This window comes from Streptomyces sp. L500, from assembly GCF_054551825.1.
The window spans coordinates 1-113,932 of the sequence record NZ_JBTOLC010000006.1; the positions used below are offsets into that span (position 1 = coordinate 1).

Sequence of the window (113,932 nt, forward strand, 5' to 3'; positions counted from 1 at the left end):
ACCCGGCCTGAGCCCCTTCGCGGATCCGCTGGGATTGCCCCCACGCCATCAGAGGGCTTCTCAGACACCCTCTGGCCGGCTCGGAGCCTTGATTGGTGCGGCCGACCTGGCGGCCTGCTCGATCTTCGCGCAGTAGGCTGCACGGGCTTCCTCGTCGATCCGCTTCTCGTGTTCGGCGCGCAGCCCGGTCCGGCCGTCGAGGCCCTCGCGCAGGATGTCGGCGTGCCCGGCATGCCGAGTGGTCTCGCCGAGGACATGGACCATGACGGCGAACAGGTTCGTGTTGGGACAAGGTTCCGGCCACCACGGCACGTGGCCGGGGGCAGCGAGGGGAAGCTCGTTGATCGTCGCGTCCGAGTGTTCCCACGTGCGCCGGTAGAACCCGATGATCTGATCGCGGGTCTCGTCCTCGGTCGCCCACAGATCGCTGCCGTCGGAGTCCTGCCACCGGGGCAGCGGTTCCGGAGAAGGGCGGTCGAAGACCTCGCCGAAGTACCTGGCCTCCACAGTGGCCACGTGTTTGACCAAGCCGAGGAGGTTGGTCCCGGTCGCTGTCAAAGGTCGGCGGGCGTCATATTCGGACAAGTCATCGAGTTTCCAGAGCAGCGCCTTGCGGTCCCGCCGCAGTCTCCCGTGCAGGTTGTCTTTCGCGAATGCATCGATCATGCGACATGAGCCTGCCACGGGCTGATCGTGGTCTCAAGATCCCGTACGTGAGCCACAACGACCGGCAGAGCCGAGGCATTTTGAGTTGTTGCACGCCCATCGGTGTTGTACGGGGCGTGCCTCCCGGAGGGGGCCCTCCTCAGCGGGGCAGCCCCAGGAATCGGGTGGCCGAGGTCCACGCCTTACGGCTGTGCCCGGCGGAATAGTGAGGACTGCCGGGGTCGCAGAAGCCGTGCCGGCAGGGGTGCACCTCCGTCACGACACCCTTTCGGCCCGCCAGGCGTTCGGTGACAGCCGGCACCGAGAAGCTGGGCTCCTGCTCGGCGAAGATGACGAGGCACGGGGCAGTCGGTTGGACGTCCAGGTGGTCGCGGATCCGGGATCCGTAGAAGCACACTGCGCCGTCCACAGCACCGGTCCCCGACGCGAGCCAGGTGCTGGTGGCTCCGACGCTGAAACCGATGCAGAGCACCCTGCGATAGCGCTCACGAAGGCCCTCGGTGTACTGCGCGAGTGCGTTGCCCATGCCCACCACGCCTGGGGCCCGCGTGAATTCTCGGTACGCCCTGGGCTCGTCCTCGCGGGCGTACACGACGCCCGACGGAAGGAAGCTGGGTGTGAAGACATCGCAGCGGTACGGGCGAAGCATCTCGGCGACGCCGTCGATGTGCTCGTTGACTCCGTAGATCTCGTGGGCGACGACCACGGCCGTGTCATGACCGTTGCCGTCCAAGGGGTGACTTGTCATGAAGGGACTGTAACCAGGGCCGCGAGACCGGTGATCAGCTGGTGGCCGATGAGTCGACGCTGGACCTGTGAGCCGGAAGCCCGCCTCCCGGAACGTCCGTTCACGGGCGGGGCGATCGTGATGCGGCCCACGTGATCACGACGTCGGGGCACCCGGGGGTGAGCGGACTCGCCTGGCAAACGGTGGACTTGGGCGCGGTGCGCGCCGATATCACTATTGCGTGCCCTGTGACGCAACCGCACGACGGAACGATTCCGCGCACAGGTACATGGCCATGGACATGCCTTCCTCCGGATGGTCGGCCGCCGGTCGACGTCCGGAGAGCCGACCTCGGCATGGACAGCGGCGGCTCCGGTCCACGAGGCGGTTCATTCGGACGGCGCCGCAGCCGTGTCCACCCCGAAGGAGCGGTCGCCCGCGAGTGCGCCCAGCAGGAATCCGGCGTACCCGGCCAGGAGAAGCAGCAGAACACGCCCGTTGCCGCCCTCGTCGGTCCGTGGATAGAGCCCGTCGAATGCCAGGACGAGGACGACGTCGAGGAGTTGGCCGACGATCACGACGGCGACACCGAGACGAACTCCGTATCCAGCCGGGAGGAGTCGGCCGACCAGGGCACCCATGCCCGTGAAGGCGGCCACGACCGCCGCCGCGGCCGGTGCGGTCGGGGCGCCCGCGAGCGTGGGCGCCAGGGCCGTGACTCCCGCCGAGGCGGCTACCCAGATCACAAAGGCCCCCACTGTCTCGGGCCACACGTGCGCCAGCCGTCGCTTCTCCATCGAGCCGCACCTCGCAGTTCCCGTAGTATGTAGCGATCGCTACATACGCTACATGCCTCAGAAGGAGAAATCGCGTGTCCCGTCGTGAGGAGCTGCTGAGCGCGGCCATGCACTACGTCGGGGAACACGGTCTTGCGACGCTCACCCTGCGGCCCCTCGCTGCCGCGTTGGGCACCAGCGACCGGATGCTCGTGTACCACTTCGGCAGTCGCGAGGGGCTGGTGGTGGCCCTGCTGGACCGGGCATTCGCCGACCTTGCCACCGTGTGGCAGGGACGGCAGGCCACCAGGCCGTCCGATCTGGTACGTGTGCTGTGGCAGACGTTCGCGGAACCCGGGGTTCGCGTGGCTCTGCGGTTGTACCTGGAAGCGGCCTCGCTGGCAGGCACGGACGAGCTGTGGCGCGAGCAGCTGGCGCCGGCCGCGTCGTCCTACCTTCACACTGCGGAGCAGTGGCTCGTCGAAGCAGGCATGTCTCCCGCCATCGCGCCGAGCGCCGCCCGCCTCGCTTCCGCCACCTTGGACGGTGCGCTGCTGCAGCTCGGCATCGACGGGGATCGGGACGCGGCGACGGAAGCCGTGGAGTTGCTGGCCCGCCAACTGGACAGCCTGATCGACTGAGTCAACCTGCCCCCTCGCGGACCAGCTTCAACGCAAGTCGTCGCGCCGCTCCGTCCGCGACAGTGATGATCCCTCCGGTTGCGACGAACCACCCCTGAGCCGGGACGGCTCCGACTTTCCTCAGCCGCACGGACACACCCGGCGCCAGGTGGCTTCAGCCGTCGCGCCCGACACCGCGATCGGGTGCGCTCATGTCCCCCGTCGCGGGAGTGCCGTCGGCGAGCCCGTAGCGCAGATACACAGTGCCCTTCGGGCTGGCTGCCGGGGGCGCGAGGAGCGTGACGTTGGCGGGCACCGCGCCACCGTCTGTCCGGGCATCCCCGGGCCGGGCGGCGCCCCCGCCCGGCCCGGCCGTCGCCACCACGAGGTCGGGTCCCCATCCCCATCGGGGCCCCTGCCGGAGCCTTCCGGCGGGGGGGCGTGGCACGCCCGCGACCGTTCCCCGAACGGGAACCGCTGCGGCTGGTGTGGCCCAGGTGAAAGAAGCGGCTGCAGTACTCTGCCCGCGTGGACGGTACGGATGAGGTGCGGAATCTTCCCGACTGGCGGGTGCTCATCGTCGGGGGCGCGTCGGGGATGGGGAAGACCGGTGTCGGGCGGGCATTGGCACGACGGTACGACGTCCCCGTCGTGGAGGTCGACGACATCGTGGAGGCCCTCCTTGCGGTGACACTGCCCGAGCACCTTCCGGAGGTCCACTTCTGGCGCACTCACCCGGAGGCCGCCCGCCGGACGCCCGAGTCGGTGGTCGAGCGGCAGATCGCGATCGCCAAGGCGCTGGCGCCGGCGATCGAGGCGGTGGTGGCCAACCATGTGGGCACCGACACCCCGGTGATCCTGGAAGGGGACTACGTCCTGCCCGGACCTGCGACGCCCAATGGTCCGGTCCGTGCCGTCTTCCTCCACGAGGACGACGAGGGGCAGGTGACGGCCAATTACCTGCGCCGGGAGCCGGAGGCCGGACCACAGCGCCATCGCGCACGCGTCAGCGTGCTGTACGGCCGGTGGCTCGCCGCACAGGCCCGAGCGGCCGACGTGCCGGTCGTCGCTCCGCGTCCGTGGGAGGACCTGGCCAGCCGCATCGCCGAGACGGTGGAGGATGCCTCTACTTGGTCCACCTGCTGTCAGGCTACCGCCCACGCTCCAGGGGGCTTAGAAACAGGCCGGCCTCGGGAATGCAGCGAAGCCGCATCCTGATCCGTGTATCGCACCCGGCTGGAAACCCCGAGATTTCACATGGACGATGAGATCACCATGCTCCGCTCCTGGTCGATTGGGGTTCGCATGTTCGGGCACCTCGCTGCGCCGGCGCCCCCGTTTGGGCGATCCTCGGATGCGTGGCCGCGGCGGGCGCGCTAGGAGGCGTTGTCAATGCCCTGCTGAGTGACAGTGAACTGGTCCTCCCGAGGGAGAAAGCGGGGATTCTGCAGCCGGGTTTCCTGGGCAACGCGCTGCTGGGTTCCTTCGCGGCAGTGGTCACCTGGGGTCTGTACGGTCCTCTCAAGGAGGCCGTACTCCTGGGATCGCGTCCGCTCGGCGAGCCTCCGGTGAGCCTGACGGTCACCGCCCTGGTGGGCGCGGCTTTGACCGGGGTCGGCGGTGCGAGGGTCGTCACCGCCGAGGTGGACAAGCGGTACCTGAGAAGCGCGGGCGCCAACGCGGCGATCACTCCGGCGGACCCGCAGCTTGCCACGGCGCTGCGGACAGCCTCACCTTCCGATGCCGCCCAAACGGCTGCGGCAAAGCTACGGATGACGGAGGACAGCTCCGGCCCCCGGACCGGCCCCGACGACCCGCCCAGCGGCCTGACGCCCTCAGTCGGCGATCCGTCGTAGGCGGTCCTGCCGTCGGCGGTCCCGAGGACCGCGGCCGTACCGGGCGGCCGTACCGGCCTCCAGCTCCGTGGGGACGTGATCGCCTCACCCGTGATGGTCATCGTGGCCGCCCGCCCCATGGTGACCGTCGTGGTCGTCATGGCCGCCATTGCCATCGTGCCCATCGTGGTCATCATCGCCGTCGTGGCCGTCATCGTGCCCGTCGTGCCCGTCATGGCCGTCGTGCCCGCCATCGCCATCGTGCCCGTCATGGGGGCCTCCCCCAGGGCCGTCCTGCAGTGGCGGTAGGTCGACGGCGTCGCAGTAGACCACCGGCCCCGGGGCCGTAGCCGCGGTGGGGCTACCGTCCGGGAGGTCCTCGGTCTCGACGACCAGCAAACGCAGGGGCACCCCGCGCAGCCCGGGCGGTACCGGGACCTGGCCCGTGTAGAAGGGTCTGCGGGAGGACTCGGCGTCGACCGACTTGAGAGCGACCGCCGTGTCCCCGAGCGTGACCCAGCCGAGGTCCTTGTCGGTGACGACGTCGTGCCGGCGCTGGAGCGTGGCGGTGATGTGCGGCGGAGACGATCCGGTGGGGTCCCAGGAAGGGCCGGTGACGCTGACCGACAGCACCTCGCCGGGCCGGACTGTCAGCTCCCGGTCGGGCAGGGTGCGCACCAGGTCGGCGAGAACGACCTGTGAGATCTCGGCTCCGGGGATCGAGTCCGGCTGGAAGCGGACCAGGGCGAGCCGGACGAACGGGAGGCAGGCGTCCCCCGTGTTCAGGTCCAGGTCGCAGAACCAGCAGCCGCCCTTCTCGTTCTCGTCGTCCCTTTCGAACTGCGGGGTGTAGCCCACGACGGTGACGGAGAGCGGACCGGAAGGCGTGGACAGGGTGAGCTTCCCGGATCGCCGCACCGCGTTGGTGAACACCTCCGGGGTCGGGGCGACGACGGACGCGGAACGGTGGATGGGGTCTCGGCCCATCAAAGTGACCCACGCGTCCCGGGTGGAGTTCGGATCGCCGCCCGGTGGCTCTCCGAGGACCACGCCCAGCAGTTCGCCGTCTCCGGAGGAGTACCAGGGACGGTCCAGGTACACCCGGATACCGCTGCCGCGTCGGCGTTGGACGATGGCACCGGGCGGTCCGTCGAGGGTCTCCAGGGCAAGGGTGGGGACGCAGTACAACAGCCGTGGCGCCGTGGGCGGCGCGCTGCTCGGCACCGAGTGCTCCTTGGCGTCACCTTCAACGGTGAGCGCGTTCTGGCCGGGCTCCGCGAACCGCGGGGGGAAATAGTCGCTGAACTTGCTGCCGGCCACCGGCCGGTAGCTCACCATGCGGTGTTTGGTGTCTCCGAACTCGTGCTTCTCGGGTACGGGCGGGATCTTGCCCTGGTTCGCTTTCGACTTGTCCTCGGCCGCCTTGGTGCTGAAGGTCAGGGTGCCGTTCTGGAGGACGGCGGGGTCGGTGCCGGGCACGCCTTGCCGGTCCACTCTCGGCGTCAGCAGGCCGAACACCGGGACCGTCATCTCCTGGGCGTCGCGGCCCGTGGGGCCGGCGTCCGTCACCTCGGTCCACTCGGCGACCAGCTCGATCCGGTCCGTACTCGCCTCGTCCAGCGCGATCTCACCGGCGAGGTGCTCGGCCGTCTCGTCGCGGCCGCGTGGGGTTCCCAGGGCCGACAGGTCCAGCACCGGTGTCCTCAGCGGCCTTTGCACCGCGTGGACGAGCGTCAGTTCCTGCCAGGGGGTGAACATCCAGTGCCGGCCGGCGGCGGCCAGTTCCAGCGCCCGCTCGGTTCTCTGCAGCTCTTCCGCCGTCCTCGCCGTCGCGTCCGCCCCCGTCGCGAGCTGGGGTGTCGACTCCAGCGCGTCCCGGCACCACGAGGCCATACCCAAGTTCTTCTCGTGGAAGTCGATGCCGGAGCACAGCCGTACGGTCGCCACGGCCCCCTTCGGCAGCGATACCGTCAGTACCCGGGATGCCTCGTCGAAGTCGGGCGGCGCGGTTCCTTCGGCCAGCCTCAGCCTGAAGGATCTGGGACGGTGCCAGACCTCGCCGCCCCAGGGGACGGTGAAGGGCTGCCCGGCGGGCATTCCCGGAAGGTCCAGGAAAACTGCTGCCGTGGCGAGGGGATCGGGAAGGTACGGCAGTTCGATCGACTCGCCCGTGTGCAGGGCGGTCACCGCCGGGTTCCTGGGATCCGTCGCCGGCGAGTCGATCGGCATCAGTCGCACATCCGGCTGGGACGGGTCGTTCAGCGAGCCGCTCTCCCGTTTGGCCAGCTCGTAGACCTCGTCCTGGGCGCCCTGGTCGGTGGAGCCGATGGCTCCGTCCAACCGTCCGTGCCACTCCACGCACCGCAGCGATGCCTTCGGCGCCACCACATGACGCTCGTCCACCCCTTGGTACGGGACGTGTCCTTCCTCGGTCACCAGCGGGGAGCTGTTGAAGTTCGCCGCGTACTGCTCGGCTGTCACGCCCGGCGGGGGACCGCCCCCGTCACCGCAGTCGACGGTGAAGCCGCTCTCGCTGCCCAGCTTGGTCAGGGAAGTACAGCCGGGGTTGCCGTCCGCGTCATCTCCCGAAAAGCCCTGGGCGCGTTGTTCTTCGGCGTAGGCGGCCTTGGTCTGCGGGCCGAAGACGCCGTCCGCGCCACCCACGAGCTGGTGGCCTCGGTTGATGAGAGCTTGCTGGACGACGCGGACGTCCTCGTTGGCCTTGCCGAACTGGACGTTCGCCAGGGCGACCCTCACCACGTTGCCCGCAGGGCCGGCCGCAGGCGGCCGGTCCCCCGGGCTGCTCCGGATCACCAGCCGGAAGGCCGAGGCGCCTTCCCCGAACGGCAGTCTGGGCGCCACGGCGGGTGCCAACACAGGCTCGAACCTCTGAAAGACCTGCCCCCCATCGCCGCCGGGAAGCGCCAGGCCCTTGTCACCCATCAGGGCATCGGCCTCGGCCGGCCCGAGGCCGTTACCCGCGAGATCAACAGTGCGCAGCCGCACCCTGTACTCATGGCCGAACCGCAGCCTGGGCAACGAACCGGGCCGCACCTTGGCCGTGATCTCCAGCGGAAGTGCCGTCTTCGCCCTGTTGCTCACCTCCACCGGCCTGTTGGGGGGCCTGTCGTCCTCGACCGATCCCTCGTCGATGTCCAGCACCAAGCCAAGGTGCGGCGCGGACAGCGACCATCCCTCCCATGTGACCAGTTGCTCGGGTACATAAAGGGTGGTGTCCTGGGCCTCGGGCGGCGGTGAGGCCAGGTTGGCCTGAAAGAAACCCTCGTCGGATACCGACAGCAGGACGGGACCGTCATTGGGCTGCCGATACTCCACATCACGCTCGTGCAGTGAGAGCCACCGCCCTTGATCCTTGTCCCAGACGTCCAACCGGTGGCCGCGTACCAGGTCCTCGGCCACCAGCTCGGGGGGGCTCGGGGCGCCCTGGGTATCCGGCGCGGCAGCTGCAGGGGACGGCGGGTCCGGCACCTGAACCGCGGCTCCGTCCCGGGCGAGGGCTCGGGTGAAGTCACCTTCGTGCTGGGCCGCCCGGTCGAACTCCTCCCTGAGGCTGCCCAGACGCCCCTCCCTGACAAGCGAAATCCCATAGGTCCGTACCGGGGACAGTCCCTTGGCGTCCGACGGCACCGGCGACAGCTTGAGCGCGGCGCCGTCGATGTCGGCCTGCTCGATGTGGAAGTTGCCCTGGAGCGCGACCAGACCACGGGATGGCGGTGCCAGCGGTTCGTCGGCCGTGAGGGACTGGGCGCCGGGCACGAAGGCCCGCCGGTCGGGGAGGAAGACGTACCGCGTGCGTGGGGACACGTCATGCGAGTCGTCCCCCAGTGCGGGCTTCCAGTGGGAGGTGACCGTCAGGAACCGCTCACCCGAGGAGACGGGGAGCCGGTCGGCCGGCAGGAGGATGTCCAGGACCAGCCCGAGGCGCCGGAGCAGCTGAGGGTGGTCGCCCAGCGAGGTGAGCATCTGGTGGAAGTCGGGACGCGGCAACTCCGGCGGTGGCGGCGGGGGAGGCTGGACGTCGGCGAGCTCGGGAGCGCTCTTCCTCGCGTGGAATTCGTTCAGCGGGACCAGCTCCGGGGGCATCTCGCCGTCGTCCGGGGTGGTGCCGTCGGTCGCCGTGGCCACGTGCTCGGTGCCCGCTCCGGTGTCGGTCACCGCGCGCAGCACGTCCCTTGTGACAGGCGGGCTCTCGGGCGACGTCCTGGCCGCCTTGGCATAGGTATTCCTGGTGAAGTCGCGGACTTCCGTGGCCGAATAGGTGCGGAAAGTCCGCTGCCCGTGGTCCAGGAAGACGTAGGGCTCCAGGGGGGTGTTCTTGTTGAAGAGATTCGTCCACAAGTCCGTGTCCGGTGCCGGGCCCTGTGGTACGAGAGGACCGACGAAGGAAACGGACGACGCGGAGGAGCCGTCCGTCGTACCGAACTCGAAGGTGGCCGTTTTGATCTTTTCCGGCCAGGTGAGGAAGTCGGGGAACTGTTCGAGCGTGGGGGGCTGCGCGAGCGGGCCGGTGCCGCTTTCGGCGGGTGGCCCCTTCCCGGCGGGTGCGCCGTTCCCGGGGAGTGCTTGCAGCCGCGGGGCGATGAAGACCGATACCCGGGCCTGGGTACCGTCGTCCGAGAGCCCGGCGGGAAGAACGGTCCAGTTGATGTGCTGTTCGAACTTCATCTCGCCTCCAACGGGCTCATGCGGCGAAGGCCAGGCAGTACTCGTGCCAGTGGCGTGGCTGAACGCATTCGGCGAAGGACGGGTCACCGGGAGCACCGGAGAAGCTCCGCTCCAGGGTGAGCGAGACGGACTTGCTGAAGAAGGCGATCCGCACGCCGACGGTGAGGGTGCCCCTGCCACGCACCACCGACTCATGACCGTGCTTCTCGTAGGTGAGCTCCAGATAGAACTCGACGGTCACCGTGATGATGCCCAGCACCGTCAGATTGCCATTGCACCGGAGGTATCCGCCCAGCGTGACATCCTTGGGGCCGAGCAAGAAGCGGACACCCGCCATGACCGACACCCCGCCGCTGGCCACGCCGAGATTCAGTGCCGTGGCGCCGCCGAACTCTATGGCGCCCTCGACCTGCCGCACACCTTTTTCTGTATCGATCAGCATGGAGAAGTAGCCGCCGCCTCCGAACAGGGAGACGGTGACATTGAAGGGGTGTTCCCGCTCGGAGACCGAGAAACGAAACGAGACCGGCTCGCCCTCGAAGGGCACATCCAGCTCCGCGCCCAGCGAAAGGTTCGACAGGGTGAAGGCGCCGAGCCCTATGGCGGGAAGCGCGAGTTTGAAGCCCGCACGGATTTCGGACGGCTGGACGTCCAGGTACGAGCCGGGGCCGAACGCGTCGGCGGGCAGGGCACTGCGGAGGGAGTTGATGAATTCCAGATCCTTGTGGAAGGTCAGTTCCAGGCCGCTGGCCGTCACGTCGGGCTTCTTCCCCGGGCTCGCCCTGAACTTCAGTTCGGCGAAGTCGAGTCGGGCGGTGCCTTCGAAGTCCAGCGCGAAGTGGGTCAGGCTGCCCGCCACGGTGGACTGGTCGGCGGCGTCCTTCGAGCGGACGGTTCGGGCGTCCAGGATCAGTGCGGCTTTGGACACATCGAGGAGGTGCGCCGGGCCGGACTCCGGCCGCTCCAAGGAGGGCTTCCAGACATAGCGCAGTTCCTTTCCCTGCCCGTCCACCAGGTCGCGGATCCGCAGCACGGGCGCCGGCAACAGGCCGTTGGCATCCCGCAGGATCGCCTCGATCTCGGCGTCGCCCAGTTGCCGCAGAGCGCCGAGGCTGTCCTTGGTGACACTCTTCAGGATGTCGCCGAGAGGGATGAATCCGAGCATCTTCGCCCCGGCGAAGAGGGACCCGATGTCGTCAACCGCGCCGACCACCTGCCCCGTGGCACTGTCCGTCTTGAACATGTCCGGGACGACGCCCGCCTGGCTGGTGATGACCTTGACCGCGGAGTTGGGGCTGGCGACTCCCCCGGCCTTCTCCGCCCCGAAGGTGAGGTTGACCGCTGTCTCCAGATCCAGGTACGCGCCAGCGGGATGCGCCGCCATGGTCTGCTGAAGGTAGGTCTCGTTGAACGTAACAGGGAGATCGCCCCCATTTGGGGTGAACTGTTCGACGGCGGGAACCCGCACCGTCGCGCCGGCGACATAGGGCAGACCGATCACGGGCAAATCCTTGCCCTGCCCGTTCCCGTCACGGATCCCGAGCCCGAACGTCAAGGAGCCGACCGCGTGGCTGGTGCTGCCGGGGGCGTCGGCGGGCGGTTGCGCCATGGCCATCACCTGGCCGCCGATGGCCCGCTTCAAGCGGCCCTCCAGACCTGGCTGCTGTGCCGGGTCGTACAGGTTGTTCAACTTCCCTTGAGACGCTCCGTCGGCCACGAACGCCAGCGGCATGGTGAAGCTGACCTTCCGGCCTTCGCAATCCGTGCCGATCAAGGTGAACTCATGGTCTTTCTCGGAATCCTGGAGAATCACCCAGAATGCCTCGGGGTCGGGGGGCTGCTGGATCGGCGGCGTGACGCGGTCCGTGATGCGCAGTGAAGTGAAGGGCATTTCACGCCCTTCGTGCTTGTAACCGGCTGATCCGTACGAGAGCTCCGGCCGTTTGATGACGATGCGGTCCTGCCGCTGCAGGTAGGCGACGATCCCGTCGTTCGGGCGCGCGACGAACACCCGCCTGAATTCCTCGAAATGCACAGCCTCGTGGCCGGTGCTCATGCGTCCGTGGGTGGCGGTGCGTACGAACTGGTCACGGCCCAGGCCCGTGATGTGGTCGTACAGCACCAGGTTCAGTGGGTGATTCATTGCCTGCGTGAACCGATCCTGGGCAGGTTTCGACAACGGCTCCCAGGCTCCGTGCAGGTGGGCCGAGGATCCCAGGGGCGTCACGATGAACTGCTCGGCGTGCAGCGGCGCGCTGGGGACTTCGAGAGGCACGCCGCCACCCGGGCCGGGTAGCTCGACCCGGCTCGTGAGCGTGACGATGTCCTCCAGATTCTCGGTGGAGAGCGGGGTGGGCGCGGGCAGGCCGCCCCGGTCCCTCACTGTCGCGAAGGCCCGTAGCAACACCTCGCCGTCCTGCGAGCCGCGCAGCCGGGCGTGCCACAGCGCGGTCGGCCCGTCCGCCTCGGGGGGCTCCGACGTGACCGCCCAGCCCACCGGCTCGTCGTAGGTGATCAGCAGTCGGGTGGGGAACTCGAGGACGCTCCTGGGGATGCCCTGGAAGACCGGGATGCCTTGGAAGACCGCCGATCCCGGCGGGTCCGGGCTCTGCGGACCCACGGGCACCGTGATCGGCACCAGGCGTGCCCAGTCGAGCAACGACGCCAGCGACAGGTCCAGGCCGTCCATGGTGGCCGGCACCGAGAAGGCCAGGTGAGTCGGACCGGCGGTGAAAGCCTTCATGGGGCCGAGCGTGGTGGTGACGGTGCTCAGCGGCGGCGGCACCTCCTCCACCACATGCTGTGGCGGCAGCCCGACGACCACGAACGCCGGCTCACCCGGATCCCTCCGCACGAGGCGGTGACCGTCGAACCGCAGATTGACCAGGTTGATGTCGACGACGAGCATGTCCACCGGCCGCACCACCCGGAACGGCCCCTCCGCGACGTCCGCGTCATGGGGCCCGGGTGCCGGGGGGCCGTCGGGGTGGGGGTGAGGGTGCGGGCCGGAGGGCTGGCCCGGACCGTGCCCTCCGCCGAAGCCGTCATGGTGGTCACCGTCGTGATCGTCATCGGGATGGTTCCGCGCCTCCAGCCAAAGTCTCAGGGCGACGGGACGGGCAGCGTTGAACGGCATGACGAATCCCCATCCGAATCAAGAAGGTGTGGGGTGCGAACCAAGAAGGCGTGGGGTACGCGGCGGCTTCGCTCACCGTTTTCCATGCTCACTCCGATGGCGGATCCCCGCCACTGGGCAGGTCGGCACGACGGCTGCCGACGCCGAGCCGGGGGGAGGCCCGTGCCACGACGTGCGCCCTTGCCCCACCCGAAGGATGATGGATTCGCGGGGAGGAGCCCCCTATGTCCCGATCCGGAGGCCCATCGGCGACGGTCCCCGTCTTCGGCATCCTGCCCCGGACGCCATTACGCACAAGGGTTCATCACCATGGTTCTGAGATGTCCACGATTCGCCGGTGATCCTGTGCTGGAGGCTTGCCTGGCCGGTACGCACCGGATGTTCCAGCCCGAACAGGGACTGGCGGTCAAGCGCGTCCAAGCCGCGCTGATCGCGCTCGGCAGGCCGGTGGGCCCAGCAGGGGACGACGGATTCTTCGGCACCGACACGGGCGCGGCCGTCTCGGCGTACAAGGACGCCAAGGGGCTTTCACCGGACGATCCGGTCGTCGGCAAGGGGACGATGGGCGCCCTGGATGACGACCTGTTCGTCGACCCGCCGACGCTGGATCCGGCGTTCAAGGAATTCAGCCCCTTCGTGGTCGGCCGGCAGCTCGAGCCGTTCGCCGGGCTGGAACTGGCCGCGCTCATCGATACACCTTTGAACTCGTGGCGCCATATGCTCGGCCGCTTCACGCTCGATGCGCTCGACTCGGGCACTTTGCTCGGCATCGTGGCCATGAGCAGAAGTCTGGATCTCCGTGACCGCTTCCTCGCCGCCGCGGCGCCGACGCAGCCCAATGGGACTTCTGCCGCGGACTTCTTCGACGACGCTCTGATCACCGACGACGCCGTGGGCCGCACCGTCACCTTCCAGGCCCGGGACGGCACGCGGCAGGCCTTCGTGCTGATCAAGGACGACGTCATCCTGGGCCGCCAGTTCATCGTGCGCACCACCACCGGTGGCCGGGCACGGGTGAGCCTGCAGGGCGTCCTCGTCCACGAACTCACCCATGTCCGGAACCGTTCGGCCGAGGTACAGCTGCTTCAGACCCCGGACACCGATGGCGGTACCTACATCGACACCGCGCTCGCCCAGGCACGATCAGCGACGGGCCGGCCGACCGCGCAGGTGCTCGACTCCTTCGTGGGGGAGATCTGTGCCCGCCATGTGCACTGGATCGTGGTGCAGGAAGCGGCAGGCAACCCCTTTGCCCCGCGGTTCCTGCCGCCCGAGAAGCTCGCGGAAGCGGTGAGGTTTTACGCTCAGGAAGTCACCAGCCTCTTCGACTCCAACGGCTATCTGACCGGCATCGTCAACCAGGGGCAGGCAACGCTTCTCCAGCAGCTGAGCCTCTGGCTGCAGCGATGCCGGGAGTTCTCCTTGACCGACGACCCGGACGAGAGTGCGCGCACCGACACGCTTTTCGCCGACACGGCCGACGCATGCGCCCGTGGCGCCGTCGACCCCCAGGCTGACGGGCTCTTCCCTCTCCCGGCGGACTTCACTGAATGACTTCCTCGGCCCGGCCGTCGGACCTCCACCCCTCTCACGCAACACCTGGAGCAATGCGGACTGTTCGGACTCTGATCGGCTGTGACGATTCTGTGGCGTGGAGCGAACCGGTCCGCCTCGCAAGTCCACATAGATTCACTCATGCACCACCAAGTCCCCCCGGATCATGCCGGATGAGGGAGGTCGGTGCCCAAACCCTCTTTCTTTGCTCGTTTCTCTGCTCGCACTTTCACACGCAGGAGTTGCCATGCGTCGTCGCGCCCTCCGTACCGGCTTAGCCGTCGCCGCCCTCGCCGGTTCCGCCCTCGCTCCGACCGCCGCGTTCGCGGCCGATTCGCACGGCACCCGCACCGCGTCGCCGGCCGATCCCTCGACCGCCCGGTGCACGGTGGTCAAGGAGGACAGCATCGGCGCGGGCACCGGCGTCCGGATGACGATGAGCCCCCAGGGCCCATCGGTCATCTTCCTCGACCCGGTCGACGGCCCGATCACCAGACTCGGCACGCTCGACCGCAGCCGTCCCGCGCTGCCGCAGGACGCGGGCATCGACGTGGAGATCCTCAACCCGTACGGCTCGACTCCCCAGCTGCTCGCCAAGACCAACGGCGGCAACGACGGCCTGTACGGCCTCGTCGACTTCCCCCGGATGCCCAAGGGCTGCTCGGTGGACAAGGCATTGGTCATCAAGCAGTGCACCGTGGTCAAGCACCAGGACATCGGCGCGGGCACCGAGGCCCGGATGACGACGAGCCCGCAGGGCCCGTCCGTGGACTTCTACGACTGGGCCGACGGCACCCGGATCGCACGTCTGGGCACCCTCGACCGCGCCCACCCCAAGCTTCCCGACTCCGCGGGGATCTACGAGGAGATCGTGGAGCCGAACAGCTGGAACCCGCGACTGAAGTCGAAGACAGAGGGCGGCCGGACCGAGTACGCGTTCTTCGACTTCGCCAAGATGCCCAAGGGATGCCCGCTGCGCTGACCCACTCCGCACCACGTCAGCCATCCCCGTTTCCGGCCGGGAGCCATCATCACACGGTTGCTCCCGGCCGGAAGCCGTACAGCGAGCCGGCCCAGGTCATCCTCGCCGCGACCAGAGGGCCACGTCGTTCATAGGCGCGGGATGGCCTCAGCGGTCACGCCCGACACCGCGATCGGGTGCGCTCATGTCCCCCGTCGCGGGAGTGCCGTCGGCGAGCCCGTAGCGCAGGTACACGATGCCCTTCGGGCTGGCTGCCGGGGGCGCGAGGAGCGTGACGTTGGTGGGCACCGCGCCACCGTCGAACACCTTCTTGCCGACGCCGAGGACGATCGGGTGCAGCCACAGATCGAGACGGTCGAAGAGCTTCTCGCGCAAGAGGGATTGCACGAGATTCAGGCTCCCGACGACCTTCACATGCTCGTGCCGGTCACGGATCTCGCGCACCGCGTCGGCGAGGTCCGGGCCGAGTCGCGTGGACCCGGCCCACGAGAGGTCGGGCCTGCCGCGAGAGGCCACGTACTTCGGGACGCGGTTGAAGAGCGTGGCGATCTCGTTGTCCTCGCCGCCCTCCTGGTGAGGCCAGTAGGCGGCGAACAAGTCGTACGTCCGCCGACCGAGCAGCAGGGCGTCCGTGCCCTCGTACGCGGCACCGACCTGCGCCCCGGCGACCTCGTCCAGCAGGGGCGCCTGCCAGCCGCCGAACGGGAACCCCACCGGGTCCTCGTCAGGGCCGCCGGGCGCCTGCCCGACGAGGTCGAGGGTCGCGAACAACTCGATGTGGATGAGGCCCATGGCTTGCTCCTGATGAGTCGGTTTCCTCCGTCAAGAGGTAGACCCACGGGCACTCGCAGACCCATCGCCACGCCGGAACCCGGCTGCGTCGACGGCGATGGCGCGACCCGCCTGGTGAACTCGGGGGCCGAAGTCCCCACGGACCTGGCGGCCGGCCTGGTCAGCGCGGCGGCCGGGATGCTCGGCGACGACGGTGCGGCGGCGTCCGTGGATCTCGTCAATGCGCTCGGTGAGCTGGCGACCCTGTTTACCGAATGCCGGGGAGGTGGAGACCGCCAAGGCGGTGACCGACGGGGCGCAATGGCCGCCGACGGTGGATCCGGGGCCGGCGCTGGCGGCGCTGATCGCGAGCGATCGACTTCGTCGGCGTCGTGGGTTCCCGGCTCGGGACGCCGTTCCATCTCACGGTCTTCAACGACTGGAAGAACCACAGCGTGCCGGATCTGGACGACCCGGCCAAGCCCCGCCGACCGGCCTGGCCCCCGGTGACACGCCGGCTGGAGTTCCGCCTGCTCAGCCTCCCAGGCGTGGACCCGCTCGCTCGCGACTTCTTCTGATCACCGACGCCACCGGTATCCCGCTCGCCGCCACCTTGACTGGCGGCAACCGCAACGACGTCACCCAGCTGATCCCGCTGCTTCAGGCGGTGCCTCCGGTGAGGGCAAGCGAGGCCGGCCCCGGCGCCGCCCGGACGTGGTGCTGGGCGACCGCGGCTACGACCACGACAAGTACCGCCGCCTCGTTCGGGATCTCGGCGTGAAGCCGCTGATCGCCCGCCGGGGTACCGAGCACGGCTCGGGCCTGGGCACGCAACGCCGGCTCGTGGAGCGCGCATTCGCCCTGGCCGACCTCAGGTTGGCTTGCGCCACACGGAGATGTGCTTCGCGGAGTCCTGGGTGAACGGCGACCCGTCCCAGTCCGCGACGCGACGTTCCAGCTCGAGCCCAGCGATCCGGGCCATCAGGTCGAGTTCTGCCGGCCAGGCGTACCGGTGCCGGGAGTTTTCGCGGCGGTAGTGGCCGTCGTCGCCGTCGCGGGTGAAGTGGTGCGAGACGAGAATCTGCTCGACCAGGTCGAAGGTGTCGAAGCCGAGATGCTGCTGGGAGACGTCGAACGGCACCGCGACCTGGCCGGGTGGCAGGAGCCGCAGCGGCGGCACGCCCAGCTCGATGACGAATCGGCCGCCGGGCTCCAGATGCCGTGCGGCGTTGCGGAAGCACTCGACCTGCTCGTCCTGCGTGAGCAGGTTCGTGATGGTGTTGTAGACGAGGTAGACCAGGGTGAACTCGCCGGGAGCGACGGTGGTGGCCATGTCCCCGATGACTACCGGGAGGGTGCCCTCGTCGATCTTGCGTCGCAGCACCGCTGCCATGTGCTCGGACAGTTCGATGCCCACCACCGGCACGCCGCGTTCCCGGAGCGGGACGCCCACCCGTCCGGTTCCGATGGCAAACTCCAGCGCCCGGCCGTCTCCGGCGAGCTCGGTGAGGAAGGCGAGGGTCGGTCCGAGGACGGCGGCCGAGGACGCTTCGGCTTCCTCGGCGTCGTAGCGGTCGGCGGTCGCGCGGGTCCACAGTTCACTGCTCGTCACGGGTGGCCACTGTGCCGGGTGCCGAGGGGCGCTGTCGACGCATTTAAGTTCTCCGCGGCTCAGCGTGCACCGCCCACGACTCGTCGTCGCCTTGCCAGGGCTTCGACTTGGAGATCATTTCGTTGGAAGTTCTCAGGGGGAACGGCCGTATTCGGGACAGGGTTTGGCCGCATACGTGCCGTGGAAGTGGCGGAACCAGGGCTTTACAGGTAAGCGGGGTGGCCGCTGAATCGTCCTTGAAGGGCGGTCCAAGCCCACTGCGATGCCACGTGCCACGCGGCAGACGGCCGTCCTCATGACTCCCCTGGAGGCCGCAAATGGACTGGCAGCGTCACCGTCGCCCCAACCGTCCCAACCGCCGCAGACGGCCTGCCGCCGTGGCCCTTGCCGCGGCGGCCGCCCTCGCCGCTTCCCTCGTGGGCGTCTGCTCGGTCCCGGCCACCGCGGCAGTCGTTCCCGCTTCGCCTCTGTGCCCCACCGGAAACCTCTGCCTCACGGGGGCCGGAATCGGCATTCCCGAGCCGCTGCCTATACGCGAGTGCAAGGTGGAGGACTTCACCCCGTACTTCGAGGTGAGCGTGGTCGAGAACAACACCGACCGCCCCGCACGGATCGTCTACAGGGGCGGATCGCTCATCCTGATGCCCCGTACGGGCATCGAATCCCGACCGCCCCTGGAGATCACCTCCGCCGGAACGCTCTGCTAGGGCATGACGAACCCACCGGGCATCGCCCCTCGGTCCGCGTCGGCACGCATGGCTCCGGCCCTTCAAGTGGTGGACTGAAGGAGGAACAGGCGATGTCGTCGGTGCGTTGACCGGTGGGGCACCCCGGATCGGGGGGGTTGCCACCGCCATCCTGTGGGGAAGAGTCGCCGCGCTGGGTGGGGACAGGCGGGCCATGTCGTCTTGAGAGCCCACCCACACCAAGCGGTCCTCGCGCACCGCTGTCGACGGCGGACCGCGACGGGCAACGGGCACCCGCCACCATGGTTCGGTGACCTCTTTGGGTGCACCGGACATCACCGCCAGGCTCAGCACCTGCTCCTGCTCACATGGCCAGTATGAACTGATCCCAAAACCCCAATGGTTGTTATCCGTCACACGCGCGAGCATCATGTCCGGGCCGATTCTCACGGCGGCAAAGAAACGACCATGGCCAGCAAAAGGCCCTCATTTGTCCATCCCCCCTTCCCGGCACCCGTCAAAGGGAGTTGCCCCATGCCGTTCATCACGGTTCAGAACCAGCTCTACAACGCGCTGGTCGAAGGTCTGGGCCAGTCGAATCAAACCTTCCAGCTCCTCCAGCCGGCGGCACCGATCACCTCGGATGGTGGGGACAGATTCCTCTGGTCCTTCCTCAACAACATCCCGCCGCTCTCACTGGACCAGAACTACACGCAGAGCGGCGGAAATCAGCTCTTCTCCGACTACAAGGGCGTCCTGTCCGCACTGCGGCCGGCGACCAAGGTCGACATCAAGCAGGAGATCGGCCAGGAGAACTTCGAGAACTTCGTGAAATACCTGCAGTCACTGAAGCCGATACCTCCGGCGAACCAGTTCCCCGACGTATTCTTCAACTGGGCGATGGTGAACGCGCCCGACGTCGCGCAACAGGGAGCGTCGGCGTACGCGGCGATCATCCTCGACCCGATCGGCGGCGCGCAGCAGGCTCTGATGCCCTACATGCAAAGACCGCCCGCGCCACCGGACTGGGTCCGGGGGTACGACGCCCTGCTGCAGGACCTCTCGCAAGCGCCTCGGCGGGCTTTCGAGATGCGCAGCGCCACCACGAGCTCGGACGTGAGCAGGACGTGGAGCTCGGGGCGGCGCTCCGTGCTGTTCGGCCTGTGGAGAAGCAGCGAGAGCACCGAGCGTCTGAGTGAGTACTTCTCGCAGAGCGAGCTCACCGTCAGCGCCTCCTTCGGGCACGTGCTGAACTTCCAGACCAACGCGGGAGCCTGGTACGGCTCGTCCGCCCTCGGCACCGCCTACACCAAGAAGGGCGACCCGCCGTGGCGTAGTGGCAGCGCGATCACCTGGGACAACACGTTCGGCACCTCGGGAAACATCCAGCGGGTCGCGATCAATCTGATGGTGGCCGACACCATGGAAATCACCGTGACGGCCAAAACTTCGTTCAGTCAGCAGGACCAGCAGATCATTCGCGGAAACGCGGGCTTCGGGCTCTGGCCGTTCTACAACGGCCGCGGAGAGTACGGAATGACAACGAACACACAGTTCAGCGGTTCGGGCGGGACCACGATCACCACCGCGTCCGCTCCGGGCGTTCCGGTGGTGATCGGGGTCAACGTCCTGCCGATCAGCCGTTTCCTCGGCTACACACCGGCAGCGCGCGAGCAGTAGCGCCCGGGTCGGCGGCGACGCCGATGACCGGGCAGGCCGGTGAGCCGGCGGCCGCACGCCGGCTCACCGGCGGTTCAGAAACGCCCAGGGACGAACGACGGAAGGCCGGCGCCATGCCAACCGTGCAGCCTCCGCCCAACGCGATGGCCGAGCTCCAGAACCGCTGGTACAACGCCGTACTGAAGAACTTGCCCGCTCCCCCCTCGACCACCCAGCTCATCCAGCCCGCTCCCCCGGTGGAACTGTCCGACACCGCGCTGTGGGCCCGGGAGAATGTCGTTCCGCCCGCGTCTCTCACGTTCAACCGTCAACTGGTCAAGAGCGCGTCCTTCTTCGACGAGTACACCACCGTGATTCAGGAACTGTCCGTCCCGGAGAGCACCCTCGTGGCGGCGATCGGCTCGAGCGTCCATCAGGAATGGCTCGCGTATGTCAGAGGGCTGATGCCCCAGCCGGGCGAGGACAGGCTGCCCGATGTCTTTTATGCCTGGGCCATGACACACCACCCGGATATCGCCACCGAGGGCGCGTCCGTGCTGCGGGACATCGTACGTCTGAGAGCGCTGCAGTGGTTTCTCCGCTCGTATCAGGGGCCGCCCCCGAAACCCGCCGAGTATCTGGGCGGCATCAGGGAGTTGCTGAGCCTGCTCAGGAACTCCTCATCCGCGATGATTTCTTTTGACAGCACGACAACGAGCGGGGAAGTTTCCGGCACCTGGACCCGAGGGGTCAACAAGGACTTCTCGGGCCTGTGGTCCGGCGCCGATCAGTTCGACACAACGACCGCCGGATTCGCCCGGAGTGTGGTGACGGTCAAGGCCGAACTAGGTGCGTATGCGCTCTGGGCGGTCAATCCTGACCCCTGTTGGTACGATTCTAGTCAACTTCACGTGGCATACACGAAGCAGACGATTCCCCCCTGGGCCTCGAATCCCCGCCGTTACTGGGACATGGCGTTCGGCGAGGAGTCCGGGAGGCTCCAGCGGGCGATCGCCTCACTGATCGTGGTGGAAAGGCTCAGGAGTGTGGTCACCTCGGATGCCGTCTTCTCCCCCGAGGACCAGCAGGTCATCAAGGCGAAAGCGGCTGCAGGTCTGTGGCCGTTCTTCGTTCCGACCGGCGACGGCGTCACCAACAATGCCGAGTTCGACGGTGGAAAGCTGAGGCTCGAAACCACCACCCCAACGGACAGACCGCTGGTCATCGGAGCCCATGTACTCCCCATCGCCAGATATCTCGGCGCTTCGCGTACCGCTCCTCGAGCAGGAACCGACCGCTACTGAAAATCCGTCGTCAGACGACCGTCCGTCGGTGCCGCCCGGCGAGCCGGCCTGTGCGGTCGTGCCGCAGACGCTGCACGGGCGGCAGGACGTCGACCCCGCACGGCAGGCCGGCCACCCTGGACAATGCCGCTTCTGTGGTGACCTCGATGGTGTGAACAATCATGAGGCGCGAACGCTCAGGCGCCACAGCGCGCACACGCAAGCAAGGGGGCGGCAAAGCCCCACCGAAGTGAGCACATACCCGGCCCCCATCCTGCCTCAGGTCAGGCCAACTCAGAAATCGGTCGGGTCGTCAGAGCGGGGGGTGTGCCATGCTCAAGGGCGTGACGACCGAGTCTGTTCGCGACGAGGACCCCGCCACACTGCCTGCCGTGGTCGCACTGGGCAAAGTGGTGGCCAAGCTCCGGGCCGACAACGAGCGGCTGGAGCGCCAGGCGTCCACCACGGCCGTGCTGGAACGCGCCAAGGGCGTACTGATGGCCCGATCCGGCTGCTCGGCCCCGGCGGCGTACGAGGAGCTGACCCGGCGTGCGGCGGCCGGCGGCCGCACGTTGACGGAGGAGTGCTGGATAGTCCTCGGCGAGATCCACCAGCGCCCGACCATGCCCGCCGCCCGGGAAGGCGAGCGGCCGCCCGGTACGACCGACGCGCCCGGCGGCGGTTCGGTGTTCGACTCCGCCCGCCACACCCGGCGCACAGGCACCGACGTCCCGAACCCGCCGTCCCAGCCGAACCCGCCTTCCCAGCCGAGCCCGTTGACCCCGTCGAATCCATCGACCCCTTTGAACCCATCGAATCCGTCGTACCCGTCGAATCCCCCCGAGACGGTCACACTCGGCGCTCTGGGCGAGGCCCTGGCCGACGTCACCGACCCTCATGACCTGGCCTGGCGACTCCTGGACCACCTGGCCGCGGCTCCGGTACAAGCCGACGCCGTGATGCTTTACACCCGTACCGGTGACAGCGCCCTGGAACTGACCGGGCACGCCGGTGTCGGGGCCACCGTGGCCACCCAATGGCGGCATGTGCCGCCCGTCGCCGGGGTTGCCGCCCTGGACGTGATCCGGCGCGGCGAGCCTGTGGTGCTGGAGGACGTCCAACACGACATAGAGCATTACCACTTGATCGGGGAGCCCGCTTCCCGGTGGCCCACCCGCGCCTGGCTCCCGGTGGTCACCGGTGGCACGGTCACCGCGGCCCTGGGCGTACTGCGCACCACGGACGCACCGTTCGCGCCGGCGACACGCGAACTGCTCCAGCAGGTCGCTCCGCTGTGCGCGGGAAGCCTGAGCATGATCGGCGCGTCCCGCGCACGGGCCGCCGATCGCACCGACCGCACCGCGCAGCGGGTCCAGGCGGTCTTCGACGCGCTCCCCGGGGCGGCCGTACTGCTCACCCCCCTGCGGTCGGCGGCCGGCCAGGTCGAGGACTTCCGCGTCGACGCCGCCGCCCCGGGCTCGGTCGACGTCGCCGGGCGGCAAGGCCGTCAGCTGGTGGGGGCGCGAGTGCTGGAGTGCTACCCGACCATGGCCGGTTCCCCGGTCTGGAACGGCTATCTGGAGACCCTGCGCACCGGCGTGGTCTTCGAGACCGGCTCCTTCCCCTACCAAGAGGTGGCGGCCGGAGTCCGGCAGCACTCCACCTACAAGCTGCGGGCCGCCAAGCTGGACGACCGGCTGGTGATCACCTGGGCCTGCGAGGACGAGGCCGACCGCCAGCGGCAACTGCTGGCCGACCTCCAGCGGGTCGGCAACCTCGGCTGGGCGGACTGGAACCTGGCCGCCGACACCATCGCCTGGTCGCCGCAGGTCTACGACATCCTCGACCGGGACCGGTCACTGGGCCCGATGTCGCTCGAGGAACTGCCCAGCCGTCTGCTGCCCGAGGACCTGCCCGCCTTCGTCCGGGAGCTCCAGGAACTCCTCGGCCGGGGAACTCCCCTCGACCATCCGTTCCGGATCAGGACGGCTGCCGGGGTGCGGCATCTGAGGATGGTCGCCGAAGCGGTGCCGGACGCCGACGGCACCACGGTGGAGATCCACGGCTTCGTACAGGACCTCACCGCCCGGCGCCGCGCCGAGCTGGCCCTGACCGAGTCCCAGCAGGCCGTCCAGGCCCAGCGCAACGTGCTGGAGGCGGAACGGACCGTCGCCGCCCGCCTGCAGCACGCGCTGCTGCCGCTGCCCGGGCAGTCGCTGAACCTGGCGGACCTGCGGGTGGACGTGGCCTATCTGCCCTCGCACGACGACCTCAATGTGGGCGGCGACTGGTACAGCGCCCTGGAAATGCCGGACGGCAGCGTGCTGTTCGCCGTCGGCGACGTCGCCGGGCACGGCATCGACGCGGTGGCCACCATGGCGCAGCTGCGCTTCACCGCCAAGGGCATGGTCTTCACCGGCTCCTCGCTGACCGGCGCACTCCACCGGCTCAACACCCTGCTGCTGCATGCCCACGACGGGCACCACTCCACCGCCACCATGGTCCTCGGCCGCTACGACCCCGCCCGCCGCTGCCTGACCTGGGCGCAGGCCGGCCATCCGCCGCCGTTGCTGGTGCGGCAGGGCAAGACGGACTTCCTCGCCCCGCCCGAGGGCATGCTGCTGGGCGCCACGCCACAGCCGCACTACGGCGAGGCCGAGTGCCGCATCGAGCCCGGCGACCACCTGCTGCTGTACACGGACGGACTGATCGAGCGCCCCCGTGAGCACCTGGACGAGGGCTTCGACCGCTTCGCCGAGGCGGCCCGGCGTGAGCTCGGGGAAGCGGACGGCGGATCGCTTCAGCCGCTGCTGGACCGGCTGCTCGCGGGCCGGCAACGCGATGACGTCTGCCTGCTGGACGTACACCTGCCCCTGGAAGGCGAGGGACGTTCCTGACGCCCCTCGCCGCAGTCCGGGACACGAGACGCCTGTCCGGCCCCACCCGAACGCACGCGGGGCGGGACCGGACAGGCGTCTCGACACAACGGCCGACGCCTGCCGGCGTCCTTACTTCTCTCTTCGGCGACGCAGGTGGTGTGGTTGAGGACGCCGATGGTGTCCGTCCCGCAGTTGTTGCTGAACCCGGAGGCGTTGCGGGAGTCGATGTTGGAGAGCAGACCACCACTCGGGCCGGTCACCTGACGGTCGTTGCCGTGGCCCTTGTGGGAGTCGCGCCGGGTGACACAGGTACGGTCGTAGAGGAGGCCCACCCTGCTGGCGCCGCACAGGTTGGAGTGCGCCGAGGCGTTCCTGCTTCCGATGCTGGACAGCAGACCGCCCGCCCCCGCGTCGATCGTGTCGGCACTCGCGGCCCCGATGCTCGCGGGGGAGGCCAGAACCGCCAGGGCCATGCCGGAAAAACCGCGAATCGCTTCAGTGAACGCACTGGTCCGCCTTTTCCTTGGTTTTTTTGATGCTGAGATGCGGGAAAGCGAGAAAAATGACCGACGCGCCCTGCGGCATTCCCGTCGGCCCTCACCCGGTTGGTCCAACGGAAATGCTCACCCGAGGTTACGATCGGACGAGCTCATATCCGGCGGAAGAAAATCGTCACCCGGACCGGGGTCAGTTCCCGCCCGCCGCCTCCGCCAGGTCGATCAGCGCCCAGAGATTCCGCCACCACTGCTCGAGAAACCCGTAATGGCGAACCGTGTGCGCCACGAAGTAGAGCCCGAAGCGGTTGACCGCCAGGTCCTTGAGGGCGAGGCGGTACCCGGATTCCCACCGGTCCTTGTCGATGACTGCCCCGGTGTGGGTCTCGAGCGACCTGCGGTGGACTTCCGAGAGCTCCTGGACCACCGCCGCGTCGATGTCGGCGGGCTCCAGGGCGGTGCAGAGCAGTTCCGCCAGGTCGTGCTGCGGAATGTGGAGAGTGGCGAGCTCCCAGTCGTACGCGCAGAGCCTGCCGTCCGCCCGGATGGCGAGGTTACGGGGATTGAAGTCGTTGTGCACGAGCGTTCGGGGCATGGCCTCGATCCGCGGCCACCAGCGGTCGATGGTCCCGATGCAGTCGAGAAGCCGGTCGTGGTGGCGTCCGCTGACGATCTCGGGGAACTCCTGCGCCGAATGGTCGGCCAGGGCCAGCCACAAGTCCCTCATCTCCACCATGTCCGGGGCATTGGGAACATGGCCGATCCACGACATCCGGCGGAGCGCCGATTCCTTGCCGTACCAGACGGAGTGGAGTTGCCCGAGGTCGCGCAGGGCGATGGTCAAATGCCGGCGCGACCAGCCGCGCCCCCGGTCCGACGTGTCCATCAGCTCCATGTCGCGAAGGCATTCCATCACGATGACGTACGTCTCCCGCCGGTCGTCACGATGGGTTCGGTACTGCTTCGGCACGAGGCTGGTGAAGCGGGTGTCGGTCTGCTCGTAGAGGGCCAGTTCGCGCACATCGCATCCCACGAATCCGAGGCGCCGGTCGAACGCGCGGTAGTGGGTCGCCACCGGACCGCCGCACAGAGCGGCGGCCAGCCCGGCCATCTTGATGACCTCCCGGTCGGTGGGCTTGACCTTGACCATGACGTCGAGCTTGTCCGCCACCTCGTCACGCTCGACCTTCAGCTGCATCGGGAAGAGACCGACGTCCTTCTTCACCGTCCGCGACGTCAGCTCGGAAAGGACGCTGGGACCCATGGGAATGCTCACTGCTTCGACACCTGTGACCTTGACGCCTGGCATCCCGGAGTCGCCCAGCGCCGATTCGAAGAACGCGGCGTCCAGCTCGTCGAGTTGAAACCGGCGGACCGGCCGGTTGCGGCCGAGACGTTCGTGGGCGCCGGCGAACTGGCCGGAAGCGGCGGCCGAGACCGTCGAGAGATCCAGGGCCAGGGCGAAACCGGCGATGATTTCCGCCAGCCGGGCCGTGCTCCCCCGGCCCGTGCACCCCATCGACTCCAGAAGTTCGTGCTGCGCGGGGAGGTGAGTGCCGCCCCGACCGTGCCGATGGCCAGACCGGGGAGGGTGATGCTCGCGTAGACGCCTTCCGGCCTCCGTTCGAGGACGAACTGGCTCAGGCTCGACTCGTGAACGCAGGCGATGTCCTGCCCCGTGGCGGTGAACAACGCCGCCACCATATTGGCGGTGTTCGCGTTGGAGCCCAGCACTCCGCTGTGCACGGCCCCGGCCGCGATGTGCTGGTAGCCCCTGACCAATTCGTCGGGCGTGGTCTTCAGGACCCGCTCGACGATTCCTCCGGGCAGGAGGCAGTCGGCGGACACTCTGATTCCGCGGCCCTCCGCCATGGCCTGGGACGACGCCTTCTTGTCGCCCGAGGTGTTTCCCTCGACGATGAAGGATTCGAGCTCTTCGGGCCCGATCAGATGGGGCTGGTCCAGGATCCACTGGCAAGCGTGCCAAGTACAGGACGTGGTCATGTTCTGCCCGGCCGCGTCCCCGGTGGTGTACCGGAATTTCAGATGAACGGTCCTGCCCACCACCAAGGGCTGGACCGAGAGGAGCCGGGCATGGTCGGAGACCTGCCGAACGGCCGTACGGAGCGCGTCAAGGTGCTGGGGAATCGCCGAGGCGAAACGGCTCGCGGCCGACAGCCGGGAAAAGGCGAAGACGGGTGCCCGGGTCATCGTCTGCGAGAGGACGCGAGTGCTGACGCCACCTGCCATGGTGACGGCCAGGGCGCCCCGCGTCGCCGAGGAGACCAGGGCGCCTTCCGTGGTCGCCATGGGGGCATGGACCTCACCTTGGACGTTCTCCCCGTGGATCAGCAAGGGACCGGCGACGCCCACCGGGATTTCGACGCTGCCGACGAAACCCTCGATGTTTCCCGTCAGTTTCCCGGCGTCGAGCTGGGTGTGCTGCAAGGAGTCGAGCTCCAGCCGGGTTGTGGAACGGAACCAGGCGAGCCGCTGAAGGCGCGCCGACTCCGTATAGATCCCTCTGGCGGGAACGTACCGTCCGGCGGGACGGGAAGGACGGGGCCGGCCCGGATTTTCTCCAGGGCTCATGAGGCATCGCTTTCGTCATGCGGGCACGTGCGTGACCGAAGGGATTCGTCGAGGACAGCGGTGGCCCGAGGCACGCCGGAAGGCGCACGGGAAGGCGAGCCGGGGAGCGAGTCGGGAAGCGGGTCAGGGAGCGAGTCGGGGAGCAAGTCAGGGGGCAAGGAGAAGCGCAGGACCAGGAACGGGACGGCCAGGGCGTCGGCGCCGAGCGCCAGGCCGTCCCACAGGCCGTACCAGGTCCCGATCGCGCCGGCGAGAAGGGCTGCCACCGGCTGGGAGCCGTAGACGACCCACCAGCTCGTGGCGAGCATGCGGCCCTGCAACGCGGGATCGCAGGCGGCCTGCCGTACGGTGCGCTGGGTGGAGCCCTGGGCGACGGCACACCCCACCTGAACGAACATCCCCAGGGCTACGGCCATCTGCGAGAAACGGCCCGGCGTGGCGAGCAGGAGCGGCGCCATCGTGAACGGGGCCAGGGCCAGCGCGACGAGCATGACGCGCACCGGGCCGTACCGCGCGACCAACGGGCGGACGACGAGCGCGCCGCAGAACCCACCCAGCGCGGCCACGCTCAGCGTCGTGCCCAACGCCGCACTCGAGTAGTGCAGCCGACGCAGCATGTAGACGGGCCACAGCGTGGTGAGGAAGGCCATGACGGCGACGTACGCGGTGGCGGCGAGCACCAGCGGCCGGATCGTGGGATGGGACCACACATAGCGCAACCCCTCGGCGATCTCTCCCCGGAAAGTCGTCCTCCGGCCCGGACGTGCCACATCCGGTTCGTGGGTGCGGATACGCCCGAGGAGCAAAGCGCAGACCAGGTAGGAGATGACGTCCAGACACACGGCATGGGCGGCGCCGAGGGCGGTGACCACGACAGCACCGAGCTGGGAGCCCGCGCTGTCGGCCAGGGAATTGATCCCTCCGAGCTTGGAGTTCGCCTCCATCAGCCGGGAGCGGGGCAACAGCGACGGGAGAAGGCTGATGCGCGCTGTGGAGCCGAACACCTCGGCGACTGAGCCCACCAATGCCACCCCGTACAGCAGCCCCAGGGACAGCCGGCCCATGGCGTCGGCGAGTGGGATGACGAGGAAGGCGGCACCGCCCGCCAGCGCCGCGCCCACCGTCACCGGACGCTTGCGGTGCCGGTCCGCGAGCGCCCCGGCGGGGAGCGACACCAGCAGGGGCGGGCACTTCTGCGCGAACGAGAGCAGCGCGGCCTGCCAGACGGAGGCGTGGAGCTCGACCACCGCGACCAGCGGCAACGCCACCTGCGTGACCCCGCTGCCCACGAGGTCGACGGCGTTCGCGAGCCAGTACCGGAAGAAGCATCCGTGCCGCCAGAGACTGCCTCCCGCCCCGGCGTCCTTCACCACGGAGCGCCGATCCGACCGTCGTAACGTCATACCCATCACAACGATCAACTCGGGAAAGGGTGCGGAGGCCACCGCCACCAGGACGCCGAGTCCGTGATCAGCTCGCCTGCCGGACCCGTCCCCGGTCCCGTCCCCACACCCGGATGTCCGGATGTGACAGAACCACGTCATTGCGGTCACGTCCGTGCCGGCCGGACGACAGGGGCATGCACCAGACGCACCACCGCGTTGCGATCACGGTCTTTCCCGACGTCGACCTCCTCGACGTCACCGGCCCGTCGTGGACCGGATCAGGGCCACCGCGACCCGGTCACTGGCGACCCCGGACGGCGCCACGATGCCCGGGGCGGTCCGCCAGAACTCGGCGCTGACGACCATCGGCGGCCTCTTCGGGCCCGTCGCCCTCCACCTGGACGACCTCGCGCCCTGAAATCCCGGGCCGGGGTCGTTCAGCGCGCGACGCGCTCGTCTCCTCCAGCAAGGAGGCGACGGTGAGACCGGTCGCCGGGCCGTACCGCACCATGCCAACGGCCTGAACCAGCGTGAGCGCCAGCAGCGCGCCCATGACCGTCGATCGCGCGAGGGCGTCCCATCCGGCCTGGTCCGTCGCCAGGTGTGCCAGTTGGAGGATCAGCATCCCCCGGCCGATGGCCGCCGCGCCGGTGATGAGCGCCTCCTCCCGCCGGTGCCCGACCTCGCCCGCCAGGAGGCGAAGGATCACCAGCGCGAGAACGAGGCAGAGGAGGTAGGAGCACACGAGCGCCGGTGTGCGCCGAGATGTCGCGGCCAGGATGACGAGGCTGCCGATGGTCCAGCCGCAGGCGCTGAAGAGGCAGGTCGCGCGTCGTCCGTGCCGGACCAGGAACGTCCGCTTGCCGAAGAGGGTGTCGCCCCGCACATCACGGAAGTCCTTGAGCAGGATCCGGCCGACGAAGCCGATGTAGAGCCCGAGGAGCATCAGCAGGTCGCGCGGGTGGACGGCGGAACGGGCCGCGGTGAGGGCGAGCAGGTACGGCAGCGCGACGTAGCAGGCCGGCAGTGCCAGGGCCGCTACGGCTCCCCGTTCGGCGAGGCGGATCGGGCGCAGCGAGTACCCGGCGCTCACCGCGAGAGCGGCGAGCATCAACAGTCCGGGGCGGGGTCCGAGCACGAACGCCGAGCCGAGTGCGACGGCGGCGGACGCCCCGGCCGTGACCACGAGTTCCCGGCTGCCGGCGGCGGCGGTGACCAGCGGCCGGTTCCGGTCACCGGGAAGGTTGACTTGGTCGATGGCCCGGTCGGACAGGTCGTTGACGCAGACCGAGCAGAGCAGGAAGGCCATGACCGGGACGAGGCACCCCGCCAGTAGCAGGCGGTCCTCCGCGTGTCCGGCCTGGGCGAGGCCGAGCGCGACGTAGAGGGCCAGGAGCACGGCGACGGCGGGACGGCTGAGCGCGACCAGCACACGGATTCGGTCGGCTATCTGTCCATCGAGCATTGGCGACCGCCTCACTTGTTGGGAAACAACTGGATCGAACCGGTCGCGAGCAGCACCATCACTCCGAGGACCCCCAGGCCGCTGAGTATCAGGACGGCCGCGAGCACGCACCCGAAAGCGATGCCGATCTTCGCCAGGAGCGACCGTTCCCCGGTCGCGGGGACATGTGACGTGGGCGGATGCGACGGGTAAGGCGGCGGCGAAAAAGGATCCTGCACGAGCTTTCCCCATTCTTTCGGGATTTGGCGGGCCGTCGGCCAGTGTCCACTCGGCGTCGGCATGGCACCTGAGTACTCGTACTCAGGTGCCATGCCGCACGTATTCCTTCGGGCTTCCACCGGGCGTCCGCCGGGCATCCGCGCGCCGGGGGCGCATTCGGCCCGCCGGGAACGCGCTCCGGCGGGCCGGGCCCGTAGGCACTACCGTCGGCGGCATGACACGCTCCTTGCGTGGCCGGGCAGTCGTCGCCGCGCTCGCCACGGTCCTCGCCCTGATCGCCGCGCCGAGAACGGCCGTTGCCGCCCCGGCTGCCCCACAGCTGAGGTGGGGTAGCTGTGTGCGCGGCTCCGACGACAGCGCGGGCAGGGAACTGGAGGCGGCGGGCGCCCGGTGCGCGCGGTTGGCCGTCCCGCTGGACCACACGCGCCCCGGTGGCCGGACGGTGACCGTCGCCCTCGCCCGGATCCCGGCGGCGGACACGGCCCACCGCATCGGCACCCTGGTGGTCAACGAAGGCGGCCCCGGGGATCCGGTCGTCGACTTCCTCCCCGCCCGTCGCACGGCGTTGGGTGCCACCGGCGCCCGTTTCGATCTGGTGGGTGTCGATCCGCGGTTCACCGGCCGGAGCACCCCGCTGGACTGCGGCTGGGAAACCGGCGGCTACTTCCGGTCGGCCGGCCACGACCGCGCCGGCTTCCGCCGCACGGCCGCCTTCGAGCGGGACCTCGCGCGACGCTGCCGCACCCGCGCCGACGCCCGGGACCTGCTGCCCCACGCGTCGACCCGAAACGTCGCCCGCGATCTGGAGCTGGTCCGCGCGGCCCTGGGCGAGCAGCGCCTTTCGTACCTGGGGATCTCCTACGGGACGTACCTGGGCGAGGTGTACACGGCGATGTTCCCCGGCCGCACCGACCGGATGGTCCTGGACGGCGTGCACGAACCGGGCCACCTCGCCCCCTGGCCCGAGTACGGCACCGAAAGCGCCAACGAGGCGGCGCTGCGGCACTGGGCCGCTTGGGCCGCCGCCCGGAACGGCACGTACGGGCTGGGGGCGAGCGCCGACGACGTGCTCGCCACCGTCGCGGGGATCGCCGGGGCGGCCGCCCACCGGCCGCTGCGCGTCGGCGACTACCTGCTGGACGAACACGTGGTGCCCGTGCTCTTCTACGGGGTGCTCGGTGCCGACACCGAGGCGACCGACGCACAGATCGCGGTGATGACCGGCACCCTCAAGACAGCCGTCACGAAGGGGCGGACCGAACCCGATCCCGCGCTCGCCGAGTTGCTGCCCTCCCTACTGTCCGCCCAGGGCTCGGCGTACGCGAGCGCGCAGACGGCGTTCCTGTGCGCCGACACACCGGGACCGCACGATGCGGAAGTGTTCTGGCACGCGGTGCAACGCTCACGGCATGAGCACCCTCTGTTCGGCCCGCTGCTCAACAACACCACCCCGTGCGCCTTCTGGGCCCCACCACGCGAGGAACCCACCGCCGTCGACGGCGACACCCCCGCACTGATGCTCAACGCCACCGGCGACCCCCGAGTGCCGTACGACGAGGCTCAGGCCATGCACACGCGGTGGCCCTCGTCCCGGATGATCACGGTGACGGGCTCGTTCCGCCACGCGGTCTACGGCACCGATTACGGCAACGCCTGCGTGAACGACGCCGTCAACGCCTACCTGGCGAGCGGCAACCTCCCACCGGCCGACCTGAAGTGCGCTGCCGGCCGTCCGGGCCGCACGGACCCCATGCTCACCGCCTCGCCGGACGTCGTCCACCCGGGCGTCACCAGCAGGACCGGGATCACGCGCTAGCCGTCCCGCGCGCCCGGAAGTGCACGGCATCAACGACAGCATGAGGCACTGCCCGGAGCGCCGTAGCAGCCGAGGAAGCCGCCGTAGGACACCGCGGCCGCCAGCACTGCCGGCGCTTCCAGGCACACGCGCCGGCTCGGGACGAAGAGCGCCGCTGCCACGGCGTACGGCACCGAAATGCGCGGCCCCGGGGCCGCCCGGTCGGGCCGTCAGTACCGTACCGCCCTGGCCACTTCGGCCCGCACGTCGCCGGACAACTTCCGGGTGCTGCGCGCCGTGGCCGTGGCGTTCTTGCCGGCGGGGACATCCGACACGGTCACGACCGCGGTGTCCAGGAGGTTGCCTCCCGAATCCGTGAAGTTGACCTGAACGGCGAACGATTTGGTCGAGTCGGTCGTGTTGTCGGGGGTGAGCCGGACCTCGGCACGTCCTTCGCCGTCAGTGGTCACGTTGCCGAGCTTCACATCACCTTTGACGTCGACCCCGCCCTTGATCTCGTCCAGCTTCCGCCTCGCCTCCGCGCTGGCCGACGCCAGGGCACCGGAAGCCTCCGAGGCGAGGGACGACACCGCCGCGGAAGCCTGGGAGGCGACGGAGGCCGCCTTGCTGCCCGTGCCGGACGGGCCGCTCGAACCGTGGGAGCAGCCGACACCCGTGAAGGTGACGAGTCCGGCCAACGTCACGCCCGTCGCGCGGTGAGTCCAGCGTCGAGTCACTTCTCCTCCAGGGGCATCGTGAGCGGTTCGCTCTCCAGTCAAGGGCTCACCGCCCGCCGACGCACGCCGGGAGGGCGGAATGGGCGGTGCCGGGCAATAGGGGTGGGCGTGGGCACCGAGCGGTAAAATGTCAGTGCCACCAATATCCGCGCGAAGCTGTTGTGGCGAATCATGACCCCGGATGACGAGCGGAGAGAAGAAGAGACCCCCGGGCGGGAGCGGGCGTGGCAGTGGGTGCCACGGTCGTCGCGTCGGCCGGACGGGTTGCTGACCTGCGCCGGGGACGGCGGATCGGCCCGGTGGCGGGACGGTGAACGGCTGGAGCGTCTGTTCGAGGAACGGTGCGACCGGCTACGGGCGCAGGGCCGGGAAAACCGGCTCGCGGTGGACGCCGGTGGTGTCACACTCACCTACGCGCAGCTGGACGACAAGGCGAATCAGCTCGCCCGCTTCCTGCTGGACCGGGGTACCCACCCCGGCGACCGGATCGGGCTGCTGCTGGACGACCCGGTGGACGCCTACGTCGGGATGCTGGGCGTGCTGAAGGCACACGCGGCCTACGTCCCGTTGGACCCCGGATTCCCGGCGGACCGGCTGTCGTACATCGTCTCCGACGCCGCCGTACGCACGGTCCTGACGCTCTCCAGGCTCGACGACCGGGCGGCCCACCTCGCCGACGGGGGCGGTACAGAGCTGTTGTACCTGGACCGGGTGCGGGCCGACATAGCGCGGCGATCCACCCGACGCCTCGGCACCCCGACCACCACCGCCGCCTCCACCCCCGGCCGGCAGGCCGACGACCTCTGCTACGTCATCTACACCTCCGGCTCCACCGGCCGCCCCAAGGGAGTGGCCATCGGCCACCCGGCCATCTGCAACTTCGTCCGCGTGGCGGCGGAGGTCTACGGCCTCACCGCCGAGGACCGGGTGTACCAGGGGATGACCCTCGCCTTCGACTTCTCCGTCGAGGAGACATGGGTGCCCTGGATGGCCGGTGCCACGCTGGTGCCCCGGCCGGCCGGGCCCGGTCTGGTCGGGGCCGAGCTGGACGCCTTCCTGCGGGACCGGCACGTCACCGCGCTGTGCTGCGTCCCCACCCTGCTGGCCACGCTGGACGCGGACCGGTCCGAGCTGCGGTTCCTGCTGGTCTCCGGCGAGTCGTGCCCCCAGCACCTCATCCGCCGCTGGCACCGGCCCGGCCGACGGTTCCTCAATGTGTACGGCCCGACCGAGGCGACCGTCACCGCGACCTGGACCCTGCTGGACCCGGACCGCCCGGTGACGATCGGCGTCCCGCTGCCGACCTACGCGGTGGCCCTGCTCGACCCCGAGGGGAACACCGCCCTGCCACCCGGATCGATGGGCGAGATCGCCATCGCCGGCATGGGGCTCGCCGACGGCTACCTCAACAGGCCGGACCTGACAGAACGCGCCTTCGTCCCGGACTTCCTCGGCATTCCTGGCAACCCGTCCGGCAGGATCTACCGCACCGGGGACCTGGGCAGGATCAACGAGCTGGGCGAGATCGAGCATCACGGCCGCATCGACACCCAGGTCAAGATCCGCGGCTACCGCGTGGAACTGGCCGAGATCGAATCGGTGTTGCTCCGCGTCCCCGGAATCGCCCAGGCCGTGGTGACCCGGCACGAGGCCGCCCCGGACACCGTGGAGCTGTGCGCGTTCTACACCACCCGCGAAGACGCCGTCGTGGACCCCGATCACGTCGTCGTACAGCTGCGGGAGCAGTTGCCGAGTTACATGGTTCCCGCCTATCTGGAACCCCTCTCGTCGATACCGGTGCTGCCCAGCGGCAAGGCCGACCGCAACCGTCTGCCCGCGCCGGCCGGACCGCGCCGGCTCGCGACGCGACGCGGGTTCACGGAACCGAGGACCGGCACCGAACGGGCGCTGGCCGAGCTGCTGGCCCGTACCCTGCGGGTCGAACGGGTCTCCGTGGACAGCCACTTCTTCGACGAACTCGGCGCCAACTCCCTGCTGATGGCGCACTTCAACGCCGCCGTCCGCGACCTCCCGGGCCTGCCCGGCGTGTCGATGAAGGACGTCTATCTGCACCCCACCGTACGCGCGCTCGCCACGGCCCTGGACGGGGCGGCGCCGGCCGCACCGGACGACCGCACACCGGCGCCGCCACCGGTACCGGAACCACAACCCGGGCCCATGGTGAGCGCCCCCAGGTACGCCCTGTGCACGGCGGCGCAACTCCTCGTATTCCTCGCCTACGTATCCCTCGCCTCGGTGGCGCTGGACGCCGGGACCGCCTGGGTGAGGCAGGCCGACGGGTGGCCCGGCGTCTGCGGGCGCGCGATCGTCCTCGGTGCCGCGGCGCTGGGTGGTACGGGCCTGCTGCCGATCGCCGCGAAGTGGGCCCTCGTCGGCCGGTGGTCGGCGCGGCGCATTCCCCTGTGGAGCATGGCCTACGTCCGCTTCTGGTGCGTGAAGACCCTCGTCACCGCCAATCCGCTCGCCCTGCTGTCCGTCGGTACGCCGTTGTACACGCTGTACCTGAGGGCGCTGGGCGCCAGGGTCGGGCCCCGCGCCCTGGTCCTCACCATCCGGGTACCGGTGTGCACCGATCTGCTCACCATCGGAGCCGACGCCGTCATCCGCAAGGACACCTATCTCAACGGCTACCGGGCCCGCGACGGCGTCATCGAGACCGGCCGCGTCACCATCGGCGACCGCGCCTTCGTCGGCGAGCACAGCACCCTCGACATCGACGTGCGCCTCGGGCACGCCGCCCAGCTCGGGCACGCCTCCTCGCTGCACTCCGGCCAGTCCGTGCCGGACGGGCAGTGCTGGCACGGCTCACCGGCCGTGCAGGCGCCGGCCGGCTGCCAGTACCTGACGGTCCCGCCGGCCCGTTGCGGCAATGTGCGCCGCGTCTGCCACAGCGTCGTCCGGCTGCTGGCCGTGGTGGCCACCGCCGGGGTGGGCGGCACCGCCGTCGCCGCGCTGCTGGAGTCCCGGCCCTCCCCGCTGGCCGACACGGTCACCGGGGCGGCCGGCCCGGACAGCTGGACGTACTACGCCGACGGGCTGTGGATCTCCGCCGCCGCGGTGCTCGGCCTGGCCGTCCTCGGACCGGTCCTGGTCTCCGCCCTGTCCCGGCTGCTGTGCCACCTGGTCAGGCCGAACGTGGTGCACCCGCTCTACGGTGCGCGGTTCGCGCTGCAACGCGCCACCGCCCGCGTCTCCAACATCCGCTTCTACAACGCCCTGTTCGGCGACAGCTCGGCCGTCGTGCACTACCTGTGCGCCATCGGCTACCGACTGAGACCGTTCGAGCAGACCGGGTCCAACTTCGGCATGGTCGTCAAGCACGAAGTCCCCACCCTCAGCCACGTGGGCACCGGGACGATGGTCTCGGACGGGCTGTCCCTGATGAACGCCGAATTCTCGAGCACGTCCTTCCGCGCCGTCCCGGCCGTCATCGGCCGGAACAACTTCCTGGGCAACAACATCGCCTATCCCGCCGACGGCAGGACCGGCGACGGCTGTCTGCTGGCGACCAAGACCATGATCCCGGTCAGTGGCCCGGTCAAGGAGAACACCGGGCTGCTCGGCTCGCCGCCCTTCGAGATCCCGCGCTCGGTCGAACGCGACCGCCTCTTCGACCAGGCGGGCACGGGACCTGGGCGCCGCGGCGGGCTCGCGGCCAAGAACCGCCACAACGCCGTCACCATCGTCCTGTTCCTGACCGTCCGGATCCTGTACGTCTTCGGCCTGGTGCTGATCGCCATGCTCCCCTCGGGAGGCGACGGCGTGCCGCACTGGCTGGGCACGGTCTGCTCCGCCGTGCTCGGACTCGCGTTCACCGTGGGCTGGTTCGTGGTCGTCGAACGCGCCGTGGTCGGCCCGCACGGACTGCGGCCACGCTTCTGCTCCATCTACGACAAGGACTTCTGGAGACACGAGCGGTACTGGAAGGTACCGTCCACGGCCTATCTCGCCGTCCTCAACGGGACCCCCCTCAAGCCGGCCGTCTGGAGGCTCCTCGGCGTCCGCATGGGCCACCGGGTCTTCGACGACGGTTGCGGCATCATCGAGCGGACCCTCACCCGGGTCGGCGACAACTGCGCCCTCAACGCGGGCAGCACTCTCCAGGCCCATTCCCTGGAGGACGGTGTCTTCAAGTCCGGCCCCATCGCGATCGGTGACGACTGCGCCATCGGCACCAACGCGTTCGTCCACTACGGCGTCGTCATCGACGACAGTGCCCACATCGACGCCGACTCCTTCCTGATGAAAGGTGAACACGTCCCGGCTCGTACGCGCTGGCGGGGAAACCCCGCCGCCGAGACACCGGAGGCGCTCACCTCGGCCCGGCCCACGTGCCCGCCCAGCCCCTCGCGCCCGACGTGAGAGTGGTCGGGATCGGTGTGAGACTGGGAACGGAAGGTGGTGATCCCCGTGCCGGACCCACCGCACGTTTCCGCTGGTCCCCACGTCGCCATCGACGAGAGCCGACTGGAAGAGCTGATCACCGAAGCGCAGACGGCACTGCCGTTCGAGCTGCCCGACCTGGCGAACCGGTGCGCCACGGCCCTCGGCCTGGGCACCGCCCTGATCTACCTCGTCGACCTGCAGCAACAACTGCTCGTCCCGCTCGACGAGGCCCTGGAACCGCTGCCGGTGGACCGTTCGTCGGCCGGCTGGGCTTACCGCACGGTCACCCCGCGCGTGGTCGACGCCGACAACGACATGATCGCCTGGATGCCCCTGATCGACGGCGCCGAGCGGCTGGGCGTGCTGGCGGTACGGACCGCCACGCTCGACGGGGTGCGGATGCGCCGCAGCCGGATGCTGGCCCATCTGTTCGCCATGCTGATCACCTCCAAGCGCGCCTACAGCGACTGGCTCGCCGCCCGCACCCGCATCACACCCATGCGGTTGCCCGCAGAGATGCTGCGGGCCTTCCTGCCCTCCCACACCATCGGCAGCAGCAAATGCGTCTCGACCGCGGTTCTCGAACCGGCGTACGAGATCGCCGGCGACGCCTTCGACCACGCGGTGGTCAAGGACATACTGCACACGATGATCATCGACTCCATGGGCCACGACGTGTCCGCCGGCCTGACCACGTCGGTCGCCATGGCGGCGGCGCGCAACGCCCGCCGCGGCGGTGGCGAGCTGGCCGACATCGTCGGCTCCATCGACCAGGCGCTCGCCCAGTGGCTGCCCGACCATTTCTGCACCGGTGTGCTGTGCCGCCTCGACGCGGCCACCGGGGTGCTGCGCTGGGTCAACTGCGGCCACCCGCCGCCGCTGCTGATCCGTGCCGAGCGGGTGCTCGAGGGGGCGCTGGACAGCCCCCCGCAGCCGCCGATCGGCCTGATCGGCCAACTCGCCCCGGCCACCCGGCACGTCCACGAGACGACACTGGAGCCCGGCGACTGCGTCCTGCTCTACACCGACGGCGTCGTGGAAGCCCGCGACGACGACGGCGCGGAGTTCGGCCTCGCCCGGTTCACCGACTTCATCATCCGCTCCTCCGCGGCCGGCCAGCGCCCGGCCGAGGTGCTGCGGCTGCTCATCCACGCCATCCTCGACTACCAGCGCAACCACCTACGGGACGACGCGACCATCCTCCTCTTCGAGTGGCGCCCGCAGTACCAGTGACGCGGCAACGCGCCGCGAGGTCTCTCAGGTCGTGTGCGTGGGCGGGAAGGCCGCCGCCTCGCCCGAGGCGGCGGCCTTCCGGCGGCCGGTTCGTTACTGCTGCTTGACCACCGCGAGGTATTCCTGGGCCGCGTCGAGGGTCGCGATCTTCTTGCCGTCGACGGCGTGGGGTTCCACGGGCTGGTTCTTGAGCTTCTTGACGGCCCACGTGGAGAAGCGATCCCAGTCGTTCTCCAGGCCGACCAGCAAGTCGCGCTGAGCGACGGCTCCGTTGACCCAGCCGGCTGCCACCAACGTGTCGATCTTGGTGAACCGAGCGGCTTCGTTGATCTCCTGGACCAGGACGAGGAGTGCCTTGGCGGCTTCCCCGCCCTTCGCCGGAGTGGTCGCCAGGTTGATGACGCCCTGCTTGGTGCTCTCCTTGCCGAGAGCGACAGTGAGGCGTGTGGCCTTGCCGGGCGCGCGGCCTTCGAGAGTGCCGTAGTTCCCGTCGTAGTCGAGCCGGTCCTGCGTCGTGTTCGGCTTCGGCGCGTAGACGGGGTTGGTTTTGCCGTCCTTGAGGGAGTGGAAGGTGTTGTCGCTCTCGGTGTACCAGCCCACGGTGTACAGGTCACCGGAGCGGACGACGAGGTCCACGGAAGCCCTGGCCGTGGTCAGGCGTACCGGGCGGCGATGACGGCGGCGGTCGAAGGACGACGCGACACACGCATGCGCATGCTGAACTCCTGGGGGGACGAACTCTGGTGGCGATTCGGCAGAAGCAGGAGAAGGCGTCAGCTGGTGCACTCGTACATGGCCGCCTGCGTACCGGGCGAGGTGCTCCAGCCCGGCATGTCGAGGCACATCCACGTCGGGGCGCCACTGGGCGTGTTACCGCTGATCCACCAGCCCTGGTCGGCGTTGATGTTGTCCGTGTCCCACCACTTCTGGTTGCCGCCGCCGAGACAGTCCCACTGGACGATCTTGGCGCCCCTGGTCGCCCTGCCGCCGTCGATGCTCAGGCATTTGTTGGAGTTGGCGTTCCGGAGCATGATGAACGTCCCGTTGTCCGTCACCTGGGACTTCCACAGATTCTCGGAGGCCGTGCCGCATTCGCCCTGGACGACCGGGGCCCCGTTGTCGGTCGAGCCGCCCTTCACCTTCAGACACAGATCACTGTGGGCGTTGGCGATCTCGTACTTGTCGCCCTTCTTGCGCAGCTTCCACATCTGGTTCGCCTGCAGCCCGGCCAGCTGCTGGGCCTGGGCGGCCTTCGGCTGCGCCTGCTGCGTGACGCCCGGGGCCGGCGTGGCGGGGCTCGCCCCGGCGGCGCCGGCGGGCAGGGCGAGTCCCGCGGTGATGCCCGCGGCGGCGAACAGCGTGGCCAGGGAGTTCCGGACGGTCCTGCGCGTGGTCGGCCTCATGATGGTTACCCCTCTTCCGCGAGCGCTCGGCGGCTCGCACGTCTCCGGTGGGAAACGCCGGGTCCCGCACCCGAACCACGGCCGGTGCGGGTGGGTCCTGCCGGTACTGCCCGGCGCGGCTCCCACGATGCCCGGCGGCAGGATGACCGGGCCATCGTGGAAGACCACGAACACAGCGGACGCACAGCGACGGCGTGGAGATATGGATCGGGCTCGGGATCGGGATCAGGCCGGCGCGGTCATGTCCCGTGCGGCGGAGGGGTTCGCGGAGGGGTTTCCTGTGCCCGCAGCGCCCAGACAGGACGCGAGCTGGGTGCGGCGCGTCACGCCGAGCTTCCGGTACGCGTTGGTGAGGTGGGTCTCCACCGTGCGGCGGGCCAGGTGGAGCGCCGCACCGATCTCGGCGTTCGTCTGCCCCGTGGCCGCGAGCTCGACGATGCGCCGTTCCGCGACGGTGAGCGCGGCGCTGCCCATCGCGACGCGGTGGGTCCTACGGGCGCCCCCGGTGCGCAGGGCGTCCTCGGCGGCGCGGACCAGGCGTCCTGTGACCGGAGCGGAGGCGGGATCGGAGTCGGGGACGGAGTCGGAACCGGGGGTGGCGTCGGGGGCCAGGAGCCGTAGCGCCAGAGTGTGGGCCTCGTGCAGATCATCGCGGCCCTTGCGGCCGTTCCCGGCGCCGATCCGCGCCTGCCCCAGGTCGAGCAGCGTTTCGATGAGTTCCACGGGTGCCGGTGCCTGCCTCAGCACGGCCACCGCCTCCTGCAACGAGTCCAGCCCGCGCCGGCCGCCCACCGCCACGCCGTGGGCCCGCAGCGCCCGGCCCACCGTACGGGGAGTCCCCCAGGTCCGCGCGTGGCGCAGTTCCTCCTCCGCCAGGTCCAGGGCCCGCACCGGCTGTCCGAGTCCGACGAGGGCGAGGGCCGCGCCGGACCGCCAGGGCGTGGCCACAGGGCTGACGAAGTCGCGGGCGCTCTGGCCACGGCCGCAGGACAGGTAGTCGTCGAGGGCGGCCTGCCAGTTCCCCTCGGCCATGTGCATACGGGCCCTGGCGTGGCGCAGTTCGTTCCACTCCCAGGAACTGTCGGCGCTCGCGCTCGCCTCGTCGAGGGTGGCCACCAGTCGCCGGGCGGGGGCACGGTGGCCGAGCTCGTGGTGGGCGAGTGCCACCATGGACACCAGGTGGGGCATGTGGAGTCCCTGCCCGGTGCGGACGTCCAGGAGCGGGGCGTTCTCGGCGATGACCCGCCGGAAGTCGCCGACCCACAGGGCCGCCTCGGCCCGCACGCTGATCAGGCACTGCTGGCCGATGTCCGTCAGGTCCGGGAGCGCGGGCGGCGCGGGAAGGCACTCGTCGGCGAGCGCGCGTGCCTCGTCCAGCCGGTCGGCCCACTGCAGCAAGGTGGCCGCGCTGCCCAGCCAGCCGGTGCGGAGCCGGGGGTCCACCGGTGCCTTCAGCCGGGGCAGCACACGGGTCATGGCCTCGGCCGCCGACAGCCCGCCGGCCCCGGCCTCGTACTCGGTGACCAGGCCGCAGGCGAGCGGCTCGACGGTGGCGGGGGCCGTCGCCGCCAGCTCCCGCATGCGGGCGACGGCGTTGCGCCAGGCGATCGCGTCATGGGAGGCCATGAGGGCTGCGGTGGTCTGCAGCACGCGGATGAGCTCGTCGTCCTCCACGGCGCTGCCCACTTGGCGCATGACGTGCATGGCGGTGTCCGTACGGCCCCGGGCGACGAGCGCCGCGCCGAGGGCGGGCGCGACGGCCGCGCGTTCGTGGCCGTCCGCGTGGAGCTCCAGGGCCGCGCGCAGCCTGCGGATGCCGGCGTCGGCGCTGTGGGGCAGTTCCAGGGCGGCGAGGCGCAGGGTGAGCCCGGCGCGCCGGGCGGGGGCGAGCGGGGCGGTGAGGGCATGGCGGAGGAGGGCGGTGGCCTCGTCGGTGCGGCCGTCGCGTACGGCGTCCTCGGCCGCGTCCTCCAGGGACTGCGTCATCCACTCCTCCCCGGGCCGGTCGGTGTGGAGCTCTATGCGGAGGAGGTGCGCGGCGACATGGGCCGCGGGCGCGCCCTGTTCGTCGAGCAGCCGGGCGATACGGCGGCGCAGCGCGTCCAGTTCGGTGGGTTCGGCGGCCGCGAGGGCGGCTTCGCGTGCCAGGGGGTGGGAGAAGAGACGACCGAGGCCGAGCGCGTCCGCAGGGGCGCGCGCAGGGGTGTCGTGCCCGTCGGGGGCGAGTTCGGCGGGGCGGCGGTCGGCGGGGCCGAGGTCGGCGGCCTCGTGGAGCGGTCTTCCATCGAGCGGTGCGGGACCGTCCCCGGCGACGGCCGCCGCCAGGGACAGGCGGCGCGAGCGCGGGGTGGCGCGGGCCCGTAACCAGTGACCGATCACGTCCCGGTAGCGGCGTCCGGCCAGGTCGGACAACCGGCCGGGCGGCGGCCCCTCCCCGAGGTCGGCGAGGAGGGCGTGCACCAGTGCGGGATTGCCCGCGCACGCCCGGACGCACAGCTCGCCGCGCTCGGCGTCCTGCTTCGGGGTACGCGCCGGACCGGCGAGCGCGAGGCGGGCGACGGCCCCGGGGCCGAGCGGGTGGAGCGGCACGGACGTACCCGTCGCGCCGGGCAGCGCGGTGTCGTCCTTGTCGAGGTATTCGGTGAGGCACTCGGTGAGGAGCAGCAGCACGGGCAGGCCCGCGAGCCGCCGGGCCAGGTAGCCGATCCAGCGACGTGACACCGCGTCGGCGTCGTGCAGATCGTCGACGGCCACGAGCACGGGGCGCCGGGCGGCGGTGCGGGCCAGGGAGGCCACGAGACGGTGGAAGATCTGCTGTTCCTCGCCGGCCGGCGGGTCCGCGAACGGGATGTCTTCCGATTCGGCCGCGGCATCGGTCCTGGCACCGGTGCCGGTGCCGGCATCGGCGAAGATCAGGCGCACGAGGCCGAAGGGGAACGCCGACTCCTCCGGCGAGCAACGCGCGTGCAGGACGCGCATGCCGCCGGCCGTCGCCTCCCGCCGCACCACTTCCTCCAGCAGGGCGGTGCGCCCCAGGCCCGGCGTCGCACGGAACAGCAGCCAGCGCCCGTTGCCGGACCGTGCGGCCTCGGCGGCCCTCGCCGCCTCCGCCAACGCCTCGTCGCGTTCGAGAAGCACGTTCCTCACGCTCAACCCTTCACCTCGGTCCGTCCGTACGACGTCGTTCGACGTGCCCCCTGATGAATGATGGACGGGGCGGATGACCGGGAAGGGTGCGTTCTGGTCACCCTTGCACGGAAAATGTGCGATTCCAGCCATGCTGACATGGTCTTTTGCACGACGGGCCGGTGGGCAGGGCCCAGGAGGGAAGCCATAGGGTGCTCGCTCGTGACGGAACCTTGCCCTTCCCCCTCCCCTTCCCCTTGCCCTTCCTCTTCCCCGTACCTCCGGACGACAGCGGACGCGTACGACGCCGTCGCCGTCCGCTACGCCGAATTCGTCCGTGATTCGCTCGACGCTCTTCCGCTGGACCGTGCGGTGCTCGCCGCGTTCGCCGAGCTCGCGCTGGCAGCCCGGGGCGGGGCCGGTGCCGTCGGCCGTCCCGTCGAAGGTCCCGTCGCCGAGCTGGGGTGCGGCCCAGGGCACATGACGGCACATCTGCGGGACCTGGGACTGGACGCCTTCGGCGTCGACCTCTCGCCCGTGATGATCGACCTCGCCCGTGAGGCGCACCCGGACCTGCGGTTCGAGGTGGGTTCCATGGACGCCCTGGACCTGGCCGACGGCGAGCTGAGCGGCATCCTCTCCTGGTATTCGGTCATCCACACCCCGCCCAGCGAAATCCCCTCGTACTTCGCGGAGTTCCAGCGGGTGCTCGCACCCGGTGGCCACCTCCTGCTCGCCTTCTTCGAATCGGAGGGCGGGCCGGTCACGGCGTTCGACCACAAGGTGACGACGGCCTATCGGTGGCCGACCGACGACCTGGCGGGGCCGGCCCACGAAGCCGGGTTCGTCGAGATCGGCCGGATGCTTCGCGAGCCTCGACAGGACGAGCGGTTCCGGCGGGGTCATCTGCTGATGCGCAGGGGCGAGTAACCACCGCGCGAAAGCCGTCCCGGGGCGTCGACGCGGGCGACGTCGCCGGAGGCCGCCACCAGTTGGTGCGGTCGATCACCTCGGGCGGCATGGGACGCGTCTGGAAGGCGTACGACGCCCGACTCCGGACCGAAGTGGCGGTCAAGGAGCTCTGGACCGGACGGAAAGGATCTGGTTCGCCATGGGTGCCTATGTGTGCGCCGAACCGAAGCGACAAGCACGGCGGGAGAAGACCGTGATGGCGAGGGAGACCGCGGCCAGAACGGAGATCGTGGCGGCAGGGGTGAGGTACTGGGCGACACCGCCGGCGATCGCGGCTCCGATGCCCTGCCACGTCATCCGGCCGGCGGACTCGACGCCTTGCACCTGACCGCGCACCGGATCGGGCGTCGACGCGAGGAGCTGCTCCTGGAGCGGCAGAGTCGCGGCGAACCCGGCACTGGCGACGAACACCGCCGCCGTCGCCACCAGCATGGGTGGGTGGACGGCGAACAGCAGGTAAGGGGCGGCGAGCAGCAGCCGCAGGGCGAACGCCCAGCGGCGTCGCTGGTCGGCGGTGAGCAGCCGACCGACGGTCAGGTCCCCGAGGAGCATGCCGGCCGAACCGGCGGCCAGGAGGGCACTGGCGAGTCCTGGGTCATAGGAGATGAACAGCGCCTCGCAGCCGACGATCAGGCCGTTGGGAACCCACAGGTTCAGCAGCAGTACCCGTCGCCCGGGGCGGGAGAAAAGCGCGATGTTCGCTGTCCAGGTCTCTCGCAGTCCGGGGCGACGGGTCAGACGGATCGAGCGTTCTCGGATGGTCGCCCGCACGAGGACCAACGCGGTTCCGGTCAGAGCGGTGGCGACGAGGAAGACTTCTCGCGGACTCAGGTGCCGCAGCAGTACGGCCCCGACGGCGTAGCCGAGGACTGCCATGCCACCCGAGGTGATGTTCATCAGCGAACGTGCCAGGGCGTACGCGGAGTTCGGTATCACCTCGGCGAGCAGCCCCATCCGCGTGCCGGTCGCCAGGGACTGGAAGAAACCCACCACCAGGAGCAGCCCGAACCGGGCGACCAACGGCAACCCCGGAACCGCCTGCGTGGCGACCGCCACAAGCGAGAGGCACTGGAGCGCGAGGAGGGTCCGTCGGGGACGGCTCCCGTCCGCGACCGACATCAGTGTCAGCGCCCCGAGCACCGTGGCGAAGGTGGCGCCGTACATGCTCACGGCCGTCAGAAACGGGGAGTTGGTCTTGCGGTTGACCAATGTGCCGAGCGCGAAGCCCGACAAGGTGCCGGCGGCGACCGTGAGTGTGAAGCCGACGTACAAGCCGGCGAACTCGCGGTTGCGCAGGAGGGCGCGGTAGCCGGCGACAGTAGGTGTGGTGGATGGCGGTATGGATGTGTCAGTAGGCATGAAAAAAGCCTCCGGACGCACCTATTGGGGCGCCGAAGGCCAACGCGTTCATTCTAGCAGCCGTCCCCATGGACAGGACGGCTGCTTAAGATTCCGCCGTGAACGACAGCACACATGACATACGGATCAGACCAGGCGGCCTGGCCGACGCACCGGCCGTTCTGGACATGCTCGACGCCGCGGTGGCCTGGATGAACGGTCGCGGCAACACCGAGCAGTGGGGCACGACACCGTATTCACGGAAGCCCGGTGGTGTGGCGCGGGTCGAGCGGTACATGACCGAGAACGCCCCCTACATCGCGGAACGGGACGGCACACCCGTCGGAGCCATGGTGCTGGACTCCGGGCCCAGCCCGCAGATGCCGATCGCCCCGGCCGGGGAACCCGAGCGGTACGTCCGGCTGCTGGTCTCCGACCGGCGGTACGCCGGTCTGGGCATCGGGTCGGCGCTGCTGGCCCACGCCGTCGAGGAGACCCGGCGCGCCGGTGTGGAGCTGCTGCGGGTCGACTGCTGGGCGGGCGGCGGGGGCGAGCTGGTCGCGTTCTACGAGCGCAACGGGTTCGCCCCCACCGACCGGTTCCTGTCCGACTCCTGGCCGGGGCAGGTACTGGCCCGACGGGTCGGCTGACGACGCGGCACGGTTCGGCACGGCACGCCTCGGCGCCGAAGGCAGCGCCCTAGAGCGCGGCCAGGTCCGGCTCGTCCCCGAGGTGGACGGTGTCCCCGCCCAGCACCCGCAGCGTCGCCTCGTGTGTGTCGAACACGCCCTTGTCGCCGCCGTAGTACAGAAGCGTGCCCGGTTCCCCGACGGCTGTGGGCACGTTTTTGACCGCACCGTCCAGGAACCACGCTCCTCGCGCCTCCGCCCAGCCGGCCATCCGGCGCGCGCCTTCCGGTGTTCCCGTGTTGAGGGTCACCAACGCGCGCACTGCGGCCGGCCGACGCCGGGCTGGTTCCCGGTGGCCGCCGCCCGGCCCAGATCGTCACCGCCGCCGCCTCAGTGCAAGTGTTCGTACCGGCATGTAGGTTGGGGCGTCCGGCGGGGTTTTGCCCGGTGAGGGTGACACGGGGTGAGGGGGTAGCGTTGGGCGTCGTACTGTTGGCACTCGGCGGCACCATTTCGGTGCCGGGCCGGGGGCGGGGAGCGCGGCTGAGCGGGGCCGAGATCACCGCGGCCGTACCGGGCCTGACGGAGCTGGGCGTCCCCCTGGACGTGCGGGATGTACAGGCCGTGCCCGGCGGGAGCCTCACCTTCGCGGAGTTCCTGGACGTCGTCGCCATCGCCTCGCGGGCCGTGGCCGAGGGCGCGGACGGCGTCGTCGTCACCCAGGGCACCGACTCCCTGGAGGAGACGGCGTTCCTGGCCGACCTGGTGTGGCCGCACGACGCGCCGTTCGTGCTGACGGGTGCGATGCGGCAGCCGGCCATGGCGGGGGCGGACGGCCCGGCCAACGTGCTCGCCGCCGTGCGCGTCGCCACGGCCCCCGAGGCGCGGGGCGCGGGTGCGCTGGTCGTCTTCAACGACGAGGTGCACGCGGCGCGGTGGGTGCGCAAGACGCACAGCACGAGCACCGCGACCTTCGCCTCGCCGAACACCGGCCCGCTCGGGCACATCGTCGAGGGACGGGTACGGATGCTCCTCACCCCGTCCCGGCACGAACCACTGCCCGCCGGGCTCGACCGGGAGCGGCTCGCGGACACACGCGTCGCCCTCCACGTGGTCACCCTGGACGACGACGGCACCCAGCTCCAGGGGCTGGAGGCCACCCACAGGGGGCTGGTCGTCGCCGGGTTCGGCGTCGGCCACGTGCCGGGCGCGCTCGCGCCCAGGCTCGGCGCCCTGGCCGAGCACATGCCGGTCGTGCTGACCTCGCGCACCGGGAGCGGTCCGGTCCTGCGGCACACCTACAGCGCGCCCGGCTCGGAGACGGACCTGCGGCGGCGCGGGCTGATCGACAGCGGCTTCCTCGACCCGTACAAGGCCCGGGTGCTGCTCCGGCTGCTGCTGGCGGCCGGAGCCGGGCGCGACGGCATCGCGGAGGCGTTCGCCCTGCGGGGATGAGGTGTCCGGCCTCGGTCAGCCCCGGGAGCGGCCGCTCCGGGGCGGCGGCGTGATGCGTACGCGCTCCTCGACGGGGGCGTTCTCGATGTCGTCGAGCTGCGCGACGATCGTGCTCCGCAGGTCGTCGTAGTCCTCGAACCGGTAGTCGTGGAACAGCGTGTGGCCCGTCCACATCAGGTTCGCGCACACCCGGGCCGGCACCCGGCCGGTGTGGGCGCCCATGCCGACCAGTGCCACCGACTCGATGCTGCCCGGCGCCTTCTCGTTCTGCTGGTGTATCGCCTGGAACGCGGCGGCGCACGCCAGGGCCACGTTCAGGGTCTCGCTGACATTCTGGGCGGAATGCTCCATCGTCGGTGTCGAGATCAGGAACTTCGGGTGGACCGCCCCGGACGGCACGCACACCGCGCTGCCCACCGGCAGGCTCCCCGCGAACCGGTCGCGGATCGCCCGCTGCACGCGCAGCTGGATGCCCGCCCCGAGGTATCGCTTGATGGCCGCGTCGACCCCGCCGTCCATCCGGCCCCGGGAGTTCGTCGGAGTCACCCAGGCGTCGACCTTCTCGTCCAGGATCGAGCCCTTGCGGATCTCGATCCCGGGGGTGTCGGCGAACGCCGCCCGCCAGGCCTCCACCACCGACGCGTTGATGTCGGTGAGCACCACCTTCAGCGGCGACTGCGTACGGTCCATGCTCATGCTCCACTCCGATCGGAATACGGCCCTCGGCAATGCGGCCCTCGGTCGTTCACGACGCTACCGCGCCCCACTGACAAGCCCGTTCCGGCCCGGCGCCGTTGTCGGACCCCCTCGGTATAACAGTGGCGTCCCGCACAGCTGTGGGGTCCGTCAGCCGTCTGACGGGCTCCCACGAAGACCGGAGTCCCCGCACCATGAGCGACGCCCAGCCCCCCGCCACACCCGCAACCCCCATCAAGCCCGCCACGCCCGACCCGAACGACCCGCTGGCCCTCGCCGAGCTCTTCGAAGGCGGCGGCGAACCGTGGCTTCCGCTGCTGAAGCCGGTGATCGAGGCGCAGCCGGACGCGGCCGCCTTCATCGGCACGGGACGCAGCCCGGAGGTCGTCCCCGTCCGTGAGCTGACCTTCCAGGCGCTCAAGCCCCATCCGCCGCACAAGTGGAAGGTCGTCGTCTTCGGCCAGAACCCCTACCCGCGGCCGGAGAGCGCCACCGGCATCGCCATGTTCGACAACACCTTCCACGACTGGAAGGACAGTCAGTTCGGACGGGTCGTCAGCATCCGCTGCATCATCAAGGCGGCGGCGATGTGGAAGTACGGCATACCCAAGAAGACCCCGATCGCCGACGTTCGCGCGCTGCTGAAGGAGCAGGACACCGTCCAGCCGCCGGAGTGGTTCCAGGCGATGCTCACCCAGGGTGTTCTGCTGCTGAACGCGGCGCTCACCGCCAGTAGCGCCGAGGCGCGGGGAGCCGACCGGCACACCGTGTTCTGGCGTCCGGTCGCCGAGCGGATCGTCGAGGAGATCCTCAAGGCCAAGCAGAACGCCGCCGAGGAGGACCGCGGTGTCGTCTTCGCGTGGTGGGGCGCGCACGCGCGCAACCTGAAGAAGATCGTCCTCAAGCTCCAGGAGAAGTACCCGGAGGTCGAGGTCCGGCACATCGACCACGCCAATCCCGCCGCACAGGGCGACCTCTTCTGCGAAGGCGGCCATTTCGGCGTGGTGAACGACGCCCTCGCGTCGCTGGGCATGGATCAGATCGACTGGCTGCCGAGCAAGGGGTGGAACGACGCCGCGGCGGAGGCGGGAGGAGGGGCGGACGGCGGCGTGGCCGAACGGATGGGGGCGTTCATCGCGTCCACCATGGAGCTGCACCAGCTGTATCTGGAGCGGCTCGCCGGCGTCAAGGACGAGGGTCTGGCCCTCCCCGCGATCACCGGTGTGTTCGACACCCCGCTGATGGAGTTCCGGGAGGCCGTCGCCCCGGTCGCCGAGCTGCTGTCCGGCCTCGGCCGGCACGTCGACCTCTCGCACGACTTCGGCAAGAGGCGGGCGGACGAGGCGGCCGGTGCCGGCGGTCTGTCCGCCGACGCGATCGCCGCGCTCTACCTCTACACCTGCGAGTCGGCGTTCTACCGGGAGATCAACGCCATTCTGCGCGCCCCGGACCGGAGCAGGCTCATCCCCTACCTCCCATACTTGCGGCTGCTGTTCTCGGCGGTTTCGGGGCTTCCCGCCCGCACGGAACCGCTGTGGCGCGGGGTGTCGCTGGACCTCCGCGCGCAGTACCCGGTCGGCCGGACCGTCACGTGGTGGGGCGTCTCCTCGTGCACGTCCAAGCTCGGCGTGGCGCGGGCGTTCCTCGGGAGCAGCGGCAAGCGGACGCTCTTCGAGGTGACGCCCGCCCGGGCCGTGGGCATCCAGGACTTCTCGGCGTTCACGGGCGAGGAGGAGTTCATCCTCGCGCCGGGAACGCAGCTCAAGGTGACGGACGTGAAGACGGAGCGCGGCGGCCTGTGCACCGTGCGGCTGACCGAGCTGGAGGAACAGCCCCTCGTGTCCTGACCGGACCGTGTCCTGACCGGGCCGTGTCCTGACTGGGCCGTGTCCCGACCGATGCCGGTCCGGCGCCGTCAGCCGGTCGCGGCCGTGGCGCAGGCGAGGTGGCCCCAGCCGTCGGGGTTCTTCGCGATCGTCTCGCCCTTCGCGTACGGCTTTCCGCAGCGGCAGCGCCCGGGGAACCTCGCCTTGAGCGACCCCCTGGTCCGGCCGCCCGACGGGCGCCCCGCCCCCGGCTCCGCGGCGGGCTTCCGGGCGCGGCCGCCGCCGGCCCGGGGCGCGGCCCCGGCCTCCGGCTCCGGCAGGTCGGACCCGAGGGAGGTGCCCGCCTCCCGCTGGGTGCGGGCGGTGTGGCTGGCGGCCGCGTCGGCGGCGGCGTTGAGGGGGTCGCCGTCGACCTGGTGGGCCGGTACGTACACGAACTCGACGGCGCGGCCGGTCAGCAGCTCGTCGATCCGCATCACGAGCGCCTGGTTGGCCACCGGGGTGCCGGCGGCCGTCTTCCACCCCTTCCGCTTCCAGCCGGGCAGCCATGTCGTCACGGCCTTCATCGCGTACTGGGAGTCCATCCGCACCTGCAGGGGGACGGCCGGGTCGGTGGACTCCAGCAGCTCCTGGAGCGCGGTGAGTTCGGCGACGTTGTTCGTCGCGGTACCCAGCGGTCCGGCCTGCCAGCGGTGCACCTCGCCCGTGGCGTCCCCGATGACCCATGCCCAGGCGGCGGGCCCGGGGTTGCCCTTCGACGCGCCGTCGCACGCGGCGGTGATCTGTTCGTGCATCCCCCCATGGTGCCAGCACTTCGCCATCAGTCGCTCACGGCCGGAACCACCCGCCCCCACCGACCCATCTGTTTGATCAACGGGGGCTCGGTAAAGCGCATCAGCGCACACGCAGCACACGCACATGCAGTACATGCACACGCACACGCACCAAAGGGGCAGGGATCGGCATGGCCATCAGCAGGCGCACACTCCTGACAGCGGCGGGCACGGGGCTGGCGGCGACCGCCGCCTGGGGCGCCACGGCGACGACCGGCGCGGCGCGGGCCGATACGAAGAGGGCCGGCGACGCGTGGGGCGCGTCCAGGGCGGCCAAGGTCGCGGAGAGCGACTGGACGGCCCTCGGCAAGGGCCTCGCCGGCGGCCTCGTCCGCCCCGGCGACGCCGACTACACCGCCGCCCGTCAGCTCTACAACACGCGCTTCGACGCGCTGCGCCCGGCCGCGATCGCCTACGTCGCCGGCACCCCGGACATCACCGAGGCCCTGGCCTTCGCCCGCCGCTTCTCCATACCCGTCTCCATCCGCAACGGCGGCCACAGCTACGCGGGCTGGTCGAGCGGCAACGGCCGGCTGGTCATCGACGTCTCCCGGCTCAGGAGCGTCCGCACGCCGTCCGCGTCCGGCGCCGTCATCGGCGCCGGCGCCAAGCTCATCGACGTGTACACGAGCCTGGCCGCGCACGGCGTGACCATCCCGGCGGGTTCCTGCCCCACCGTCGGGGTCTCCGGGCTCACGCTGGGCGGCGGGCACGGCGTCCTCTCCCGCGCCTACGGTCTCACCTGCGACAACCTCACCGGCGCCACGATCGTCACCGCCGACGGCAAGACCCTCGACTGCGACGCCACCCGCGACTCCGACCTGTTCTGGGCCTTGCGCGGCGCGGGCAACGGCAACTTCGGCGTCGTCACCGAGCTCCGCTTCCGCACCCACGCCGTCGGCGAGGGGGTGACGGGATACGTCTCCTTCCCCTGGTCCAAGGCCGCCGCCGTCGTGCGGGCCTGGCAGGAGTGGGGACCGAGCCGGCCGGACGAGATCTGGTCCGCCTGCGACCTGTCGGTCGCGGCGGGCGGCACCCCCCGCATATCCGTCGCCGCGTTCACGATCGGCTCGTACGGGGACCTGGAGAACGCCTACGACGAGCTGATCGGCAAAGTGGCCGGGGCGAGCGGCGGCAGCGACGGCATCGGGACGGTCCGGCTGCGCCGCCACTCCTACCTCGACACGGTCCGCGCCTACGCCGGCTGCGGCGGCGACACGACCTCCGAGCAGTGCCACCTCCCGGGCACCACTCCGGGCCGCGAGTCCTCCGGGAAGCTGGAGCGCGAGACGTACGCGGCGCGCTCGGACTTCTTCGACCGCGCGCTCGACGACGCGGGCGTCCGCACGCTGCTCGACCAGCTGGAACGCTTCGGGCGCGGGGTCAAGGGCGGCGGCGCCTCGGTGCAGCTGACGGCCCTGGGCGGCGCGGTCAACCGCGTCAAGCCACTGGACACGGCCTTCGTGCACCGGAGCTCGCGCATGCTGGCCCAGTACCTCACGTCCTGGGCGGCGGGCGGGCCGGGCACCGCGCAGACCGCCTGGCTGGACGGCACGCGCACGGCCATGGGCCGCCACGCCTCGGGCGCCGCCTACCAGAACTACACGGACGCGGGCCTGACGGACTGGCGCAGGGCCTACTACGGTGACGCGGCGGAGCGGCTGGCGGAGCTGAAGCGGCGGTACGACCCGAAGCGCGTCTTCGACTTCCCCCAGGCGCTCTGACGCACGCGCGCACCGGCCTGACGCACGAGCGCACCGGCCGGTCCCCGCAGGCGTAAAAGCGGCGGGGCCCGGCCGGCGTGGCACGTCAGGCCGCCGGGGCCGCCTCGACGATCGACACGGCCGATCCGGTCGGCACGACGCGGAGCAGCCGCAGCCCCGCCTCGGTGAACAGCCGGCGGAAGTCCTCCTCACCGCGCTCCCGGCCGTTCAGCGCGGTCATCATCAGCACGTCGAGGACCTTCCCGGGGTGCGGAGCGTTGCCCTGCGGGATGACGCAGTCGACGGCGAGGAGACGGCTGTCGGCGCTCATGCCGGCGCGGCACGCGCGCAGGATGCGGACGCACTCCTCGTCGGTCCAGTCGTGGAGGATCCGCTTGAGGAGGTAGACGTCGGCTCCGGCCGGGACGGACGTGAAGAAGTCACCGGGCCGGACCTCCCAGCGTCCGGCCAGCTCGGGCACGTCGAGCGAGTGTCCGCGCAGCACGGCGTCCCGGTCGTAGAGGACGCCCGTGAGCCCCGGGTTGCGCACCAGCGTCCGGCCGAGCAGCCCGCCGCGCCCGCCGCCGACGTCCACGACCGTGCCCTTCGCCGGGAAGGAGTACGCGGCGGCGACCGCGTCGTCCTCGCCGGCGGAGACGTTGGCCATGCCCCGGTCGAACGCCTCGCCCGCGTCGGGCTCGCGGGACAGGTACTCGAAGAAGGGGGCGCCGTAGATCTCGTCGAAGACGGAGCGTCCGGTGCGCACGGTGTCCTCCAGCCGCGTGGCGGGCCGCACGAAGGACTCGTCCGTGGCCATGAGAACGGCCTCGCGCAACGACGACGGGGTGTCGGAGCGCAGGCGTTCGGCCAGGGGCGTGAGGTGGAAGGCGCCCTTGTCGTCCTCGTGGAAGACGTCCCTGGTGGCGAGGAGCCGCAGTATCCGGCGCAGGTGTCCTTCGGAGGCGCCGGTCAGCGCGGCGAGCTCGTCCGCGCCACGGGGGCCGTCGGCGAGGTGGTCGGCCACGCCGAGTCGCGCGGCCGTGCGCAGCGCGGCGGAGTGGAGATAGCCCAGCGCGTAGTCGGTGAGGCGTGCGGCGAGCGGATCGGTGGCGGTGTGGTCCATCGGGGCTGCCTCCATAGCGGTTCCGAAGTGGCGTTCCGAAGTGCCGGTCGTCCGGCATATGCGGGGCCGTACGACTCCACGATGACCGCGCCGCCCGCCCGGCCGCCAGGGCATCTCACGCCACTTCGTGCCCGTTTCAACGACGGAGGCCGGGGCGACCGTTGCGGGGAGTCCCGGGCCGCGCCACGATGCCAGGATGCGGTTCTCGGTGAACGTACCCAACTTCGGTGACTTCTCCGACGCCAGGAACGTGGCGACCCTGGCCGTGGCCGCCGAGGAGGCGGGGTGGGACGGAGTGTTCCTGTGGGATCACGTCGTCCACCGGAAGGACTTCCCCCGCCCCGTCGGTGATCCGTGGATGCTGCTCACGGCGGCCGCGCTGGCCACGACGCGCATCAGGCTGGGCACGCTGGTCACGCCCGTGCCCCGGCGGCGGCCGCACCAGCTGGCACGGCAGGTGGCGACGCTGGACCGGATCAGCGGCGGCCGGGTCGTCTTCGCGGCGGGACTGGGCGGGCCGGTCGAGGACGAGTACGGCAGCTTCGGCGAGCCCACCGACGAAGTCCTGCTCGCCGAGCGCCTGGACGAAGGGCTGGGCCTCCTGGAGGAGTACTGGACCGGCGAGCCGGTCACCCACCACGGCCGCCACTTCCACGCGGACGACGTGGCACTGCTGCCGGCGCCCGTGCAGCGCCCGCGGCCACCCGTGTGGATCGCCGGCTTCTGGCCGCACCGCAGGCCCATGCGGCGCGCGGCCCGCTGGGACGGCGCGGTGCCCCTGTTCGAGTCGGCGGGGCACGGCAGCGCCCCTGCCGTGGGCGAGCTGCGCGACCTGGTGGCCTACGTCCACCGGCACCGGCCCGACGACCGCCGCGACGCGCCCTTCGAGGTGGTTGTCGGAGGCGTCTCCCCCGGGCAGGACGCGGCCGCCGCGCGGGACGTCGTCGGGCCCCTCCTCGACGCGGGCGCCACGTGGTGGGACGAACGGCTCCCCCTCCGCGACCCGCGCCTCTCCCACCTCGGCACGGTCCTCCGCCGCACCGAGCAGGGGCCGCCCCGGCTCTGACCCGGCGGCGGCCGGCCTTAGCGCATCAGACCGGCGCGGCGCCACCAGTGGTGCTGGGCCGGGGTGATCATTCCGACGTCCTGGAGGAAGGCGACCACCTTCGCGCCGGAGCGCAGCCGGAACTCCCTGTGGTGGGGGTTCCGGCTCGCCTCGCGCCGGGCCCGGACGGGATCGAGGCCGGCGTTGGCGTAGAGGCTCGGGTCGAGGAGGCCCGGAATGATCAGGCTCGCGGCCAGCCCCGTGAGTTCGCGATGGCAGGCGAGGCGTCGCCGCGAGGCCCCGCGTACGGCGTCGCGCAGTTCCGTCCGGGCGAAGCCCACATGGCGGGCTTCCTCCGCGACGTGAACGCGGCAGATCTGGCGGACCAGGGGATGGACGCGTTCGTCCGCGAGGAGCGCGCGCTGGTAATGGTCCAGCACCTCTTCGACCACCAGTGTGATGGCGAAGGTGGTGAGGTCCTGGAAGAGCGGCTCGCCCAGCGGAAACAGGCGGCGAACGCTCGCGGGCAGAGGATAGACCGGGCAGCCGAGAGCGCTCAGACAACGCCCGAACATCTTCATGTGGCGTGTTTCGTCGCCCAGTTCCGTGAGTGCGTAGTGACCGCGCGGGTCGGTGGGGGCCAGCGACGTCAGGTGACGGGAGAACATGCGCAGGACCAGCAGCTCGACCCAGTACCCCATGCTCATGTAGCTGGCCAGTTCCTGACGGGAGAGTTCGACGCGCTGCCGCGTGTCCATCCGGTCCCACAAGGCAGCCCCGTACAGCGACACCAGCTCGGGCGGGACGAACCAGGCGTCGTCCGGTGCGCGGACCTCCCAGTCGACGTCCCTGTCGGGGTCGAAGGAGCAGGTGGCGGAGGCACGCAGCAGGCGTTGCGCCACGGCTGCGGGGCCAGGGGACGGGGAGGGGGTACGGGTCGTCATCTAGCGCCGACGGCCGTTCAGGCGCAGGGCGGAGCACATCGCGAGGTCCACGGCGGCGGGCGGGATCAGGCGTGCGGCCCGGGCCATCGCCGCTTCGTAACCGACGCCGTAGCGGCGGCGGGGCACCCGGTCGGTCAGCGCCCGGCGGACCGCGCGGGCGACGGTTTCGGGGCCGGGCGGCTTCCGGGCGACGACGATCCGGCGGGCGCGGCCGTAGGCCGCCTCGTATCGCGAGCCCGGAGGGGCGAGTCGCGCGAGCGCTCCGGAGACCATCGGTGTGTCGACGGTTCCCGGCTCGACGAGCGAGACCCGTACTCCGCTTCCGGCGAGCTCCCTGCGCAGGGTGTCGGTCAGGGCCTCCAGCGCGAACTTGCCGGCGGAGTACCAGCCGTTGAAGGGAACGGCGATCAGTCCTCCGGCGGAGCTCATCTGGATGATGCGGCCCTCGCCCCGCCGGCGCATTCCGGGCAGGATCAGCCGCGTCATCCGGGCGACGCCCAGCAGATTGACCTCCAGCACGGCGCGCGCGTCCGCCTCGGACACGTCCTCGAAGGCGCCGGGGTTCACGATGCCCGCGTTGTTCACCAGGGCCCAGGGGCCGCCGTCGGTCTGTTCGTCGATCTCGGCGACGGCGTCCTGGCAGGAGCGGGGGTCGGTGACGTCCAGGAGGACCGTGCGCAGGGTGTGGCCGTGTTCGGCCGCCTCGGCGGTGAGTTTCCCGGCCTTTTCCGTGGTCCGGGCGGTGGCGATGACGTGGAAGCCATGGGCGGCCAGGTCCAGGGCGGTGGCCCGGCCGATGCCGCTGGTGGCTCCGGTGATGACGACGGTCTTCTTCACAGGGCTGATTCCTCGGGTTGGTCGATGAGCGCTGTGCGAAGTTCGGTCAGGGACTCAGCGATGAGGCCCGGAAGACGGCCCGCGTCGCCCACGAAGGGCCGCAGAAGGCAGTGCACGGTGATCTCCGTGCGGCCTACGGTGACGAGGAATCCCGCGGTCTGCTTGGGGGGCCTCGCCGGTACGGCGAGCAGTTCGTCGGCCCCCGCCTCGGCGAGGTCGACGGCGGGAATGATCGTGACCATGGGCCGGGGTTTCTCCCCCGCGAGCACCACATGGGCGAAGAGCCAGCCGAGCAGGTTCGGGGCGCGGTACAGGGCGGTGAGGAGCTTCCGGAAGTCATTGACCTCCCGGTAGTCGGCCTGTTCGGCGATCCGTCGCAGGCGTCGCACCGGCGAGGGTTCGGTGCAGGGCAGGGTCAGGGGCAGGCCGGCGACACGGTTTCCCAGGCAGTTCGTCTCGCGCGGGGCACGCAGGCTCATGGCGAGGTACGCGGGCAGGCCCCGGCGCTGCCGACGATCGAGGGCGCCGGTCCAGTGCCCGGGAGTCCAGGCCCGTAGCGCCCCGCAGAGCACCGCCAGGCAGATCTGCGCGGTCCCGGCTCCGGTGCGACGGCCGATGTCGTCGAAGTCCGAGCGGTCCAGGACGGCTGTGTGCCGTCGCCATTCCTCGGAGGCGCCGGGTTCGTCGGCCGGCAGCCAGCGGGCGCTGGGCAGGAAGAAGCGTGACGTGAGGCGCAGGCCGACGCGCAGGGCGCGGCCAGACAGCCTGTCCCCGGGCGGCTGGGCGGGGACGAACGGCAGCCGCTCGCCCATGCCGCTGAAGAGGGCTTTTCCCGTCATCGAGATGGCGATGCCGTCCTGAAGGACGTGGGAGACCCGGTAGGCCAGCAGGTGCTCGTCGGCGCGGTAGCCGCTGATGATCTGCACGCTCCACGGCGGGCGGCCGGGATGCCACGGCCGTTCCACCGCTTCCCTCATGCACTGCTCGAGGGTCCGGCCGGCCGGGAACCGGAGTTCTTCGACGTGATGGCGCAGGTCCACGTCGCAGGGCTCGAAGTACCGGTTCCACCGGCGACCGCCCACGCGGTGGCCGAGCGCGGGAATCCGGTCGGTCACATCGGCCAGCCGGGCGCGGACGTCCTCCGCCGTGGGTGGGCCGCCGCGTCTGCGCAACGCGACGATCGCGTTCCAGTCGCGACTGTCCTGCAGATGGATGGACTTGTCTCCCACGCTGAAGGGCACCGCGCCCTCCGCCGTTCGACGCGTACGTGTGAACATGCCGAGCCGCTTGACGGTGACTTGAGCAGTCCTCATGGAACCATGTTCCATCTTGACCGCAATATTCCCTTTTGCGACACAATACCTCCCTTTATTGCTATTTGATGATGTGAAGGAGGCGGATTCCGTGGCACGGCTACGAGCCCGCGGGAACCGGTGGTGCGTACTGGCGTGGGCCGTTCTCGCGCTGGCCGCGTGCCTCGCCCTCCCGGCCGGGCTCGGTCATCTGCGCGGCGCCGTACCGGAGTTGCCGGGCAGTTCCTCCGCCCGCGCCGCCGCGCTCGTCGCGCGCGGCATGCCACGGCTCGGCACCGAGCAGCTGGTCCTCGCCTTCGACTCCCCCACCCTGCGCGCCGACGAAGCCCCGTACCGCCGCGCCGTGACGGCCACCGCCCGAGCCATGGCGGCAGCGCCCGGGGTGGGGCAGGTGCTCACCGTCCCGGACACCCCGGGCGTCGACCCCCACCACGCTTATCTGATCTTCGGGGCCCGGGGCGACGCCGACACCCGGCAGCGGCTGTTGCCCGTATGGCGCGCCACCGCCCACCACGCCACCGCCACCGCCTCCGGCGGCCGGGTCACCGTCGCGCTGACCGGCGGGACGCCCGTCTTCACCGCCCTGCGCGACGCGGATCTGCGCGACCTGCGGTACGTGGAGGCCGCGACCGTACCGGCCGCCCTGCTGCTGCTCGTCCTGGGGCTGGGCTCGGCGGGATCCGCCCTGGTGCCGTTGGCGGCGGCCGGGTTGGGAGTCCTCGTGAGCGCCGGGTCGCTCGCCGCCCTCACCTTCCTGCTGCCCGTCGACAGCATGGCGCTGACCGTCGCCACCACCGTCGGCTTCGGTCTCGGCCTCGACTACACCCTTCTCGTCCTGCTCCACTACCGCCGTCACCGCGACCACGGGCTCGCCCCGCGCGCGGCGGCCGACCGCGCGCGGGCGACGGCGGGGCGGGCGGTGCTGTGGTGCGCGGCGGCGGTGCTCGTCACCAGCGCGGCCCTGTTGACCGTACCGCTGGGCTTCGTCCGCACGATGGCGCTGGCCACCGGTCTCTCCACCGTGGTCACCGCGGCCGTGGCGACCACGGCCCTGCCCGCCGTCCTGCCCCGCCTGGACCGGCTGCCGGCTTGGGGCCGGGTCCGGCGCGGGCGCCCCCAGCGGGGGCGCTGGGAGCGCTGGGCCGAGCACATGATGCGCCGCCCCTGGCCGTATCTCCTCGGCGCCGTCGCCGTCCTCGCCCTCGCCGCCGTGCCGGCGGGCGACCTGCGGCTCGGGCTGCGGGTGGACCGCTCGGCGATTGCCCACAGCGCGGCGGGAGCCGGCCTGGCCCGGCTGGAACGGGACGGGCTGGCCGACATCGCCCTGATCGCCCTCCCCCACCGCGCCGGAACGGACCCCGTGGACACCACCACCCTGGTCGACGCGCTGCACGCCGACCCGCGCGTCACCACCGTCGGCGCCGTGGACAACGGGCGCGACCTGACGGTCGTCACCGTCACCGACCGCCTCCCCGTGGACAGCCCCGGGGCCCGCCGGCTCGTCCATGACATCCGGTCACTCGCCACCCGCACCCTGCCGCCGGGCCAACCGGTGTACACCGGCGGTCCCGCCGCCACCCTGGCCGACTTCGTCGGCGCGCTGCGCTCCGCCCTGTGGCAGGTCGGCGCGCTCGCCCTCGCCGGCTCGCTCCTGGTGATGCTGGTGGCCTTCCGCAGCCTGCTCGTCCCGGTCAAGGCCCTGGCCATGAACGCCCTGTCGACGGCGGCCGCCTTCGGGCTGCTCGCCTCGCTCACCCGGAACACGGCGGGAACGGTCAACCTCGCGGTGCCGCTGCTGGCCCTGACGATCGTCTTCGGACTGTCCCTGGACTACGAGGTCTTCCTCGTCCACCGCATCACCGCCCACTACCGCGCGGACGGCGACTGCCGCCGGGCCGTGGCGCGCGGGCTGAGCGAGACCGCCCGTCCCATCACGCTCGCGGCGGCCACCATGGCCGTCGTCTTCGCCGGACTCATGGCCACCCACCGCCAGGACTTCCGCCAGACCGGCTTCCTCGTCGCCACCGCCGTGCTCCTGGACGTCACGCTGATCCGCCTGGTGGTCGTACCGGCACTCATGCGGTTGCTCGGCCATCGCAACTGGTGGCTGCCACGACCGCTGCGCCGGCTGCTGCCCCCGTTCCCCGCCGCCGCGCTGCCCCCGCAACGACCGGCCCCGCCCGCGCCGGTGACCACCTCGCCCGTCCACCCCCAAGGAGACCCCTTGTGACCCCGCCACGCCTCCTCCGCCCGCTCAGGACCGCCGTCGCCGCCCTGCTCGCGTCGACGGCCCTCGCCACCGCCCCGGCCCCCGCGACCGCCGCCCCCACCGACCCGCGCACCGTACTGCGCTGCCGCGTCGCGACGGCCACCGAACGGCCGATCACGTTCTCCCCCGAACTCACCCTCCAGCCCCGGACCATCCGGGTCACCGGCACCTTCCGCGTGACCCACTGCACCTCACCGGACGGCTCCGAACCACGCCTGCGCGGCGGGATGGCGATGGTCCAGGGCAATGCCCTGGCCAGTTGCACCGGTGCCTCGCGGATCACCGGTTCCGGCAGGATCGTCTGGTACGACAGCGCGGGCCGCCACGCGGGCGTCTCCCGTTTCCGGCCCCTCCGGGACACGTCGAACGGCCACAACCCCGGCGACGCCTTCCTCGGCGGCGTCGTCACCAGCGGGCCGCTCACCGGAGCGCGCCTGTCGGGCAAGGCCACCCCCACCAATGACGTGAGTCAGTGCGCCGGCCTGGGCTTGCGCACGGTGTACGGCACGGGCAGGGTCAGGTTCCTGCGATGAACCACGACGGCGCCGTCCCGCCATCCCCCGGCCTTCCCCGCCACAGCACGATCTCCCGGGTCGCCGTCCACACGCCGCCCGGCCGCCAGACCGGCGAGGAGATCGAGGACGAGATCCGGGCCCGCAACCCGGGCGTCCGGCTCCTTCCCGGGCTGCTGCGGCAGATGTACGGCTTCGAGGAGCGCCGCGTGGCACCCGCCGGCACCTGGCCCTCCGACCTGGCCGCGGCGGCCGGGCGCCGCGCCCTGGACCGGGCGGGACTCGGTCCGGACGCCGTCGACCTGCTGATCTACGCCTCCGCGAGCGAGGACGTGGAGGAACCGGCCACGGCTCACATCGTCGCCCACAAGCTGGGCGTCACCGCGCCGGTCTTCGACGTCCAGAACGCCTGCAACGGCGTCCTCAACGCCGTCGAGGTCGCCGACGCCCTGATCCGGGCAGGCCGCTACGACCGCGTGCTCGTCACCACCGGGGAGCTCGGCAGCGCCCTGTCCCGGCTCCCGGCGCGGCACCAGGACGAACTCGCCGCGCTCCTCCCCGCGTACACCCTCGGCGACCTGGGCGCCGCCCTCCTCCTGGAGGCGAGCGACCACCCCGGAGTGCTCGGAGCGGCCTTCCACGCCAACTCCGCCGGCTGGCGGGCCGCGACCGTCACCAACCCGTACTACACTCCCCGGTTCGGCTCGCAGTCCGTACGCTTCGACTCCCACGCCCTGGCCGCCTCCTTCACCGGCATGGAAGGGGCGGCGTTCGACGCCCTGCACACCATCGGCCGCACGACGGGCGACATCCACCTCTGCTGCGTCCATCAGGCGTCGGTCCCCTTCACCCACGCCATCCTCGAAGCCCTCGGCGTTCCCGGGGAAAGAGCCGTCTCCACCTTCCCCCGCTACGGCAACGTCGCCACCGCGACCCTGCCGTTGCAACTCGTCGAGGCGGAGCGGCGGGGGATGCTGCGCCCCGGCGACCTGGTGGCCCTGTTCGGGCTGGCCAGCGGCGCCTCCCTCGGCATGCTCCTCATGACATGGCACCCGTCCGGAACACCGAGGCCACCCGCCCAGCGGACGCGGCAGCACACCACCTCCCTCGTGCCCTGACCGGCGGAACCGTCCACGACCGAACCGAAAGGAAACACACCATGACCGACACCTACGCCGTCATCCACTCCATCCTGACCACGACCTTCCGGGTGCCGGACCACGAGATCGGGCCCCAGGTCACCCTGGAGCAGCTCCAGTTGGACTCCCTCGCGCTCGCCGAGCTCGCCCTCCTCCTCGAAGAGCGGATCGGGGTGAAGCTCGACAGCGAGCACGCCACCCGCTTCACCACGCTCGCCGAGATCACCGACCACCTGGACGCCCTGCGGCGCGGGGAGGCGGTGGGAGCCCCGTGAACCCGCCGGGACCATCGGTCGCCGTCACCGGCCTCGGCCTGGTCACCCCGGCCGGGGACGGTGTCGACGCCACGTGGACGGGCGTCCTCGAGGGCCGGGGCACGGCGGCCCGCGACCCCCTGCTCGACGGCCTCCCCATGGACTTCTCCTGCCGCGTGCCCCTCGGCGAGGACGACCTCGACCGTCGCGTCGGGCGGACGTCCTGGCGCATGGGCAGGCCGGCGAAGCTCGCCGTCCTGGCCGCCCGCGAGGCGGTGCGGGACGCGGGGCTGGACCCGGCCGGCTGGGACGGTTCCCGCGTGGCCATCGTCATGGGGTGCGGCATGGGCAATATGGAGCAGGTCGAGGAGCAGTACCGGCGCCTGGGCCGGCGCGGCCCCGACGCCGTCTCGCCGCTCGCCATCCCCATGATCATCCCCAATCTCGGCGCCGGCGAGGTCTCCATCGACCTGAAGGCGCGGGGGCCGAACCTCGCCCCGGCGACCGCCTGCGCCTCCGGCGCCACGGCCATCGCCGTGGCACGCGACCTGCTGGCCTCGGGCGCGTGCGACGTGGCGGTGGCCGGGGGCGTGGAGTCGGCCATCAGCCGTCTTTCGACCACCGGATTCCGCAACATGGGCGCCCTGTCCGGACGGACCGACGCGGTCGGCGAGGCGTCCCGCCCGTTCGCGCCCGACCGGGACGGCTTCGTGATGGCCGAGGGCGCCGGCGTCCTCGTCCTGGAGCGTGCCGGGGACGCCGTCGCTCGTGGCGCCCGTCCCCGTGCCCTGCTCACCGGCTGCGGCAGCACCTCGGACGCCCACCACCCCACCGCGCCGCCCGAGGGAGCCCCCGGCGCGGAGGCCGCCCTGCGCACCGCGCTCGGCGAGGCCGGGCTCGCGTCGTACGAGATCGACCACGTGAACGCGCACGGCACGTCCACCCCGCTCAACGACGCCACGGAGGCGGCGTTGATCGCCCGGGTCCTGCCGCACCGGCCCACCGTCACCGCGCCCAAGGGCGTCCTCGGCCACACCCTCGGCGCGGCCGGGGCGATCGAGGCGGCGCTGACCGTCCTGACGATCCAGCACCGCCTCGTACCGCCGATCGCCAACCTCACGGCGCCCGCACCGGAGTTCGACATCGACTGTGTGACCAAGCAGCCACGCCGTCAGGACGTCCGCGCGGCCGTCAGCCACTCCTTCGGCTTCGGTGGCCACAACGTCGTCCTGGTGCTCACGGCCCCCTGAGCGCCCGTCACACTCGGAGCGTCACACCCCGCACGTCACGCTCCGAGTGTGGCGAGCAGTTCGTCCCGGCCGCTCACCCCGGTCTTGCGGAACACCGTCTTCACATGCGTGTTGACCGTGTGGAGGGACACGCTCAGGCTGCGGGCGATCTGCTTGGGCGCCGCGCCGGAATGCAGGTGCTGGACGATCTGGCGTTCGCGGGCGGTGAGGCCGTGCCAGGCCGAGAACACGGGCAGCAGCAGGTCACCGGTGGCCTCCTGGAGGATCACCGCGACATCGCCCGTACCGTCCGCGTCGAGCGGCTGCGCGTGCACGGCGACCCTGCGGCCGAGAAACGCGGCGGGACTGCAGGCGACCGGTGCGGGAGCGCTCGGATCGATCAGGTGGCGCCGCGCGGCGAGGGTGATCTCACGCATCGACACCATCGGCATCCACTCCGGTGCCATGCCGTGCGCCGGATCGATCTCCCCCAGCCACGCCCGCGCCTCGGGGGTGAGGGAACGCACCTCGTTGTCGGCACCGACGATGACGACTCCGGCCGGCAGATACGGCCGGGCGGTACGGGGTTCACCGGCGGTGGCGTACCGGCGCAGCAAGGTGATCAGTGGTGAGGAGATCCGGGAGAGCCGCTCGGCGTCGTCGGGGCCGAAGGCCCTGCCGCCCTCCGACCTCAGCAGGGACAGCAGGCCCCACAGGCCCCGGCCGTCCCGGAGCAGCAACCGCAGCTCGCAGCCGGCGCCGTGCGCCGTCAGGATCTCCAGGGCACGCCGACGCCCGGGCGACCTCGGTGGGGATCCCGGTGCGGGTCGCGGTGGAGGCGCCGGTGCGGCGCGGTCGTCCCCGCCGATCAGGCCCACGGGCGCCGGCAGCCGGGCGACGTCGACCGGGCTGAAGGGGTCGCCACCCAGATAGGACTCGTACAACTGGTCCCGGACGAGACCGGGGCTGAACGTGTGCAGGAACCCGAACGAGACCGCTCCGGTGACCGGGTTCATCCCGAACAGCCGCAACCCGTCGTGCGCCACGCAGGGGCCGATCGCCCGCGAGACCAGCTCGGCCAGTTCGTCGCGGACGAACCGCTCCCCCACCGCCGCTTCCAGACGGCGTGCCACCTGGGACACATCTCCGCGCACCGGTTACCGCCAACCGACGTCTTCCCTCCGGCCTTCAGCATGCCGGGGCCACGGGGAGGGCGGGAAGCCGCGGGTCCGCTGAGCGGACCATGACGGGCCGCGCCGTCCTCGACCGCCTCCGCCGCGCGGCGCGTCAGACGGTCGAGCCCAGCAGGGTGCCGACCCCGTAGGTCACCGCCATGGCCAGCGCCCCGCCGATCACATTGCGCAGCGCCGCCGGGCCGACGGTGGCGCCGCCGAGCCGGGCGCCCGCCCAGCCGGTGGCGACGAGGGTGGCGAGGACGGAGAGGACGGTCACCGGGAGCCGCCAGTCGGCCGGCGGCAGGACGATCAGCAGCAGGGGCAGCAGCGCACCGGCGGTGAAGGAGAGGAAGCTGGCCACGGCCGCGGCCCAGGGATTGGTGAGGTCGTCCGGGTCGATGCCGAGCTCCACGCGCGCGTGCGCCCGCAGCGCGTCGTTCCCGCTGAGTTCCCGGGCGGCGGCCTGGGCCACGCCATGGCTCAGGCCGCGCCGCTCCAGCGCGGCGGTCAGCGCCGCGAACCCGGCGCGGGGATGCGCGCGCAGCTCCTTCTCCTCCAGCTCCAGCGCCGCCCGCTGCGCGTCGCGCTGGGCGCAGACGGACACGTACTCGCCGGCGGCCATCGAGAGCGAACCGGCCAGCAGGCCCGCCAGCCCGGCGGTCAGCAGGGTGCCCCGTTCCTCGGTCGCGCCGGCGATGCCGACGACGAGTCCGGCGGTGGACACCACTCCGTCGTTGGCGCCGAGGACAGCGGCACGCAGCCAGTTGAGCCGTCCTTCGGTGGCCTGGACGGGCCCGGCGTGGTGCGGCGGGTCGTGATCGCTCACGGGGCAAGGATCCCGTCGGGCCGGGCGGGGCCGGCGCACGGCGCGCCGGAGCCCGAATTTCCTGTGATTGTCAGCCAGTTGGCGCGCATTCTCCCTCTGTGACATAAAGGACGACATGGCGGATACGTTCAGGAACGCCGAGGCCGAAATCAAGATCATCCTTGCGGGCGGGACGGCGGAGGACGCACGCCGGGCCCTGGGGCTGGAGCCCGGGAACGGCAAACGCCTCGGCATCCACTTCTGGGACGCCCCCCGGGAGGACGGCGAGGGCATCCGCCTCCCCCTGGCGGAGGCCGGGGCCATCATCCGGCTGCGCAGGCCGGACAGGGGTGGCGGGGGAGACAAGGGCGGCAAGGGGGACAAGAGCGATCTCACGGCGAAGCTCCGGCCGTGCGACCCGGCCGCCCTGCCCGCGAAATGGCGCGAGAACCGCGGCGGCAAGGGGTGGGAGTTCAAGGTCGAGGAGGACTGGAGCGGCAGCGACCGCGTCTGGTCGGCCTCGCTCAAGGTGGACGGGACCTTCGAGCCGCCCGCCTCCGGCGAGGGGAACGGGCCCGCCGCCTGGCCGCCCCCGCTCACCCCCGACCAGCGCGACCTGCTGGCGCACGCCGGGATCACCGACGACGGCCTGCGGGACACCGTCGCCCTCGGCCCGGTGAGGGCCGTCCGGTGGAAACTCTCGCGGCCGGACCTGGCCCGGCCGCTCACCGCCGAGTTCTGGAGCGTCGGCGACGACGGCCCGTGCTTCCTCGAACTGTCCCTGCGCGCCCCGCACGCCGACGCCCCGGGCGCCCAGCAGCTCCTGGAGCGCATCGTGCTGGAGCAGGGCCTCCGGCCCGCTCCACGGCAGGCGTCGAAGACCCAGACGGTCATGACCGAGCTCGCCCGCAACCATCTGCGCGGGGCGGTGTGACACGTCCGGCGGCCGCGAGGCGACCGCCGGATCGATGTCCGCGGCGGCCGTCAGTGAGCCGTGCGGGTGTTCCAGATCGCCTGGCTGCCGTCGTAGATCACGACATTGCCGTCGTCCTGGACGGCCAGGCGCGACCCGGGGTGCCCGGCGGTGCCCGAGTTCCAGACGGCCCTGCCCGAGCGGGTGTAGACCACGAAGTTGCCGTCCTCCTGGAACACCGCACGCCAGCCGCTGTTGACGGTGTTGGAGGCCCAGCGGGCCCGGTTGAACTCGTCGTAGACGACGAGGTTGCCGTCGGACTGCATGACCAGCCGGGCGGTGTCGGACGACACCGACTGGTCTCTCTCCAGGACGAACGGCGCGTTGCGTATTTCTGTCGACATGGCTGTGGGTGCGCTCGTCCGGGTCGCGCCGGTCGTCGAGGAGGTGTGATCGAGGGTGGCCGCGCCGGCCTGGCCGCCGAGGGTGACGGCCATCAGCGCTGCGGCCGCGAGCGTCGTTGCGGTCTTCTTCCCCACGAAAGGATCCCTTCGTCGAGTGGCTCTTCCACCGGTGCCCTCGGGTGAAGGCGGGCGGAAACGAACTCTCGCAGCTTCCCCGGTCACGGAGGACCGCTCGGTTCCCGTATGACGGGTTCACACCGGCCTTTGACCAAAGAACTCGCGTTCGATGCTTTTCCGCCGGTGAAAAACCACGCCCTTGGCGGGAACTAGAGCGGACGGTCCTGAAATGATGTGGTCCTGCTGGAGCGGCGCCACAGGAAATTGACGGCGGCGTGGACGGCGAGCGCCACCGGCAAGGCCGGGAGGACCTCCCAGGGGACCGCGCCGAACGCCGCCAGCAAGGCGAGGACCGGGACGGCCAGCGCGGTGGGAAACGTCTCGATCAGTGCGAGGCGGACACGGGTACGGATACGGCGGTGGCTCACGGCCGGGCTCCTTCGACGGAAGAGGGCGGAACAGGGCGGAGGGAATCGACGCGGGCGGCGTCCAGATAGTCGGCCAGTTCCCGCCAGTCGTCGGCCGGGGCGTCCGGCTCACCGGACATCGCGGCCGGGTCGTCACGCCACGCCGCCCGCACGCCGGTGGAGATCCCCGCGTCGCCGCCGGTGAACAGCGTGCTCAGCTCGTCCATGCGCGCCACCAGGCGCCGGACCTTCGGATCGGTGGGCGGGGTCCCGGCCGTACGGAGCCGGTCGGCCCGGCGGTAGAGCTCCGGCCATTCGATCCGCAGCAGGTAGTGCGCCGCGGGTCCCAGGGCGGCGGCACGCGTCTCCAGCACCCGCATCCGGTCGTCGTCCAGGTGGCGGCGCAGCGTTCGTTCGCCCTCCGGGCCGGTGCCGCCGATGGCGTGCAGCGCGTCGAGCAGCATGCCGGTGGTCGGGTACCGGTCGGACGCGAGGCTGTCGCCGAGGCGGCGCAGCCGTTGCCGCAGGACGTCGAGCGCGGCGATGGACGCCTCGACCTTCGCCAGGTGGTCCCGGACCAGCCGTCCGGGGTCCACTCCGGCGTCGAGGCAGACGGCGATGGTGTCCAGGCCCAGCCCGAGGCCGCGCAGGGCGAGCACCTGGTAGAGCCGGACGAGGTCGTCCTCGGTGTACTCCCTGTGCCCGCCGGCGGTGCGCCGGGAGGGGCTGAGCAGGCCGATGGTGTCCCAGTGGTGGAGCGTCCGGACGGTCAGCCCGCTGGCCTCGGCGAGCGGACCGACCTTCCAGGTCGTGGAAGCGGTCATGGGGACAACGATGCATCCTCACGCCGCGTGAGGTTCAAGCCGGGATCCTGACCGCCGGCGGAGCGCTCAGTAGCGCAGCACCGCCGCCAGCCGGTCCTCCTCGGCGAGGGTGTCGTCCCGGACGAACTCGACGTCCGCTCCGTTGTCCAGCGCCGCCTCGACGATCTCGTCGACGACGTCCTCGCGGATGGCGGGGTCCGCCGTCAGCGGCTCGGCGGGCTCCTCCAGGCGCACCGGGTGGCCGCCGTTGCCGTCGACGCGGGCGGTGATCTGGTAGTGGTCCTCGACCGCGAGGAGCGCCACCCGGCCCTGGCGGACGGTCTGCCAGATCTCGTCCAGCCCGGAGGTGAAGCGCTTCTGGCCGCGCGCGTCGCTGAGGCGGCGCAGCACCTCGCCCTGCCGTGCGGCGCGGCGCTCCTCGAACGCCGGGCGCAGCACCTCGGCCAGTGCGTGTGCGGACAGGCCGATCGCGCCGCCCTGCTCGGTCCGGGAGGTGATCGCGCCGGGCCTGGGGCACAGCTTCTCGAGGAGGGCGATCTGCTCGCGCAGCCCCACGACGTACAACGGCCGGGGTTCGCGGTCCAGTACGGGCATGAGGGCCCCGACGACGGTGCGCGTGTACTGGCGTTCGCGCTCCACGTGGGCCTCCTCGCGCGCGGTCGTGGCGTGATTGCCGACCTTGTCGAAGTTGGCGCCGGGCAGGGCGTCCTCGTGGTCGGGGAGGGAGGGGCGGACGGGGAAGCCGTGGCCGATGGTCTCCACGAGGTGGTCCCCGGCACCGTCCCACAGCCGGGTCTCGGACTCGGAGAGCACCAGCACCCAGTACGGCTCCTCGGACAGCCGGGCCGCGACCAGGTTGCGGGTGAGGAAGGTGTCCGAGACCACCACGCGCTGCGGCACGGTGCGCGGCAGGTACCAGACCTGGTGCTCGCCCGGGGCGGCCAGGATGAGCAGGCCGTCGCTGGAGTGGGCGAGGTCGACCTCCCTGACCGCCGCGTCGATCTGCGCCTCGACGTCGATGCGCGCCGAGCGGCTCGCCCTCGGGTCGTCGGCGAGCCGCCGCTTGGCCTCCGCGACCGTGTTGCGCAGCCTGACCTGGTCCTCGGTGCTGGTCGGGGCACGGCGCGTGGTCGGCAGGAGCAGTGACACGGCCGGGTACGGGCGCTCACGGCGCAGGTCGCGGAGCGTCTCGTCGGTCAGCTCGCCGATGTCCATCAAGGTCCTCCTCGGGCCTGCGGGGTGTCTTCCAGCTCACCAGAGGCATGGCCGAACGGCCAATCGAGCGGGTCCACCCGGTGCACGGTCGCGGTGCGCCTACCCGTGCGGGGGCTGTCCACCCATGCGGGGGCCGGCTCCCCGTACGGATGACTTCCCCCGCTCGTCCGACGGTCGGATCGTGGGTCGCGGTAGCGAAGAGTCATGACGAAGCGCACCGTCCGCGGCGTTCTGCCGGCCCTGCTCACCGCCGTGGCGCTGATCGGCGGCGCGTCCGGCCCGTCCGGTGCCCGCTCGTCCGTCCCGCCGGACCGCCGTGCGCACGAGGGGACCCGGGCGGCCATGGAGGCGCTGGTGCGGGCCGGGATGCCCGGCGTCGTCGGCCAGGCGCGCGAGGGGCGCGCCGGGAGCGACGGGCGCCGCGTCTGGAACGGGTCCGCCGGGACGGCCGGACTCGGGCGGCCACGGGCGCCGCGGGCGCGCGACCGGTTCCGGATCGGCAGCAACACCAAGACGTTCGTCGCCACCGTGGTGCTCCAGCTGGAGGCCGAGCACCGGCTCCGGCTCACGGATACCGTGGAGCGCTGGCTGCCGGGCGTGGTGCGCGGCCACGGCAACGACGGGCGCACCGTGTCCCTGCGCCGGCTCCTCGACCACACCAGCGGGATCTTCGACTACGCGGCGGACCCCGCCCTCCACAAGCGGCTCTTCGAGCGGGACTTCCTCCACCACCGCTTCGACACCTACACGCCACGGCAGTTGGTGCGCACGGCCGTGTCCCATCCGCCGCTCTTCGCTCCCGGCAAGGGCTGGAGCTACTCCAACACCAACTACGTGCTGGCCGGGTTGGTCATCGAGAAGGTCACCGGCCACCCCTACGGCCGGGAGGTCCGCGACCGTGTCCTGCGCCCCCTGGGCCTGCGCGCCACCTCCGTACCGGGCCGGTCGACCGCCCTCCCCCGGCCCTCCGGACGCGGCTACATCCGCTTCCCGGACGAGCCGGGGACGCCGTTCCACGACGTCACCGGCATCAACCCGACGGAGGCGTGGGCCGCCGGCGAGATGATCTCCACCGTCGGCGACCTCAACGCCTTCTACCGGGCGCTGCTGGGCGGCCGGCTCCTGCCCGCCCGCCAGCTCGCGGAGATGCTGACCACGGTGGACACCGGGCTGCGCCCGCCGGCGCGGTACGGGCTGGGCATCGCGGCACGGAAGCTGTCCTGCGGGGTGACGGTGTGGGGGCACGACGGCGGGATCCAGGGGGCGGTCTCCCAGGTGAGCAGCGTGCGGGACGCCTCGCACACGGCCGCGTTCGGCGGCAACGCCCTCGGGGTGCCCTTCGACACGCTCGCCCTGGCGGAGGCCGAGTTCTGCGGGAGGGCGCGGTAGCGCCGCGCGCGTCGAGCGCCCCGGGTGTCGGGCGTCCCGGTGACGTGGCCGGCGGCTACTACGCGAAGGCCGGCCAGGACCCGGGATCCACATGGGTGTTCTCGGGTACCTGTGCGTGGGCGTACCAGCCGCCCTGGGTCTCCCATACCGTTTCGGAGCGGTGGGGGGTGAAATCCACGGGGTGCCCCATGGGCCAGGTATCCGGCACCCCCCAGGAACGCACCCACGCGTTGAGTTCCGGCCACCCTTTGCACGGGGTGTCGGCCAATCGCCGGAACACCTTGCCGTTGACGCGGCAGAACGGGAAGAACAGCGCCTCGATCTGAATGACGACCTTTCCCGCACGGTCGGTCCGCGTGCCGCCCGCGAGGTCGTGCACCGCCTTGCTCCGGGACGTCGCGGGGAAGAACTGGGCGAAGGCGCCGGCGAACGGGTCCCAGAGGATGTGTGGCGCCTTTTCCTTCCCGTCGTGGGTGAAGAAATTCTGGAGATTGGTGAAGGGGACAAGGTCCTGCGGATTCTCCGCCGTGGCGTTGTCACGGTCCGCTGTGATGTGCGCGATGGCCTTCGGTGGAAAACCCGGGTCGTAAGGGGCGTGGTCACCGACGTCCATGTTGATGGCTTGCGGCATCCATATCTCGGCCATGGTCCGCCTCCTGCCGTCATGTCGTGTCCTTCAAGAGTCGTCCCGTGGGCACGGTCCGGCCACTGGTGGGCCTGCCCGTGCCGCCGGGCGTCTCAGCCGCGCACGCGGCAGCGCCGGACGAGCCGTCCCAGGTCGGCGAAGCCGTAGCCGTGGGCGCGGGCGGCGGCGATGATCCGTGGCAGGGCGTCGGCGTCCAGCACGGAGTGGCGCGCGTCCGTGGAGCCGACGTGCATCTGGATGATCGCCCCCGGTGAGAACGCCCGCTCCGCCCGCCGGACGACCATGTCCACCGTCACGCCCCCGTCGGGCCCGCGCCAGCCGGCCGTGTCGTCCACCCACTCGACGACGGGGTACCCGAGCGCGTTGACGTCGCGGACGTTCCGCTCGGTGAACTCGCCGTACGGGAACCGGAAGGCCACGGGCGTACGGCCGGTGGCCCGGCGGATGGCGCGTGCGGACAGGACGGCCTCCCGGCGCTCCTCGGGGAAGGACAGGCCGGGGAACCTCGGGTGGCTGTAGGAGTGGCTGCCCACGGGGTGGCGGGCGGCCAGCGCGCGGGCCGCGTCGGGGTGGCGGTCGGCGAAGTCCCCCGTCAGGAAGAACATGGCGGGCACCCGCTCCCTGCGGAGCACGGCCAGGACGCGGCTGACGCCGTCCTCGTTCCACGCCGCGTTGAAGGTCAGCGCGATGACCTTCCGCTCTGTGGGAACGCGCCGGAGCGCGGCCCCGGAACACCCCGGCCGCCCGGGTTCTCCCGCCGCGCCCGGAGCCGCCACGGCGAGCAGCGTCAGAAGGACGGCCACGACCGCGGGCCACCGACGGGACCAGAACATGTGAACACTCCTCCGCGCGGAAACCCGGGACGATCTCACGCGATCCGGTGCCGTCCGCTCGCACGCCGTGCCGATAGATCGTTTCTCCTTCCCCCGTACGGGCGATACGGCGCGTGCCGTCCCGGCACCGGGGCAGACCCCTTACGACCAAGCCGATGACCGGATAAGAGGTACTTCATGCGCCGCACCCCTGTCATGACCCTTGGCACCGCCGCCGTGCTCGGCCTCCTGCCCGGCTCGCCCGGGACGGCCGACAGCGGCACCCCCACCACCACCGCGTGCCGGCTCCCCGCCCCCACGCGGCCGGGCACCCGGTTGCGCGGCACCGCCCCGGTGGCACGCTTGACCTATGGCCCGGCCCAATGACGAGGTCGAGGCGGTCCTCCAGGAGTACGCCGACCTCGTCGCGATCACCGGTGGCGACGCCTTCAAGGCCCGTGCCTACGAGAAGGCCGCCCGCGCGATCGGCGGCTACCCCACCGACATCTCCACCCTCGACGCCGAGGGCCTGCGGGAAATCCCCAACGTGGGGAAGTCCATCGCCGACAAGGTCCTGGAGTATCTGAGCACCGGCCGCATCCCGGCCCTGGAGGAGACCAGGGCGGCGATCCCGCCCGGCGTCCGGGAGCTCATCGCCATCCCGACGCTGGGCCCCAGAAAGGCCATGACGCTCTACGAGGAGCTGGGCGTCTCCTCCGTGGAACAACTCCTCGACGCCATCCACGACAAGAAACTGCGCGACCTCAAGGGCTTCGGGCCCCGGACCGAGGAGAACATCCTCCACGGCATCGCCCTCGCCCAGAAGGCGGGCGGCGCCGGCGGCCGCATCCTCATCGACGCCGCCATGGACGTCGCGGAACAGATCGTCGCCGAGCTCTCGGGGACGCCCGGCTGCGAGGGGTGCGCGTACGCCGGGTCTCTGCGCCGCATGCGGGAGACCATCGGGGACATCGACGTCCTCGTCGCCGCCACCCGCTCGGGCCCGTTCATGGACGCGATCGCCGCCCTCCCCTACACCGCCGAGGTCATCGCGCACGGCGAGAAGAAGACCTCGATCCGCACCACCAAGGGCCTCCAGGTCGACCTGCGCGTCCTGCCGCCCGGTTCCTGGGGGGCCGGGTTGCTGTACTTCACCGGCTCCAAGGCGCACAACATCCGTATCCGTGAACTCGCCGTCCGCCACGGGTACAAGCTGTCCGAGTACGGGCTGTTCCACGCCAAGAGCGGGCGGCGGATCACCTCGGCGACGGAGGAGGACGTCTACGCCCGGCTGGGCCTGCCCTGGATCCCGCCCACCCTGCGCGAGGACCGGGGCGAGGTGGCGGCCGGGCTCCGCGACGAGCTGCCCGAACTCGTCGAGGACGGCGACATCCGGGGCGACCTCCACACCCACACCGACCTCACGGACGGACTGGCCTCCCTGGAGGACATGGTCACCGCGGCCGCCCGGCGCGGCTACTCCTACTACGCCGTCACCGACCACGCCCCCGACCTGTACATGCAGCGGATGACGGACGCCAAGATCCTCGCGCAGCGCGAGCGGGTGCGGGAACTCGACGGGAAGCACCGGCGGATGCGGCTGCTGCACGGCGCCGAGCTGAACATCGGGCCGGACGGGGAGGTGGACTGGCCCGGGGAGTTCCTGGCGGGGTTCGACCTGTGCGTCGCGTCCGTCCACTCGCACTTCAACCAGAGCCGGGCGGAGCTGACCCGACGGCTGGTGCGGGCCTGCGAGAACCCCCATGTATCGGTCATCGGGCACCCCACCACCCGGCTCCTCGGCAAACGGCCCGGAATCGACGCCGACTTCGACGCCGTATTCGAGGCGTGCGCGCGGACCGGCACCGCCCTGGAGATCAACGCCCATCCGGAGCGGATCGATCTGTGCGACGAGGACATTCTGCGGGCGAAACGGTACGGGGTGAAGTTCGCGGTGAACACGGACGCGCACTCCACCACGCATCTTCCATATATGCGCTACGGCGTGGGAACGGCGCAGCGTGGCTGGCTGACCAAGGACGACGTCATCAACACCTGGCCGCTGCAACGGCTGTGCCGTTTCCTGTCCCCCAAATGACGGGGATTCAACCGATCAGGCCTCAGACGGCCGCGGCGGCGGCTTCGGCGTGGCCCTTGGCGCGGGCGCGCTTGGAATAGGTGATCGTCCAGGCGATCAGAAGGGCGGGGACGCCATAGGCGAGGACGGAATTCACGGCGACCATGGCGCCGGTCGACAGCGCGTAGGACAGTCCGACGCGGGCGATCGCCTCGACGATGTATCCGAGGCCCCAGACCGTGGTGATCAGGGTCATCGTCCGCCGGAAACTCTCGTGCCGCCAGAGGCCGTTCCAGTGGGCGACGGCGTTCGCGGAGCCGTCGGTGCCGAATTTCCGGCCGAGGTAGAACATCAGCGGGCGCGGGGTGGCCAGGCTGATCAGGCAGACGACGCCGAAGAGGCCGGTGATCAGGGAGTCCTTGACCAGCAGCAGGCGGGCCGAGTGCGGTCCGACGCCGGTGACGGCGATGGTCAGCACCAGGAAGATCAGGGTCAGCACGGCGAACTCGTCGACGCGCCGGTGCCAGATCAGGTAGATGACGACGTCCACCACCGGCCAGACACCGGAGGCCACAAGGGCGGAGAAGTCGCTCCAGCCCGCGTCGGTGAGCTGGTTGTAGGTGACGAACGGCAGCACCACATTGCAGGCGATGGTCACGGCCCAGCTCAGCATGGCGCCGGCCCCGAAGCGCCGGGACGGCGCGGATGACGTAGATGTCGCGGATGACGCTGTGGTCATCGATTCCCCCAAGATCAAATGAGCAAAACGGGGGGACTGTAGGGGAAAGACGTCATCGGCAGCAAGATCGTTAATCTCAACTCCTCTTTTATTCACCATATCGGGCGGAAATCCTACTTTCCCTGACCTCCACGCCCAGTCCCCGCCATAGCGTGCCCCCGACGGTCCCATCCGCACCGAAAGGCCGCGCAGGCGATGCCCAACCCCTTCGAGCTGCCCCGCTTCTACACACCGCACCCGGCCCGCCTCAATCCCCATCTCGAGGGCGCGCGGCGGCATTCGAAGGCATGGGCGCGGCGGATGGACATGATCGAGGGATCGGGCGTCTGGGACGAGAGGGAATTCGACTCCCACGACTACGCCCTGTTGTGCTCCTACACCCACCCCGACGCCTCCGGCCCCAAGCTGGACGTGGTCACCGACTGGTACGTGTGGGTGTTCTTCTTCGACGACGACTTCCTGGCCCGGTTCAAGCGCACGGGCGACACCCTGGGCGCCCGCGCGTATCTCGACCGCCTCGGCGCCTTCATGCCGCTCGGCCCGGACGACGCCGTCCCGGAGCCCACCAACCAGGTGGAGGCGGGGCTGGCCGACCTGTGGGCGCGTACGGTGCCGGACATGTCGCCGGAGTGGCGGCGGCGCTTCCGGGAGAGCACCTGGCATCTGCTCGAGGAGTCGATGTGGGAGCTGTCGAACATCAACGAGGGCCGTGTCGCCAACCCCGTCGAGTACATCGAGATGCGCCGCAAGGTCGGCGGGGCGCCCTGGTCCGCCCACCTCGTCGAGTACGCGGCGGGCGCCGAGGTGCCCGACGCCGTGGCGGCGACCCGGCCGCTGCGCGTCCTGAAGGACACCTTCGCCGACGGGGTCCACCTGCGCAACGACCTCTTCTCCTACCAGCGCGAGACCGAGAACGAGGGCGAACTCGCCAACGCCGTCCTCGTCTTCGAGCGCTTCCTGGGCTGTGACACCCAGCGGGCCGCCGACGCCGTGGGCGATCTCCTCACCTCCCGCCTTCAGCAGTTCGAGCACACCGCCCTCACCGAGGTCGGCCCGGTCCTGGGGGAGCACGGGCTGGACGCGCGGGCGTACGCCGACGTCTTCGCCTACGTCAAGGGCCTCCAGGACTGGCAGGCCGGCGGCCACGAGTGGCACCTGCGCTCCAGCCGCTATATGAAGAGCACCACGGGCGGCCCCCGGGTGCCCGAGGCCCTGCTGGGCGGGCCGCTCGGCATCGGCACCTCGGCGGCCCTGCTGGTGCCCTCGATCCTGGCGACGCTGCCCGCGCGGCTGCGCGGGTTCACCCACGTCCCGTTCGAGAAGGTGGGCCCGCTGCCGCGCCCCGACTTCGAGATGCCCTTCCAGACCCGGCACAACCGCCACCTGGAGGCCACCCGCCGACACGGCGTCGACTGGGCCCGTCGCACGGGCATCACCGTCCCCAGCCCCGCCGACCCCCTCGCGGGCCACTGGGACGAGGGGAACCTCCACGACTTCGACCTGGGGCTGTGCGCCGCCGGCATCAGCCCGGAGGCCAGCCCCGACGAACTGGACCTCGCCACGGACTGGCTCATCTGGGGCACCTACGCGGACGACGTCTACCCCGCCCATTTCGGGCGGCGCCCCGACGGACTGACGGCGGCGAAGGACTGCACCGACCGGCTCAAGCTGTTCATGCCGCTGGACGCCGTCGTCACCGAGACACCGCTGAACTGCCTGGAGCGGAGCCTGGCGGACATCTGGGTCCGGACGGTGACGCCCATGCCCGCCGCCGACCGCGCGGTGTTCCGGCGGGCCGTCGAGGGGATGCTGGACAGCTGGCAGTGGGAGCTGACCAACCAGCGCATGAACAAGATCCCCGAGCCGGTCGACTACATCGAGATGCGCCGCGACACCTTCGGCTCCCCGCTCACCATGACGCTCTCCCGGCTCCGCCACGGCAGGGCACTGCCCCCCGAAGTCCTCGCCTCACGGCCCGTCCAGGCGCTGGAGAACGCCGCCTCGGACTACGCCACGCTCATGAACGACGTCTTCTCTTACCAGAAGGAGATCGAGTTCGAGGGCGAGGTCCACAACTCCGTCCTGGTCGTCCAGAACTTCTTCGACTGCGGGCGCGAGGAGGCCCTGGGCATCGTCGCCGACCTGATGAGGTCCCGGTTGCGGGAGTTCCTCCACATCGTCGCCACGCAACTGCCCGCGCTGTGCGAGGAGTTCGCGCTCGACGTGCAGGCCCGCATCGCGCTTGACGGCTACGTCCAGGAGCTCAAGGACTGGCTGGCGGCCATCCTCACCTGGCACCGGGAGTGCCGGCGCTACGGCGAGGCCGACCTGATCCGCCGCCGCGCCGCATCCGCCACCGTGTCGCCCCCGGAAGCGCCCCTGGGCGCGCCGGCCGGCCTCGGTACCTCGGGGGCCCGGCTCGCGGCCCTCCTGCGGGGCTGACGCACGGGGAGTACGGCGAAGGCCCCCACCGACCGGTGGGGGCCTCCGCTGTCGTTCAGTGCGCCACCAGGGACTCGAACCCCGGACCTGCTGATTAAGAGTCAGCCGCTCTGACCAACTGAGCTAGCGGCGCGGCACACATACTACCCGATCGGCTGACGGGCTCGTATCCCGGGAACGTGTGCCGGCCGTCGGTGTGCGGACGGTTCGACGCCGCCGTGGGCGAGGCGGTGTTGGTCCGGAAGGCCCATGGTTGCCCTCCCCGTCCCAGGGGCATGATCGCCCGGTTGGTTCCACCCCATAACCACGTCAGGAGATCCCATGCAGCGGATCGGTATCGCCGCCACCGCGGCGGCCGCCGCCCTCGCGCTCGTTCAGGTGCCCGCCTCCGCGCAGCCGCCCACCACCGCGGCGAACGGACCGGCGTCCTGGACGGCACCGTCCTGCACCCGTGTCGCCGGTGACGGCTCCGTCACCTTCACCACCGACGACGGCAGGACCCTCGCGCCCACCTCCGGCACCCTCAAGGCCACCGGCTACACCCACGGCCTGGTCGCGCTGGACACCCCGGGCACCCTGCTCGCCAGCCACAACGACGCCCTGCTGCGCTCCACCGACGCCGGCTGCGTCTGGCAGCGCGTCGCCACGCTCGGCGGCGCGTCCACGCGGCTGGCCGCGGCACCCGGCGGGCGGGCCTTCGCCTGGCAGAAGAACGGCCGTTACCTCACCCGCGTGGACGGCACCACCGTCACCCCCCTGAAGGCGCCGACCGCGCGCGTCAGCGGGCTGGGCACCGACCGGGCGCGGCCCGGTCATGTGCGCCTGGCCGGGGACGACGGGCAGTTGTACGACTCGGTGGACGGCGGGGCCACCTGGCGCCGCGCCGGCACCCCGGCATTCGGCGGCACGGCGAGCGTCTACGGCGTGGCCTTCGACCCGGCCGATCCGGATCACGCCGTCGCCGGGGGCATGGCGACCGGTGGGGCCGTGACCACCGACGGGGGCGTCACCTGGCGGGCGGCGCACGGGCTTTCGGCCGAGGGCGGGCGGGCCAACCTCTTCGACGCCGCCGTCTCCCCCGCCGACCCCAGGGTCGTCTACGCCCTGGGCATCGACCTGGTGGAGGCCGCGCCGGGCTCGTCCTCCGAGGGGCGGCATCTGTACCGGTCGGCCGACGGCGGCCTGACGTACGTCAAGGTCGTCGACGACTCCGCCGCCGTCAAGCTCACCAACGGCACGCTGCTGGCGCCCAGTCCGGTCGACCCGAAGGTCCTCCACTTCACGTACGGCACGTACTTCCAGAACTACGGCACCGATCTGTTCCGCTACGACGCCTCGACGGGCCGGGTGACGGCGACGCACAACGCCTACGACGGCGTCTCCGCGATCGCCTTCAACCCGGCCCGGCCGGACGTGATGTACCTGGGGGTGGACGAGGTGCGGGTCGACTGACGCGCGGGCCCCGCGCGTCACGTCATCGGCGCCCGCCCGGCTCGCGCGGGGTGCCCTTCAGCGTCACGGTGATGCCGGACCGCGCGTTGGCCACGGTCACCGCGTACGGACCGAACACTCTTTCCGGGGGCGGGAGATAGCCGTCGGGCACGACGGTCTGCCGCAGGTAGTACGCGCCCGGCGGCAGGCCCCGGAAGGCGCAGCGGCCCGCGCGGTCGGTGGTGCAGCCGGGGTCGGCCCGGCGGTCGGGGGCGGCGCCCGCGATCTGGAGCCCGGGGCGGCGGTTGGTCTCGCGCCACAGCTCGAAGCGGGCTCCGGGCAGCGGTCGGCCGGTGCGGGTGTCCTTGGTCACCAGGTGGATCGAGCCGTAGGAGGCCGGGTCGGGGGTGCTGCCGGCGGTGAGGGAGACGCCCTGGGCCGCGTTGACGGCGGTGAGCTCGAGCGGCCCGAACACCGTGCGGTCGGGCAGCCGGTAGCCGGGCGGGGGCTGGAGCTGCTGCCAGTAGTAGGTGCCGGGTTCGACCGTGCTGCGGCACACGCCGTGGGTGTCGGAGACGCACTCGTCGGCGGAGCGGGTGTCGGGCCGGTCGCCGGAGGTCTGGAGGCCCGGGACGCCGTTGGTGTCCCGCCAGAGCTGGAAGCGGGCGCCTTGCAGCGGGCGGCCGTCCTGGGCGTCCCGCTCCACGACCGTCACCTCTCCGGTGGGCCGGGGCGGGGGCGCGCAGTCGGGGAGGTCGCCGGTGAAGGGGTAGGCGTGGAACTCCTGGCCGCTGTCGCCGCCCGTGGCGGAGGTGTGGGTGAGCGAACCGGCGGTGAGGAAGCGGCCGTTCATGCCCGGCAGGGTGACCGTGGCCTCGCTGGTGGGGTCGCCCACCAGGACGCTGCCCTGGAACTGGCCGGTGCCCAGGAAGTCGACGCGCCGGGCGTCGGGGACGTTCCACAGCAGGCGCTCGCGCAGCCGGTTGAAGGGGTTGTCGTCGGTGGCACGGCCGCTGAAGGTGTTGACGACGCGGGAGGTGCCTTCGAGGTTGACGAGGACGGTGGCGCCGGCGGGGATGCCGGTGAAGCGGATGGCCTGCTGGCCGCCGTCGCGGCCGACGAGGTCGAAGCCGACGTGGAACACCTGGAGCCGGGAGGTGCCGTCGCCGGTGAACACGGTCTCCGTACCGGTGTTGCGGGCGGTGCCGGTGGCGGGGCGGGCGCGTCCGTCCGCGCCGCGGGCGTAGCAGCGGCTGGTGGCGACGAGCCGCTCGCGCAGTCCGGCGTAGGGCCGGGCGGCGCCCGCGGCCGCGGCGTCGCCGCCGATGACCAGGCCGGAGACGTCGCCCGCGTGCCGGACGACGCCGCGTTCGGCGTCCAGCCGCTGGCCGGGGGCGACGAGGACGTCCCCGTCGGTGGTGAGGAAGTCGGCGCCGTCGGACGGGGGGACGCGGGAGCCGACGTGGAGGACGCCCACGGTGTAGAGGGCGCCGCCGGAGGTCTTGTTCACGTCGAAGTCGCCGAGGGTCACCACCCGGCCCTCGGCCCCGGCGGCGCCGCCGCGGACGCGGAAGTCGCCGCCGGTGAAGACGTTGACGTTGTCGTCGCGGCCCGTGAACGGCCTGTCGTTGAGGGCCGGGTAGGTGCGGGGGCAGCTGCCCGGCAGGCAGGGGCCGAGGCCGCCGGGCAGCGGGGCCGCCTGGGCGGGCAGGGCCAGGCCGCCGAGGGCGGCGGCCGCGGTGGCGGCGCCCGCCGCCGTGCGCCGCAGCCAGGTGGCGCACCGGGTGCGGAAGCGGGTCCGGGGGGCGTCGGGGGGCCTGGCCGTGCCTTCGTTCACTTTGTCTCCGCCTGGTCTAACCGATTTGTCGACGTTTTCGCCGCACGGTCCCGACTATGGCTTTGACCATCTCTTCAGATATTCCGACGCGCCGGGTCGTGACCCGAACAGCCCCCTCCCCGGCGCGCCCGGCCGGGCGGCGTCACGGACGCGGCGTCACCTCGGCCATGGCCGACCAGCCGGTGCCCGGCGTCTCGACGTGGATGATCTCCGGCGTGCTCGCGACGACGTCGGGCATCCAGGCCATGGCGGTCTTGAAGTGCTCGGAGTTGACGTGGACCTCGCCGGCCGCGCTGTCCTTGAACGCCTCCAGCAGGACGAACTGGTGGGGGGTCTCGACGCTCTTGGACCACTCGTAGAAGACGTTGCCGTCCTCCGCGCGGGTGGCCTCGGTGAAGTCCTTGACCAGGTCCAGCCACTCGGCGCTGCGCTCGGGGCGGATGGTGAACTTGACGGCGATGAAGATCATGCGTGCTCCCGGGGGGTGCGGACGGCCGGACGGCTGAATCGCCACCATCGTGCCCCGGCCCGTCGCGGCCCGCGAACGCCGGTGCGACCGATTCCGGCCCTGCCGGAAAACGGGCCGTCCCCAGGGGGCGCGGGACTCACCCCGCGAGAGCGGCCGCCCGGTCGCGGAGCTCCGCCAGGGCCAGCCGCAGCAGGGGGTGCCCCTCGCTGCCCCGGCGGACGGCGGTGAACACCCGGCGCGTGGGTCCCGGACCGCGCAGCGGGCGGACGGCGGGGGTGAGCGCCGGACGGATGCCGTGGAGGGCCGAGCGCGGTACGAGCGCGACGCCCGCCCCGACGGCCACCAGCGCGCAGACCGCCGAGAAGTCGTCCGAGAGGCACTCCACGCGGGGCCGGAACCGGGCCTCCTCGCAGGCCCGCACCACGGCCTCGTGGACGGGGTTGCCCGGCCAGGGGGTGATCCACGGGTCGTCCCGCAGGTCCGTGAGGTCCACCTCGGGCTTGTCGGCGAGACGGTGGCCGGGTGGCAGGACGGCGTCGAAGGGCTCCTCGTAGAGCGGGGCGTGCAGCAGCCGCCCGGCGTCGGAGACCAGGGCGTCGCGGTGCTCGACGGCCACGGCGATGTCCGCCTCGCCGTCCAGGAGCAGCCGGGCGCTGGTGTGCCCCTCGGCGTCCTTGACCCGCACCCGGACCTGGGGCGCCCGCCGGCCGATGGCGGCCACGGCGGGGGCGACGACCTCGGTGATGGACGTGGCGAAGGCCGCGACGGTCACCTCGCCCACCAGGCCCGTGGAGCACCGGGCCAGGTCGGCCTCGGCCCGCTCCAGCTGGGCGGCGATCTCCACCGCGTGCCCGGCCAGGACGCTGCCGGCCGCCGTGAGCCGCACGGTGCGGCCGCGCCGCTCCAGCAGGGCGTGCCCGGTCTCCGCCTCCAGGGCGGCCAGCTGCTGGGAGACCGCCGAGGGCGAGAGGTACAGGGCGTGGGCGGCTGCGGTCACGGTGCCGTGGTCGGCGAGGGCGCTCAGCACCCTGAGCCGGCGGGGGTCGATCATTTGTCCACTATCGCATCCATGAAGCAGAGCTTCACAGGTGTCAGCGCATAACGTTGATGGACTTCACAGTCCTCAGCCGCCACAGTGATCCCCCATGAGGGCATTGGTGAAGACCGCGGCGGGGCCGGGTCTCGAACTGACCGAGGTACCGACCCCCGAGGCCGGTCCCGGGCAGGTACTGATCAAGGTGCTGCGCACCGGCATCTGCGGCACGGACCTGCACATCGACAGCTGGGACGACTGGGCGGCCCGCGTGGTCCGCGCTCCCCTCGTCGTCGGTCACGAGTTCGCGGGCGAGGTCGTGGAGACCGGCCCCGGCGTGACCACCGTGAGCGCCGGCGACATCGTCAGCGGCGAGGGCCACCTCGTCTGCGGCACCTGCCGCAACTGCATGGCCGGCCGCCGCCACCTGTGCATCCGCACCATCGGCCTGGGCGTCCACACCGACGGCGCGTTCGCCGAGTACGTGGTCCTGCCCGAGTCGAACGTCTGGGTCCACCGGCACGAGATCGACATCGACGTCGCCGCGATCTTCGACCCGTTCGGCAACGCCGTGCACACCGCGCTGTCCTTCCCGGTGCTCAACGAGGACGTCCTCATCACCGGCGCCGGCCCGATCGGCATGATGGCCGCGGCCGTCGCCAACCACGCCGGGGCGCGCTCCACCGTGATCACCGATGTGAGCCCCTACCGGCTCGCCCTGGCGGAGAAGATGGGCGCCACCGTCGCCCTCGACGTCAGCGACCGGCGCATCGCCGACGTCATGCCGGAGCTCGGCATGACCGAGGGCTTCGACGTCGGCATGGAGATGTCCGGCCGCGCCGACGCCCTCCAGGACATGATCGCGACCATGTCCCCCGGCGGCCGGATCGCCGCCCTGGGCCTGCCCACCGGCGACGTGAGCATCGACATGGCCACCGTCGTCACCCGCATGCTGACGCTGCGCGGCATCTACGGCCGCGAGATGTTCGAGACCTGGTACGCGATGTCCGTGCTGCTGCGCAGCGGCCTCGACATCTCGCCGGTGATAACGCACCGCTTCGGTTTCGAGCAGTACGCCGAGGCCTTCGCCACGGCCCGCTCCGGCCGGTGCGGGAAGATCGTCCTCGACTGGACCCGTCCGGTCCTCCCCTGACGCCGTCCCGCCCCCGACGCCGGTCATCCCCCTGGCGTACGACCACACCACGAGGAGTCCCCCCGTGTTCGACAGCATGCGCGAGCACCTGCGCAAGGAGCTGCAGGACATCCGCGACGCCGGGCTGTACAAGTCCGAGCGCGTGATCACCAGCCCGCAGTCCGCGGCCATCAGCGTCGGTGACGGCAAGGTCCTGAACTTCTGCGCCAACAACTACCTCGACCTCGCCGATCACCCCGAGGTCATCGCCGCCGCGAAGACGGCCCTGGACGACTGGGGCTTCGGCATGGCCTCCGTCCGGTTCATCTGCGGCACCCAGGCGCCGCACAAGGAGCTGGAGGAGAAGATCTCCCGGTTCCTCGGCATGGAGGACACGATCCTCTACAGCTCCTGCTTCGACGCCAACGGCGGTGTCTTCGAGACGCTGCTGACGGCCGAGGACGCGGTGATCTCCGACGAGCTCAACCACGCGAGCATCATCGACGGCATCCGCCTGTCGAAGGCGGCCCGCTTCCGCTACCGCAACCGTGACATGGCCGATCTGGAGCGCTGCCTCAAGGAGGCCGAGGGCGCCCGTCACAAGCTGATCGTCACCGACGGCGTCTTCTCCATGGACGGCTACATCGCCCCCCTGGACGAGATCTGCGACCTGGCCGAGCGCTACGGCGCCCTCGTCATGGTCGACGACTCGCACGCCGTCGGCTTCGTCGGCGAGGAGGGCCGCGGCACGCCCGAGCTGTTCGGGGTGACCGAGCGGGTCGACATCATCACCGGCACCCTCGGCAAGGCCCTCGGCGGGGCCAGCGGCGGCTACGTCGCCGCGCGCGCCGAGATCGTGGAGCTGCTGCGCCAGCGCTCGCGCCCGTACCTCTTCTCGAACTCCCTCGCGCCGTCCATCGTCGGCGCCTCGCTGCGGGTGCTCGACCTGCTGACCGAGTCCGGTGACCGCCGGGCGCGGCTGCGGGAGAACACCAAGCTCTTCCGCGCGGAGATGACCGCCGCGGGCTTCGACATCCTGCCGGGCGAGCACCCGATCGCCCCGGTGATGGTCGGCGACGCCGCGCTGGCCGGCCGGATGGCCGCGGCGCTGCTGGAGAAGGGCATCTACGTGATCGCCTTCTCCTACCCCGTCGTGCCCAACGGCAAGGCGCGCATCCGCGTCCAGCTGTCGGCCGCGCACTCCCGCGAGGACGTGCTGCGCACGGTCGCCGCGTTCCGCGAGGTCCGCGACGCGCTGGTCGCCACGGCCTGAGCGCGATGACGCCCGTGGGGGCCCGTCCCGGATCACCGGGACGGGCCCCTGCGGCGTGTCCGGCCCGGATCAGTCCGCGAGGCCGGCGACGCCCGCCTTCGCGTACTTCTCGTCGAGGTCGCCGCTGGGCGCGCCCGCCACGCCGATGCCCGCGACCGGGGCGCCCTTGTCCTGGACGGGGGCGCCGCCGGGCAGGAAGAGGGTGCCCGGGATGTCCTTGAGGTTCGGGGTCTGCTGGAGCCGCTTGACCAGCTCCGAGGTCGGGGCGTTCCAGGAGACGGCCGTGAACGCCTTGCGCGCGGCGGACTCGTAGGACTGCGGGCCCGCGCCGTCCCCGCGCAGGGTCACCACGGTGTTGCCGTCGCGGTCGACGACGGCGACGGACACCTTCTGCCCGTCCTTCCTCGCGGCGGCGAGCGCGGCCTGCGCGGCCTTGGCCGCCGCGTCCACCGACAGCCGGTTCACCTGGACCAGGCCCTTGGCGGCCGGGGCCGGGGCCGGGGCGGCGGCGGGGGCCGGGGCCGCCGACGCGGCGACGGCGCCGAAGGTGACGGCACCGGCGACGGCCACGGCGACGGAGCCGGTGATCACACGGGCGCGGACGGAGACGTTCTGGAGGCTCTTCATGGGGAACTCCTGACGGAACTGATCGGAGCCGATCGGGACGTCACCATCCTCGAAGCGATCACGCCCCCTCCCGGTCATCGGTCCGGAGGGCATCCGCGCGCGGTTCGGACGACCCGGGGTCGACCGATCGGATGATGCGAGGGCGATCACCAGGGGTTAGGACAGAAGACGTGAACACGTACGTGACCGGCACCGCCCCACCGCTCCCGGACCGCGACCCCGACGCGCGGTGGTTCGCCGTCGTCCGGCACACCGCGTTCTTCCTCCTCCTCGGCGCGTCCCTCGTCCGCTTCCTGATCCGCCACGCGGGCCAGCCGCACACCCCGTGGATCATCGCGCTGAGCACCCTGCTCGGCATCCTCTACGTGCTCGGCGCCGGCCTCGACGACGCCGCCCCGACACAGCGGCGGCTGTGGCTCGGCGCGGTCGTCGGGGTGTGGGTGGTGCTGGTGGTCGCGGCCCCGAGCTTCGCCTGGTGCGCCGTACCGCTCGTCTACACCGCCCTGCGCACCCTGCCCGTCCGCGGCTCCCTCGTGCTGATCACGGGGCTGACGGTCTTCGTCGTGGCCGCGCAGATCAGCCTGTTCGGCTTCGACCCCAACCTCGTCGTCGCGCCGCCCACCGTCGCCGCGCTGGCCACCGCCGCCTTCGTGCACATGGAGCGGCAGCGGGCCCGGCAGGACGCCCTGATCGGCGATCTGCTGCGCACGCGCCGGGAGCTGGCCGCGACCGAGCGCCGCGAGGGCGCGCTCGCCGAGCGGCAGCGGCTGTCGATGGAGATCCACGACACCCTGGCCCAGGGCCTGTCCAGCCAGCAGATGCTGCTCCAGGCGGCCGACCGGATCTGGACGGCCGACCCGGGCACGGCCCGCCACCACGTCCGCGCCGCGGCGGACGTCGCCGCCCGGGGCCTGGCCGAGGCCCGCCGCTTCGTCGCGGACCTGGCCCCCGCCGACCTCGCGGGCGGGGTGCCCCTGGCGGAGGCGCTGCGCGCCCTGGCCGAACGGGAGCCGGTGCCCGGCCTCACGGTGCGCTTCCACCAGGAGGGGACGCCCGTCCCCCTGCCGGAGAGCGCGGAGTCGGCGCTGCTGCGGATCGCGCAGGGCGCGCTCGCCAACGTCCGCGAGCACGCGGGGGCGAGCACCGCGGCCCTCACCCTCACCTGGCTCGACGACCAGGTCGTCCTCGACGTCGCCGACGACGGGCGGGGCTTCGACGCCGGTACCGCCCCGGTGGCCGGCCCGGGGCGCGGCCACGGCCTGCCCGCGATGCGGGCCCGCGCGGGCCGGCTGGGCGGCCGGCTGAGCGTGGAGTCCGTGCCCGGCGAGGGCACCGTCGTCTCCGCCGCCCTCCCCCTCGTCTCCCCCGACTCCCCGGAGCTGTCATGAGCGCCGCCACGCCCGTCCGTCTGCTGCTGTGCGACGACCACGCCGTCGTCCGCGCCGGGCTGCGCGCCCTGTTCGCCAGCGAACCCGGCATCGAGGTCGTCGGCGAGGCGGGAACCGGCGAGGAGGCCGTCGCCATGGCGGCGAAGCTGCGGCCGGACGTGGTGCTGATGGACCTCCAGCTGGGCCCGGGCATCGGCGGGGTGGAGGCCACGCGCCGCATCACGGACGGGCCGGACGGGGTGCGGGTGCTGGTGCTCACCACCTACGACACGGACGCCGACGTCACCCGCGCCCTGGAGGCCGGGGCCACCGGCTATCTGCTGAAGGCCGAGCGGCCCGAGGAGCTCTTCGCGGCCGTGCGGGCCGCCGCCCAGGGCCGTACGGCGCTCTCCCCGCCGGTGGCCGGCCGGGTCATGGCCCGGCTGCGCGGCACCCGGCCCGCCACCGGCACGCTCACCGACCGCGAGCGCGACATCCTGGGCCAGCTCGCGCGCGGCCTCGGCAACCGGGACATCGCCCGGGCGCTGTTCATCAGCGAGGCCACGGTCAAGACCCACCTGGGCCGCATCTACGCCAAGCTGGGGGTGGACACCAGGGCCGGCGCGGTGGCCGTAGCGAAGGAGCAGCGGCTGCTGGGCTGAATGTCAGCCCGTCCGGCGTTTGAGGACCGGGGTCTGGGGCGGAGCCCCAGGAAACGGCGCTCCTAGTGGTGGAACGCCGTCGCCACCCGCTCCGGCCGGTCCAGTGGCGCGTCCTGCCGGCGCAGTTCGGGCAGGAGGGCGACCAGGTCGTCGAGGAAGACGTCCGCGAGGTCCTGCGAGAACCCGTTGCGGCACACGACCCGCAGCACCGACAGGTCCTCCCGGTCGGGCGGAAACGTGTACGCGGGCACGAGCCAGCCATGCTCCCGGAGCCGGCGCGAGACGTCGAAGACGTCGAAGTTGCTGATGCCGTCGGCCGTGGTGAAGGCGAACACCGGCAGCTGGTCGCCGTGCGTCAGCAGACGGAAGTCGCCCAGTTCCCCGATGCGCCGGGCGAGACCGCTCGCGACGGTGCGGGAGTTGCGCTGGACGGCCCGGTAGCCCTCGCGGCCCAGCCGCAGGAACGTGTAGTACTGCGCGGCGACCTGCGCGCCCGGGCGGGAGAAGTTGAGGGCGAAGGTGGGCATGTCGCCGCCCAGGTAGTTGACGCGGAAGACCAGTTCGTCGGGGAGCGCCGCCTTCTCCCGCCACAGGGCCCAGCCGACGCCGGGGTAGACCAGGCCGTACTTGTGGCCGGAGGTGTTGATGGACGCGACGCGCGGCAGCCGGAAGTCCCACACCAGGTCCTCGTCGAGGAAGGGGGCGATCATCGCGCCGGACGCGCCGTCGACGTGGACGGGGACGTCCAGGCCCGTGCGTTCCCGGAGGGCGTCCAGGGCGGCGCAGATCTCGGCGACCGGTTCGTAGGAGCCGTCGAAGGTGGAGCCGAGGACGGCGACGACGCCGATGGTGTTCTCGTCGCACAGCCCGGCCGCGGCCTCGGGGTCGATGTGGAAGCGGTCGCCCTCCATGGGCACCTGGCGGGCCTCGACCTCCCAGAAGTTGCAGAACTTGTCCCAGCAGACCTGGACGTTGGAGCCCATCACCAGATTGGGCCGGGCCCCGCCGCCCGGGTAGCGGTCGCCATGGGCGAGGGCCCAGCGGCGTTTGAGGGCGAGGCCGGCGAGCATGCACGCCTCGCTGGAGCCGGTGGTGGAGCAGCCGACGGCAGAGGCGGGGTCGGGGGCGTGCCACAGGTCGGCGAGCATGGCCACGCAGCGCCGTTCCAGTTCGGCGGTGCGCGGGTACTCGTCCTTGTCGATCATGTTCTTGTCGCGGCACTCCGCCAGCAGCACCCCGGCCTGGGGCTCCATCCAGGTGGTGACGAAGGTGGCCAGGTTGAGCCGGGCGTTGCCGTCGAGCATCAGTTCGTCGTGGACGAACTGATAGGCGGCGGACGGGGTCATCGGCCCGTCGGGCATCCGGTGCCGGGGCGGCTCCAGCGCCATCGAGGAGACCGGGTCCGCCTCGCCGTAGAAGGGGTTGACCGCGTAGCGGCGGGCGGCGTGCCGGCCGCCGCCGCCCTTGTGCAGCGCCATGCGCGCGTCAGCCCTCGCCGCCCTCCGCGGGCTGCTCGGCCTCGGCCGCCTCGGCCGGGGCGGCGGCCTCGGCGCCCTCCTCCGCCTCCTCTTCCTCCTCGGGGAGTTCCTCCGCCTGCGCGGCGACGACCTGGAGCAGGGCCGTGCTCCCGTCGACGGCCAGGGTGCTGCCGCGCGGCAGCTCGATGTCCTCGGCGCGAATGGTGTGACCGGCCTCCAGGCCCTCGATGGAGACGGTGAACGACTCCGGGATGTGGGTGGCCTCGGCCTCGATCGGCAGCGCGTCCAGCATGTGCTCCAGCAGGTTTCCGCCGGGTGCCAGCTCGCCCTCGGTGAGGACCGGGACGTCCACGGTGACCTTTTCGCCCTTCTTCACGGCCAGGAGGTCCACATGGATCAGAAAGCCCTTGAGCGGATCGCGTTGGACGGCCTTGGGGAGCACCAGCTCGCTCTTGCCCCCCTCGATGTCGAGCCGGATGAGCACGTTCGGCGTCTTGAGGGCCATCCACAGCGCGTGGCCGTCCAGCGCGAGGTGCTTGGGGTCGGCGCCGTGGCCGTAGACGACGGCGGGGACCCTGTTCTCGCGGCGGATACGCCGGGCGGCACCCTTGCCGAAGTCGGTACGCGGTGTGGCGGCAAGCTTCACTTCGGCCATGGGGGGCTCCTCGGAATTCGTGGCTCTCCGGCCGCCGAGTTTATTCCGGGTTCATCCGGCCGGACCGCCCGGGAAATTCTCGATTGCTCCGTTCGGCCGAGAAACCCATTTCCTCGGGCGGCCCCGGCGGCCGTGCCGCCGGGGCCGCGCGGACGGGGCGAACCACCCATCCGTGCGCCCTCTCCGCACGCCGGAGCACAGCCGGGCGGCCGCGCTTCGGCCCATCGGCCGTCACCCGTGAATCACCGGTGACGGCCGGAAAGCACGGTGAAATCATCGGTGCCGCGCAGCATTCCGCATCCGGCCGCCGCCGGGTGCCGCCCGTCTGCGCGGACGCGAGGAAAGGGTGGCCCATGCCAGAAATCCGCCTCGAACCACCGCCGGACCGACCGGGCCTCCCGGAATTCCCAGCCGTCGTGGAGCCCGCCGTCCGTGACATTCCCGGGCCGCCGCCGGCCCCCGGCCCCGCCGAGCCGGTGGCCTGGGAGCGCACGGCGACCCCCTCCGGCGAGGAACTGCTCGACCGCGCCGCCCCGGCGGTGCTCGCCGACCCTCGGGCGCGGGCCGCGCTCGACGGACACCGGTACGCCTTCCTGGGCGCCGGTCTGCTCGCCGACGACAAGGACCGTACGACACCCGCGATCCTGGTGCTCGTCTACGACTACACCGACGACCGGACGCTGGAGTTCACCCTCGACGACGGCGAGCCGCCCGTCCTCACCGGCATGACCGCGGGTCCTGCCCAGCCCGCCCTCTCGGACGCGGAGATCGAGCGGGCGGTGGAGATCGCCCGGGCCCAGTCCGAGGCCGCGCGCCGGGCCCCGGCCGACACCGTGCCCATGGTGCTGCTCACCAGCGACGTTCACGAGGGCGACGAGCACCACGGCCGGCGCCGCGCCTACGTCGCCTTCGGCTCCCCCGACCGGCGCATGCCCCAGGTGCGCGTCCTGGTCGACCTCGGGGAGGAGCGGGTGGTCGACGCGGGAAGGAGGGTGGGCGATGAGTGAGTCGGGCCGGATCAGCTGGCCCGCCCAGCAGCCGGTGTGGACCTTCGACTGGCGGCTGGCGGACGCCCCCGACGAGGAGGGCATCGTCATCCTCGGCGCCGCCTACCGGGGGCACCAGGTCTTCGCCAAGGCCAGCCTCCCCTCCTTGCGGGTGCGGTACGAGGGGCCGTGCGGTCCGTACAAGGACCCGCTCAACTACAACAACGCGCGCCCCACCTCCCGCTGCCCCGGCAGCAGGGTGTGCGTCTACGCCTACTCCAGCGGGGGCCTGCGCGCCCTGAGCGTGGAGTCGTACCACACCATCAGCGCCTACCGGCTCACCCACCGCTGGGTGTTCTGGGAGAACGGCGTGATCATGCCCCGGCTCTTCAGCGCGGGCATCCAGTGCCCCTTCGACCACCGCCACCACGTCTACTGGCGGCTGGACTTCGACATCGACGGCGCGCGGCGGGACCTGGCGCTGGAGTACAACACCTATACGGGCGAGGAGGGTTGGGGAGCGGGCTGGCACCCCTTCCGCACCGAGACCAAGCGGCTGAAGAACCCGCCCTCGCGGCGCAGCTGGGCCGTCGTCGACCTGGACAGCCACCGTGGATACCACGTGCTGCCCGGGCCGAACGACGGCACCGCGGACGCCTTCTCGGCCTCCGACCTGTGGCTGCTGCGCTACCGCGCGAGCGAGGACCGCTACGGACGGCAGGGAACCGCGGCCGACGACGGGCTGAACGGCTATCTGAACGCCGAGAGCACCGACGGCCAGGACCTGGTCGTCTGGTACGCCGCGCACCTCTTCCACCGCGTCGCCCAAGGGGGCGACGACTGGCACGGCGTGGGCCCGGACCTCGTCCCGTTCGGGCCGTGGTGACGTGTCGTGGGCACGACGCGACCACCGGCCCGCACCCGGGAACCCGGCATCAGCCCAGCAGACCCCGCACGAGCCCGCTGATCAGGTCGTTGACGCCGCCCACCACACCGCCGAGCGTGTTGACGAGCCCGCTCAGCAGGCCCTGAACGGAGGGGATCAGCCCGGCGCCGTCGAACCGGCCGCCGTCGTGCGCGGCCCGTTCCTTGGCGAGCCGTACGGTCGCGACGACCGCGTCGGTCGTGGCGACCGTGACCGCGCGGAGCTCCGGACGCCCGCTGCCCGCCTGCCGCTCCAGGCCGGCCCGGGCCCGGCCGAGCGCGTCGAGGTTGTCCCGGATCGCCCCGCAGTGCCCGGCGCGGGACCGCTCCGGGCCGAGGGCGGCGCAGCCCGCGGCTTCCTCGGCCGCCTCCTTGCCGACGGCGTTCTCGTCGATGGCCCGCATCGCCTGGCCCGCGGCCTTGCGCAGGGCGTCGGGCGAGGGGGCCTGGACGTGGGCGGTGGCGCCGGACGCGCCGCCCGGCGCGGACACCGTGCCGGCCGTGGTGGGGGCCGCGGTGCCGAGGAGGAGCGCACCGCACACGGTGGCGGACACCAGCAGGCCGGATCTTCGGGGGACACCCATGGAGGTAACTCCTTCGAACAGAAGGGGATCTTCACGAAGACCCTGCGCCGGGTGCGACGCCCCCGCAAATCGGGCCACCCCTCCGGTGACAACGGGTCCCTGACGCGGTGTGCCGCGGTGCGGTCGTCAAGTCGCCAAAACGCTTCAGACCTCCAGTTCGGCCTCGATGCGCCGGAGCTGGTGGCGGGCCATCGCGAGGTTGGCGCGCTTGCCGTCGAGCACCAGGTACAGGAACAGACCGTTGCCGCCCCGGCCCGTCAGCAGCCTGATCAAGTGGTACTGCGTGCCGAGGGTGATGAGGATGTCCTCGATGCTGTCCTGGAGGTTGAGCATCTCCATGGCGCGCAGCTTGGCCCGGACGACGTCCGTGTTGCCCGCGGCCGCGACGTTGAGGTCGAGCGACGCGGAGCCGCCCAGGGTGCCCAGCGCCATGCCGCTGCCGTAGTCGACGAGGGCCACGCCCAGCGCGCCGTCGATCGAGTTCATCGCGTCCTTGAGGGCCGTTTCGGTGTTCGCCATGGGAAACCCATTTCTTTGTCGATGAATTTATGGATGGATACGCGATCGGTCACTACGCCTGGCGCTGTCGCTCCAGTGCGCCGTCGACGATCTGCGCGATGCGGGCGCCCGCTCTGCGGGCCTCCAGGTTCAGCCGCCCCACATTGGCGTCGGCCGAGGCCAGCAGCGTCAGCACGCTCGCGGCGCCGGCCGCGTACGTGGCCACGTAGCCGAGTTCGCCGCTGACGACGAGTTCGCGGAACCCCCCGTGGCCCACCGCGTCCGAGAGCCGCGCGCCGACCCCCAGGGCCGCCGCGGTCAGCGCGGCCAGCCCGTCCGGTTCGGCACCGGTGACGAGGTGCGCGATCACCAGCCCGTCGGTGCTCGCCACCATGGCACCGGTCAGATGCGGTACCCGGACACGTAACCCCTGGAGCTCGGCGAGCACCTCGGGTGCGGCGGTCATCGGCTGCCTCCTTACGACGAATTGCCTCAACGCGCGCCTCATCATGGGATCGGTGGGACCCGGCCGGCACCCGGCCCGGTCGCGGAGCGTCTCAGGGTCACAAGGCCTCCAAAGCGTCGCGGATCCGTTGGAGCAGGAAGATCTCCGGTGCGTCGGCGGGGACCCTCGCGGCCGGCGCCGCCGGGCGGGCCCGCCGGGGCGGCGGCGTGCCGGGGGCCGGGGTCCGCACCAGCCCCGCCGCCGCCAGCCGCCGGACGTCGAGGAGGGTCGCGAAGGCGGAGCGGCCCAGCGCGCCGGCGATCTGCGTCGGCGTCCGCACCCCGTCGGCCGCGGCCAGCACCGCTCCGGACGGGGACCGGCGGACGATCCTGGGCGCGGGTACGGGGGCGGGGACGGGGACGACCGGGGACACGTCGAGTTCCGGGCAGGGGCAGGCCCGCTCCAGCAGGCCCCGGCGGCGGCGCACTTCCCGCCGCACGGCCGCCACGGGGACGGGACGGACGGGCCCGAACCAGTGCCGGGCGCCCCGCAGGAACCGGTCGGGGGCCCGCTGGGAGCCGTCGAGCGGGGACAGTACGAAGTAGGCCGCGTCGAACAGGGCGCTGAGATGGCACAGTTCGAGCTCGCCCCGGCTCAGCCTGCCGCGTTCGACGAGCAGGCTCCCCGCGCGGTGGTCCGGCCCGCCCTCGGCCACCGCCTCCTCCCAGCTCTCCCGCGACAGCCGGCCGCTCGCCGTCAGCCGCCACCCCACGTCCGGCACGACCGGGCTCTCGGCGTGCACCAGGGCGCCGTCGGCGAGGTAGAGGGCCCCGGCCCGGCCGTGCAGCGCCCCCGTCGCCCGCTCCCGGACGAGCCGGTCCAGCGTGGCCGTCACCACGGCACCGCCCGTCGCCACAGCCGTCATGCCGACACCAGCCGGGTGGCCAGGTCCTTCATCCGGAACAGCGCCACCGCGAGATTGGCCTCCGTCCGGTCCAGCCAGACGTAGAGGAAGACACTGCTGTCGAACGAGGTCGCCACGTACCGGAACAGGTGGTAGCTCCCCCGGGCGGTGACGATCAGCTCCTCCACCGGCCCGTCATGGCGTGCGCCGCCACCCGTGAACCCACCGTTCTCCACGGCGAGCCGGGCCAGTTCGGCGGCCTCCGCCGCCGACGCCTCGTGATCGCTGTCCGGTCCGTCGCCCACCGCCCCCAGGGTGAGCCCGCTCGTCCAGTCCACCAGACTCGCGCCCCGCGCCCCGGGAATGGCCATGGCCTCCGTCAGGCACCCGTCTATTCCGGTCACACGATCCTCTCCAGCCGCGCGACGGCAACAGGGAGCGCCGCGTATCGGTCCAAGGCTCGGTACATGGGGGGGGTGATCACCAGGGGATGTGACCCATGCGACGGAAGGTAACCGATACCGGTGGCAGGGGGTGAGGGTTTTGGCATTTTCCCTCGGCACATGTGCGGAGGTGCTATATGCCTGACGTGGTGGGCGTTAGGGTGAGCGCTGCCGGTCCCCCCACGTTCGGCGGCGATGCCCGCCTGCCCGTCCGTACCGATCGTGGAGTTCCGCCTTGGCCATAGCCACCGTGTCCCGTCCCGCGTTCCGCCGGCGCCTCGCCGCCGCGTGCGGGCTCGTCCTCGCGACCGCGCTGACCCTCACCGGGTGCACGGGGGACGACAAGTCGCCGACGCGCCCGTCCGCTTCACCGTCGGCGTCGGCGTCCGCGTCGGCATCCGCGTCGACCTCACCGTCGCCGGGGCCCACGGGGAGCGCGACGCACACCGACACGCCGTCCCCCGGGTCGGCGACCCACGTGCCGAAGGCGCCGCCCAAGACGCGCGGGCCGCAGACCGAACCCCCGGCGCCCGGCGCGGAACGCACGGCAGGAGCGGCGGGGGCGAAGGGGGCGTCCACGTCGGAATCGTCCTGCGAGATCCGTTCCGACGCCGGGAACTGCTATAAGGCGGGCCAGTTCTGCCGCAAGGGCGATGTGGGCGCCGGTACCCACGACGCCCACGGCCGTCTCATCACCTGTGGCGGCGACGGCGGCCGCCCGCGCTGGCACTACTGACCGCCGGGCGGCCGCCGCGCGCACGATCCGGGCGTGCGGCGGCCGGGCACCCGGGCGGGGCGCGCCGCCGGGGCGGCGTGCCGGGGGACCGAGCGGGGACGACATCCCGTCCGGGCTGTGACCAGCGTGCCGTCGCGCGGCCGCGGCGCGCAGGGGCCGAACGGACCCCGCGCGGGGACACCCGGGCCTTGCCCTCCCCCCGGGCCCGGCGCACCGTGGAAGGAGCGAGGGCCCGACGGCCGGAGGTGAGCACGATGACGGTCCCGGAGACCACGGCCTGGGTCGTCGACCACACAGCGCCCGCCACCGAACGGCCGCTGCGCCGGGAGCGCAGGCCGCTGCCGGAACCGGGCCCGTACGATCTGCTGATCAAGGTGGGGGCGTGCGGGGTGTGCCGTACGGATCTCCATCTGGCGGAGGGCGATCTGCCGCCGCGCGCCCCCCGCCGTACGCCCGGCCACGAGATCGTCGGCCGGGTGCTGGCCGCCGGACCGGCCGCGGAGGGCTTCGCCCCCGGTGACCGCGTCGGCGCCGCCTGGCTGGCGGGCACCTGCGGGACGTGCCGCTACTGCGCCGGCGGCCGGGAGAACCTCTGCCCGGACTCCCGCTACACCGGCTGGGACGTCCACGGCGGGTACGCCGAGCACGTCGTCACGGACTCCCGTTTCACCTACCGGCTACCGGAGGGCCCGCCGGACGAGGAGCTCGCACCGCTGCTCTGCGCGGGCATCATCGGCTATCGCGCGCTGCGGCGGGCCGAGCTGCCGCCCGGCGGCGCGCTCGGCATCTACGGTTTCGGCGCCTCCGCCCATCTGACCGCGCAGCTGGCGATCGCCCAGGGCGCGTCCGTGCACGTCCTCACCCGTGCCGAGCCGGCCCGCCGGCTGGCGCTCGAGCTGGGCGCGGCGTCGGCGGGCGGCACCTACGACGATCCGCCCGTGCCCCTCGACGCGGCGATCCTCTTCGCTCCCGTCGGGGATCTCGTGCCGGTGGCGCTGGCGGCCCTCGACCGGGGCGGGACGCTGGCCGTGGCCGGAATTCATCTCACCGACATCCCGGTGCTCGGCTACGAGCGGCACCTCTTCCAGGAGCGGACCCTGCGCAGCGTCACCGCCAACACGCGGGCCGACGGGCGCGCTTACCTGTCCGAGGTCGCCCGGCACCGGCCGGTGGTGCACGTCCAGCCGTATCCGATGAGCCGTGCCGACGAGGCGCTCGCGGACCTGGCGGGAGACCGGGTCACGGGCGTGGCGGTGCTGGTCGCGGAGGAGTGAGCCGAGCCGGCCCGGCGGCGTGCGGTGGCCGGATCGGGGCCGTTCGGCCCATGGCGGTCCGACACATGTTGGATCATGATCCAAACAGGGCGGCATGCCGACGAGACGATGAGGAGCCGGAGCGGTGGAACAGCAGTCAGCGCGAGCGGGGGCGTTCTCCGCGGAGCGGCCGATCCGGGTGTTCCTCCTGGACGATCACGAGGTCGTGCGCCGGGGCGTCCACGATCTGCTCGACGGCGAGGACGACATCTCGGTCGTCGGCGAGGCCGGCAGCATCGCCCAGGCGCTCGCGCGCGGGCCCGCGCTCCGTCCCGACGTGGCGGTGCTGGACGTCCGGCTGCCCGACGGCGACGGCATCACGGTCTGCCGCGAGCTGCGGTCCCGGATGCCGGGGCTGGCCTGTCTGATGCTCACCTCCTTCGACGACGACGACGCGCTGCTCGACGCGATCATGGCGGGGGCGTCCGGCTACGTCCTGAAGCAGATCAAGGGCTCCGACCTGGTGGCCGCCATCCGCACGGTCGCCTCCGGCCAGTCGATGCTGGACCCGGCGACGACCACGCGCCTGATGAACAGCCTGCGCGGCGAGGACGAGCAGCCCGAGCCGGAGGACGAGCGCCTGGCCGGGCTGTCGCCGCGCGAGCGGGAGATCCTCGGCCTCATCGGCGACGGCATGACGAACCGTCAGATCGCGGAGCGGCTCTACCTGTCCGAGAAGACGGTCAAGAACCACATCTCGCGGATGCTCGCCAAGCTCGGCGTGGAGCGCCGCATCCAGGCGGCCGTGCTCGCGTCGAACGTCGCCCGGCCGTCCTGACCCCCGTTCCCGTCACCCCTCGCCGGACCCGTCACCCCTTGGCCGGAGCCGTCACGCCTCGCCGGAGCCGTCCGGCAGCGGGATGCTCCACGTCAGGGTCGTTCCGCCGCCCGCCGGCGCTGTCAGCCGGAGCCGGCCGCCGTGGCGGGCGGCCCGCTCGGCGAGGTTGCGCAGGCCGCTGCGGCGGCCGCCCTCGCCCTCCGGCATCCCGGCGCCGTTGTCGGTGACCGTCAGCGTCAGCCGGCGGCCGTCGTTGACGACGGCGACGTCGGCCGACCGGGCGCGGGCGTGCCGGGCCACATTGGCCAGGGCCTCCCCCAGGACGGCGGCGACGTCCTCGGTGACCTCGCGCGGCACCTGGGTGTCCAGCAGCCCCTCCATCCGCAGGCTCGGGGCGAAGCCGAGGAGCGTGCCGCCCTCGCCGACCGTCTGGACGACCCGGGTGCGGAGCCCGTGCTGGGGAGCGGTCTCCCGGGAGCGCAGGCCGAAGATCGTGGACCTGATGATCTTGATGGTCTCGTCGAGGTCGTCGACCGCCCGCTGGACGCGCTCGGCGGCCTCGGGGTGGTCGATGAAGCGGTCGGCGCTCTGGAGCGTCATACCGGTGGCGAAGAGCCGCTGGATGGCCAGGTCGTGGAGGTCGCGGGCGATGCGGTCGCGGTCCTCCAGCACGGCGATCTGCGCGGCGTCCGCCCGGCGTTCGGCGAGCTCCATGGCCACGGCGGCCTGCCCGGCGAAGGCGAGGAGGGGTTCCGTCTCCTCCTGGGTGAACGGCGCGCGGCCCCTGGCCCGGGCGAGCAGCAGCACACCGCGCACCGCGTCACCGGAGGTGAGCGGCACGGCCGCGGCGGGACCCGCGGCGCGGCAGGGCCCGGCGGCGTTCGCCGGGTCCGCGGCGAGGCCCGCGCTGAGGACCGGCCGGCCCGAGGCGTACGCGCTCCCGGCGAGGGTGCCGTCGGCCGGCAGGACCGTGCCGCGCAGGTCGTCGGCCTCCTCCCCCAGCGCGGCCTCGACGGTCAGCGCGGGCTCCCCCTCCGGCAGCGGCAGGGAGACGGTGACCAGGTCGGAGGAGGTGATCTCCTTCGCCCGCTCGGCGATCAGGCCGATGACGTCGGCCGGCCGGGCGCCGGACATCAGACGGTTCGTCACCTCGGCGCCGGCGCGCAGCCAGCGCTCGCGGCGGGTGGACTCCTCGTACAGCCGGGCGTTGTCGATGGCGACGCCCGCGGCGACGGCGAGCGTGGCGAGCACCTCCTCGTCCTCGTCCTCGAAGTCCGCGCCGCCCCGCTTCTCGGCCAGGTAGAGATTGCCGAAGACCTGCTCGCGCACCCGGATGGGCACGCCCATGAAGCTGTTCATCGGCGGGTGTTCCGCCGGGAAGCCGTACGAGGCCGGGTGCGCGGAGATCCGCGGCAGCCGCAGCGGCTCGGGGTGGCGGATGAGCTCCCCCAGGATGCCGTGGCCCGAGGGGTACGGCCCGATGGCCTTGATGTGCTCCTCCGACAGCCCGACGGTGAGGAACTGCGACAGCGTCCGCCCGTCCGGCCCGATGACGCCCAGCGCGCCGTACCGGGCGTCCACGAGCACCACCGCCGCCTCGACGATCCGGCGCAGCACATGCTCCAGTTCCAGCTCCCGGCCGACCGACATCACGGCCTCCAGGAGGCTGTGCACCCGGTCCCGGGTGCCGCGCGCGGCGTCGATCCGGGCCTGGAGCTCCTCCAGCAGCTCGTCCAGCCTGAGTTGCGGTAAGCGCACCACCATGCCGTGCCTCCTCGTAGGCGCGTCCGAACCTTCACGGACGGACGACCCGCCCACCCGATCACCACCGTATCCGCCGGCCGGGGCACCGGAGGAGCCGGGTCCGGGCCATGAAGGGGCCCGGACCCGGCGTCGGCCGGGGCGTGTGCTCAGGTGCCGGCCTTGCGCCCGTAGACGTAGACGTCGTCGCCGTTCTTCAGCATCGACCAGTACGTTTTCGCGTCCCCGCGCCGCATGTTGACGCAGCCGTGGGAGCCGGGCGCCGACCAGACGCTGCCGTCGATGGCGTGGAACGCCTGCCCGCCGTCGAAGAACTGGCTGTACGGCATCCGCACCTTGTAGATCGTCGACCAGTGGTCGACGCTGCGCCAGTAGATCCGCTTGAGCCCGGTCCGCGTCCCGTACCCCTCCCGGCCGGACCGTATCGGCACCGGCCCGAACGCCAGCCGGGAGCCGTCCTGTATCCAGCTCAGCTGACGGGTGAGGTCGACGCAGGCGATCCGCCCCTTGTTCACCGGGCATTTCCGCTCGGCGTTGGGATTGTTCCCCGCGGCGCGCTGTTTGGCGACGAGGTCCATGACGCCCCAGGTGACGGGCCCGGCGTAGCCGACGGCGGGGCTGATGCCGTGGTCGAGCTGGAAGTCCCGGATCGCCCGGCAGTCGGCGGCCGACTGCCGCCCGTCGACGGGCCGCCCCAGGAACCGCTCGGCCTGCTTCTGGTACGGCCCGGCCCCGGCGGTGCAGGAGGCCGTGGCCGCCCGCGCGCTTCCCGTCCCCGCCGCGACGGACAGCGGCACGGCCAGCACGGCCGCCGCGCCGAGGAGAACACCGAGTCGTCCGCGTGCGCGGACGTTCGCTCTCTTCACTGCTGCGCTAGTCATGCCCGTATGACACACAGGGAGACCGCTTGGTTGCGCTACGGACACGTCCCGATGACGGTTTCGGAAGGGCCGCGTGGGGATACCCGACGGCGATGACCGAGTACGGCTATTTCCTGTCCTGTGAGGAGCACTCCCCCAGGGACCTGGTCGAGCAGGCCCGGATGGCGGAGCAGGCGGGCTTCACCTCGCTGTGGATCTCCGACCACTTCCACCCGTGGACGGGCGAGCAGGGGCACAGCCCTCTGGTGTGGTCGGTCATCGGCGCGGTGTCCGAGGCCACGTCGCTGCCGGTGGAGACCGCCGTGACCTGCCCGACGATGCGGCTGAACCCGGTGGTGACGGCGCAGGCGGCGGCCACGAGCTCGGTGCTGCTGCGGGGGCGCTTCCGGCTCGGGGTGGGCAGCGGCGAGGCGCTCAACGAGCACATCCTCGGTGGCCCGTGGCCGCCGGCGGCGGTGCGGCTGGAGATGCTGGAGGAAGCCGTCCAGGTGATGCGGCTGCTGTTCGAGGGCGGCCAGGTCAACCACCGGGGCAAGCACTACACCGTCGAGAACGCCCGCCTGTACACGCTGCCCGAGGCGCCGGTGCCCATCGACGTGTCGGCGTTCGGGCCGGCGGCCACGGAGATGGCCGGGCGCATCGGCGACGGGCTGGTGACGATGACCCCGGACCAGGACGCGGTGGCCCGCTTCCGGCGCGCGGGCGGCGGCCGGAAACCGGTGCAGGGCGGGTTGAAGGTGTGCTGGGGCCCGGACCGGGAGGCGGCGCTGGACACCGCGCACCGGCTGTGGGCCGTGGAGCAGCTGCCGGGCGAGCTCAACCAGGTGCTGCCCACGCCGGCCCACTTCGAGCAGGCCACCGAGCTGGTGACGCGTGAGCGCGTGGCCGGGTCCATCACGTGCGGCGACGACGTCGACGCCCATGTGGAGGCGTTGCGCGCGTACGCCGACGCCGGGTTCGACCGGGTGCACGTCTCGCAGATCGGCCCCCTGCAGCGGGGCTTCTTCGACTTCTACCGGGCGAACGTGCTGCCCCGGCTGACGGGATAGGGCGGGGCTGCCAGGGCGGCCCCGCCCGTCCGTAGGACCGCCGCTTACGCCTTGCGGAGGCGGCCGATGATGCCGTCGAGGTCGCCGCGGAAGAACTCCGTGCGGAAGAAGTGGCCGCCGCCGTCCTCGTGGGCCTCGTAGGGGATGCCGGCCCGGTCGAGGAGGCCGCGGAACTCCCGCTGGCCGGCCAGGACCTCGGGCTCGTTGAGCCAGTCGAAGGCGGTCTTGGGGGCCGTACCGGCCACCATGAAGATCCGCTTGTTCCGGTAGCTCTCGACGCGCTCGACCGGGTTGTCGGCGCTGACCCTCCGCTGGTCCCACGGCACGCCGTAGACGGTGGCGCCGCCGAGGTCCAGGGCGGACGTCGTGTTCGCCCAGTGGACGACCAGGCCGCCGTCACGGCGGAGGCTGGCCGGGCCGGAGTAGGAGCTCACCGAGGCGAAGTGGCCGTAGTACTTGGCCGTGTACTTCAGCGCGCCGAAGCCGCCCATCGAGAATCCGCCGATGGCACGGCCGTCGTACTCGGCGAACGTCCGGAAGTTCGCGTCGATCCACGGGATCAGCTGGTTGATGTGGAAGTTCTCCCAGTTGCGGGGTCCGACGTTGGAGCGGACGGGGTTGGAGTACCAGCCCGTCTTCCCGCCGTCGGGCATCACGACGATGATCGGCTTGCCCGCGGTCAGCTCGCGGATGCCCGCGCGGTCGAACTCGATGAAGTCGCCCCCGCCGCCGTGGAGCATGTAGAGGACGGGGTAGGTGCGTCCGCTGGTGTGGTAGTCGTCGGGGAGCAGGACGTTGACGGCGGGCTTCCAGCCGATCTCCGCGGTCTCGAAGCGGTAGTACCACATGCGGGGGTCGTTCTCGCCGCGTTCCGCGACGCGCAGCCCGAAGCCGTCGCCGACGGCGTGGGCCGCCGACGCGGTCGCGAGGACGCCTCCGGCGCCGAGCGCCACCGCCGCGGAGAGACCGCCCGCGGCCTTCAGCAGGCTCCTGCGGGAAGGGCTGTACTCACTCACCATGACCTCCTGGTCGTCGAACGAAGAGAGAACGCGACGGCCCGCAAGGTAGCGACGGCGTGCCGGGGCGCGGCATCCGGAACGATCCGGGGTGACGGCGCCCGGCGCTCACCGGTAGGAAGGTGGGTGCCGCGCCGGCCTGGTCAGCGCACGGGGGTGGGGCGCGGGCAGCCGGGGATCCCGGGGCGGTCCTTCGTGCGCACGGCCGGGAGCCAGGCGATGGGTTGCCCGGAGCCGTTCGGGAGGCGGACGCGGTACCACTGCGCGGACCATGTGCCCGCCTCGTCGACGATGGGCACGCCGTGGGACAACTGACAGTCGACGGCGAGGACGTCACCGTGCCACACCCGGGTCGGAACGACGTTGTCGATGGTGTACGGCCGTTGGGGGTCGATCGCCAGGCCGAGGCTGCACTCCGCGTTCCGGTCGCGGCGGTCCTGGCATGCCTTCTCGACGTTGAACACCCGGATCCGGCCGTTGCCCCCGGCGTCGGCGGGCGGGGCGGATCCGGCGTCGCGCACGGCGTACGACCAGCCCGCCGCCACCACGCCGCACACCGCGACGGCCGTGACGGCGGCTCCGATGCGGAGGCGTCGGCGTCCCGCCGGCGGCGGGGTGCCGGGGCCTGCCCGTTCCGGTGGGGCGTCCTGCCGGGCCTCGATGCGGGCCAGCAGGCTCTCGGCGGTGTGGGCGGCGCGTGCGGAGTGCGTCGGGGCCAGGCAGTCGGCGGCCAGGGCGCGCCAGAACGGGGGCACCGCGCCGTCCATGCGCAACGGCGCCCGTCCCTCGGCGTACTCCTGTGTCGCGGCGGCGCGCGAGACGGGGGTGGCGCCGGGGAACGGCGAGGCTCCGGAGGCGAACACCTGGTGGATGATGATGCCCAGGGCCCAGATGTCGGCGCTGGGCCGGACCGTCACCCCGTGCTCGCCGAGCGGGGCCTTCCAGCGCTCGGGCGGAAGGTAGTCGAAGGTGCCCATGGGGGGCGCGTAGCCGTGGGTGCCCCGGTCGCCGGTGAGTTCCGTCGCGAGCCCGAAGTCCGAGAGCCTGACCGAACCGTCGGCCATGAGCAGGACGTTGTCCGGTTTGAGGTCGCCGTGCACCCAGCCGGTGGCGTGGAGGTGGGCCAGGCCCTCGCAGATCCCGGCGACGATCCGGCCGGCCTCGGCCTCGGTCGGCCCGCCCTCGTCTTCGAGCGCGTCCCGCAGGCTGCGCTCGGCCCGCTCCATGACGAGCACGATCGCGCCGTCCAGGAAGGGGTGGTCCGGCTCGCTGAGCACGAAGGAGTCCAGCAGGGGTATGAGCCGGGGGTGGCGGGCCCGTCGGGCGAGTTCCACCTCGCGCCGGGCCGTCTCCGCGACCTTGCGGGCCTGGCGCGGTGCGAGGCCCTCGGTGGGCAGGATCTTGAGGGCGACGTCGTCGGCGGTGCCCTCGCCCCGGCCGGCCCGTCGTCCCGCGTAGACCGTGGCCCAGCCGCCGGCCCCGATCGGCGCGGTGACCTCCCAGTCGCCGACGCGCCGGCCGGGCGGGAGCGGCCGGTGGGTCATGGCGCGCTCTCCCACGCCGCCGCGCCCGCCCCGGCCCGGGGCGGCAGCAGTGCGAGATGTTCCTCCCGGACAAGCCCGAAGCGCAGCGCGAGGCCGACGATCGCCTCCCGTTTGCCGTTGCGGCGGGCTCCCCGGCCGGTTTCGGCGCCGGCCGGCGCGGCGATCCGCATCTTCTCCTCGGCGAGGTAGTCGATGTGCGAGCTGACGGCCCGGGCCGTCAGCCGGGCGCAGGCGGGGTGCCCCCGCAGCCGTTCGACGATCTGCGGGGTGGTGGGCACCGCCACGGGCGACTCGTCGCGCAGTCTCGGTTCGCAGAGGGCGACCAGCACCAGGAAGTAGGTGGCGGTCTCGTCCAGGGAGTACGCGGTGACCGTGCGGTTCTCCCAGGGGCCGCCCGCGCCGTCGGGGTCCAGGTAGACGTGGTCGGGCGCGTACACCTGGAAGGCGACCGTGCTGCCGCCGCGGGTGGGCAGGACGACCCTGGAGAACTCGAAGGGGATGGGTGCCCCGGCCCGTCGCGGCGGCACTCTCAGGTACTCGCCCGCCCCTTCGGGGTTCTCCACCAGATAGCTCTGGGTCGCGCTGTGATTGCTGAGCTGCCAGTGGTCGTCGGTCACCCGGATCTCCCCCGCCAGCCGGGAGATCGCCTCGTCGACGAGGCGGAGCTCGACGGGGGTCGTCGCGGAGCCCCGACCGAAGCGGGCCACCTCCCCCGGGCCGAGCCGGAGCGTGACCGCGTCGCCGTACGGCTCCCCGTCGGCGCCGCCGCTCCCGTCCGGCGGACGGTTACCGCTTCCCTGTGGCAGATGGACGACTATCCCGCTCACTCCGCCCCCTCCTTACACCCCGTCAACAGCTGTCACACAGGAGTGAACATTACCGATCCCGCGTCCGGTCACGAGGTCAGGGCTGTCGCCCCAGTAGCGCCAGCAGCCGCTGCCAGGAGTCGGCGTCCGGCGGCGGTTCCACCGCCGGGGCGAACAGGCCCGAGCCGGAGAGCGCGCCGGCGTACGGCTCCACCTCGTGGCGGGTGAAGTCGACCAGGGCCTTGGAGGGGTGTTCGTCCGCGCCGATGGCCCGGGAGAGGTCCCACGCGTGGACGACCAGGTCGGCGATCATCTGGGCGCAGTAGGCGTGGGTGGCGGTGCGTCCGTAGGACAGCTCGACCGTCCCGGTGAGGGCGCCCCGGGCGGCGAACGCCTCGCGGGCGGCTCCGGCCGCCCGTTCCCAGGCGGCGACGGGGTCGTCGCCCAGCTGGTCGCCGTCGAAGGCGTCGCCCACGTCCGCGATGCCCTTGCCGTCCAGCAGGGGCGGTACCCACAGCTGTTCGACGGTGAGGTGGTTGACCAGGTCGCGGACGGTCCACTCGGTGCAGGGGGTGGGCGCCGTCCACTGGTCGGGGCGGACGGCGCGCACCCGGTCGGTGAAGAGGTCCAGTGCCTCCGCGTGCCGGGCGCGCACGGTCCTGCGCCGCGATTCGGTGGGGGTCGGGTCAGCGCTCATGCCACCCATGGTCCGCCCGCATGCGGGTCGCGGCGAACGCGGCGGCGACGAACGCCGCGCCGGCCGCCAGGGCGCCCCGGTGTTCGGAGAGCCACAGCTGCGGGCCGTGCGACCGGGCGCCCATGCCGAATTCGCCGTGGGCGCCGTGGTCGTGGCCGCCGTCCCCGTCGACCGGGTGCCACAGGTTCACCTCGGGCAGCGGGGGTGCCGGTTCCGGGCGCTGCTGGGCGTCGTAGCCGGTCCGGGCGAGGTAGCGGTCGAGCAGGCCGGGGGCGACGGCGTTGGCGAGGAGGGTGGCCACCGTGCTCGCGCCCACCCAGTACTCGCGGCGGCGCGGGTGGGCGGCCGCGAACAGGATGGCGCGGGCGGCGAGCTCGGGCTCGTAGACGGGCGCCACGGGCCGGGGGCGGCGGGGCATCCGGTTGAGCACCCAGCCGAACTGCGGGGTGTTCACGGCGGGGAGCTGGACCATGGTGGTGCGGACCTTGCTGCCCTGGTGGAGGAGTTCGCAGCGCAGGGACTCGTTCCAGCCCTGGATGGCGTGCTTGGCGCCGCAGTAGGCGGACTGGAGCGGGATGCCCCGGTAGGCCAGCGCCGAGCCGACCTGGACGATGGTGCCGTGGTCGCGCGGGAGCATCCGGGTCAGCGCGGCGTGGGTGCCGTACACATAGCCCAGATAGGTGACTTCGGTGACGCGCCGGAACTCGTCGGGCTCGATCTCGACGAACGGGGCGAAGACGCCGGTGAAGGCGTTGTTGACCCAGACGTCGACCGGGCCGAAGACCTCCTCGATCCGGTCGGCGGCCTCGGTGACGGCCCGGTGGTCGGCCATGTCCACGGACAGCGGCAGCGCGGCGCCGCCGGCCCGCAGGACCTCCTCGGCGGCGGCGTCCAGCCCCTTGCGGCCGCGGGCGAGCAGCGCCACGCTCGCGCCGCACGCGGCGAAGGCCCGGGCGGTGGCCCGGCCCACGCCGCCGCTCGCCCCGGTCACCACGACGACGCTCGGCTGGTTTCTCTTCATCACCGGAGCCGGGTACCCGGACCGGTGACCCGTAAACAGGACCCGTAAACAGGGCGCCTCAACGGTGACCCATAAACAGAAGGCCCGGTAAGAGGGTTATCACTTACTTTCACCCGTTCCGGTGATTGTGACCCGTGTCGTCACCGCTCACCCTGGAATCCGGGCCGCCGGGGGACGGGGAGCGCCATGCAGCGGACAGCGAACGTTCCGGTGGCGGTCACCACGCAGCACAACGACAACCGGCGCACCGGCCTCAACGCCTTCGAGACGATGCTCCGGCCGGGCAACGTCACCCCCGCCACCTTCGGCCGGCTCTTCAGCCGCGCGGTCGACGGCCATGTGTACGCCCAGCCGCTGGTCCTCCCCGGCGTGGAGCTGCCGGGCCGGGGCCCGCGCGACGTGGTCTACGTGGCGACGATGCACAACAGCGTCTACGCCTTCGACGCCGTCGACCCCGCCGCCTCCGCCCCGCTGTGGCGCACCTCGCTCGGCCCGCCCTGCCCGCTGCCCGACCCGGAGATCGGCCCGCCGCACTACCGCGACATCGCGGTCGAGGTCGGCGTGGTGAGCACCCCCGTCATCGACGCCGCGCGCCAGGTGCTCTACGTGCTGGCCTTCACCAAGGAGGCGGACGGCCACCACCACACGCTGCACGCCCTCGACACCCGCACCGGGCGGCCCGTCCCCGGCGGGCCCGTGCGCGTCGAGGCGACCGTGCCGGGGACGGGCGACGGCAGCGTGGGCGGGCGGCTCGCGTTCACCAGCAGCCGACAGATCCAGCGCTCGGCGCTCACCCTGGCGAACGGCACGGTGTACGCCGCCTTCGCCGCCTACGGCGACCGCAGCCCGTACCACGGCTGGGTGTTCGGCTTCGACGCGCTCACGCTGCGCCGCACGGGGGTGTACGTCACCACGCCCGGCACCGGGCTGGGCGGCGTCTGGCAGGCCGGGCAGGGGCTCGCCGTGGACGAGGCGGGGTGCCTGTACTTCATGACCGGCAACGGCGGCTTCCGCCCCGACGGCTCGGAGCTGGGCGACAGCGTCGTCAAGCTCCGCCCGGACCTGACGCGCGCCGACTGGTTCTCGCCGTTCGACAACGCCGCGCTGGACGCGGCCGACGCCGACCTGGGCTCGGCCGGGCCGCTGCTGATCCCCGGCACCCGGCTGCTGCTGGGCGGGGGCAAGGAGGGCAAGTTCTATCTGCTGGACAGGGACGCCCTGGGGCACTTCCACGCCGGTTCCGACAGCCAGATCCCGCAGAGCTTCTACGTGGTCCCACCCGACGCGAACAGCCACCACATCCACGGCGGGCCGGTCTACTGGGACTTCCCCGGCGGCCCCTGGTGCTACGTCTGGCCGGAGAACGCCTTCCTGCGCGCCTACCGCTTCTCCGGCGGGCGCCTCGATGAGTCCCCCGTGTCGACGAGCACCACCACCGACCCCACGGGCGTGCCGGGCGGCTCCCCCGGCATGCCCGGCGGGATGCTGTCCGTATCCTCCGCCGGCCGGGACCCGGACTCGGGCCTGGTGTGGGCGTCCCACCCCTGGCGGGAGAACGCCAACCAGGCCGTCGTGGACGGCGTCCTGCGGGCCTACCGGGCCCGCGACCTCACCGACGAGGTGTGGCACAGCAGGATGAACGCCGCCCGGGACGACGTCGGCAAGTTCGCCAAGTTCGTCCCGCCGACCGTGGCCAACGGCCGCGTCTACCTGCCGTCGTTCTCCGGCGCGCTGCACGTGTACGGGCCGACCGGCTGAGGGGTGACGCCCCGGGGGGCCGGGCGGCCGGGCGGCCGTGCCGTGCCCGGCCGCGGCCGGGCCTCCGCGCGCAGGGCCGCGGCGAGCAGGCCGAACCACACGCCGACGAGCAGCAGATGCGCCCGCTGGGGCACCCCGTGCCAGCCCGGCCGCCCGAACAGCGGCCCCACCGTGGCCAGCGCCGTCGTCATGGCGGTGCCCAGCACCCACGGGCCCCAGCGGCGGACGGCGGGGCGGGGCGGGGCGCCGAGCGCCGCCGAGGTCAGCAGCAGGGCCATCGAGGCGAACAGCGCCAGGTGCACCAGCGCGCTGGTGGTGGTGTGCCAGGGGTTGACGGCCTCGCAGAGGCTCTCCACCGAGGGGGCGCAGCGCATCGGGACGGCGACGTCGGCCACGGAGGCCGCGCCGAAGGCCACCAGCGACCACCAGCCCGCCTCCTCCCAGCGGCCCGGCGACCGGCCCCGCGCCAGCAGCGCCCCCGCGACCACCAGGGCGGCGGCCAGGAGCTCGATGCCGCCGAAGAGCCCGTGGAAGCGCTGGTCGGCGGCGTAGAGCTCGCTGACGTAGGAGTGCCGGGGGTCCAGGCCGGTGGGCAGGAGGAACTCCAGCACCCAGTCGTTGTATACCACGGCCGCCGTGGCCAGCAGCAGCGGGGCCCACACCGCTCGCGCGGTGCGCGGGTCACGCGTCGGACGGGGCATCAGCGCGGGCGGACCGGGGGCGGGCCGTACGCCGGGGGCGCCGGCGGCTGCCCGGGCGGCGTGGTGACGTAGGGCGTGGTGGGCGGCGGCACGGTGGTGGGCGGCGACTTGGGCGGGGGCGGGGGTGCCGGCGGGGACTGCTGCCCGCCGCCGCCCTGCGACGGGTTCGGCTTGGGGCTCATCGTCACCCCGCCCTTGGGGGCCGAGGTGGAGCGGTCGTCCTCGCCGTCGGTGCCCACGGGCCGTTCGAACCACTCGCCGGTGTCGGGGTCGTAGACGACGAAGTACTCGAGGACGGAGTCGGCGGGGGTGACCGCCACGACGTCGGAGGCCTTGTACAGGGGCCAGGAATCGCCCTTGGCCGTCGGGGTGCCCTTGGCGGCGACCGGCGGGCTCAGCGGGTTGCCGCAGGCGCAGCGCACCCGGGGCATGCCCCGGTCGTCGACGAGCACGGCGGTGCCGGCCTGGAGGACGGACTGGTAGCTGGTGACGGAGCCGTCCTTGAAGCCGTGGTTGGTGACCCGGGTGTCGGCGCGCAGCTGCAGGGGGGTCAGGCCGCGCAGATAGGCGGCGAGGCCGTTCTGCTCAATGCCGGCGGCGCCCGCGAAGGCACGGCCCTTGGCCTGGTCCTGGGTCAGGTAGCCGACCTGGCGCTCCACGTCGCAGCTGGCGTTGTGCCGAGACCCGCCGTAGAGGCCCCGGGTGTCGCCCTTGACGCTCCGGGTGCCGCCGTTGCCGCCCGTACCGGCCGGGACGACGGGGTGGGACGACGCCGACGCGCCGTAGTCCTTGGCCGTCGACTGGGTGAACGGATCCCTGCCGCCCGCCGACGCGGCCTGGAGGTACACCTCGCCGGCGCCGCCGGAGCCCTGGCGGAGGAAGAAGACCGCGAGCGCGGCGGCGACGACCAGGGCGGCGAGCGGGACGAGCGCCTTCTTCGACCGCCACCGGCGCGCGCCTCCGCCGGGGCCCTCGCCCGGGGTGCCCCCGGGGGTGCCCCGCCCGCCGGCGGGCGGGGCGGGCGGGCCGCCGGGACCGCCCGGTCCGGCGGGGCCGCCGGGACCGCCCGGTCCGGCGGGGCCGCCGGGGGTCTCGGGGCGGGGTGCCGACCAGTCGGGCCGGGTCTGCTCCGGCTCGCCCGCCGGGCGGTCCGGCGGCTGGGAGCCCCGGCCCGACAGGGGGCCGGACGGCGGGCCGGAGGGGCGGTTGGCTGACGGTGGCTCGGACGACACGTCCCTGACTCCTCAGTGGAGGTTTTTTATTCCTTTTCACCACCCCTGCGCACATTGTGTGTATCAGACCCATGGGCCCCGCAAGCGGGCGTACGGGTTGCTCCCGAGTCGCTCCCGGACAGCGTTAGCCCGCCCGCGCGCCCGGACGGGTGGTGCGATCGCCGCTGGCTTACGTTGGCGGCATGAGCGAGCTGCGTGCCTGGGGGGACGCCCTCGCGGCCGTGGCCGCCGGGCTGGCCGCCATGGTCGCGGTCGCCGCGCTCGGCCTGTGGGCCGCCGGGGCCGGGGCGCTGGGGGCCGACGCGCTGGCCCCCGTGATCGCGGCCACCGTCGTCAGCGCCGTCGGCGGGACCGTCGAACTGTCGGGCGGCGCCGGCTTCATCGGCCGTACGGGCGCGGGGCTGGCCGTCGTACCGCTGTCGGTGACCCTCGCCGGGGCCCTGGCGCTCGCGGTGGTCTTCCTGCTGCCGATGCGCCATCACGCGGTGGCGAGCGGAACCGCGTTCCTCGGCCGGGCCGCCCGTACGGCCGTGGTCTGGGTGGTGGCGCTGCTGCTCGTCGCGCGGGCGGCCCGGCACACGTTCCGCATCCGCCTGGATGAGGACATCCTCGACGAGCTCGGCGCGGCGCTGGGAGTGACGCCCACGGTCGGCTTCCGCGCCGCGGCCGGGCCGACGGTCGGCTACGGGCTGCTGTGGCTGCTGGTCCTGCTGGTCGTGGCGACGGCCGCGTCCCGGAGGACGCCGCTGCCCTCGCGGCTGCTGCGTTTCCAGGACTCCGTCCGCCCGGCGGCGTTCGCGGTGCTGGTGCTGCTGCTGGGCTATGTGGTGCTCGGCCTGTTCGCGGGGCTGGTGGTGGCCGCCACGCGGGGGCACGCGGACCGGACGTTCGCGGTCCTGCTGCTGGGGCTGCCCAATCTCGCCTGGATGGGGCTCGGGATCGGGCTGGGCGGCGCGTGGGAGGGGCGGGTCCCGGACGGGATCGGGCTGCCGATGCCGCAGGCGCTCGCGGCGGTCCTGCGGGAGGGCGACGAGGGGACCGCGACGGTCGACCTGTCCTCGCTCTCCGCCCATGACGGACGGGCCTGGCTGCTGGCCCTGCTGGCCGCCCTCGCCCTCCTGGCGGCGGGCTTCCTCACGGCCGTGCGCTCCCCCGCCGGGACGAGTCCCTGGCGGCTCGCGGTCCGCCTCGCGGTGGCGCTGGCGCTGGCCTTGCTGGTGATCGGGCTGCTCACCCGCGTCTCAGCCCGCTACGGCCTGTCCTTGCTGGGCATCGGTGACCTGGGCGACTTCGGCGGCGAGGTGTCCCTCGACGCGCGGCTGTTGCCGCTGGTGGGGCTGGGGTTGCTGTGGGGGCTGGTGGCGGGATTCCTGGGCGGGGTGCTCGTCGGATACCTGCGGCGCCGCGAGGAAACCACGGGGGCGGGCTGAGGCCGGGCTGGCGGTCCGGCACGACACCCCCCGGGCCGGCGGGACGAGTCCGGCCCGGCGAGGCGGACCCACCGGCCTCCGGCCGGCCCGCCGGGCGGGCATCCCGCCCGGCCATGCACGTGGGGCCGTGCCCGGCGGTCTCCCGTCGGCCACGGCCCCACGACCCGGGCCGACCGGGGTGCCCGGTCGGCGCCCGGCGCGTGACGTCACCCCTGACGCGTCACGCGCCGCACCGTTCGTTCAGCCGGCGCCGGAGGCGCCGGCGTCAGCGCTTGAGATTGGCGTTCACCGAGGGCGTGTTCGCCTCGGTGACGTTCACGCCCGCCCACGCGGCGTCGACGGCCTTGTACTCCGCGCCGTCCTGGCCGTAGATGTCCGCGGCCGCCTGCAGGGTGGCCTTGCGGGCGTCGTGGAAGTCGCTGGTGGAGACCAGGTAGCGGCTCAGGGCGCGGTAGAAGATCTGCTCGGCCTTGGCGCGGCCGATGCCGGTCACCGTGGAGCCGTCGTAGGTCGGCGAGTCGTACGAGAAACCGCCGATCGTCTTCTTGCCGCTGCCCTCGGCCAGCAGGTAGAAGGCGTGCGAGGAGACGCCGGAGCCCGCGTGGACCTCGCGGTCGTAGGAGCCCTCGTCCCAGTAGTCGACCGTGCCCTCGAGCTTGTCCAGCGACGGCTTGTCGAGGCGGCGCAGGAAGGTCTGCTGGAGGCCGAGCTTCTCGCCGAGGAGGTAGTTCGGCGGGTTGGCCGGGTTGTTGGTGGCGAACTCCACGCCGGTGCCGAAGATGTCGGCGAAGGACTCGTTGAGCGAGCCCGCCTCGCCGAACTGATTCTGGTCGTCGTCGACGCGGGTGGGCTGGAAGTTCGCGGTGGCCTCGACGACGCCGTGGGTCAGCTCGTGGCCGGTGACGTCCAGGGCGACCAGCGGCTGCTTGAACGTTTTTCCGTCGCCGTCGCCGTAGAGCATGCAGCCGCAGTCGGGGGACCAGAAGGCGTTGCCGACGTTGCTGCCGAAGTGGACGAGGGCGTGCGGGCCGACGCCGTCGTTCTTGATGCCGTTCCGGGCGAACGTCTTCTTGTAGTAGTCGAACGTGGCGGTGATGCCGTACTGGGCGTCCACCGCGGCGCTGGCGGAGTCCGACGTGGTGCCGTTGCCCCACTTGTTGTCGCTGTCGGTGAAGGCCTTGCCGCTGCTGAAGGTGCCCAGCTGCTGCCGGCCCGCGTTGCGGGTCTCGGCGTTGCCGCGGCTGGGGTCCTTCAAGGTGAAGGAGCTCGTGGCCGTCTGCGTCGTGATCAGCGGCACGTTGCCGACGAAGATCGAGGAGCCGCTGCCGGTGGCCTGCGCCGGGAAGGCGCCCGCGGCGGGCTTGACCGGCCCGGGCAGGGGCTTGGTGTTGGCGCGCGGCGTGGCCTGGGCGCCCTGCTCGCGCAGCTTCGCCTTCAGGGCGGGCGAGATGAACGCGTCGGAGAGCGGCGTCTTGCTGATGACCTTGCCGGACGCGGCGTCGACGAGCACCGAGTGGGCGGCGCCCTCCTCGGTCTTCGGGGTGCCGGTGACGGTCACCCGGTAGGCGAGGACGGCCGCCTCGGCGCGGGCGTCCACCACCAGCTCGGGCTTGCCGGCGGCGGTGCCGTCGGCCGACGCGGCGGCCTTGGCGGCGGCGTCGGAGGCGCTCAGCTTGGGAGTGACGCTGGGGACGGTGACCTGGCGGTTGGCCGAACGGGTCACGCCCAGGTAGGAGTTCTTCGCGTCCAGGTGGACGACCAGGTCGCCACCGATGACGGCGACGCCGTGCTGCGACCGCTCGAAGCGGACGTGCCGCTTCCCTTCGGGGTCGGTGAGGACGTCCTTGGCGGTCAGCGTGTCCGCCGAAGTGACGCCGGTGGCCGCCGCGTTCGCGACGGCGGCGCTCCGCGCGGCCTTGACGACGTCCGCCTGGACACCGCCGGCCGCGGCGGTCGCGGCCGGGGCCTTGACCGCGGAGCGGGAGGGGAGGGTGTCGGCCGCGGCCGTGCCGGCCATGGTCGCCGCGGCGGCGACCGTGACGGCGATGGTCAGCGCGCGTCTGCCGGTCGAGGCCGATATGAGGTTCGTGGGGGATGTACGCACGTTTCAGCGCCCTTTGCCATGAGGGCGGTTCGGGTGACCGGACCGCCTGCGTGCACGCGGTGCCGGTTCTGCCGCACCACGGGGACCCCTGGTCCAGGTCCCGTGGATGACCATGCACCCATTGGCATGCCCATGAAAAGAGCGAAGAGGCTTCTTGTCCGAACAGTTGATCTATCGTTTACAAATACCCAACACACCGTTACGACAGCGCAACTTCCTGTCGACTTATGGGGAAGGATGCGGCAACGCGCCGAAAGGTTGCCGCCGTTGGCCAACTGATCACTATGTGAGACGGGGCCCGCCGCCACCCCGCCAGTCGCCGCCCGGCACCCTGGTTCCCGACGCCCGCAGCCGGCGCGCCACCCGGTCCGCCGCGAGATACACCCACCCCCGTACCGGACCGCCGCCCTCCACCAGCACGTCTCCCACCACGCGCTCGTAGAGATTGAGGGGATCGCCCGGCACGTAGTCCTCCAGCGCGTCGAGCGCGGCCAGCACTTGGATGTACTCCCCCGGCGCCACGGTGATCAGCTCACCGCGGATCTCGCCCTCCGCCTCCGCCACCGCGTACGGATAGCCCGGCCCCTCGTACAGCACCGCGCCCCGCAGCCGCGCGGGTTCCTCCGCGACCGTCCGGCCGCGCAGGAAGCGGTCGTGATTGTGCCGCCCGGGACGCAACGTCCCGTAGACGAAGACGGGCAGCCCTCCGGATTCCTCCGCCACCGCTCCCGCGCTCCCTTCCCCGGCCGTCCCCCGGCCATCCGTCTCCCCTTGCCCCCGTCCGCCACCGCCGGAAGGCGGGCGGCGACGGTCGGCCGTAGCCTGGACCCATGGGAGAGCGGTCGGTCGCGCCCTCCGCGCCCGAGCTCGTCGTCGAGGCCGACGGCGGCTCGCGGGTGATGAGCCCCGACAGGGTCTACCACGTGGGGCGCGACCCCCTCAGCGACATCGTGCTGCACGACGGGCGCGTCTCGTGGCACCACGCGGTCCTGCGCGCCGTCGCGGACCACTGGACGCTCGAGGACACCGGCAGCACCAACGGCACCTACGCCGAGGGCCATCGCGTGGCCTCGCTCGACGTGGGCCCCGGCAGCGTCGTCCGCTTCGGCAACCCCTCCGACGGGCCCGCCGTCCACGTCACCGAGGCCCTGCAGCGCGCCGCCGACCGGCCCTCCGCCGTCTCCCACCCCTCGGGCACCAGCACCTTCCGGCAGCCCACCTCCGTACGCCCCCTGCCCACCCGCACCGTACGGATCGGCCGCGCCGCCGACAACGACCTCGTCCTCGACGACCTGATCGTCTCCCGGACCCACGCCGAGCTGCGCGCGCTGGCCGACGGCGACTACGAGATCGTCGACCTCGGCAGCCACAACGGCACCTACCTCAACGGCCACCCGGTGCACCGCGCCCTCGTCGGGCCCGGCGACATCATCGGCATCGGCCACTCCGCGTTCAGCCTGGTCGGCGACCAGCTCCAGGAGTACGTCGACACCGGCGAGGTCTCGCTCGACGTGCAGGACCTCTCCGTCCAGGTCGACGAGGGCCGC

97 protein-coding genes, 1 tRNA gene and 4 pseudogenes (1 of these 102 cut by a window edge) are annotated in these 113,932 nt (G+C 71.9%); 44 read left to right on the top strand and 58 right to left on the bottom strand.

Annotation, left to right across the window (positions count from 1 at the left end):
* Window positions 1-60: 60 nt before the first annotated feature.
* The 3 genes from ACX9I7_RS08665 to ACX9I7_RS08675 form a co-directional block, all read right to left on the bottom strand.
* A complete protein-coding gene (locus tag ACX9I7_RS08665) occupies window positions 61-666 on the bottom strand; it encodes a DinB family protein (RefSeq protein ID WP_459386961.1) in 606 nt (201 codons plus the stop codon).
* A 139-nt stretch (window positions 667-805) separates the two neighbouring features.
* A complete protein-coding gene (locus tag ACX9I7_RS08670; RefSeq protein ID WP_459386962.1) occupies window positions 806-1,414 on the bottom strand; it encodes a dienelactone hydrolase family protein in 609 nt (202 codons plus the stop codon).
* Between the two features lie 368 nt (window positions 1,415-1,782).
* Window positions 1,783-2,190 (bottom strand): hypothetical protein, encoded by a 408-nt coding sequence (locus ACX9I7_RS08675; RefSeq protein WP_459386963.1) that lies wholly within the window; start codon window positions 2,188-2,190, stop codon window positions 1,783-1,785.
* 74 nt (window positions 2,191-2,264) lie between these two features.
* Here ACX9I7_RS08675 and ACX9I7_RS08680 point away from each other — a divergent pair, with 74 nt between their 5' ends.
* On the top strand, window positions 2,265-2,810 hold the full coding sequence (locus ACX9I7_RS08680) for a TetR/AcrR family transcriptional regulator (protein WP_459386964.1): 546 nt from the start codon (window positions 2,265-2,267) through the stop codon (window positions 2,808-2,810).
* A 154-nt stretch (window positions 2,811-2,964) separates the two neighbouring features.
* Here ACX9I7_RS08680 and ACX9I7_RS08685 read toward each other — a convergent pair.
* Window positions 2,965-3,117, bottom strand: a pseudogene (locus ACX9I7_RS08685) (dihydrofolate reductase family protein); the annotation flags it as partial.
* A gap of 200 nt (window positions 3,118-3,317) precedes the next feature.
* On the opposite strand from ACX9I7_RS08685, the gene ACX9I7_RS08690 reads away from it, so the two are divergent.
* The gene (locus tag ACX9I7_RS08690; protein ID WP_459386965.1) at window positions 3,318-4,007 is read left to right on the top strand and encodes a hypothetical protein; all 690 of its coding nucleotides are present in this window, start codon (window positions 3,318-3,320) and stop codon (window positions 4,005-4,007) included.
* A 140-nt stretch (window positions 4,008-4,147) separates the two neighbouring features.
* Window positions 4,148-4,645: a hypothetical protein gene (locus ACX9I7_RS08695; RefSeq protein WP_459386966.1), complete on the top strand. Its 498-nt coding sequence runs from the start codon at window positions 4,148-4,150 to the stop codon at window positions 4,643-4,645.
* An 84-nt stretch (window positions 4,646-4,729) separates the two neighbouring features.
* Here ACX9I7_RS08695 and ACX9I7_RS08700 read toward each other — a convergent pair whose 3' ends face one another.
* Together ACX9I7_RS08700 and ACX9I7_RS08705 are read right to left on the bottom strand one after the other, a co-directional pair.
* The gene (locus ACX9I7_RS08700; protein WP_459386967.1) at window positions 4,730-9,310 is read right to left on the bottom strand and encodes a peptidoglycan-binding domain-containing protein; all 4,581 of its coding nucleotides are present in this window, start codon (window positions 9,308-9,310) and stop codon (window positions 4,730-4,732) included.
* Window positions 9,311-9,326: 16 nt separating this feature from the next.
* Window positions 9,327-12,446, bottom strand: coding sequence for a hypothetical protein (locus ACX9I7_RS08705; RefSeq protein ID WP_459386968.1), 3,120 nt, complete (start codon window positions 12,444-12,446; stop codon window positions 9,327-9,329).
* Window positions 12,447-12,824: 378 nt separating this feature from the next.
* Here ACX9I7_RS08705 and ACX9I7_RS08710 point away from each other — a divergent pair, with 378 nt between their 5' ends.
* Window positions 12,825-14,000: a peptidoglycan-binding domain-containing protein gene (locus ACX9I7_RS08710; protein WP_459386969.1), complete on the top strand. Its 1,176-nt coding sequence runs from the start codon at window positions 12,825-12,827 to the stop codon at window positions 13,998-14,000.
* A 247-nt stretch (window positions 14,001-14,247) separates the two neighbouring features.
* The gene (locus tag ACX9I7_RS08715; RefSeq protein ID WP_459386970.1) at window positions 14,248-14,982 is read left to right on the top strand and encodes a hypothetical protein; all 735 of its coding nucleotides are present in this window, start codon (window positions 14,248-14,250) and stop codon (window positions 14,980-14,982) included.
* Window positions 14,983-15,129: 147 nt separating this feature from the next.
* Here ACX9I7_RS08715 and ACX9I7_RS08720 read toward each other — a convergent pair whose 3' ends face one another.
* A complete protein-coding gene (locus ACX9I7_RS08720; protein ID WP_459386971.1) occupies window positions 15,130-15,774 on the bottom strand; it encodes a dihydrofolate reductase family protein in 645 nt (214 codons plus the stop codon).
* A gap of 371 nt (window positions 15,775-16,145) precedes the next feature.
* On the opposite strand from ACX9I7_RS08720, the gene ACX9I7_RS08725 reads away from it, so the two are divergent.
* Entirely contained in the window at window positions 16,146-16,331 is a 186-nt protein-coding gene (locus ACX9I7_RS08725; RefSeq protein ID WP_459387076.1) for a hypothetical protein, read from the top strand.
* Window positions 16,331-16,614 (top strand): annotated as a pseudogene (locus ACX9I7_RS08730) (transposase); the annotation flags it as partial. The gene ACX9I7_RS08725 and the pseudogene ACX9I7_RS08730, both read left to right, overlap by 1 nt.
* A 10-nt stretch (window positions 16,615-16,624) precedes the next feature.
* On the opposite strand, the gene ACX9I7_RS08735 reads toward ACX9I7_RS08730, so the two are convergent.
* The gene (locus ACX9I7_RS08735) at window positions 16,625-17,365 is read right to left on the bottom strand and encodes a class I SAM-dependent DNA methyltransferase (RefSeq protein WP_387572264.1); all 741 of its coding nucleotides are present in this window, start codon (window positions 17,363-17,365) and stop codon (window positions 16,625-16,627) included.
* Window positions 17,366-17,682: 317 nt separating this feature from the next.
* On the opposite strand from ACX9I7_RS08735, the gene ACX9I7_RS08740 reads away from it, so the two are divergent.
* The 3 genes from ACX9I7_RS08740 (at window position 17,683) to ACX9I7_RS08750 (ending at window position 21,014) form a co-directional block, all read left to right on the top strand.
* Window positions 17,683-18,072: a hypothetical protein gene (locus tag ACX9I7_RS08740; RefSeq protein ID WP_459386972.1), complete on the top strand. Its 390-nt coding sequence runs from the start codon at window positions 17,683-17,685 to the stop codon at window positions 18,070-18,072.
* Window positions 18,073-18,585: 513 nt separating this feature from the next.
* Entirely contained in the window at window positions 18,586-19,731 is a 1,146-nt protein-coding gene (locus tag ACX9I7_RS08745) for a hypothetical protein (protein WP_459386973.1), read from the top strand.
* A 23-nt stretch (window positions 19,732-19,754) separates the two neighbouring features.
* Window positions 19,755-21,014: a hypothetical protein gene (locus tag ACX9I7_RS08750; RefSeq protein ID WP_459386974.1), complete on the top strand. Its 1,260-nt coding sequence runs from the start codon at window positions 19,755-19,757 to the stop codon at window positions 21,012-21,014.
* 10 nt (window positions 21,015-21,024) lie between these two features.
* Here ACX9I7_RS08750 and ACX9I7_RS08755 read toward each other — a convergent pair whose 3' ends face one another.
* Entirely contained in the window at window positions 21,025-21,177 is a 153-nt protein-coding gene (locus ACX9I7_RS08755; RefSeq protein WP_459386975.1) for a hypothetical protein, read from the bottom strand.
* Window positions 21,178-21,337: 160 nt separating this feature from the next.
* Between ACX9I7_RS08755 and ACX9I7_RS08760 the strand changes: the two genes are divergently transcribed.
* Window positions 21,338-23,890 (top strand): SpoIIE family protein phosphatase, encoded by a 2,553-nt coding sequence (locus tag ACX9I7_RS08760; protein ID WP_459386976.1) that lies wholly within the window; start codon window positions 21,338-21,340, stop codon window positions 23,888-23,890.
* Window positions 23,891-24,559: 669 nt separating this feature from the next.
* On the opposite strand, the gene ACX9I7_RS08765 is transcribed toward ACX9I7_RS08760, so the two are convergent.
* The 5 genes and pseudogenes from ACX9I7_RS08765 to ACX9I7_RS08785 all read right to left on the bottom strand — a co-directional run bounded on the left by ACX9I7_RS08765 (window position 24,560) and on the right by ACX9I7_RS08785 (window position 30,119).
* Window positions 24,560-25,642 (bottom strand): phosphotransferase, encoded by a 1,083-nt coding sequence (locus tag ACX9I7_RS08765; protein WP_459387070.1) that lies wholly within the window; start codon window positions 25,640-25,642, stop codon window positions 24,560-24,562.
* 168 nt (window positions 25,643-25,810) lie between these two features.
* Window positions 25,811-26,958 (bottom strand): annotated as a pseudogene (locus ACX9I7_RS08770) (hydroxymethylglutaryl-CoA reductase); the annotation flags it as partial.
* The gene (locus ACX9I7_RS08775) at window positions 26,955-28,331 is read right to left on the bottom strand and encodes an MFS transporter (RefSeq protein ID WP_459386977.1); all 1,377 of its coding nucleotides are present in this window, start codon (window positions 28,329-28,331) and stop codon (window positions 26,955-26,957) included. The gene ACX9I7_RS08775 and the pseudogene ACX9I7_RS08770, both read right to left, overlap by 4 nt.
* Before the next feature lie 310 nt (window positions 28,332-28,641).
* The gene (locus ACX9I7_RS08780; RefSeq protein ID WP_459386978.1) at window positions 28,642-29,808 is read right to left on the bottom strand and encodes a UbiA prenyltransferase family protein; all 1,167 of its coding nucleotides are present in this window, start codon (window positions 29,806-29,808) and stop codon (window positions 28,642-28,644) included.
* Window positions 29,809-29,819: 11 nt separating this feature from the next.
* Window positions 29,820-30,119: a hypothetical protein gene (locus ACX9I7_RS08785; RefSeq protein ID WP_387572282.1), complete on the bottom strand. Its 300-nt coding sequence runs from the start codon at window positions 30,117-30,119 to the stop codon at window positions 29,820-29,822.
* 122 nt (window positions 30,120-30,241) lie between these two features.
* Between ACX9I7_RS08785 and ACX9I7_RS08790 the strand changes: the two genes are divergently transcribed.
* A complete protein-coding gene (locus ACX9I7_RS08790) occupies window positions 30,242-31,843 on the top strand; it encodes an alpha/beta hydrolase (RefSeq protein WP_459386979.1) in 1,602 nt (533 codons plus the stop codon).
* 209 nt (window positions 31,844-32,052) lie between these two features.
* On the opposite strand, the gene ACX9I7_RS08795 is transcribed toward ACX9I7_RS08790, so the two are convergent.
* The gene (locus tag ACX9I7_RS08795; protein WP_459386980.1) at window positions 32,053-32,559 is read right to left on the bottom strand and encodes a hypothetical protein; all 507 of its coding nucleotides are present in this window, start codon (window positions 32,557-32,559) and stop codon (window positions 32,053-32,055) included.
* Between the two features lie 171 nt (window positions 32,560-32,730).
* Here ACX9I7_RS08795 and ACX9I7_RS08800 point away from each other — a divergent pair, with 171 nt between their 5' ends.
* Together ACX9I7_RS08800 and ACX9I7_RS08805 are read left to right on the top strand one after the other, a co-directional pair.
* Window positions 32,731-36,942 carry a Pls/PosA family non-ribosomal peptide synthetase gene (locus ACX9I7_RS08800; protein WP_459386981.1) on the top strand — a complete coding sequence of 1,404 codons (4,212 nt, stop codon included), beginning with the start codon at window positions 32,731-32,733 and terminating at the stop codon, window positions 36,940-36,942.
* A 39-nt stretch (window positions 36,943-36,981) separates the two neighbouring features.
* Complete coding sequence (locus ACX9I7_RS08805; RefSeq protein ID WP_459387071.1) at window positions 36,982-38,199, top strand: PP2C family protein-serine/threonine phosphatase; 1,218 nt, start codon at window positions 36,982-36,984, stop codon at window positions 38,197-38,199.
* A gap of 93 nt (window positions 38,200-38,292) precedes the next feature.
* Here the strand turns inward: ACX9I7_RS08805 and ACX9I7_RS08810 are convergent, their stop codons facing one another.
* The 3 genes from ACX9I7_RS08810 to ACX9I7_RS08820 form a co-directional block, all read right to left on the bottom strand.
* A complete protein-coding gene (locus ACX9I7_RS08810; protein WP_459386982.1) occupies window positions 38,293-39,048 on the bottom strand; it encodes a ribosome-inactivating family protein in 756 nt (251 codons plus the stop codon).
* Entirely contained in the window at window positions 38,973-39,602 is a 630-nt protein-coding gene (locus tag ACX9I7_RS08815) for an RICIN domain-containing protein (RefSeq protein ID WP_387572296.1), read from the bottom strand. The genes ACX9I7_RS08810 and ACX9I7_RS08815 overlap by 76 nt, the downstream gene beginning before the upstream one ends.
* 225 nt (window positions 39,603-39,827) lie before the next feature.
* Window positions 39,828-42,749, bottom strand: a complete 2,922-nt coding sequence (locus ACX9I7_RS08820) for a helix-turn-helix transcriptional regulator (protein WP_459386983.1) — start codon at window positions 42,747-42,749, stop codon at window positions 39,828-39,830.
* 201 nt (window positions 42,750-42,950) lie between these two features.
* Here ACX9I7_RS08820 and ACX9I7_RS08825 point away from each other — a divergent pair, with 201 nt between their 5' ends.
* Window positions 42,951-43,658, top strand: coding sequence for a class I SAM-dependent methyltransferase (locus ACX9I7_RS08825; RefSeq protein ID WP_459386984.1), 708 nt, complete (start codon window positions 42,951-42,953; stop codon window positions 43,656-43,658).
* 189 nt (window positions 43,659-43,847) lie between these two features.
* Here the strand turns inward: ACX9I7_RS08825 and ACX9I7_RS08830 are convergent, their stop codons facing one another.
* Complete coding sequence (locus tag ACX9I7_RS08830; protein ID WP_459386985.1) at window positions 43,848-45,059, bottom strand: MFS transporter; 1,212 nt, start codon at window positions 45,057-45,059, stop codon at window positions 43,848-43,850.
* Between the two features lie 98 nt (window positions 45,060-45,157).
* On the opposite strand from ACX9I7_RS08830, the gene ACX9I7_RS08835 reads away from it, so the two are divergent.
* Window positions 45,158-45,688, top strand: a complete 531-nt coding sequence (locus tag ACX9I7_RS08835) for a GNAT family N-acetyltransferase (RefSeq protein ID WP_459386986.1) — start codon at window positions 45,158-45,160, stop codon at window positions 45,686-45,688.
* Window positions 45,689-45,740: 52 nt separating this feature from the next.
* On the opposite strand, the pseudogene ACX9I7_RS08840 reads toward ACX9I7_RS08835, so the two are convergent.
* A pseudogene (locus ACX9I7_RS08840) lies at window positions 45,741-45,986 on the bottom strand (NAD(P)-dependent oxidoreductase); the annotation flags it as partial.
* A gap of 158 nt (window positions 45,987-46,144) precedes the next feature.
* Here ACX9I7_RS08840 and ACX9I7_RS08845 point away from each other — a divergent pair.
* Window positions 46,145-47,122: an asparaginase gene (locus ACX9I7_RS08845; protein ID WP_459386987.1), complete on the top strand. Its 978-nt coding sequence runs from the start codon at window positions 46,145-46,147 to the stop codon at window positions 47,120-47,122.
* A 15-nt stretch (window positions 47,123-47,137) separates the two neighbouring features.
* Here the strand turns inward: ACX9I7_RS08845 and ACX9I7_RS08850 are convergent, their stop codons facing one another.
* Window positions 47,138-47,812 carry a macro domain-containing protein gene (locus ACX9I7_RS08850; protein WP_459386988.1) on the bottom strand — a complete coding sequence of 225 codons (675 nt, stop codon included), beginning with the start codon at window positions 47,810-47,812 and terminating at the stop codon, window positions 47,138-47,140.
* Between the two features lie 200 nt (window positions 47,813-48,012).
* On the opposite strand from ACX9I7_RS08850, the gene ACX9I7_RS08855 reads away from it, so the two are divergent.
* Window positions 48,013-49,665 carry an ADP-ribosyltransferase domain-containing protein gene (locus tag ACX9I7_RS08855; protein WP_459386989.1) on the top strand — a complete coding sequence of 551 codons (1,653 nt, stop codon included), beginning with the start codon at window positions 48,013-48,015 and terminating at the stop codon, window positions 49,663-49,665.
* A 68-nt stretch (window positions 49,666-49,733) separates the two neighbouring features.
* On the opposite strand, the gene ACX9I7_RS08860 is transcribed toward ACX9I7_RS08855, so the two are convergent.
* The gene (locus ACX9I7_RS08860) at window positions 49,734-50,438 is read right to left on the bottom strand and encodes a ribonuclease H family protein (RefSeq protein ID WP_387572321.1); all 705 of its coding nucleotides are present in this window, start codon (window positions 50,436-50,438) and stop codon (window positions 49,734-49,736) included.
* A gap of 176 nt (window positions 50,439-50,614) precedes the next feature.
* Here ACX9I7_RS08860 and ACX9I7_RS08865 point away from each other — a divergent pair, with 176 nt between their 5' ends.
* Window positions 50,615-52,201, top strand: a complete 1,587-nt coding sequence (locus tag ACX9I7_RS08865) for an FAD-binding oxidoreductase (RefSeq protein WP_459387072.1) — start codon at window positions 50,615-50,617, stop codon at window positions 52,199-52,201.
* Window positions 52,202-52,286: 85 nt separating this feature from the next.
* On the opposite strand, the gene ACX9I7_RS08870 is transcribed toward ACX9I7_RS08865, so the two are convergent.
* A complete protein-coding gene (locus ACX9I7_RS08870) occupies window positions 52,287-53,303 on the bottom strand; it encodes a methyltransferase (RefSeq protein ID WP_459386990.1) in 1,017 nt (338 codons plus the stop codon).
* A 196-nt stretch (window positions 53,304-53,499) separates the two neighbouring features.
* On the opposite strand from ACX9I7_RS08870, the gene ACX9I7_RS08875 reads away from it, so the two are divergent.
* On the top strand, window positions 53,500-54,369 hold the full coding sequence (locus ACX9I7_RS08875; RefSeq protein WP_459386991.1) for an LLM class flavin-dependent oxidoreductase: 870 nt from the start codon (window positions 53,500-53,502) through the stop codon (window positions 54,367-54,369).
* Window positions 54,370-54,386: 17 nt separating this feature from the next.
* Here ACX9I7_RS08875 and ACX9I7_RS08880 read toward each other — a convergent pair whose 3' ends face one another.
* Genes ACX9I7_RS08880 through ACX9I7_RS08890 form a run of 3 tightly spaced genes read right to left on the bottom strand, consistent with a single transcriptional unit; the run spans window position 54,387 to window position 57,442 of the window.
* A complete protein-coding gene (locus tag ACX9I7_RS08880; RefSeq protein WP_459386992.1) occupies window positions 54,387-55,250 on the bottom strand; it encodes an AurF N-oxygenase family protein in 864 nt (287 codons plus the stop codon).
* A 42-nt stretch (window positions 55,251-55,292) separates the two neighbouring features.
* Window positions 55,293-56,129 (bottom strand): SDR family oxidoreductase, encoded by an 837-nt coding sequence (locus ACX9I7_RS08885; protein ID WP_459386993.1) that lies wholly within the window; start codon window positions 56,127-56,129, stop codon window positions 55,293-55,295.
* Complete coding sequence (locus ACX9I7_RS08890) at window positions 56,126-57,442, bottom strand: wax ester/triacylglycerol synthase domain-containing protein (protein ID WP_387572336.1); 1,317 nt, start codon at window positions 57,440-57,442, stop codon at window positions 56,126-56,128. The genes ACX9I7_RS08885 and ACX9I7_RS08890 overlap by 4 nt, the downstream gene beginning before the upstream one ends.
* Before the next feature lie 91 nt (window positions 57,443-57,533).
* Between ACX9I7_RS08890 and ACX9I7_RS08895 the strand changes: the two genes are divergently transcribed.
* Genes ACX9I7_RS08895 through ACX9I7_RS08915 form a run of 5 tightly spaced genes read left to right on the top strand, consistent with a single transcriptional unit; the run spans window position 57,534 to window position 62,866 of the window.
* Window positions 57,534-59,672, top strand: coding sequence for an MMPL family transporter (locus ACX9I7_RS08895; protein ID WP_459386994.1), 2,139 nt, complete (start codon window positions 57,534-57,536; stop codon window positions 59,670-59,672).
* Window positions 59,669-60,244 (top strand): hypothetical protein, encoded by a 576-nt coding sequence (locus ACX9I7_RS08900; protein ID WP_387572342.1) that lies wholly within the window; start codon window positions 59,669-59,671, stop codon window positions 60,242-60,244. The genes ACX9I7_RS08895 and ACX9I7_RS08900 overlap by 4 nt, the downstream gene beginning before the upstream one ends.
* A complete protein-coding gene (locus ACX9I7_RS08905; RefSeq protein WP_459386995.1) occupies window positions 60,241-61,341 on the top strand; it encodes a 3-oxoacyl-ACP synthase III family protein in 1,101 nt (366 codons plus the stop codon). Before ACX9I7_RS08900 ends, ACX9I7_RS08905 begins: the two co-directional genes overlap by 4 nt.
* A 41-nt stretch (window positions 61,342-61,382) precedes the next feature.
* Window positions 61,383-61,637: a phosphopantetheine-binding protein gene (locus ACX9I7_RS08910; protein WP_189450255.1), complete on the top strand. Its 255-nt coding sequence runs from the start codon at window positions 61,383-61,385 to the stop codon at window positions 61,635-61,637.
* On the top strand, window positions 61,634-62,866 hold the full coding sequence (locus ACX9I7_RS08915) for a beta-ketoacyl-[acyl-carrier-protein] synthase family protein (protein ID WP_387572347.1): 1,233 nt from the start codon (window positions 61,634-61,636) through the stop codon (window positions 62,864-62,866). The genes ACX9I7_RS08910 and ACX9I7_RS08915 overlap by 4 nt, the downstream gene beginning before the upstream one ends.
* Window positions 62,867-62,901: 35 nt before the next feature.
* Here the strand turns inward: ACX9I7_RS08915 and ACX9I7_RS08920 are convergent, their stop codons facing one another.
* Window positions 62,902-63,978 carry a helix-turn-helix transcriptional regulator gene (locus ACX9I7_RS08920; RefSeq protein WP_459386996.1) on the bottom strand — a complete coding sequence of 359 codons (1,077 nt, stop codon included), beginning with the start codon at window positions 63,976-63,978 and terminating at the stop codon, window positions 62,902-62,904.
* Window positions 63,979-64,132: 154 nt separating this feature from the next.
* Entirely contained in the window at window positions 64,133-64,846 is a 714-nt protein-coding gene (locus ACX9I7_RS08925; RefSeq protein ID WP_387572353.1) for a VIT1/CCC1 transporter family protein, read from the bottom strand.
* A gap of 115 nt (window positions 64,847-64,961) precedes the next feature.
* Between ACX9I7_RS08925 and ACX9I7_RS08930 the strand changes: the two genes are divergently transcribed.
* Window positions 64,962-65,759: a hypothetical protein gene (locus tag ACX9I7_RS08930; protein WP_459386997.1), complete on the top strand. Its 798-nt coding sequence runs from the start codon at window positions 64,962-64,964 to the stop codon at window positions 65,757-65,759.
* 50 nt (window positions 65,760-65,809) lie between these two features.
* On the opposite strand, the gene ACX9I7_RS08935 is transcribed toward ACX9I7_RS08930, so the two are convergent.
* The 4 genes from ACX9I7_RS08935 to ACX9I7_RS08950 form a co-directional block, all read right to left on the bottom strand.
* The gene (locus ACX9I7_RS08935; RefSeq protein WP_459386998.1) at window positions 65,810-66,277 is read right to left on the bottom strand and encodes a hypothetical protein; all 468 of its coding nucleotides are present in this window, start codon (window positions 66,275-66,277) and stop codon (window positions 65,810-65,812) included.
* A 191-nt stretch (window positions 66,278-66,468) separates the two neighbouring features.
* On the bottom strand, window positions 66,469-66,687 hold the full coding sequence (locus tag ACX9I7_RS08940; protein WP_387572362.1) for a hypothetical protein: 219 nt from the start codon (window positions 66,685-66,687) through the stop codon (window positions 66,469-66,471).
* Complete coding sequence (locus tag ACX9I7_RS08945) at window positions 66,684-67,490, bottom strand: MerR family transcriptional regulator (RefSeq protein ID WP_387572365.1); 807 nt, start codon at window positions 67,488-67,490, stop codon at window positions 66,684-66,686. Before ACX9I7_RS08945 ends, ACX9I7_RS08940 begins: the two co-directional genes overlap by 4 nt.
* Window positions 67,491-67,556: 66 nt before the next feature.
* Window positions 67,557-68,705, bottom strand: coding sequence for a baeRF3 domain-containing protein (locus ACX9I7_RS08950; RefSeq protein WP_387572368.1), 1,149 nt, complete (start codon window positions 68,703-68,705; stop codon window positions 67,557-67,559).
* A 204-nt stretch (window positions 68,706-68,909) separates the two neighbouring features.
* On the opposite strand from ACX9I7_RS08950, the gene ACX9I7_RS08955 reads away from it, so the two are divergent.
* Window positions 68,910-70,094 carry a serine hydrolase domain-containing protein gene (locus tag ACX9I7_RS08955; RefSeq protein WP_459386999.1) on the top strand — a complete coding sequence of 395 codons (1,185 nt, stop codon included), beginning with the start codon at window positions 68,910-68,912 and terminating at the stop codon, window positions 70,092-70,094.
* 58 nt (window positions 70,095-70,152) lie between these two features.
* On the opposite strand, the gene ACX9I7_RS08960 is transcribed toward ACX9I7_RS08955, so the two are convergent.
* Complete coding sequence (locus ACX9I7_RS08960) at window positions 70,153-70,740, bottom strand: hypothetical protein (protein ID WP_459387000.1); 588 nt, start codon at window positions 70,738-70,740, stop codon at window positions 70,153-70,155.
* Between the two features lie 92 nt (window positions 70,741-70,832).
* Window positions 70,833-71,573 (bottom strand): polysaccharide deacetylase family protein, encoded by a 741-nt coding sequence (locus tag ACX9I7_RS08965; protein WP_387572377.1) that lies wholly within the window; start codon window positions 71,571-71,573, stop codon window positions 70,833-70,835.
* A 177-nt stretch (window positions 71,574-71,750) separates the two neighbouring features.
* On the opposite strand from ACX9I7_RS08965, the gene ACX9I7_RS08970 reads away from it, so the two are divergent.
* Complete coding sequence (locus ACX9I7_RS08970) at window positions 71,751-71,939, top strand: hypothetical protein (RefSeq protein ID WP_387572379.1); 189 nt, start codon at window positions 71,751-71,753, stop codon at window positions 71,937-71,939.
* Window positions 71,923-73,650, top strand: a complete 1,728-nt coding sequence (gene polX, locus ACX9I7_RS08975; protein ID WP_459387001.1) for a DNA polymerase/3'-5' exonuclease PolX — start codon at window positions 71,923-71,925, stop codon at window positions 73,648-73,650. The genes ACX9I7_RS08970 and polX overlap by 17 nt, the downstream gene beginning before the upstream one ends.
* 22 nt (window positions 73,651-73,672) lie before the next feature.
* Here the strand turns inward: polX and ACX9I7_RS08980 are convergent, their stop codons facing one another.
* Window positions 73,673-74,302, bottom strand: coding sequence for a VC0807 family protein (locus ACX9I7_RS08980; RefSeq protein ID WP_358623024.1), 630 nt, complete (start codon window positions 74,300-74,302; stop codon window positions 73,673-73,675).
* A gap of 261 nt (window positions 74,303-74,563) precedes the next feature.
* Here ACX9I7_RS08980 and ACX9I7_RS08985 point away from each other — a divergent pair, with 261 nt between their 5' ends.
* Window positions 74,564-76,810, top strand: coding sequence for a terpene synthase family protein (locus ACX9I7_RS08985; RefSeq protein ID WP_459387002.1), 2,247 nt, complete (start codon window positions 74,564-74,566; stop codon window positions 76,808-76,810).
* A 59-nt stretch (window positions 76,811-76,869) separates the two neighbouring features.
* On the opposite strand, the gene ACX9I7_RS08990 is transcribed toward ACX9I7_RS08985, so the two are convergent.
* A tRNA-Lys gene (locus tag ACX9I7_RS08990) sits at window positions 76,870-76,943 on the bottom strand.
* Between the two features lie 188 nt (window positions 76,944-77,131).
* Between ACX9I7_RS08990 and ACX9I7_RS08995 the strand changes: the two genes are divergently transcribed.
* Complete coding sequence (locus ACX9I7_RS08995) at window positions 77,132-78,262, top strand: WD40/YVTN/BNR-like repeat-containing protein (RefSeq protein ID WP_459387003.1); 1,131 nt, start codon at window positions 77,132-77,134, stop codon at window positions 78,260-78,262.
* A 22-nt stretch (window positions 78,263-78,284) separates the two neighbouring features.
* Here ACX9I7_RS08995 and ACX9I7_RS09000 read toward each other — a convergent pair whose 3' ends face one another.
* The 3 genes from ACX9I7_RS09000 to ACX9I7_RS09010 form a co-directional block, all read right to left on the bottom strand.
* Window positions 78,285-80,078, bottom strand: coding sequence for a choice-of-anchor A family protein (locus tag ACX9I7_RS09000; protein ID WP_459387004.1), 1,794 nt, complete (start codon window positions 80,076-80,078; stop codon window positions 78,285-78,287).
* Window positions 80,079-80,220: 142 nt separating this feature from the next.
* Window positions 80,221-80,547, bottom strand: coding sequence for a putative quinol monooxygenase (locus tag ACX9I7_RS09005; protein ID WP_387572395.1), 327 nt, complete (start codon window positions 80,545-80,547; stop codon window positions 80,221-80,223).
* A gap of 136 nt (window positions 80,548-80,683) precedes the next feature.
* A complete protein-coding gene (locus ACX9I7_RS09010; protein ID WP_387572398.1) occupies window positions 80,684-81,598 on the bottom strand; it encodes a LysR family transcriptional regulator in 915 nt (304 codons plus the stop codon).
* A 94-nt stretch (window positions 81,599-81,692) separates the two neighbouring features.
* Between ACX9I7_RS09010 and tdh the strand changes: the two genes are divergently transcribed.
* Window positions 81,693-82,733: an L-threonine 3-dehydrogenase gene (gene tdh, locus ACX9I7_RS09015; RefSeq protein ID WP_387572401.1), complete on the top strand. Its 1,041-nt coding sequence runs from the start codon at window positions 81,693-81,695 to the stop codon at window positions 82,731-82,733.
* A 64-nt stretch (window positions 82,734-82,797) separates the two neighbouring features.
* Window positions 82,798-83,985, top strand: coding sequence for a glycine C-acetyltransferase (locus tag ACX9I7_RS09020; RefSeq protein WP_459387005.1), 1,188 nt, complete (start codon window positions 82,798-82,800; stop codon window positions 83,983-83,985).
* A 69-nt stretch (window positions 83,986-84,054) separates the two neighbouring features.
* Here the strand turns inward: ACX9I7_RS09020 and ACX9I7_RS09025 are convergent, their stop codons facing one another.
* Window positions 84,055-84,612, bottom strand: a complete 558-nt coding sequence (locus ACX9I7_RS09025) for a GlcG/HbpS family heme-binding protein (RefSeq protein WP_459387006.1) — start codon at window positions 84,610-84,612, stop codon at window positions 84,055-84,057.
* A gap of 131 nt (window positions 84,613-84,743) precedes the next feature.
* Between ACX9I7_RS09025 and ACX9I7_RS09030 the strand changes: the two genes are divergently transcribed.
* Both ACX9I7_RS09030 and ACX9I7_RS09035 read left to right on the top strand, forming a co-directional pair.
* Entirely contained in the window at window positions 84,744-86,000 is a 1,257-nt protein-coding gene (locus ACX9I7_RS09030) for a sensor histidine kinase (protein WP_387572410.1), read from the top strand.
* Window positions 85,997-86,641, top strand: coding sequence for a response regulator (locus ACX9I7_RS09035; RefSeq protein WP_387572413.1), 645 nt, complete (start codon window positions 85,997-85,999; stop codon window positions 86,639-86,641). The genes ACX9I7_RS09030 and ACX9I7_RS09035 overlap by 4 nt, the downstream gene beginning before the upstream one ends.
* 62 nt (window positions 86,642-86,703) lie before the next feature.
* Here ACX9I7_RS09035 and ACX9I7_RS09040 read toward each other — a convergent pair whose 3' ends face one another.
* The gene (locus ACX9I7_RS09040; protein ID WP_459387007.1) at window positions 86,704-88,119 is read right to left on the bottom strand and encodes a glutamate decarboxylase; all 1,416 of its coding nucleotides are present in this window, start codon (window positions 88,117-88,119) and stop codon (window positions 86,704-86,706) included.
* 7 nt (window positions 88,120-88,126) lie between these two features.
* Window positions 88,127-88,774 carry a 50S ribosomal protein L25/general stress protein Ctc gene (locus ACX9I7_RS09045; protein ID WP_387572418.1) on the bottom strand — a complete coding sequence of 216 codons (648 nt, stop codon included), beginning with the start codon at window positions 88,772-88,774 and terminating at the stop codon, window positions 88,127-88,129.
* 353 nt (window positions 88,775-89,127) lie between these two features.
* Between ACX9I7_RS09045 and ACX9I7_RS09050 the strand changes: the two genes are divergently transcribed.
* Both ACX9I7_RS09050 and ACX9I7_RS09055 read left to right on the top strand, forming a co-directional pair.
* Window positions 89,128-89,781 (top strand): hypothetical protein, encoded by a 654-nt coding sequence (locus ACX9I7_RS09050; RefSeq protein WP_387572421.1) that lies wholly within the window; start codon window positions 89,128-89,130, stop codon window positions 89,779-89,781.
* Window positions 89,774-90,646 carry a hypothetical protein gene (locus ACX9I7_RS09055; RefSeq protein WP_387572424.1) on the top strand — a complete coding sequence of 291 codons (873 nt, stop codon included), beginning with the start codon at window positions 89,774-89,776 and terminating at the stop codon, window positions 90,644-90,646. Before ACX9I7_RS09050 ends, ACX9I7_RS09055 begins: the two co-directional genes overlap by 8 nt.
* A gap of 49 nt (window positions 90,647-90,695) precedes the next feature.
* Here ACX9I7_RS09055 and ACX9I7_RS09060 read toward each other — a convergent pair whose 3' ends face one another.
* From ACX9I7_RS09060 to ACX9I7_RS09080, 5 genes are all read right to left on the bottom strand, one after another.
* Complete coding sequence (locus tag ACX9I7_RS09060; protein ID WP_387572427.1) at window positions 90,696-91,268, bottom strand: hypothetical protein; 573 nt, start codon at window positions 91,266-91,268, stop codon at window positions 90,696-90,698.
* Between the two features lie 144 nt (window positions 91,269-91,412).
* The gene (locus tag ACX9I7_RS09065; protein ID WP_387572430.1) at window positions 91,413-91,787 is read right to left on the bottom strand and encodes a hypothetical protein; all 375 of its coding nucleotides are present in this window, start codon (window positions 91,785-91,787) and stop codon (window positions 91,413-91,415) included.
* Window positions 91,788-91,839: 52 nt separating this feature from the next.
* Entirely contained in the window at window positions 91,840-92,232 is a 393-nt protein-coding gene (locus ACX9I7_RS09070; protein ID WP_373298052.1) for a roadblock/LC7 domain-containing protein, read from the bottom strand.
* Window positions 92,233-92,329: 97 nt separating this feature from the next.
* A complete protein-coding gene (locus ACX9I7_RS09075; protein WP_459387008.1) occupies window positions 92,330-93,136 on the bottom strand; it encodes a transcriptional regulator in 807 nt (268 codons plus the stop codon).
* The gene (locus ACX9I7_RS09080) at window positions 93,133-93,519 is read right to left on the bottom strand and encodes a hypothetical protein (protein ID WP_459387009.1); all 387 of its coding nucleotides are present in this window, start codon (window positions 93,517-93,519) and stop codon (window positions 93,133-93,135) included. Before ACX9I7_RS09080 ends, ACX9I7_RS09075 begins: the two co-directional genes overlap by 4 nt.
* Before the next feature lie 274 nt (window positions 93,520-93,793).
* Here ACX9I7_RS09080 and ACX9I7_RS09085 point away from each other — a divergent pair, with 274 nt between their 5' ends.
* The 3 genes from ACX9I7_RS09085 to ACX9I7_RS09095 all read left to right on the top strand — a co-directional run bounded on the left by ACX9I7_RS09085 (window position 93,794) and on the right by ACX9I7_RS09095 (window position 96,385).
* Window positions 93,794-94,294 carry a hypothetical protein gene (locus ACX9I7_RS09085; RefSeq protein ID WP_459387010.1) on the top strand — a complete coding sequence of 167 codons (501 nt, stop codon included), beginning with the start codon at window positions 93,794-93,796 and terminating at the stop codon, window positions 94,292-94,294.
* A 254-nt stretch (window positions 94,295-94,548) separates the two neighbouring features.
* On the top strand, window positions 94,549-95,568 hold the full coding sequence (locus ACX9I7_RS09090) for a zinc-dependent alcohol dehydrogenase family protein (protein WP_459387011.1): 1,020 nt from the start codon (window positions 94,549-94,551) through the stop codon (window positions 95,566-95,568).
* 124 nt (window positions 95,569-95,692) lie between these two features.
* Entirely contained in the window at window positions 95,693-96,385 is a 693-nt protein-coding gene (locus tag ACX9I7_RS09095; protein ID WP_387572442.1) for a response regulator, read from the top strand.
* A gap of 51 nt (window positions 96,386-96,436) precedes the next feature.
* Here ACX9I7_RS09095 and ACX9I7_RS09100 read toward each other — a convergent pair whose 3' ends face one another.
* The gene (locus tag ACX9I7_RS09100; protein ID WP_387572445.1) at window positions 96,437-98,149 is read right to left on the bottom strand and encodes a GAF domain-containing sensor histidine kinase; all 1,713 of its coding nucleotides are present in this window, start codon (window positions 98,147-98,149) and stop codon (window positions 96,437-96,439) included.
* 146 nt (window positions 98,150-98,295) lie between these two features.
* Window positions 98,296-99,027 (bottom strand): L,D-transpeptidase family protein, encoded by a 732-nt coding sequence (locus tag ACX9I7_RS09105; RefSeq protein WP_387572448.1) that lies wholly within the window; start codon window positions 99,025-99,027, stop codon window positions 98,296-98,298.
* 92 nt (window positions 99,028-99,119) lie between these two features.
* Here ACX9I7_RS09105 and ACX9I7_RS09110 point away from each other — a divergent pair, with 92 nt between their 5' ends.
* On the top strand, window positions 99,120-100,076 hold the full coding sequence (locus ACX9I7_RS09110) for an LLM class F420-dependent oxidoreductase (protein ID WP_459387012.1): 957 nt from the start codon (window positions 99,120-99,122) through the stop codon (window positions 100,074-100,076).
* A 44-nt stretch (window positions 100,077-100,120) separates the two neighbouring features.
* Here ACX9I7_RS09110 and ACX9I7_RS09115 read toward each other — a convergent pair whose 3' ends face one another.
* The 5 genes from ACX9I7_RS09115 to ACX9I7_RS09135 all read right to left on the bottom strand — a co-directional run bounded on the left by ACX9I7_RS09115 (window position 100,121) and on the right by ACX9I7_RS09135 (window position 105,160).
* Entirely contained in the window at window positions 100,121-101,095 is a 975-nt protein-coding gene (locus ACX9I7_RS09115; protein WP_189450343.1) for an alpha/beta hydrolase-fold protein, read from the bottom strand.
* 140 nt (window positions 101,096-101,235) lie between these two features.
* Entirely contained in the window at window positions 101,236-102,636 is a 1,401-nt protein-coding gene (locus ACX9I7_RS09120; RefSeq protein ID WP_459387013.1) for a serine/threonine-protein kinase, read from the bottom strand.
* Window positions 102,633-103,463 (bottom strand): serine/threonine protein kinase, encoded by an 831-nt coding sequence (locus ACX9I7_RS09125; protein ID WP_459387014.1) that lies wholly within the window; start codon window positions 103,461-103,463, stop codon window positions 102,633-102,635. Before ACX9I7_RS09125 ends, ACX9I7_RS09120 begins: the two co-directional genes overlap by 4 nt.
* A 76-nt stretch (window positions 103,464-103,539) precedes the next feature.
* Window positions 103,540-104,139, bottom strand: a complete 600-nt coding sequence (locus tag ACX9I7_RS09130; RefSeq protein ID WP_387572460.1) for a TIGR03086 family metal-binding protein — start codon at window positions 104,137-104,139, stop codon at window positions 103,540-103,542.
* The gene (locus tag ACX9I7_RS09135; RefSeq protein ID WP_387572463.1) at window positions 104,129-105,160 is read right to left on the bottom strand and encodes an SDR family oxidoreductase; all 1,032 of its coding nucleotides are present in this window, start codon (window positions 105,158-105,160) and stop codon (window positions 104,129-104,131) included. The genes ACX9I7_RS09130 and ACX9I7_RS09135 overlap by 11 nt, the downstream gene beginning before the upstream one ends.
* A gap of 186 nt (window positions 105,161-105,346) precedes the next feature.
* Between ACX9I7_RS09135 and ACX9I7_RS09140 the strand changes: the two genes are divergently transcribed.
* Window positions 105,347-106,918: a hypothetical protein gene (locus ACX9I7_RS09140; RefSeq protein ID WP_459387015.1), complete on the top strand. Its 1,572-nt coding sequence runs from the start codon at window positions 105,347-105,349 to the stop codon at window positions 106,916-106,918.
* Here the strand turns inward: ACX9I7_RS09140 and ACX9I7_RS09145 are convergent.
* The gene (locus tag ACX9I7_RS09145; RefSeq protein ID WP_459387016.1) at window positions 106,867-107,619 is read right to left on the bottom strand and encodes a DUF998 domain-containing protein; all 753 of its coding nucleotides are present in this window, start codon (window positions 107,617-107,619) and stop codon (window positions 106,867-106,869) included. The genes ACX9I7_RS09140 and ACX9I7_RS09145 overlap by 52 nt on opposite strands.
* Entirely contained in the window at window positions 107,619-108,851 is a 1,233-nt protein-coding gene (locus ACX9I7_RS09150) for a DUF6777 domain-containing protein (protein ID WP_459387017.1), read from the bottom strand. Before ACX9I7_RS09150 ends, ACX9I7_RS09145 begins: the two co-directional genes overlap by 1 nt.
* A 182-nt stretch (window positions 108,852-109,033) precedes the next feature.
* Here ACX9I7_RS09150 and ACX9I7_RS09155 point away from each other — a divergent pair, with 182 nt between their 5' ends.
* Window positions 109,034-110,281 carry a streptophobe family protein gene (locus ACX9I7_RS09155; RefSeq protein WP_459387018.1) on the top strand — a complete coding sequence of 416 codons (1,248 nt, stop codon included), beginning with the start codon at window positions 109,034-109,036 and terminating at the stop codon, window positions 110,279-110,281.
* A 265-nt stretch (window positions 110,282-110,546) separates the two neighbouring features.
* On the opposite strand, the gene ACX9I7_RS09160 is transcribed toward ACX9I7_RS09155, so the two are convergent.
* Window positions 110,547-112,298, bottom strand: coding sequence for a M4 family metallopeptidase (locus tag ACX9I7_RS09160; protein ID WP_459387073.1), 1,752 nt, complete (start codon window positions 112,296-112,298; stop codon window positions 110,547-110,549).
* 369 nt (window positions 112,299-112,667) lie between these two features.
* A complete protein-coding gene (locus tag ACX9I7_RS09165) occupies window positions 112,668-113,108 on the bottom strand; it encodes a gamma-glutamylcyclotransferase family protein (protein WP_459387019.1) in 441 nt (146 codons plus the stop codon).
* A gap of 107 nt (window positions 113,109-113,215) precedes the next feature.
* Between ACX9I7_RS09165 and ACX9I7_RS09170 the strand changes: the two genes are divergently transcribed.
* Window positions 113,216-113,932, top strand: the beginning of a protein-coding gene (locus ACX9I7_RS09170; RefSeq protein WP_459387020.1) for an FHA domain-containing protein. Its footprint extends 1,653 nt past the window's final position; only the first 717 of its 2,370 coding nucleotides appear in the window; its start codon is at window positions 113,216-113,218; its stop codon lies off the right edge, out of view.

Bases quoted from the DNA above. Each gene is read 5' to 3' on its own strand.
- ACX9I7_RS08675 (WP_459386963.1), bottom strand. From the start codon at position 2,190: ATGGAGAAGCGACGGCTGGCGCACGTGTGGCCCGAGACAGTGGGGGCC.
- ACX9I7_RS08850 (WP_459386988.1), bottom strand. From the start codon at position 47,812: ATGGACCGTACGCAGTCGCCGCTGAAGGTGGTGCTCACCGACATCAAC.
- ACX9I7_RS09145 (WP_459387016.1), bottom strand. From the start codon at position 107,619: ATGCCCCGTCCGACGCGTGACCCGCGCACCGCGCGAGCGGTGTGGGCC.
- ACX9I7_RS08715 (WP_459386970.1), top strand. From the start codon at position 14,248: ATGCGTCGTCGCGCCCTCCGTACCGGCTTAGCCGTCGCCGCCCTCGCC.
- ACX9I7_RS08965 (WP_387572377.1), bottom strand. From the start codon at position 71,573: ATGTTCTGGTCCCGTCGGTGGCCCGCGGTCGTGGCCGTCCTTCTGACG.
- ACX9I7_RS09065 (WP_387572430.1), bottom strand. From the start codon at position 91,787: ATGGCGAACACCGAAACGGCCCTCAAGGACGCGATGAACTCGATCGAC.
- ACX9I7_RS08905 (WP_459386995.1), top strand. From the start codon at position 60,241: ATGAACCACGACGGCGCCGTCCCGCCATCCCCCGGCCTTCCCCGCCAC.
- ACX9I7_RS08890 (WP_387572336.1), bottom strand. From the start codon at position 57,442: ATGAGGACTGCTCAAGTCACCGTCAAGCGGCTCGGCATGTTCACACGT.
- ACX9I7_RS08955 (WP_459386999.1), top strand. From the start codon at position 68,910: ATGACGAAGCGCACCGTCCGCGGCGTTCTGCCGGCCCTGCTCACCGCC.
- ACX9I7_RS08780 (WP_459386978.1), bottom strand. From the start codon at position 29,808: ATGCTCGATGGACAGATAGCCGACCGAATCCGTGTGCTGGTCGCGCTC.
- ACX9I7_RS09040 (WP_459387007.1), bottom strand. From the start codon at position 88,119: ATGGCGCTGCACAAGGGCGGCGGCGGCCGGCACGCCGCCCGCCGCTAC.
- ACX9I7_RS08945 (WP_387572365.1), bottom strand. From the start codon at position 67,490: ATGACCGCTTCCACGACCTGGAAGGTCGGTCCGCTCGCCGAGGCCAGC.
- ACX9I7_RS08800 (WP_459386981.1), top strand. From the start codon at position 32,731: ATGACCCCGGATGACGAGCGGAGAGAAGAAGAGACCCCCGGGCGGGAG.
- ACX9I7_RS08995 (WP_459387003.1), top strand. From the start codon at position 77,132: ATGCAGCGGATCGGTATCGCCGCCACCGCGGCGGCCGCCGCCCTCGCG.
- ACX9I7_RS08670 (WP_459386962.1), bottom strand. From the start codon at position 1,414: ATGACAAGTCACCCCTTGGACGGCAACGGTCATGACACGGCCGTGGTC.
- ACX9I7_RS09135 (WP_387572463.1), bottom strand. From the start codon at position 105,160: ATGAAGAGAAACCAGCCGAGCGTCGTCGTGGTGACCGGGGCGAGCGGC.
- ACX9I7_RS08830 (WP_459386985.1), bottom strand. From the start codon at position 45,059: ATGCCTACTGACACATCCATACCGCCATCCACCACACCTACTGTCGCC.
- ACX9I7_RS08755 (WP_459386975.1), bottom strand. From the start codon at position 21,177: ATGATTGTTCACACCATCGAGGTCACCACAGAAGCGGCATTGTCCAGG.
- ACX9I7_RS09130 (WP_387572460.1), bottom strand. From the start codon at position 104,139: ATGAGCGCTGACCCGACCCCCACCGAATCGCGGCGCAGGACCGTGCGC.
- ACX9I7_RS08985 (WP_459387002.1), top strand. From the start codon at position 74,564: ATGCCCAACCCCTTCGAGCTGCCCCGCTTCTACACACCGCACCCGGCC.
- ACX9I7_RS09110 (WP_459387012.1), top strand. From the start codon at position 99,120: ATGACCGAGTACGGCTATTTCCTGTCCTGTGAGGAGCACTCCCCCAGG.
- ACX9I7_RS08745 (WP_459386973.1), top strand. From the start codon at position 18,586: ATGCCGTTCATCACGGTTCAGAACCAGCTCTACAACGCGCTGGTCGAA.
- ACX9I7_RS08665 (WP_459386961.1), bottom strand. From the start codon at position 666: ATGATCGATGCATTCGCGAAAGACAACCTGCACGGGAGACTGCGGCGG.
- ACX9I7_RS09045 (WP_387572418.1), bottom strand. From the start codon at position 88,774: ATGGCCGAAGTGAAGCTTGCCGCCACACCGCGTACCGACTTCGGCAAG.
- ACX9I7_RS08980 (WP_358623024.1), bottom strand. From the start codon at position 74,302: ATGCTGAGCTGGGCCGTGACCATCGCCTGCAATGTGGTGCTGCCGTTC.
- ACX9I7_RS09070 (WP_373298052.1), bottom strand. From the start codon at position 92,232: ATGACCGCCGCACCCGAGGTGCTCGCCGAGCTCCAGGGGTTACGTGTC.
- ACX9I7_RS08855 (WP_459386989.1), top strand. From the start codon at position 48,013: ATGAGCGACGCCCAGCCCCCCGCCACACCCGCAACCCCCATCAAGCCC.
- ACX9I7_RS09160 (WP_459387073.1), bottom strand. From the start codon at position 112,298: ATGGCCGGCACGGCCGCGGCCGACACCCTCCCCTCCCGCTCCGCGGTC.
- ACX9I7_RS09005 (WP_387572395.1), bottom strand. From the start codon at position 80,547: ATGATCTTCATCGCCGTCAAGTTCACCATCCGCCCCGAGCGCAGCGCC.
- ACX9I7_RS09100 (WP_387572445.1), bottom strand. From the start codon at position 98,149: ATGGTGGTGCGCTTACCGCAACTCAGGCTGGACGAGCTGCTGGAGGAG.
- ACX9I7_RS08875 (WP_459386991.1), top strand. From the start codon at position 53,500: ATGCGGTTCTCGGTGAACGTACCCAACTTCGGTGACTTCTCCGACGCC.
- ACX9I7_RS09010 (WP_387572398.1), bottom strand. From the start codon at position 81,598: ATGATCGACCCCCGCCGGCTCAGGGTGCTGAGCGCCCTCGCCGACCAC.
- ACX9I7_RS09105 (WP_387572448.1), bottom strand. From the start codon at position 99,027: ATGACTAGCGCAGCAGTGAAGAGAGCGAACGTCCGCGCACGCGGACGA.
- ACX9I7_RS09120 (WP_459387013.1), bottom strand. From the start codon at position 102,636: ATGACCCACCGGCCGCTCCCGCCCGGCCGGCGCGTCGGCGACTGGGAG.
- ACX9I7_RS09090 (WP_459387011.1), top strand. From the start codon at position 94,549: ATGACGGTCCCGGAGACCACGGCCTGGGTCGTCGACCACACAGCGCCC.
- ACX9I7_RS08860 (WP_387572321.1), bottom strand. From the start codon at position 50,438: ATGCACGAACAGATCACCGCCGCGTGCGACGGCGCGTCGAAGGGCAAC.
- ACX9I7_RS09060 (WP_387572427.1), bottom strand. From the start codon at position 91,268: ATGGGTGTCCCCCGAAGATCCGGCCTGCTGGTGTCCGCCACCGTGTGC.
- ACX9I7_RS08785 (WP_387572282.1), bottom strand. From the start codon at position 30,119: ATGGCACCTGAGTACGAGTACTCAGGTGCCATGCCGACGCCGAGTGGA.
- polX (WP_459387001.1), top strand. From the start codon at position 71,923: ATGGCCCGGCCCAATGACGAGGTCGAGGCGGTCCTCCAGGAGTACGCC.
- ACX9I7_RS09035 (WP_387572413.1), top strand. From the start codon at position 85,997: ATGAGCGCCGCCACGCCCGTCCGTCTGCTGCTGTGCGACGACCACGCC.
- ACX9I7_RS09155 (WP_459387018.1), top strand. From the start codon at position 109,034: ATGAGCGAGCTGCGTGCCTGGGGGGACGCCCTCGCGGCCGTGGCCGCC.
- ACX9I7_RS08950 (WP_387572368.1), bottom strand. From the start codon at position 68,705: ATGGACATCGGCGAGCTGACCGACGAGACGCTCCGCGACCTGCGCCGT.
- ACX9I7_RS09075 (WP_459387008.1), bottom strand. From the start codon at position 93,136: ATGACGGCTGTGGCGACGGGCGGTGCCGTGGTGACGGCCACGCTGGAC.
- ACX9I7_RS08705 (WP_459386968.1), bottom strand. From the start codon at position 12,446: ATGCCGTTCAACGCTGCCCGTCCCGTCGCCCTGAGACTTTGGCTGGAG.
- ACX9I7_RS09050 (WP_387572421.1), top strand. From the start codon at position 89,128: ATGCCAGAAATCCGCCTCGAACCACCGCCGGACCGACCGGGCCTCCCG.
- ACX9I7_RS08815 (WP_387572296.1), bottom strand. From the start codon at position 39,602: ATGAGGCCGACCACGCGCAGGACCGTCCGGAACTCCCTGGCCACGCTG.
- ACX9I7_RS08710 (WP_459386969.1), top strand. From the start codon at position 12,825: ATGTTCCAGCCCGAACAGGGACTGGCGGTCAAGCGCGTCCAAGCCGCG.
- ACX9I7_RS09055 (WP_387572424.1), top strand. From the start codon at position 89,774: ATGAGTGAGTCGGGCCGGATCAGCTGGCCCGCCCAGCAGCCGGTGTGG.
- ACX9I7_RS09030 (WP_387572410.1), top strand. From the start codon at position 84,744: ATGATGCGAGGGCGATCACCAGGGGTTAGGACAGAAGACGTGAACACG.
- ACX9I7_RS08970 (WP_387572379.1), top strand. From the start codon at position 71,751: ATGCGCCGCACCCCTGTCATGACCCTTGGCACCGCCGCCGTGCTCGGC.
- ACX9I7_RS08870 (WP_459386990.1), bottom strand. From the start codon at position 53,303: ATGGACCACACCGCCACCGATCCGCTCGCCGCACGCCTCACCGACTAC.
- ACX9I7_RS08750 (WP_459386974.1), top strand. From the start codon at position 19,755: ATGACCGGGCAGGCCGGTGAGCCGGCGGCCGCACGCCGGCTCACCGGC.
- ACX9I7_RS08720 (WP_459386971.1), bottom strand. From the start codon at position 15,774: ATGGGCCTCATCCACATCGAGTTGTTCGCGACCCTCGACCTCGTCGGG.
- ACX9I7_RS08910 (WP_189450255.1), top strand. From the start codon at position 61,383: ATGACCGACACCTACGCCGTCATCCACTCCATCCTGACCACGACCTTC.
- ACX9I7_RS08790 (WP_459386979.1), top strand. From the start codon at position 30,242: ATGACACGCTCCTTGCGTGGCCGGGCAGTCGTCGCCGCGCTCGCCACG.
- ACX9I7_RS09140 (WP_459387015.1), top strand. From the start codon at position 105,347: ATGCAGCGGACAGCGAACGTTCCGGTGGCGGTCACCACGCAGCACAAC.
- ACX9I7_RS09025 (WP_459387006.1), bottom strand. From the start codon at position 84,612: ATGAAGAGCCTCCAGAACGTCTCCGTCCGCGCCCGTGTGATCACCGGC.
- ACX9I7_RS08740 (WP_459386972.1), top strand. From the start codon at position 17,683: ATGGACTGGCAGCGTCACCGTCGCCCCAACCGTCCCAACCGCCGCAGA.
- ACX9I7_RS08700 (WP_459386967.1), bottom strand. From the start codon at position 9,310: ATGAAGTTCGAACAGCACATCAACTGGACCGTTCTTCCCGCCGGGCTC.
- ACX9I7_RS08960 (WP_459387000.1), bottom strand. From the start codon at position 70,740: ATGGCCGAGATATGGATGCCGCAAGCCATCAACATGGACGTCGGTGAC.
- ACX9I7_RS08930 (WP_459386997.1), top strand. From the start codon at position 64,962: ATGGCGGATACGTTCAGGAACGCCGAGGCCGAAATCAAGATCATCCTT.
- ACX9I7_RS09115 (WP_189450343.1), bottom strand. From the start codon at position 101,095: ATGGTGAGTGAGTACAGCCCTTCCCGCAGGAGCCTGCTGAAGGCCGCG.
- tdh (WP_387572401.1), top strand. From the start codon at position 81,693: ATGAGGGCATTGGTGAAGACCGCGGCGGGGCCGGGTCTCGAACTGACC.